Origin of the sequence: Flavobacterium profundi (assembly GCF_006491645.1) — a bacterium.
Taxonomy (GTDB): Bacteria; Bacteroidota; Bacteroidia; order Flavobacteriales; family Flavobacteriaceae; genus Flavobacterium; species Flavobacterium profundi.
The window spans coordinates 57,672-173,014 of the sequence record NZ_VDCZ01000005.1; the positions used below are offsets into that span (position 1 = coordinate 57,672).

The 115,343-nt window shown below is 31.6% G+C and carries 95 protein-coding genes, 5 tRNA genes and 1 pseudogene (1 of these 101 only partly in view); 36 read left to right on the top strand and 65 right to left on the bottom strand.

Going from position 1 to position 115,343, the window contains the following annotated elements:
• Window positions 1-77: 77 nt before the first annotated feature.
• From FHG05_RS08315 to FHG05_RS08330, 4 genes are read left to right on the top strand one after another with little or no spacing between them, the layout of a single operon-like run.
• Window positions 78-2,282 (top strand): helicase associated domain-containing protein, encoded by a 2,205-nt coding sequence (locus FHG05_RS08315; RefSeq protein WP_140997558.1) that lies wholly within the window; start codon window positions 78-80, stop codon window positions 2,280-2,282.
• The gene (locus FHG05_RS08320) at window positions 2,272-2,454 is read left to right on the top strand and encodes a DNA modification system-associated small protein (RefSeq protein ID WP_140997559.1); all 183 of its coding nucleotides are present in this window, start codon (window positions 2,272-2,274) and stop codon (window positions 2,452-2,454) included. Before FHG05_RS08315 ends, FHG05_RS08320 begins: the two co-directional genes overlap by 11 nt.
• Window positions 2,451-4,556 (top strand): DNA sulfur modification protein DndD, encoded by a 2,106-nt coding sequence (gene dndD, locus FHG05_RS08325; protein WP_140997560.1) that lies wholly within the window; start codon window positions 2,451-2,453, stop codon window positions 4,554-4,556. Before FHG05_RS08320 ends, dndD begins: the two co-directional genes overlap by 4 nt.
• Window positions 4,549-6,126, top strand: a complete 1,578-nt coding sequence (locus FHG05_RS08330) for a DndE family protein (RefSeq protein WP_157504205.1) — start codon at window positions 4,549-4,551, stop codon at window positions 6,124-6,126. Before dndD ends, FHG05_RS08330 begins: the two co-directional genes overlap by 8 nt.
• A 57-nt stretch (window positions 6,127-6,183) precedes the next feature.
• On the opposite strand, the pseudogene FHG05_RS08335 reads toward FHG05_RS08330, so the two are convergent.
• Window positions 6,184-6,864 (bottom strand): annotated as a pseudogene (locus FHG05_RS08335) (IS1 family transposase).
• A gap of 151 nt (window positions 6,865-7,015) precedes the next feature.
• On the opposite strand from FHG05_RS08335, the gene FHG05_RS08340 reads away from it, so the two are divergent.
• Window positions 7,016-7,348, top strand: coding sequence for a helix-turn-helix domain-containing protein (locus tag FHG05_RS08340; protein WP_219994974.1), 333 nt, complete (start codon window positions 7,016-7,018; stop codon window positions 7,346-7,348).
• Window positions 7,348-7,500 carry a hypothetical protein gene (locus tag FHG05_RS18375; RefSeq protein WP_157504207.1) on the top strand — a complete coding sequence of 51 codons (153 nt, stop codon included), beginning with the start codon at window positions 7,348-7,350 and terminating at the stop codon, window positions 7,498-7,500. Before FHG05_RS08340 ends, FHG05_RS18375 begins: the two co-directional genes overlap by 1 nt.
• A 288-nt stretch (window positions 7,501-7,788) precedes the next feature.
• Here FHG05_RS18375 and FHG05_RS08345 read toward each other — a convergent pair whose 3' ends face one another.
• From FHG05_RS08345 to FHG05_RS08360, 4 genes are read right to left on the bottom strand one after another with little or no spacing between them, the layout of a single operon-like run.
• Window positions 7,789-8,121: a DUF1493 family protein gene (locus tag FHG05_RS08345; protein WP_140997561.1), complete on the bottom strand. Its 333-nt coding sequence runs from the start codon at window positions 8,119-8,121 to the stop codon at window positions 7,789-7,791.
• Complete coding sequence (locus tag FHG05_RS08350; RefSeq protein WP_140997562.1) at window positions 8,121-11,507, bottom strand: DUF6443 domain-containing protein; 3,387 nt, start codon at window positions 11,505-11,507, stop codon at window positions 8,121-8,123. Before FHG05_RS08350 ends, FHG05_RS08345 begins: the two co-directional genes overlap by 1 nt.
• Before the next feature lie 4 nt (window positions 11,508-11,511).
• On the bottom strand, window positions 11,512-14,829 hold the full coding sequence (locus FHG05_RS08355) for a hypothetical protein (protein WP_140997563.1): 3,318 nt from the start codon (window positions 14,827-14,829) through the stop codon (window positions 11,512-11,514).
• Window positions 14,830-14,841: 12 nt separating this feature from the next.
• Entirely contained in the window at window positions 14,842-16,464 is a 1,623-nt protein-coding gene (locus FHG05_RS08360) for a T9SS type A sorting domain-containing protein (RefSeq protein ID WP_140997564.1), read from the bottom strand.
• Between the two features lie 821 nt (window positions 16,465-17,285).
• On the opposite strand from FHG05_RS08360, the gene FHG05_RS08365 reads away from it, so the two are divergent.
• Window positions 17,286-19,505, top strand: a complete 2,220-nt coding sequence (locus tag FHG05_RS08365; RefSeq protein ID WP_140997565.1) for a TonB-dependent receptor — start codon at window positions 17,286-17,288, stop codon at window positions 19,503-19,505.
• A 280-nt stretch (window positions 19,506-19,785) separates the two neighbouring features.
• Here FHG05_RS08365 and FHG05_RS08370 read toward each other — a convergent pair whose 3' ends face one another.
• The 13 genes from FHG05_RS08370 to FHG05_RS08430 form a co-directional block, all read right to left on the bottom strand.
• Window positions 19,786-20,436 (bottom strand): response regulator, encoded by a 651-nt coding sequence (locus FHG05_RS08370; RefSeq protein ID WP_140997566.1) that lies wholly within the window; start codon window positions 20,434-20,436, stop codon window positions 19,786-19,788.
• A gap of 64 nt (window positions 20,437-20,500) precedes the next feature.
• The gene (locus tag FHG05_RS08375) at window positions 20,501-22,309 is read right to left on the bottom strand and encodes a sensor histidine kinase (protein WP_140997567.1); all 1,809 of its coding nucleotides are present in this window, start codon (window positions 22,307-22,309) and stop codon (window positions 20,501-20,503) included.
• A 67-nt stretch (window positions 22,310-22,376) separates the two neighbouring features.
• Complete coding sequence (locus FHG05_RS08380; RefSeq protein WP_140997568.1) at window positions 22,377-22,730, bottom strand: hypothetical protein; 354 nt, start codon at window positions 22,728-22,730, stop codon at window positions 22,377-22,379.
• The gene (locus tag FHG05_RS08385; RefSeq protein ID WP_140997569.1) at window positions 22,720-23,787 is read right to left on the bottom strand and encodes a hypothetical protein; all 1,068 of its coding nucleotides are present in this window, start codon (window positions 23,785-23,787) and stop codon (window positions 22,720-22,722) included. Before FHG05_RS08385 ends, FHG05_RS08380 begins: the two co-directional genes overlap by 11 nt.
• A gap of 12 nt (window positions 23,788-23,799) precedes the next feature.
• Window positions 23,800-24,819 (bottom strand): hypothetical protein, encoded by a 1,020-nt coding sequence (locus FHG05_RS08390; protein WP_140997570.1) that lies wholly within the window; start codon window positions 24,817-24,819, stop codon window positions 23,800-23,802.
• Window positions 24,820-24,822: 3 nt separating this feature from the next.
• The gene (locus FHG05_RS08395) at window positions 24,823-25,332 is read right to left on the bottom strand and encodes a hypothetical protein (protein WP_140997571.1); all 510 of its coding nucleotides are present in this window, start codon (window positions 25,330-25,332) and stop codon (window positions 24,823-24,825) included.
• Entirely contained in the window at window positions 25,329-26,192 is an 864-nt protein-coding gene (locus FHG05_RS08400) for a WG repeat-containing protein (RefSeq protein ID WP_181369155.1), read from the bottom strand. Before FHG05_RS08400 ends, FHG05_RS08395 begins: the two co-directional genes overlap by 4 nt.
• Window positions 26,193-26,202: 10 nt before the next feature.
• A complete protein-coding gene (locus FHG05_RS08405) occupies window positions 26,203-28,650 on the bottom strand; it encodes an MORN repeat-containing protein (RefSeq protein WP_140997573.1) in 2,448 nt (815 codons plus the stop codon).
• A gap of 3 nt (window positions 28,651-28,653) precedes the next feature.
• On the bottom strand, window positions 28,654-30,402 hold the full coding sequence (locus FHG05_RS08410) for a hypothetical protein (RefSeq protein ID WP_140997574.1): 1,749 nt from the start codon (window positions 30,400-30,402) through the stop codon (window positions 28,654-28,656).
• A gap of 7 nt (window positions 30,403-30,409) precedes the next feature.
• Window positions 30,410-31,357, bottom strand: coding sequence for an RHS repeat domain-containing protein (locus tag FHG05_RS08415; protein WP_140997575.1), 948 nt, complete (start codon window positions 31,355-31,357; stop codon window positions 30,410-30,412).
• 11 nt (window positions 31,358-31,368) lie between these two features.
• Entirely contained in the window at window positions 31,369-32,271 is a 903-nt protein-coding gene (locus FHG05_RS08420; protein ID WP_140997576.1) for a hypothetical protein, read from the bottom strand.
• Between the two features lie 21 nt (window positions 32,272-32,292).
• Window positions 32,293-32,925 (bottom strand): hypothetical protein, encoded by a 633-nt coding sequence (locus FHG05_RS08425; protein ID WP_140997577.1) that lies wholly within the window; start codon window positions 32,923-32,925, stop codon window positions 32,293-32,295.
• 12 nt (window positions 32,926-32,937) lie between these two features.
• Window positions 32,938-33,906: a hypothetical protein gene (locus FHG05_RS08430; protein WP_140997578.1), complete on the bottom strand. Its 969-nt coding sequence runs from the start codon at window positions 33,904-33,906 to the stop codon at window positions 32,938-32,940.
• 719 nt (window positions 33,907-34,625) lie between these two features.
• Here FHG05_RS08430 and FHG05_RS08435 point away from each other — a divergent pair.
• From FHG05_RS08435 to FHG05_RS08445, 3 genes are all read left to right on the top strand, one after another.
• Entirely contained in the window at window positions 34,626-35,108 is a 483-nt protein-coding gene (locus FHG05_RS08435; RefSeq protein WP_140997579.1) for a hypothetical protein, read from the top strand.
• Window positions 35,109-35,268: 160 nt separating this feature from the next.
• A complete protein-coding gene (locus tag FHG05_RS08440; protein ID WP_140997580.1) occupies window positions 35,269-35,922 on the top strand; it encodes an energy transducer TonB in 654 nt (217 codons plus the stop codon).
• Window positions 35,923-36,033: 111 nt separating this feature from the next.
• Entirely contained in the window at window positions 36,034-38,334 is a 2,301-nt protein-coding gene (locus tag FHG05_RS08445; RefSeq protein ID WP_140997581.1) for a TonB-dependent receptor, read from the top strand.
• 56 nt (window positions 38,335-38,390) lie between these two features.
• On the opposite strand, the gene FHG05_RS08450 is transcribed toward FHG05_RS08445, so the two are convergent.
• A tRNA-Pro gene (locus FHG05_RS08450) sits at window positions 38,391-38,465 on the bottom strand.
• 229 nt (window positions 38,466-38,694) lie between these two features.
• Between FHG05_RS08450 and udk the strand changes: the two genes are divergently transcribed.
• From udk to scpA, 6 genes are all read left to right on the top strand, one after another.
• On the top strand, window positions 38,695-39,303 hold the full coding sequence (udk, locus tag FHG05_RS08455; RefSeq protein WP_130736473.1) for a uridine kinase: 609 nt from the start codon (window positions 38,695-38,697) through the stop codon (window positions 39,301-39,303).
• Window position 39,304: 1 nt separating this feature from the next.
• Complete coding sequence (locus FHG05_RS08460) at window positions 39,305-39,646, top strand: FtsB family cell division protein (RefSeq protein WP_232338067.1); 342 nt, start codon at window positions 39,305-39,307, stop codon at window positions 39,644-39,646.
• Window positions 39,647-39,775: 129 nt separating this feature from the next.
• Window positions 39,776-41,152, top strand: a complete 1,377-nt coding sequence (locus FHG05_RS08465; protein ID WP_140997582.1) for a methylmalonyl-CoA mutase subunit beta — start codon at window positions 39,776-39,778, stop codon at window positions 41,150-41,152.
• Window positions 41,153-41,181: 29 nt separating this feature from the next.
• Window positions 41,182-41,415 (top strand): hypothetical protein, encoded by a 234-nt coding sequence (locus tag FHG05_RS08470; protein WP_140997583.1) that lies wholly within the window; start codon window positions 41,182-41,184, stop codon window positions 41,413-41,415.
• Window positions 41,405-41,698, top strand: a complete 294-nt coding sequence (locus FHG05_RS08475; RefSeq protein WP_130736470.1) for a type II toxin-antitoxin system RelE/ParE family toxin — start codon at window positions 41,405-41,407, stop codon at window positions 41,696-41,698. The genes FHG05_RS08470 and FHG05_RS08475 overlap by 11 nt, the downstream gene beginning before the upstream one ends.
• 11 nt (window positions 41,699-41,709) lie before the next feature.
• Window positions 41,710-43,842: a methylmalonyl-CoA mutase gene (gene scpA / locus FHG05_RS08480; RefSeq protein ID WP_140997584.1), complete on the top strand. Its 2,133-nt coding sequence runs from the start codon at window positions 41,710-41,712 to the stop codon at window positions 43,840-43,842.
• An 86-nt stretch (window positions 43,843-43,928) separates the two neighbouring features.
• On the opposite strand, the gene FHG05_RS08485 is transcribed toward scpA, so the two are convergent.
• Genes FHG05_RS08485 through FHG05_RS08500 form a run of 4 tightly spaced genes read right to left on the bottom strand, consistent with a single transcriptional unit; the run spans window position 43,929 to window position 47,665 of the window.
• Window positions 43,929-44,669: a DUF6602 domain-containing protein gene (locus tag FHG05_RS08485; RefSeq protein WP_140997585.1), complete on the bottom strand. Its 741-nt coding sequence runs from the start codon at window positions 44,667-44,669 to the stop codon at window positions 43,929-43,931.
• Window positions 44,662-45,120, bottom strand: a complete 459-nt coding sequence (locus FHG05_RS08490; protein ID WP_140997586.1) for a Mov34/MPN/PAD-1 family protein — start codon at window positions 45,118-45,120, stop codon at window positions 44,662-44,664. Before FHG05_RS08490 ends, FHG05_RS08485 begins: the two co-directional genes overlap by 8 nt.
• Window positions 45,121-45,123: 3 nt before the next feature.
• Entirely contained in the window at window positions 45,124-46,722 is a 1,599-nt protein-coding gene (locus FHG05_RS08495; protein ID WP_140997587.1) for a ThiF family adenylyltransferase, read from the bottom strand.
• 1 nt (window position 46,723) lies between these two features.
• Entirely contained in the window at window positions 46,724-47,665 is a 942-nt protein-coding gene (locus FHG05_RS08500) for an SMODS domain-containing nucleotidyltransferase (RefSeq protein WP_235889680.1), read from the bottom strand.
• A 640-nt stretch (window positions 47,666-48,305) separates the two neighbouring features.
• Here FHG05_RS08500 and FHG05_RS08505 point away from each other — a divergent pair.
• Window positions 48,306-50,735, top strand: a complete 2,430-nt coding sequence (locus FHG05_RS08505) for a T9SS type B sorting domain-containing protein (protein ID WP_140997588.1) — start codon at window positions 48,306-48,308, stop codon at window positions 50,733-50,735.
• Window positions 50,736-50,795: 60 nt separating this feature from the next.
• Here the strand turns inward: FHG05_RS08505 and FHG05_RS08510 are convergent, their stop codons facing one another.
• Together FHG05_RS08510 and FHG05_RS08515 are read right to left on the bottom strand one after the other, a co-directional pair.
• Window positions 50,796-52,979, bottom strand: coding sequence for an alkaline phosphatase D family protein (locus FHG05_RS08510; RefSeq protein ID WP_232338068.1), 2,184 nt, complete (start codon window positions 52,977-52,979; stop codon window positions 50,796-50,798).
• A gap of 129 nt (window positions 52,980-53,108) precedes the next feature.
• Entirely contained in the window at window positions 53,109-54,014 is a 906-nt protein-coding gene (locus FHG05_RS08515) for a glycerophosphodiester phosphodiesterase family protein (protein ID WP_140997590.1), read from the bottom strand.
• Between the two features lie 140 nt (window positions 54,015-54,154).
• Here FHG05_RS08515 and FHG05_RS08520 point away from each other — a divergent pair, with 140 nt between their 5' ends.
• Window positions 54,155-55,282 carry a methionine aminotransferase gene (locus FHG05_RS08520; RefSeq protein ID WP_140997591.1) on the top strand — a complete coding sequence of 376 codons (1,128 nt, stop codon included), beginning with the start codon at window positions 54,155-54,157 and terminating at the stop codon, window positions 55,280-55,282.
• Between the two features lie 25 nt (window positions 55,283-55,307).
• Here FHG05_RS08520 and FHG05_RS08525 read toward each other — a convergent pair whose 3' ends face one another.
• Window positions 55,308-56,936 (bottom strand): amidohydrolase, encoded by a 1,629-nt coding sequence (locus tag FHG05_RS08525; RefSeq protein ID WP_140997592.1) that lies wholly within the window; start codon window positions 56,934-56,936, stop codon window positions 55,308-55,310.
• Window positions 56,937-57,359: 423 nt separating this feature from the next.
• Here FHG05_RS08525 and FHG05_RS08530 point away from each other — a divergent pair, with 423 nt between their 5' ends.
• From FHG05_RS08530 to FHG05_RS08555, 6 genes are all read left to right on the top strand, one after another.
• Window positions 57,360-58,124 carry a ParA family protein gene (locus FHG05_RS08530; RefSeq protein ID WP_140997593.1) on the top strand — a complete coding sequence of 255 codons (765 nt, stop codon included), beginning with the start codon at window positions 57,360-57,362 and terminating at the stop codon, window positions 58,122-58,124.
• Window positions 58,125-58,133: 9 nt separating this feature from the next.
• On the top strand, window positions 58,134-59,030 hold the full coding sequence (locus FHG05_RS08535) for a ParB/RepB/Spo0J family partition protein (protein WP_140997594.1): 897 nt from the start codon (window positions 58,134-58,136) through the stop codon (window positions 59,028-59,030).
• Complete coding sequence (locus FHG05_RS08540; protein WP_219994973.1) at window positions 59,030-59,599, top strand: DUF5683 domain-containing protein; 570 nt, start codon at window positions 59,030-59,032, stop codon at window positions 59,597-59,599. Before FHG05_RS08535 ends, FHG05_RS08540 begins: the two co-directional genes overlap by 1 nt.
• Before the next feature lie 44 nt (window positions 59,600-59,643).
• A complete protein-coding gene (dapB, locus tag FHG05_RS08545) occupies window positions 59,644-60,345 on the top strand; it encodes a 4-hydroxy-tetrahydrodipicolinate reductase (RefSeq protein ID WP_140997595.1) in 702 nt (233 codons plus the stop codon).
• 84 nt (window positions 60,346-60,429) lie between these two features.
• A complete protein-coding gene (lepB, locus tag FHG05_RS08550; RefSeq protein ID WP_140997596.1) occupies window positions 60,430-62,004 on the top strand; it encodes a signal peptidase I in 1,575 nt (524 codons plus the stop codon).
• Between the two features lie 77 nt (window positions 62,005-62,081).
• Window positions 62,082-62,699: a WbqC family protein gene (locus tag FHG05_RS08555; RefSeq protein WP_140997597.1), complete on the top strand. Its 618-nt coding sequence runs from the start codon at window positions 62,082-62,084 to the stop codon at window positions 62,697-62,699.
• On the opposite strand, the gene FHG05_RS08560 is transcribed toward FHG05_RS08555, so the two are convergent.
• The 7 genes from FHG05_RS08560 to FHG05_RS08590 all read right to left on the bottom strand — a co-directional run bounded on the left by FHG05_RS08560 (window position 62,688) and on the right by FHG05_RS08590 (window position 68,914).
• Entirely contained in the window at window positions 62,688-63,746 is a 1,059-nt protein-coding gene (locus tag FHG05_RS08560) for an endonuclease/exonuclease/phosphatase family protein (RefSeq protein WP_140997598.1), read from the bottom strand. The genes FHG05_RS08555 and FHG05_RS08560 overlap by 12 nt on opposite strands.
• The gene (locus tag FHG05_RS08565; RefSeq protein WP_140997599.1) at window positions 63,747-64,613 is read right to left on the bottom strand and encodes a rhomboid family intramembrane serine protease; all 867 of its coding nucleotides are present in this window, start codon (window positions 64,611-64,613) and stop codon (window positions 63,747-63,749) included. It abuts the gene before it with no gap.
• An 8-nt stretch (window positions 64,614-64,621) separates the two neighbouring features.
• Window positions 64,622-65,374, bottom strand: coding sequence for a rhomboid family intramembrane serine protease (locus FHG05_RS08570; protein ID WP_140997600.1), 753 nt, complete (start codon window positions 65,372-65,374; stop codon window positions 64,622-64,624).
• On the bottom strand, window positions 65,371-67,233 hold the full coding sequence (gene mutL, locus FHG05_RS08575) for a DNA mismatch repair endonuclease MutL (protein WP_140997601.1): 1,863 nt from the start codon (window positions 67,231-67,233) through the stop codon (window positions 65,371-65,373). Before mutL ends, FHG05_RS08570 begins: the two co-directional genes overlap by 4 nt.
• Window positions 67,234-67,533, bottom strand: a complete 300-nt coding sequence (locus FHG05_RS08580; RefSeq protein WP_140997602.1) for a hypothetical protein — start codon at window positions 67,531-67,533, stop codon at window positions 67,234-67,236.
• A gap of 108 nt (window positions 67,534-67,641) precedes the next feature.
• Window positions 67,642-68,127: a 6,7-dimethyl-8-ribityllumazine synthase gene (gene ribH / locus FHG05_RS08585; protein WP_140997603.1), complete on the bottom strand. Its 486-nt coding sequence runs from the start codon at window positions 68,125-68,127 to the stop codon at window positions 67,642-67,644.
• A gap of 4 nt (window positions 68,128-68,131) precedes the next feature.
• Window positions 68,132-68,914 carry a tetratricopeptide repeat protein gene (locus FHG05_RS08590; RefSeq protein ID WP_140997604.1) on the bottom strand — a complete coding sequence of 261 codons (783 nt, stop codon included), beginning with the start codon at window positions 68,912-68,914 and terminating at the stop codon, window positions 68,132-68,134.
• Between the two features lie 261 nt (window positions 68,915-69,175).
• Here FHG05_RS08590 and recF point away from each other — a divergent pair, with 261 nt between their 5' ends.
• The 7 genes from recF to lipA all read left to right on the top strand — a co-directional run bounded on the left by recF (window position 69,176) and on the right by lipA (window position 75,590).
• Entirely contained in the window at window positions 69,176-70,255 is a 1,080-nt protein-coding gene (gene recF / locus FHG05_RS08595; protein WP_140997605.1) for a DNA replication/repair protein RecF, read from the top strand.
• Between the two features lie 50 nt (window positions 70,256-70,305).
• Window positions 70,306-71,313: a UDP-N-acetylmuramate dehydrogenase gene (gene murB / locus FHG05_RS08600; protein ID WP_140997606.1), complete on the top strand. Its 1,008-nt coding sequence runs from the start codon at window positions 70,306-70,308 to the stop codon at window positions 71,311-71,313.
• A gap of 87 nt (window positions 71,314-71,400) precedes the next feature.
• The gene (locus FHG05_RS08605; protein WP_140997607.1) at window positions 71,401-71,604 is read left to right on the top strand and encodes a membrane or secreted protein; all 204 of its coding nucleotides are present in this window, start codon (window positions 71,401-71,403) and stop codon (window positions 71,602-71,604) included.
• Window positions 71,605-71,619: 15 nt separating this feature from the next.
• A complete protein-coding gene (locus FHG05_RS08610; protein WP_140997608.1) occupies window positions 71,620-72,729 on the top strand; it encodes a glycosyltransferase in 1,110 nt (369 codons plus the stop codon).
• Window positions 72,720-73,301: an RNA polymerase sigma factor gene (locus FHG05_RS08615; RefSeq protein ID WP_140997609.1), complete on the top strand. Its 582-nt coding sequence runs from the start codon at window positions 72,720-72,722 to the stop codon at window positions 73,299-73,301. Before FHG05_RS08610 ends, FHG05_RS08615 begins: the two co-directional genes overlap by 10 nt.
• Before the next feature lie 37 nt (window positions 73,302-73,338).
• A complete protein-coding gene (locus FHG05_RS08620) occupies window positions 73,339-74,583 on the top strand; it encodes an MFS transporter (RefSeq protein WP_140997610.1) in 1,245 nt (414 codons plus the stop codon).
• 131 nt (window positions 74,584-74,714) lie between these two features.
• The gene (gene lipA / locus FHG05_RS08625) at window positions 74,715-75,590 is read left to right on the top strand and encodes a lipoyl synthase (RefSeq protein WP_140997611.1); all 876 of its coding nucleotides are present in this window, start codon (window positions 74,715-74,717) and stop codon (window positions 75,588-75,590) included.
• Between the two features lie 64 nt (window positions 75,591-75,654).
• Here the strand turns inward: lipA and FHG05_RS08630 are convergent, their stop codons facing one another.
• Complete coding sequence (locus tag FHG05_RS08630) at window positions 75,655-77,523, bottom strand: DUF4139 domain-containing protein (protein WP_140997612.1); 1,869 nt, start codon at window positions 77,521-77,523, stop codon at window positions 75,655-75,657.
• A 98-nt stretch (window positions 77,524-77,621) separates the two neighbouring features.
• Between FHG05_RS08630 and gap the strand changes: the two genes are divergently transcribed.
• On the top strand, window positions 77,622-78,623 hold the full coding sequence (gap, locus tag FHG05_RS08635; protein ID WP_140997613.1) for a type I glyceraldehyde-3-phosphate dehydrogenase: 1,002 nt from the start codon (window positions 77,622-77,624) through the stop codon (window positions 78,621-78,623).
• 107 nt (window positions 78,624-78,730) lie between these two features.
• Window positions 78,731-80,935, top strand: a complete 2,205-nt coding sequence (locus FHG05_RS08640) for an ATP-binding protein (protein WP_140997614.1) — start codon at window positions 78,731-78,733, stop codon at window positions 80,933-80,935.
• Here FHG05_RS08640 and FHG05_RS08645 read toward each other — a convergent pair.
• Both FHG05_RS08645 and lpxK read right to left on the bottom strand, forming a co-directional pair.
• Window positions 80,919-81,731: a purine-nucleoside phosphorylase gene (locus tag FHG05_RS08645; RefSeq protein ID WP_140997615.1), complete on the bottom strand. Its 813-nt coding sequence runs from the start codon at window positions 81,729-81,731 to the stop codon at window positions 80,919-80,921. The genes FHG05_RS08640 and FHG05_RS08645 overlap by 17 nt on opposite strands.
• Window positions 81,703-82,713: a tetraacyldisaccharide 4'-kinase gene (gene lpxK / locus FHG05_RS08650; protein ID WP_140997616.1), complete on the bottom strand. Its 1,011-nt coding sequence runs from the start codon at window positions 82,711-82,713 to the stop codon at window positions 81,703-81,705. The genes FHG05_RS08645 and lpxK overlap by 29 nt, the downstream gene beginning before the upstream one ends.
• A gap of 45 nt (window positions 82,714-82,758) precedes the next feature.
• Here lpxK and FHG05_RS08655 point away from each other — a divergent pair, with 45 nt between their 5' ends.
• The 3 genes from FHG05_RS08655 to rluF all read left to right on the top strand — a co-directional run bounded on the left by FHG05_RS08655 (window position 82,759) and on the right by rluF (window position 85,714).
• On the top strand, window positions 82,759-83,853 hold the full coding sequence (locus FHG05_RS08655; RefSeq protein ID WP_140997617.1) for a Nif3-like dinuclear metal center hexameric protein: 1,095 nt from the start codon (window positions 82,759-82,761) through the stop codon (window positions 83,851-83,853).
• 1 nt (window position 83,854) lies between these two features.
• The gene (locus FHG05_RS08660) at window positions 83,855-84,634 is read left to right on the top strand and encodes a zinc ribbon domain-containing protein (protein WP_140997618.1); all 780 of its coding nucleotides are present in this window, start codon (window positions 83,855-83,857) and stop codon (window positions 84,632-84,634) included.
• 288 nt (window positions 84,635-84,922) lie between these two features.
• Complete coding sequence (gene rluF, locus FHG05_RS08665; RefSeq protein ID WP_140997619.1) at window positions 84,923-85,714, top strand: 23S rRNA pseudouridine(2604) synthase RluF; 792 nt, start codon at window positions 84,923-84,925, stop codon at window positions 85,712-85,714.
• A 4-nt stretch (window positions 85,715-85,718) separates the two neighbouring features.
• On the opposite strand, the gene FHG05_RS08670 is transcribed toward rluF, so the two are convergent.
• The 29 genes from FHG05_RS08670 to FHG05_RS08805 form a co-directional block, all read right to left on the bottom strand.
• A complete protein-coding gene (locus FHG05_RS08670) occupies window positions 85,719-86,210 on the bottom strand; it encodes a GNAT family N-acetyltransferase (RefSeq protein ID WP_140997620.1) in 492 nt (163 codons plus the stop codon).
• Between the two features lie 76 nt (window positions 86,211-86,286).
• Window positions 86,287-86,595: a DUF3467 domain-containing protein gene (locus tag FHG05_RS08675; protein ID WP_140997621.1), complete on the bottom strand. Its 309-nt coding sequence runs from the start codon at window positions 86,593-86,595 to the stop codon at window positions 86,287-86,289.
• Between the two features lie 78 nt (window positions 86,596-86,673).
• Window positions 86,674-90,972, bottom strand: coding sequence for a DNA-directed RNA polymerase subunit beta' (rpoC, locus tag FHG05_RS08680; protein WP_140997622.1), 4,299 nt, complete (start codon window positions 90,970-90,972; stop codon window positions 86,674-86,676).
• Between the two features lie 125 nt (window positions 90,973-91,097).
• Window positions 91,098-94,910: a DNA-directed RNA polymerase subunit beta gene (gene rpoB, locus FHG05_RS08685; RefSeq protein ID WP_140997623.1), complete on the bottom strand. Its 3,813-nt coding sequence runs from the start codon at window positions 94,908-94,910 to the stop codon at window positions 91,098-91,100.
• Window positions 94,911-95,161: 251 nt separating this feature from the next.
• Window positions 95,162-95,533, bottom strand: coding sequence for a 50S ribosomal protein L7/L12 (rplL, locus tag FHG05_RS08690; RefSeq protein ID WP_140997624.1), 372 nt, complete (start codon window positions 95,531-95,533; stop codon window positions 95,162-95,164).
• A 57-nt stretch (window positions 95,534-95,590) separates the two neighbouring features.
• Window positions 95,591-96,088, bottom strand: a complete 498-nt coding sequence (rplJ, locus tag FHG05_RS08695) for a 50S ribosomal protein L10 (RefSeq protein WP_140997625.1) — start codon at window positions 96,086-96,088, stop codon at window positions 95,591-95,593.
• 23 nt (window positions 96,089-96,111) lie between these two features.
• On the bottom strand, window positions 96,112-96,801 hold the full coding sequence (gene rplA / locus FHG05_RS08700; protein ID WP_140997626.1) for a 50S ribosomal protein L1: 690 nt from the start codon (window positions 96,799-96,801) through the stop codon (window positions 96,112-96,114).
• A gap of 19 nt (window positions 96,802-96,820) precedes the next feature.
• Entirely contained in the window at window positions 96,821-97,258 is a 438-nt protein-coding gene (gene rplK / locus FHG05_RS08705; RefSeq protein ID WP_140997627.1) for a 50S ribosomal protein L11, read from the bottom strand.
• A gap of 64 nt (window positions 97,259-97,322) precedes the next feature.
• On the bottom strand, window positions 97,323-97,874 hold the full coding sequence (nusG, locus tag FHG05_RS08710; RefSeq protein ID WP_140997628.1) for a transcription termination/antitermination protein NusG: 552 nt from the start codon (window positions 97,872-97,874) through the stop codon (window positions 97,323-97,325).
• Window positions 97,875-97,878: 4 nt separating this feature from the next.
• Window positions 97,879-98,073, bottom strand: coding sequence for a preprotein translocase subunit SecE (secE, locus tag FHG05_RS08715; RefSeq protein WP_140997629.1), 195 nt, complete (start codon window positions 98,071-98,073; stop codon window positions 97,879-97,881).
• 16 nt (window positions 98,074-98,089) lie between these two features.
• A tRNA-Trp gene (locus FHG05_RS08720) sits at window positions 98,090-98,161 on the bottom strand.
• Between the two features lie 56 nt (window positions 98,162-98,217).
• The gene (gene tuf / locus FHG05_RS08725) at window positions 98,218-99,405 is read right to left on the bottom strand and encodes an elongation factor Tu (RefSeq protein WP_140997630.1); all 1,188 of its coding nucleotides are present in this window, start codon (window positions 99,403-99,405) and stop codon (window positions 98,218-98,220) included.
• 58 nt (window positions 99,406-99,463) lie between these two features.
• Window positions 99,464-99,535: transfer RNA gene (locus FHG05_RS08730), tRNA-Thr, on the bottom strand.
• A gap of 26 nt (window positions 99,536-99,561) precedes the next feature.
• A tRNA-Tyr gene (locus tag FHG05_RS08735) sits at window positions 99,562-99,642 on the bottom strand.
• Window positions 99,643-99,677: 35 nt separating this feature from the next.
• Window positions 99,678-99,751: transfer RNA gene (locus FHG05_RS08740), tRNA-Thr, on the bottom strand.
• 91 nt (window positions 99,752-99,842) lie between these two features.
• Entirely contained in the window at window positions 99,843-100,145 is a 303-nt protein-coding gene (gene hpf, locus FHG05_RS08745; RefSeq protein ID WP_140997631.1) for a ribosome hibernation-promoting factor, HPF/YfiA family, read from the bottom strand.
• A gap of 34 nt (window positions 100,146-100,179) precedes the next feature.
• Window positions 100,180-101,076 carry a tyrosine-type recombinase/integrase gene (locus tag FHG05_RS08750; protein WP_140997632.1) on the bottom strand — a complete coding sequence of 299 codons (897 nt, stop codon included), beginning with the start codon at window positions 101,074-101,076 and terminating at the stop codon, window positions 100,180-100,182.
• Between the two features lie 68 nt (window positions 101,077-101,144).
• Window positions 101,145-101,339 (bottom strand): 30S ribosomal protein S21, encoded by a 195-nt coding sequence (rpsU, locus tag FHG05_RS08755; protein ID WP_140997633.1) that lies wholly within the window; start codon window positions 101,337-101,339, stop codon window positions 101,145-101,147.
• Window positions 101,340-101,603: 264 nt separating this feature from the next.
• Window positions 101,604-102,773: an acyl-CoA dehydrogenase family protein gene (locus tag FHG05_RS08760; RefSeq protein WP_140997634.1), complete on the bottom strand. Its 1,170-nt coding sequence runs from the start codon at window positions 102,771-102,773 to the stop codon at window positions 101,604-101,606.
• 37 nt (window positions 102,774-102,810) lie between these two features.
• A complete protein-coding gene (locus tag FHG05_RS08765) occupies window positions 102,811-103,698 on the bottom strand; it encodes a ComEA family DNA-binding protein (RefSeq protein WP_157504211.1) in 888 nt (295 codons plus the stop codon).
• A gap of 38 nt (window positions 103,699-103,736) precedes the next feature.
• Window positions 103,737-103,895 carry a hypothetical protein gene (locus tag FHG05_RS18380; RefSeq protein ID WP_181369156.1) on the bottom strand — a complete coding sequence of 53 codons (159 nt, stop codon included), beginning with the start codon at window positions 103,893-103,895 and terminating at the stop codon, window positions 103,737-103,739.
• Window positions 103,896-103,912: 17 nt separating this feature from the next.
• Entirely contained in the window at window positions 103,913-105,733 is a 1,821-nt protein-coding gene (locus tag FHG05_RS08770; RefSeq protein WP_140997635.1) for a sodium-dependent transporter, read from the bottom strand.
• An 83-nt stretch (window positions 105,734-105,816) separates the two neighbouring features.
• Window positions 105,817-106,035, bottom strand: a complete 219-nt coding sequence (locus FHG05_RS08775; RefSeq protein WP_130736420.1) for a PspC domain-containing protein — start codon at window positions 106,033-106,035, stop codon at window positions 105,817-105,819.
• A 27-nt stretch (window positions 106,036-106,062) separates the two neighbouring features.
• Window positions 106,063-107,331 (bottom strand): DUF2851 family protein, encoded by a 1,269-nt coding sequence (locus FHG05_RS08780; protein ID WP_140997636.1) that lies wholly within the window; start codon window positions 107,329-107,331, stop codon window positions 106,063-106,065.
• Between the two features lie 110 nt (window positions 107,332-107,441).
• Window positions 107,442-108,803: a pyridoxal-phosphate dependent enzyme gene (locus FHG05_RS08785; RefSeq protein ID WP_140997637.1), complete on the bottom strand. Its 1,362-nt coding sequence runs from the start codon at window positions 108,801-108,803 to the stop codon at window positions 107,442-107,444.
• 174 nt (window positions 108,804-108,977) lie between these two features.
• Entirely contained in the window at window positions 108,978-110,921 is a 1,944-nt protein-coding gene (locus tag FHG05_RS08790; protein WP_140997638.1) for a putative porin, read from the bottom strand.
• A gap of 65 nt (window positions 110,922-110,986) precedes the next feature.
• Complete coding sequence (locus tag FHG05_RS08795; protein WP_140997639.1) at window positions 110,987-112,900, bottom strand: S8 family serine peptidase; 1,914 nt, start codon at window positions 112,898-112,900, stop codon at window positions 110,987-110,989.
• A 123-nt stretch (window positions 112,901-113,023) separates the two neighbouring features.
• Window positions 113,024-113,854 (bottom strand): hypothetical protein, encoded by an 831-nt coding sequence (locus tag FHG05_RS08800; RefSeq protein WP_140997640.1) that lies wholly within the window; start codon window positions 113,852-113,854, stop codon window positions 113,024-113,026.
• 26 nt (window positions 113,855-113,880) lie between these two features.
• On the bottom strand, window positions 113,881-115,343 hold the 3' portion of the coding sequence (locus tag FHG05_RS08805; RefSeq protein WP_140997641.1) for a RagB/SusD family nutrient uptake outer membrane protein. It continues 31 nt past the right edge of the window; only the last 1,463 of its 1,494 coding nucleotides appear in the window; its start codon lies off the right edge, out of view; the stop codon is at window positions 113,881-113,883.

A 115,343-nucleotide genomic window follows, 5' to 3' on the forward strand; every position in this document is an offset into this window, starting at 1 on the left:
AAGTAAGTTTACCAACTAACATTGAAAACAGTAAAATAAATGTTTTTTAAAGCTTCATTAAAAAATGATTTGAAAAAATGACAATTGATTACATATATAAAAATGAAGAAATAAGTGTTAGATCTTATCACCTTTGTAAGTACAATGAATTACACACTATATCAGATTTAAAAAAATATTATTACAAGAACAACAGCTTTTATAAACTACGTAATTGCGGAAGGAAATCTAATGAAGAGCTTATTGATATATGTAACAAATACCAAAATGAATATATTGAATATTCAGAAAATTTGTCTAAAGAAAAAAAAACTTTAAAAAATATTAATTTAAATTTGAATAGGGTTCAAAGAAATGTTATAAATAGTTTCATTTATGTAAACACTAATAGTTTGTCAGTAAGAAGCAAAAATGCAATATCTTTACTTTTAAGTAATAATCTTAAAGTTAAAAATTTCACAGAAAAAATTCTACTGTCCGAAAATTTCAATCCAAAAAAAATAAAAAATGTTGGTGCTAAATGTGTACCTGAAATAGAAGTCTATATTTCAATTATTAAAGATTTCATATTTGAGGTGTGCCAAACAAACGATGAAAATTATTTAATTGCATTAAAAAATAAATTTTTAATACAACGAACTTACGATATTCCATTAGTTCCTAGCGAAATATTAGAATCCGAATCAATTTTTAAACTTACTGATTTCCTTATAAATCAATACGCTATTTTTGATAAGACTCAAACAGTTATAGTAAAGAAAGCTTTGAAATTATTCAATAATCAAAAAGAACTAACGCTCGATGAGATAGCTGAACAAGTTAACCTTTCAAGGGAAAGGGTAAGACAAATAAGAAAACTTTGTCTAGACGATTTATTTAACAAATTACTTTTTGTTTCTAATCTCAATGACGATTTATTTCAAAAATATAGCATAGATGTTGAATCAATGTATATTGAAATAACCGTAAATATTTTACATAAAATCAATCAATCAAATAAAACAAACTTTTCTAGAGAATTTATCACATACATACTTTCAGCATATCTAAAAGATAGTTTTTCTATAGTTGGAAATTATGAAGATGTGTTACAACCAAAATATTTTAATTCACGCAACAGACACAATTGGAATAACTTCTATTTAGTAGAAAAAGAATTAACATTGGAATTTGATTTCACTTCTTTTACTAATGATATTTCAAACAGGGTAAGCGATAGAATTGAAGAATCGTATTTCTTCAATTTCAAAAGCTATTTATCAAAGTTTCTATCAAACAACAATATTGATATTCTAGAATTGTTGTTACCAATCTGTGAGAAAATTATTAATGAAGAATTTGAAATTTATCTTGATTTAGATGAAAACATAAATTTCAAAAGAAATACTTATAGACAAGCACACGAATATGCTTTTGAAGCACTTTACCATTTAGGAAAACCCTCAAAGGTTAAAGAGATTTTTGAAAAGGTAATAGAACTGCATCCCAACTACGACACAGAAGAAGCAAAAATCAGAGTTTCAATGAAACGGAAAAATGGTTTTGTGCCAATTGGTAGAAAGAGTGTATTTGGTTTGAAAAAATGGGAAAGTGAATTAGACAATTTTAAAGGAGGTACAATACGAGATATTGTTGAAGAATATTTAATGCAATTTTCTGTACCGAAACATATTTCACACATCACAGATCACGTTTTAAAATATCGTCCAAAATCAAATCAATATAGCATTCTTCAAAATTTAAAACTTGATGAATCTGGATTGTACATATTTTTTAAAGGTTCTTATATAGGATTAACAACAAAAAAATACGAATCTGACTTTAAGAGAATATGGGAGGTCCAGAAAACCGATAAAAAAACTTGGGAAGAAAGATTTGAAATGCTTCAAAATTTTATTTCAATAGAAAAAAGGCTACCATTTTCAAATGGTGTGCCTGAAAAAGAAATAAATCTTTACCGTTGGCTTAATGTTCAAAAGAGTAAACTAAACACAGGAAAACTAAATGAAAATAAAGAAGATAAGCTAAACAGCTTATTAGCGAAATATCCAAGTGTAAATGGTAGACGAAGATTGAACTCAAATGAGAAGTATCAAGAATTAATTTCATTTGTTACGAATAATCATAGGTTGCCTTCAGCTAATAAAAATGGTGAAGAAAATTTATATCAATTCTTTTACAAACAGAGAAAGCTATTTGATAAAAACGAACTTGACAGCAAAGAACAAAATAAATTTATAGAAGTTGCTAAACTTATTCAAAATATAAAATATGAAAATTAAAGAAACTAAACTATTGCAAAATAAAAGACTCAAAGAGATTTGCAATGATAAGGAAGTCAATTTTGAATCTATTGAAACATTATTGGATTCGGTTAAAATAAAGAAGTTGCAGAAAAGAAATAATTACCATCAGCAAAAAATTAATGATGTTATTGAAAAAGCAATAAAATGAAATTCTCAAATATAAAAATTAACAATTTCAGACAATATTACAATGTTGTAAATATTGATTTAACAACTGATACCGACCAAAATATTATTGTTATAGGTGGTAGAAATGGTTATGGTAAAACAAATTTCTTATTATCAATAGTTTGGTGTCTTTATGGAGAAAAAATTTCACAAATAGATGATAACTTTAAAAAGGAAATCCAAAAAGAAAAAAACTATTCATCTTTTATGCAACAGTCTATAAATTGGACAGCAAAAAGAGAAAATAAAGATACATTTTCGGTTAGTATTAAAGTTTCAGAAATAGAATTACCCGAATTGAGTAAACTAAATTCAAATTCTGATAGTGTTATTATAACTAGAACATTTAATATTACTAGTATGAATGAAACTCTTTCTATTTCAGATACTAATTCGAATATGGAAATATTTGATGATGAAGCTGATAAAATTAATTTTATAAACGATTATATAATTCCAATAGATGCTGCAAAATTTGTGTTTTTTGATGCAGAAAAAATCTCTGAAATCGCAAATTTATCTATTAAGGAAGAAGGTAGTTTTATAAATGATGCATTAGGCAAAATATTAGGTCTTGATACATACGACACTCTAATTGAGGATATAGAGTTTTATATTAATACATTGAAAAAAGAAGGAGCTACAAAGAACTTACAAGAGCAAATAGTTGACAAAGAAAAAGCAATTGAACTCTCTGAAATAGATATTGAAAAACTTGAAGAAGAAAATGCTGAAAAACTTAAAGAGATTGATGATTTAAAGAAAACCATAAGACAATACGATAACCTCATATCGCAACACAGCAAACAAGGGAATTCAACATTTGATAGAGAATCAATTTTATCTGAAATAGAAAAGCTTAAAGCAAAGGAATTTGAACTATCTGAAAAATTCAATGAATTAAGCGAAATAATTCCGTTAGCTATTTTAACTGGTAAACTTGAAGAAGTTAGTGAACATCTTGAAATTCAAGAGAAAAACACATTATCACAAAATTTATCAAAAGAGAACGCTGAAAAAATTGAGAATTTTATTGAACTACTTTTTAACAAACCACCTGAACCTGAAAATACTACTATGTCGTTTAAGGACAAGCTTTTTTATTACGATAAGGCGAAAAAATTAAGTTCAGAATTATTTGCTTCAAATGGAGATTATAATGAATTAGAATTTGAGCACGATTTAAGCAATGCAGAAAAAAATCTAATTTCAGATGCAATTAATCTTGTTAACTCTCAATCAAAAGATCAATTTGAGACTACAATTGAAGAATTTAATGAAGTTCAAATAAAACTATCTGAACTGAATAAAACATTAAGTAAATTTGATGCTGATCTAGAAGATGAATTGATTTTAGAATATTCATCAAAAAAGGAAACAGCAGATTATAACATTACAGAAAGTAATAGAAAAATTGGTGAAAATAATCAGCAAATATCAAAGTTAAGAAATGATATTGTTCGTTTAAATCAACAGCTTTTAACTTTAGTAAAAAAGGTAGATATCAATGCCCAAAACAAAATTAAAATAAAAGAAAGTCAAAAATATATTGACGTCTTGATTACATTCCTAGAAGAACAGAAAAGCAAACACAAAGACAGTCTTGAAAAAACTATTTTAAGCGAGTTAAAAATATTAATGCACAAACTTGGAAGTGAAGAGAATAGTAACAAATTTATTGAAGATGTAAAAGTCACCATTTTAGCATCTGGACAAGGAATGAAAATAACTCTTTTAGATCAAGATGATAATGAAATTAGAAAAGAAAGTTTGTCTTCTGGTGAGAAACAAATTTATATTTCGTGCTTAATAAAAGCGATTTTAAACGAATCTATACAGAATTTACCAATATTTATAGATACACCACTTGGTAGACTTGACGAAGAACATAGAGATAATATCACCAAAAAATATTATCCAGCTCTTTCAGAGCAAGTTGTTTTATTTTCAACAAATAGCGAGATCACTCCTAAACGCTACAAAGATATTTCTGAAAATATCTCAAAATCCTATTTATTATTTAATGATGGAGCAAACACAACTTTAAAAAGCGGTTACTTTAATACTACAAGCAATGATTAGATTTAAAATAGATTCAGAAAGTACAGAATTATTAGACCGAATTACAAATATCTATAATTTTAAGAGAGATACTATCACTGGCAGAATTGCTCTTTCATTAAGCATTGAAAAAGGTCGTCTCTTTCACGAAAATGATAATAGTCTAGCTCAAAACGGAAGAGAATATACTCCAACAAGTAACATATTTGGTCGTTTAGTAAATGATGTTGATAATTTTACTCTTTATAAATCCATTTTCGATCAACATTATAATAAAGAATTGACAGAAAGTGAGTTTATTAAACTTTATAAACTTCATTTAAAAGATGGTCTTGAAATTTGGAATAATAAATTAAACAATAGTGATATTACAAAAGGAGAGCACATTTCACTTTTATTAAACCCAATCAAAAAAGGATTAACATTAAGATCAAAAACTGTAAAAACTGGTTTAAGTTCAAATAAAATCAAAGTAAAAGAATTTGAAGACCTTTTAACATTCCAATTAGGAAAAACAGAAGAAGGTGAAACGATTGAAATTAGAATTAATGATTTAAGAGAGTTTGATAACAGAAATATTGCTATTGCTGGAATGGCAGGTTCAGGAAAAACACAATTAATGAAAGATATTTTATATCAAATTTCAAAAAACACTAATTATGATTTAAAGTTCATCTTCTTTGATTACAAAGGAGAAGGTAATCCAGAGCAATTAAAGCCATTTTTAGATGCAACAAAATGTGAGTTTATTGATATTGTTAATGATGGTGGAATTGAATTTAATCCATTTTTATCAATTAGTTTAGACGAAAGACAAAGACCTTTTAGTATTAAAGCTTTTGTTGACACAATAGCCACTTTTGTCCCTAGTGTTGGTGTTGCTCAAAAAAATATTCTGACAAATGTTATAACCGACTTATTCGATAGCAAAAATGGTTCTTATCCAACAATAAATGAGTTATTTGAAAATTTAGAAGAGTATTACGAGGAAAATAATAGAAAACCAGATACATTATTTGCAGGTATTCAAGATTTGACAACCAATATTTTCAATTGTAGTCCAAACAATACAGATATTTTAGATAAAAGCCTATATCTCAATCTTCCACCAGCTTTATCAGACACTTTGAGACAGTTAGTTGTGTTTTTGTTATTGAGATATTTCAATTCTTATTTTAGCTCAACCAATGATTGTGAACCACAAGACCATATTTTTCCATTACGCTATGTAATTGTAATTGATGAAGCTCATATATATTTAAAAAATAAAAATGCTAGAAAAGCACTAGAGGAACTTTTGAGACTATTAAGATCAAAAGGTGTTATTATCGTTATGCTTTCACAAGGAGTTGAAGACTACAAAACAAAAGACTTTGATTTTGCTTCACAAGTAAAACTTCCTATTTGTTTAAATATTCAAAATAAGGACTATAAAGCCATTAGTAATTTTGTTGGTACACCAAGCAGTAAGTACAAATTAGAAACTGAAATCAATAAGTTAGAATCGGGTAAAGGTCTAATAAATATTGGAGAACCGAAAATGATTGAATTAAGACAATGGTGGAAAACAAAAAAAGAAGAAAATATATAAACTAATAAGTATTACAAAACAATCTAATATTGAAAGTCAAGAGTTATAGAAAATAACTTAACTCCAAAAATAAATGCGTAATACACATTGCAACTGTATGTAACTTCTAGAAAAACAAATGGTTTTGCGTTACAATCGTTTTAAATGGGTTCGCATAGACAAATTATTTCTTTCAATTTGATTGGTACCAAAACGTGTTACTCTATGTATTACTTTATTTATTAAAGATTTATAATGTACTAACCCATCAGTGTAAATGGCTTTTGGTGCTGCAAGTAATAATGAATTAGTTACATATTGAATGGTTCTTTTGGTTCTTCTACCTAAACTAAAACTCACCACTCGCTTTGTTTTCCTTTCCATAGCATATACTATCCATATGGGTTTGTCTTTTCGTTTTAAATAACAACGCATTTCATCTACTTCATAGCTTTTATTTTTGAAGAAAATAGGATTCTGAATCTTTTTAGCAATAGTAATTATTCTTTTTAAAACTGTAGTCGTTGCAATTTGCAACACTCTTGCTATACTTCTTATTCCCAAACCTTCTTTTATAAATTGAATAATTCTAGCATTTGTATTTCCTTTATAAGCATTATAGCTATAATAATCAATACATCTTTTGTTGCAACTTTTACAATAGAACTGTTGCTTCTTGTTTTTAGTAAAACCATTTTTAATTAAATTTTTAGTGTTACAATAAGGGCAAATACCCGTATCACTAATTCTAATACACAAGGTTGTCTTTTTTTAGCATTTTCTTTGTTTTAAGAACTTTAAACATAAAAAAAGATGAATTATATAGCTCATCTTTTTTACAATTACTTTTAATTTTATTGATTATCAATCAATTAAAAACTCATAAACCATCCATCACTAAATCTGATACATTACCAGTTTTGGTAAACGTTTAACAGAGGTAAGAAAAAATAAAAATTTATCACAAGAAGATTTAGCTAAACACTTAGGAACAAAATCCCCAGTGATTGGACGATACGAACGTGAAGAGATGAAGCCCTCTATTGATACTGCTAATAAATTAGCCGAGTTCTTAGAAGTTTCTTTAGATTATTTAACAGGTAATACTGATACATTACTAGATACTAATACTTTAAATCGTATCTTAGAAGTACAACAACTACCCGACGATGTAAAAGATAAACTTTTTTACTTTATTGATATGACTATTAGAGATTATAAAGCTAAACAAGCTTATAAATAATGTTTATTATTATCCCTCTTGTTGACCCTACAACAATTAAAATTCCTTCAGGCGATAAACCTACAGTGGTACTACTTGTGGCTCTTGCTGTCTTTGGTATTACTATTGTTGGTTTTAATTCTTATAAAAATTATCAAAAAGAAAAAGAGTAACGAACTCTTATAAAATAACAAAACCACTCCTTTACAGAGTGGTTTTTGTTTTTAGCTACTTTGTGGCAGAAACACATTTCCGCTCTCTCTGGGGCTCTTTTTTAGCATTTTCTTTGTTTTAAGAACTTTAAACATAAAAAAAAGATGAACTATATAGTTCATCTTTTTTACAATTATTTTTTAATTTTTATTGATTATCAATTAATTAAAAACTCATAAACCATCCATCACTAAATCTGATACATTACCCGCAGCTGGGGTTTTTCATTGTATATAAACGATAGATATTTATTTTAAATTATTTATCCATTTCTTATTTTCTAGAGCTAATACTAAATCTTTTATTTTTATTTCCTTTACTTCATCTTCTTTTTTGCTACTAAAAATTCTTTTTATCAGATTAATAGGGCTTAAAAATCCTTTCTCTGGCTCTATGAATTTGTCTTCTTCAAAATCAGAAAAGTCAATATCAAAATCATTAAAAAATTTCTGCACAAACTCTAATTTATCATCGCCATAAAATCCTAAATCAGATAGATTAGTATCCATCTGCAATCTTTTTTTGTCTTTTATGCCCCAAAAAATTTGGATAAATTGCTGAACTATTTCTAAATTTTCCATTATTCTGTAAGTTTATTGTAAATAACTTGAGTATTATAAAAAGTCATAGAAACATCATATACAAGTATTGCCCAACCTATAGGACCTAAAGCTCTACCTAAAAATCTACCTAACGTTTTTGTAAATGCAAGTTTTCCCGCTTTGTTAAAATGGGTAGGTAATCGCATTGGCATTTTTTGCGGTAAAAGTTTTGTACCAAATTTAGAAGCTAAAGATGTTCCTTTAGAAGCCCCTTTCATTTGGAACCGTTTAGAAAGATATCCTTGATTATCAATAACTGCTGCTAAAGATACTATATCTTTTATACCAAATTGTTCAGCTGCTTGATCCATTAGAATTGCCATGTAAAGTTCTGATTTAGTTTCATACATCTGTCCATTATATTCATATGGCGGACCTCCTGCTCCTTCCTCTTCAAATGTTTGACTAATTGAAGCTAGACTATAGAATTTATCTTCTTTAGAATTGATTTGTTCAAAAGGGTCTTGAAAACCAAAACTATCATTGTTCCCTTCTTGATTATTGTCTTCTGTTTTTTCACCACCATCATTTGTTGTTCTTTTATTCTTATACCTTTGATCATTTCCAGCATTATCAATAAAATCACCATAACTAACTCTCATTCCATCAGGGTCAACAAAAAATATAGGATTATTTACTGCATAAGTATAAGGAGTGAACCTTCTATATTGTTCCGCCAAAGGGTCAATATTCATCCATCTACCTAAAGCAGGGTCATAATTCCTTGCTCCATAGTCATACATGTTCAATCCCAGCTCTGTTTGCAGTTCTTTACCGTTGTATTTATACTGGTACGCATTAGTAGAAGGGTAAGTATTATGCTTTAATCCAAAAGGATAATATTCATTCTCATCTACTATTTCATCGATAGCTATACTGCCACTATTGTCCATATCGGAATAACTCAATCGTATATTTCCTAAATGATCTGTATAGTTAAACACATACTTGTAACTACTTCCCTCTTTTTTTACATAACCTTCAGTTTGTGGAAAGAATTGTAAAACACTGTTTTTATACTGAAAACCTCCTGCTAAATAAGTAGTAGTTGTTGTTACCGTATTTTCTGTCACTTTTTTAACTACTTTTTGTCCTGTAGCATTGTAAAGATATTCAATTTTATTGGTATCAAAAAGAATTTCTGTTGGTAAATTTAAATGGTTGTATATAATTTTGGTAATCCCTTTATTATCATCTTTAATCATATTACCATTGTCATCATACAAATAATCATTACCATTAAAATCAGTTGAACCATCTCCATCATCATTAAATCCTTGTGGATTAGGTTCGTCATCAAATACTTTAACCAATTGGTTTTTATTTGTTGTATGGTAAGTATAAATTAAATCATCAATAGGATTTGGAAGACCTCCAATCATTCCACCATTTCTTTGCAGTGTTACAATATTACCGTTCTTATCATAAGTCACATTTTCATCGTAAGCACCTTCATTATTTGTTACCAAATCTGGTGTTAAATATTTAGCTTCGGCTAACCTATTCAAATCATCATAGGTATAATTGTATTTTTTTAGTGCTCCAAATTTAGTTTTCCAATACGTACCCGAAATATTACCATTATAAAGCGCTTCTGATTGAGAATCATGTGTTCCTAAAGACTGATAATCATTGTAATTGATTCTAAAAGCAAACAAGTCGCTTCCAGTGCCAACGGTAGTTACATCATTTATTCCTTTTAACCAACCACGAATGTTATAAGTATAATCTACTGTTTGTAAACCAGTAATTCCAGTGCCACCAACATTCTTACTCGTTAATTGTCCAAGTTCATCATAGGTGTTTTTAGCAATTAACTGCGCACTACCTCCATTAATTTGTTGGGTATGCAATTCCAAACGATCTTGAGCGGTATAAGTGAAATTATCTCTTACCGTAAGTGCTGTAGCATTGGTATCATACTTGTGCGTTGTTATAGTATATTCCGTTTTTCCAGCCCAATCCAGTTTGCTATCCACTTGTGTATAACCACCTAAATGATTGCTTGTATACGTACGTACAGGTCTGTAGTATTCATCGTATAAAGTGTAGCTAGTTTCTCCAGCATTAGGGTTATTCACATCCAATACTTTTATCCAAGAACCTGTTGGCAAGCCTTTTACATTGGCAGCCAAGTTTTGTCCTTCCACTTGTGCAGGTGGTGGAGGTGCATCTGGAAAAGAATACGTATCATAATAATTTTTAGTCAAAATATCATTGGCACTTAATGTAAAAGGATTGCTTCCAGAAGTTACATTGTTTTGAAAACTCGCTCTATCAGTAGCTGAAACCGATAATTGTTTCCAACCTGTTTGTGTAACTCTACCCAATACATCGTATTCCGTAATTAGCCAACCTTTATCGTTTTCACTAACTGCTCCATAAATTCTATATGCTGGACCCGTTGCTACAGGTCTATCTAATTTGTCATACACAATATATTCCCATTGTTTGCCAGGCAGCCTCTTTTCTACCAAACGGTTACGAGAATCGTATTTGTATTGGTATCCCAAATTATCTAAAGTGCTTTGGTCACTAGCTCCTTCCGCTAAAGGAGGTATTACAAAGGTTAAATTCCCACGAACATCATACACATAATAGGTATCATGTTTTGCTTCGGCTTCAACTAAAAGTCCATTCTCATATATTTTTGCAAACGTTCTTTTTAAAACCACTTGACCTGTTTTATTTTTAAACTCTTCTGTAGTATTATTTTTACCAGAAGTCCAGTTCTCATCTTTGGTAATCGTTTTGTATAACGTATTGGCAGGATAATGAGGTTGCGGACTACTAATTACGGGTGTGAAACTTCCAGAAGAAGCATTCCAAGTTGATGTCACTTTAAAAAGTTTTACTTCATCGTCATCCGTATTAGTTTGATAATCAAATTTAATTTCTTTACCGCTGTTCATCGTCCAATCTCCAGGAGCTGCTTGTCTTAATACTCGGTTTAATGGGGAAGATTCTAGTTCCTTTTCACTGTATGGAAACATAGTTCCTCCATTATACGAACTGTAAAAAGAGTTTAGTTCAGACCCAACAGTTGCTGGATCAACAAATTCAATATTTTGATTGTTATATTTAAAAGGCAAATAGTCTTTAATTTGACGACCAAATGCATCGTATTCAATATGGGTAATAATATCGTTTCCAGAACTAGACTGTTTATGAGCAATTTGTTGAATCGGACGACCTAAACCATCAAAATAGCTTACTTGCACTGCTGCATCCGCAGGATTGTTTACATCTACTGTTACTTGAGTAGAAGCTTTTTTATAGGTTGTTGTTTTTATGTAATTCTGATCTTGACTTTGTGCTAAAGCAAGAAAAGGAATAAGCGTTAAAATATATAGTATTTTCTTCATTGCCTTAGTTTTTATAATGGTACTTGTTTTCACTCAAAATATTACCGTCTTTGTCTTTTACAAATTCCAAACGGTTAAAACCATCGTAATAATACGTAATACGATTCCCTTTTGGATCGGTAATCGTGCTTACTCCTACAGATGGTTTATAGGTGTAAGTAGTTACCATAGCATTGGCTAAAGCGGGATGATTTCTTAAGGCATCTAATTTTTCTAAAACTACACTTTCTGGAGCACCCGAGTTACTTGGGTTTGTATGAGTGGTAGTACCAATATCTGTTATTAAATTAGTGGGAATACTATTATAGGCAATATTTTCAATTTTAGCAACAGGCAATGTCCCATTATAGCCCCAAATATAGCTAATAAGCACACCTCCTTCTTGTTGTACTTCTAAAGGATTACCATTAGCATCCTCAACAAGATTATATTTCACTCTATCTTCTAAAGCAAGTGCTCCGTTAGAGGTTTTTATAATTTCTGGAGCTAGTAAATTATCATTCCAATTCTTATAAACGGTTTCAACTTCAGACGTTTTCTCTGTACCATTAAACGACTGCACAACTAATGGCATCCCAACCATATTTTTATTGATTAATGAATCTCTTAATGTCTTACCGCTCATTTCAGAATCTAAAGGATAATAATATTTGGTTTCTAAAGTTTCTTCTAATGAATTGGTTGTTGCCGTTTTGGCCAAATTATAATGTTCGTTATAATCATAATCGTAAGTAGTAGTGGTTTCCACCACTTCGTTTTCAAAATAATCGGTTACTTTAGTGGAAGCTAAATCTAAAGTTCCGCCTATAAAGAACGAAGTTCTGTAACCATAGTAATCTTGACCATTTTCATAAAAAGGACAAAATGTAGCATAAGGATAAGCAAATTTTGTTCTGTTTCTTTGATAAACATTGGAATAACTTATATTCTCATTTAACTTTTTCTCAATATCTAATATTTGAAAAGGGTTGGTATATTCAATATTGTTATGATAATTAATATATATGTCATTTATATTTGTTAAAGTATTTGTATACAATCCTAAATGATATTGATCAAACAATAAATAATCGTTTTCAACCATTTTTACTAAGCTATAATTGCCATTTGTTTTTTTATACACTTTTTGAAGCAATTCTTTTCCTCTTAACCATTCATTATCCGAAACTGGATGTACTGGAAATCTAAAATAATTTCCAACATCTGGAATTAAACTATAGTAGGTAGTTACTTTATCTTTTTTGTTATTAAACTTATCGGTTACATATTCATTTACCATAGCATAACCAAAATTATCTTTCATAAAGGAACTATATAATCCACCAGGCAAATTAGGTGTATGATCATATCCATTACCATCTGGAGAATTAGGATGGTGTGTCATAAAAGCTGCAACACTTAACAAATAACCCGTAGTGATTCCATTACTATCTACATACTCATATTTTTTAGAATTTTCTTCTGCACCAGTTGCAGAATAATTGGTGATTTTTTTAATTCTATTTCCTGGACCAAACAATAGAGAACTATGATTGTATTCTCTTTCTTTAAAATTTAAAGAAACAAAAAAACTATTCTCCATTAGATTAGTAGGATTATTAGGGTCTGGATAAGGATTCCAATTGGAATCTCTTGGATCTACTACCAAAGAATAAGAACCATTTGTAAGACCATTAATTGGATTATTTCCCGTACTTAAATTGGTTACAGTATTGGTTGTATGATTAATTAATCGACAAGGAAAATTTTTCGGAACCGAAAGGTTTACATTGATGGTAGGACTATTGATAACTAAATTGTTTATGGTAAATGTTTTTATATACCTACCACCATCATACGTTTGAGGCTCAAAAATTGATAATACTATTGATTTAGAAAATGTTGGATTTGGATCTTGAATCTTAATTGCTTCTGGTAAATTATTTTTTAAAAAGTTGGGTTCGTATTCAAATACTGTTGAACCACCTGTAGGATAGGTTATTTTTTTAAGAATACCTGCTTGCATTTTAACAGGGTCAACAGCTGAATTTCCACCATTATCAATAAATCGTAAATATTGTCCTCTATTTTTGCCGTTGTAATAACCCCAAGAATCGATAGAATTAGAATGTCTACTTGGCAGTTGTTGTTCGTCATATTCAAAACTATAGGTTTGCTCTTCATTGGTAATTAAATCTATAAAAACAACCGATGTTAAAAACAATCTTTTCGTAGCCATATTATCAGCAGATCTTAAATGGTAATTAATATTATCATCTTCAAATCCTATTTTATATACATAATTGAATTTTATCTTTTTGATTAATTCATTTTTTACATTATACAATTCAATTCGATCTAATGCATGACCAAAAGATAGATCATCTCTTGTATTTAATTGATTAATAAACTTTACTTTACCTTCATTGAACCTAATTTCACTTATCAAATTTTGATGTGATCTACATTGATTATAATTACAAGATACCTCTGGACTTCCTGCTTGATAATCTCCTGAAAAAATATACTCATAATCACCCGATCTTCTAAATAAACCTACATCTTCTGGTGCATATATATATTGAATTTGATGATTGGTGGCTGTTGTTATCGTTTCTAAATTCCACGAATTATAAATATCTCCTTCATTAATTGGTGAAGGATATTCTGCTCCAACTCCCATATACACTCTTACTGATGATAAAGTTCGATCATACTCTTTATAGTTTTCACCATACGTATACTTATTACCTGCATTGTCAATCACCTGAAAACCAGAACCTGTATTACCTGTAATCTTTATATCACTAATTTTTTGAGTTAGTATTTGTGGGTTATTTTTATCCATATAAAACTCACCGCTGTAAAAATTAGAATTAAGCATGTATTTATCTGGTATAAAATCATACTGAGCCCCTTGAGATTCTCCATAATTAAATACACTCCCTCTTGCATTATAATTTTCATAGAAACCGCTCATCAAATTAGAAGTTAGAGTACCAGGATAATGATGTTCATCAGCCCTTCCTCTTACTTGTCTGGAAATCATTCCTCCGTAATTCAACGTCCAACCCATGCCTACTCTTGAGGCAACCTCAGTGACTTGAACTCCTCTTGAAGAATAACTTAAAGAAATAGGAATCGATACACCTCCTGAATTAATCTCTAATAAAGGAATATTTGTATTATGAGTTCCGTTGTATAGCGATACTGGTGTTTCATTAAATCTAAAAATAGAAGATGCCTCTGGTGATAAAGGAACCACTTGAGGTAACTCTTGGGCAAATGCAAAACACGTACTCAGCAATAGTACTATTGTTTTTAGGTTTTTTATATATTTCATGGTAATGTTGTCTTATTTTTTAATCACTTTTACGCTTCCTTTTTCAGTGTTGGTTTTTATTTCAACCAAGTAAATCCCTTGTGGTAGATGACTTACTTCAATAGGAATCGTACGGTCGCCTTGTAAGGTTTGGGTTTGTAGGCTTCTTCCGTTTAAGTCGTATACGGTAGCCGTTCCTGTTTCGTATTCAAAGTTTACGATGATATTGGTAAAACTAATCGCAGGATTTGGCATTGCCTCTACTTTGATTTTTAGTTCTTCTTCTTTTTCTTTATCGCGTAGTTTCACTACCCAAAAATCACTCCCTCCTTTAGCTGATTTCTTATCTCTGGAAGCGCTTCCTTTGGAAGTTCCTGCTAAAAGATAACCACCATCTCTAGTTTCTAAGAGTTTCTTCAATACTTCATCGCCTTTACTACCAACCGTTTGACTCCAAATCTCTTCTCCTTTCGCATTGATTTTTAAAGCGATATAATCGTTAATTCCTTCTTTGTCTGAACTGAGACTCTTCCCTAATACCTTTTGTGCATTGGCTTTGGCCTCACTTTGCGCATAACCACCAATTAAATAACTACCGTCTTTGTTTTCTACAATAGACGTTAGTACATCAATCTTTCCATAGTTATAGGTTTCTTGCCAATCGATTGCGCCTTTCTCATCTAATTTTAGTACCCAAAAATCACTTCCATTTTGACTGGATTTTGATTTGGAATTCGTAGCACCTGAATTGGAATTTCCACCCACAATAAAACCACCATCTTTGGTTTGTGATAAGGTAAATAAATTATCGTCTTTATCGCCACCTAAAGTGCGTTGCCATTCGATAGTTCCCGTTTCATCAAGTTTTACTATCCAATAATCGCCTAAACCGAAATTGGCTTCGGTTTTATCACCAGAAACAGGTGAATTAGAATAACCACCTAAAATATAACCACCGTCTTTGGTTTGAGATATACTTTTTAATTCGTCAATATATTGACCACCAATGGTTTTTTGCCATTGCATGCTTCCATCAGCTTTTAGTTTTACAATCCAAAAATCTAAATTTCCTCTAGAATCTTCGCTTTTACCAAAAGGATTCTTTTCTAAATCTGGTGAAGTATTCGAACTAGAAGTACCTCCTAAAATGTAGCCACCGTCTTTGGTTTGTGCAATACTCAGTAGTTTTTCCATACCACTACCGCCAATAGTTTTTTGCCACAATTCCTGACCTTTAGCATTCAATTTAATCACCCAAAAGTCCTCCTGACCTTTGCAGTCATCTTGCTTGTCGATACTTTTATTTGAAGAAGAACTACCTCCTAAAATAAAACCACCATCGCTGGTAATAGCAATACTTTGCAACAAATCGACTTGGTTACCTCCAAAACTTTTTTGCCAATCGAGGTTCCCTTTTTCGTCCATTTTCCAAAGCCAATAATCTAAATCGCCTTTATTATTGTCTTCTTTATTTCCGTTTTTACCAGAAATAGAACTTCCTGCCAGAATAAAACCATAATCTGGTGTAGGAATCGCATCGTACAAAAATTCGGCATGTTTGCCTCCGTAGGATTTTTCCCAAAGGATGTCTTGGGCGTAAGAAAATGAGCTTGCCAAAATGAGGGCAAACCCAAAGAATGAGGATTTTTTTATCATAAGAATAGCATATAATTTTTACTCAAGAACAAAATTAGGTCTTCTTACCTATAGGAGTCAATACGTATTTATACGTATTTTTCATACTTTTTGCTACGTATAAATACGTACTTTTTTAAATTATCTCTAATGTATAGAGCATTAAAAAAGCTAAAAGGTTGGTTAAAAGACTTTTATTTTTTCTGCGACAAAAATAGTATGCGCATTTTTTAAAAAATAGGAATATTTTACATTTAACTATGGTTATAGAAAAAATGTAATTTATGTTAAAATTAAGTGTAATGTATTAATTAAAATGTTTTAAGTATATTTGTTTAATAACTCAAACCTAAACAGTATATAAATTAGTATACGATTTAGTATACGTTTTTTATAATATTATATAAAAAACTGCGAAAATTAATGATTTTGGGCAATTCATAACCCTGAGGTCACGGGTTCAACTCCCGTCTTCGCTACAAGAAACCTTTAATTTTCAACAAATTAAAGGTTTTTTTATTTCTATAAAATTAAAAAAATTATCTCTAGTTAATTTTTACTACAAAAAGCTCCAAAAACATAAACTATTAAAAATCAATTTTTTACTTTTAAAATTATTTTTACATCCCTGAGGTTTAAAAGTAAACCAATCTTGATAATTAAAGCATAAATTATTTATAATCAATAATTTACATTTGTTTTTTAATTTTAAAAATATGCATTTGAACACAAAACGCATACGATTTAAAATTTAGTACTGTAAAATTGCTGAAATTTAATTTTAAATACAATTACAACTAAGTTTAGTTTATATTTGTCTTTGTAAAAATAAAGCTACACTAATGAAATTCTTTTTTTTGACTTCTCTTTTTCTTTTATTTTCCTGCTTACTTAAAGCACAAACAATCACAGGAAAAATTGTAGACGAAAAGCAAAAACCAATTCAGGAAGCTTATATTCTTAATAAAAGCACTGATAAACATTCACATTCTAATGAAAATGGAGATTTTACTTTAGAAAATGTTAGCATAGGAGATATTATTCAAGTTTCATTTGTAGGTTACCAAACTCAACAAATCGAAATAAAGAACCTTAGCAATACTTTATATATTATTCTAATAGAAAAAGCAATTAACTTAGATGAAATTGTTATTTCTCCTAAAATAAATGCTTTACACATTATAACCGATATCGACATCCAAACAAATCCTGTAAATTCTTCTCAGGATGTTTTAAGAAAAGTACCTGGATTATTTATTGGCCAACATGCTGGTGGTGGAAAAGCAGAACAAATATTCCTTAGAGGCTTTGACATCGATCATGGTACAGATATAAATATAACTGTTGATGGGCTCCCTGTAAATATGGCTTCCCACGCCCATGGACAAGGATATGCGGATTTACATTTTGTTATACCTGAAACCATCGAAAGAATAGATTTTGGAAAAGGACCTTACTATCAAAATAAAGGCAATTTTACAACTGCTGGTTACGTTGATTTTATGACTAAAGAGAGATTAGATCAAAGTTTCATAAAATTAGAGTCTGGACAATTTGATACGTATCGATTATTAGGCATGTTCAATCTAATAAATAGCAATAAACATAATGCTTACATTGCTTCAGAATTTTTATCTTCTGATGGTCCTTTCGAAAGTCCTCAAAACTTTAACAGAACCAATCTTTTTGGAAAATATTCAGGTTATTTAACAAGTAAAGATAGATTAGGCGTTACAATCTCTCATTTTGACAGCAAGTGGGATGCATCGGGTCAAGTACCACAAAGAGCTGTAGATAGTGGTTTAATTTCGCGTTTTGGCTCCATAGACGATACTGAAGGTGGTAATACATCAAGAAATAATGTTTTGGTTAATTATGACAAAACAATTGATGAGAATACAACAATTAGAAATAAAGTTTATATGAGTCAGTATGATTTTGAACTGTATTCTAATTTTACTTTTTTCTTAGAAGACCCAATAAATGGAGATCAAATCAAACAAAAGGAAAATCGAATCATTTATGGCTTCAACTCAGATTATGAGAAATCTTTCTTAAAAGAAAAATTTAAAGGAAGTTGGCAAGCTGGAATAAGTTTACGTAACGATCAAAGCAAAAGCGTTGAATTATCACATACTTTAAATAGAACAGAAGTTTTAGAGCAAATTCAATTAGGAAATATTAATGAAACTAATTTAGGAGCTTATCTAGGAATAACAATAGATGTTAACAAATGGACTTTTAATCCTTCAGTAAGAATAGATTATTTCAATTTCCAATACAATGATGCTTTGCTTACTACATATAAAACACAAGAAGAAACCAAAGCTATTGTAAGCCCAAAATTTAATATTCTTTATAACCCATCAGAACAACTACAATTGTACTTAAAAACAGGGAAAGGATTTCATTCTAATGATACTCGAGTAGTAGTTACTGAGCAAGACAAAAAGACATTACCAGCTGCATATGGATTTGATTTAGGTTACATTTGGAAGCCAACACCAAAAATGGTAGTAAACATGGCATATTGGTATTTATATTTAGCTCAAGAATTTGTATATGTTGGAGATGCAGGTATTGTAGAACCAAGTGGAAAAACACGTCGTCAAGGAATTGATTTAAGCTATCGATACCAACCCACCAATTGGTTATTTTGGAATTTAGATGCCAATTATACCTATGCTAGATCTATCGACGAACCAAAAGGAGAAGATTACATTCCATTAGCTCCAGATTTTACTCTAGTAAGTGGTTTGAATTTCATTTTCAAATCAGGTTTATATGGAAGTATAAATGCACGTCATTTAGCTGATAGACCAGCAAACGAAGATAATTCAATTGTAGCAAAAGGATATACGGTTACTGATTTTAATGCAGGTTACAAATGGGAAAAAATAAGTTTAGGAATTCAGATTCAAAATCTTTTTGATGTAGAATGGAATGAAACACAATTTGCTACCGAATCAAGATTACAATCTGAATCGCAACCAGTAGAAGAAATACATTTTACCCCTGGAACACCATTTTTTATAAAAGCAATGATTCAATATAATTTTTAATAAAAAAGAAAATAATAACCCAATTTCGGAATACAAAAACGCATACGATTTGGTGTTTTTTAGGACATATTTCAAAGTATAAGTTATTGATAATCAAAAGTAAAATTTTTACTATCTGATTTCATAACCCTGAGGTCACGGGTTCAACTCCCGTCTTCGCTACTAGATTTTATCTATTGAAAATAAACGGTTTAGGTTTCTAAATCGTTTTTTTTTATGTCCAATTTTTTACCAGCATTACACAAGGTATATGATTTAGTATATTCTTGTAACCAAAAAGTTAAATCAATCGTTTTTTCCTTGCTAAAGCTAAAGCTTCGGTTTTAGAGTGTACTTGCAGTTTATGATAAATGTTTTCAATATGCCTTCTCACTGTGGAAGGAGAAACAATTAAGTTTTCTGCAATTGAAGTATAAGGAAGTCCAGTTGCCAATTGCTCTAGAACTTCAATTTCACGGTTGGTAAGAGTAACAGTATCTTCCTCATTTTCAATTTTCTCTTCTAAAGGAGAACGAAGAAGATTAAGCGTTTTGAGTGCAATGGAAGGCGTCATTACTGCCCCGCCCTCTCTCGTTTGTATAATGGCATCATAAAGTGCTTTAGGATCGGTATCTTTAAGTAAATACCCATCAGCTCCAGCTTGGATAGCATTGAAAATGTTTTCGTCATCGTCAAAAACGGTGAGTACAATAATTTTAATTTGTGGATATTTTTGTTTGACCAAAGCAGTAGTTTCTATCCCATTTAATTTTGGCATTTCAATATCCATTAGAATAAGATCAATCATGCGATTCTCTGCTAATTTTTCCAAACACTCTAGACCATTATTAGCAGTAAAAACAATGGTTATTTCATCAAAAAAGGAAAGTTTGTCTTTTACACTCTTGATAAGAAAATTATTATCGTCTATTACAGCTATTTTTGTTTTCATAACTCTATTATGGGTTTAAGTCTTATAATCCAATGTTTTTAAATAGTAATCATTTTATTATGATTTAAACCTCAAATTTGATTCTTGTTCCTTTTTCTTTTTCTGATTTTAAGCTAAGTTCATTACCTAACTCCAAAGCTCGTTTTCGCATGTTTAAAAGTCCGTTACCTGCTTCAATTTCTTCTTCTACAAATCCTTTTCCATTGTCGGCTATCTCAAACTGGATTCCAGCAATAGTTTGGCTTATGTATATTTTGATTTCGGTTGCTTCGGCATATTTTACCGCATTATTTGTAGCTTCTTGAATGATGCGAAATATATTCAACCCTTGCAGTCCTGTAAATAAATGATTATCATCAATTGAAGGATCTGTTTTTAGGGAAATCTGAATGTTTTGATGCGATAATTTTGCCTTTTCCATAAAGTTCGCAATACGACTTTTTAAATCTTTTATGCTTATCGTTGTTTTATTCATAGCCCAAATCGTATCTCGCAGTTCTTGTATGGTTTCTTTAGCAAATGTTCCAATACTATTTAATTTATGAGTTACAGATTCGTTACTGTCTGAAATGTAATATTTAATAGTATCAATTGCAGAGACTATAAAGGAAAGTTGCGCTCCAATATTATCATGTAAATCTCTTGATATGGCTAGCCGCTGTTCTTGCAATTTAGTTTGGCTTTCGATTTTTTCTAAGGCTAATTGCAATTCATTATCTTTTTGTTGTTGGATGTTTTTAAGAACTTGCTGTTTATAGAGTATAAAGCCTATTAAACCTATGATAATGGCCAATGCGATAAGTCCGAATATCCATTGATTACGAATTTTAAGTGCTAATTCTTTTTCAGCAATTTTTTTCTCTTTTTCAGATGTTTCGTATTTAGTGGCAATTTCTTCTACATCTTTAAGTTTTTGTGCAGTATACAAACTATCGTTTAAGACATTGAAATTTTTCAAACTTTCAAATGCTTTTTCATAATTTCCTTGTGCTTGATAGTTGTCAGTGATTTGTTCGTAATTGTATTTTTGAATGTCTACAAAGTTGATCCTCTTAGCCAATGCGTTACTTTTAAGAAAGTAATTATTAGAGGTCTCAAATGCTTTAATTTCTTTGTAATATTCGCCAAGTGCTGTATAATTCAACATCGTAGCAAAATCATCATTTAATTTTTCTCGAATTTTTAGCGCTTCTAACAAGTAGTTTTCTGATTTTTTATAGTCTTTGATTAATAGTTGATTGTATCCTAAAAACTCAAGTGCATATCCAATTCCTACGCTGTCTTTCCTTTCTTGTTGAATTCGTAAAGATTTTTCAAACCGTTTATTTGCTTCTACATAATCTCCTTCGTCTCGAAAAACGACACCACTTTCATTATTGATTCGAGCAATACCTTCTAGATTTTTTTCTTTTTCATATAATTGTAATGCTTTTTCATAAAATTCTAATGCTCGATTAGGTTGACGAAGTTTACGATACATACGAGCCATATCGTCGTACAATAACCCTAACTTTTCCGTGTTTTTAGTTGGCTCTAAAACCTGTAAAGCGCGATAGTAATATACTGAAGCACTGTCTATATTTCCTTTTTTACCTAATGACAAACCAATGGTCCGTAAAAAATCACCTTTATTTATGTTGTCATTTTTTTCATTCGCGAGATTGTATCCAAGTTGCGCTAATGCAATGGTTTCATCAAATTTAGTGGCATAGATTTCTTTTATATTTTTCTGAAGGAAATCAATTTTTTGATTGTAATCTTTCTTATTGTTTACCAATTGCGTAATACTATCTACTAATGATAATTTTTGGGCTGAAGTAGTTAATGATAACAACATTAGGCCTATTATTACTATAATATTATTTAATCTCATAAAAATATATTTCTATTTCATAATAAATCCGTATAAATTTATTAAAATTATTATAAGTATTTTCTTCTTATTGTTTCCTTTTTAAAAGATATAAAGAAGTGTATATTGCTTTCTTAGTATTTTGTAAAAATAATGTTGCTTCTATTTCCTTTGTTTTTTCTGAAGCTTCATTCGGAAAAAGCAAATCCAACTCTTTTATTCTATTATTTATAATGTAGTTGATTTCATCTTCAAAGACTACAACTTCCTGATTTCTTTTATGTAAATTGAATTGATTCTGCAGCTCTATATGTTTTTCATTTGGATGTGAATACAAATTTGAATAGGCTATAAAATAGTTTCTAAATAAACAAACTATCAAATATAAAAGTCCAATAAGAACTAAAAAAAATAGCGCTAAAGCTAAAATATTATTTTCCATGATGATTACTTTTTTTTAATCGAATCCATTTTACAATTGCCCAAATGAGAATACTAACTAAAATCAATCCAATTATAAAAGGTGCGAAAATCACAAAAAGGGTAAGTAATCCAGGTAAAGCACCTTCTAGAGTATTTTCTACTTTATAAGGATTACCCAATTCTATATCCGAAAAAATTAGTGTTTCAAACGGTAATTGACTCATTTGATCAATTTTAGTAAACCATTCGTTAGCTTGATCTACCTTTTTTTCAAAAGAAAAATTTTCATTGTATTTTGAATAGTTAACGATGAGATTGTCTTTTGGTGTAGGTGAAAAATTGTGTTTTTCTCCAGAAAAAATTTGATGCAAAGTATTGAATTTAAAACCAAATCCATCAGAAATACCTTGTACCTCTTTTGGAGTTAAACCTTCCATCAATTGGATATAAAAATTACCTTTTTCGATGTTATCTTTCCAAACACTTCCACTTTCTAATAAGTAAATAAAAGCATTTCTTTTTTCAATGTTATATCCTTTTCGAACTATAGCTTCGTTTGTATTGACGATAAAATACACTGCTACCTTTTGGATTTCATTGGGTGTAAATTGCATTTCCCAAACTTTCCAATTATCACTAAATGCATTAATATTATCGTAATCTTCATTATATTCAGAAAGATTCTCATTGAATAATGGTAACCATCTATTATTTGCTTTTATTTTAAACTGACTTAAAGAATCTAATATAATTTGATTTAGATCATTTTCACCTCCTGAATAAATACCATTAACCGGATAGCCCATTTTGAATTGTAAATGTTCATTGGTTGTATTTTTAAAAACATAGGTCCCTTTTACAACTGCAAAACCTTTGTACAACTGAATAAAAATGCGCTCTTGTTGCATTTGTATTTTTTTAAAAGTGTTTGCATCTTCAGGATATAACATCGTATAAACTGTTCCTCCTGCATTCCATATTCCAGGCTGCGCAGCATTGGCAAAGACTTTTTGAGATAAGATAATTGTCATCAGCAAAAATGCTGTGATTCTTATTTTTGAAATTATCGTTTTCATGCTCTTACTGTTTTAAGGTAAATATTGTTGCAAAAGTGCTTCAAATATATGTAGCTTTTTATGGAGAAAGTCAGTTGTACCAGTGATTCTTCGATCAGCATATTCAATTTTGAAAAAACCAACACCTACGATGGTTTTATTCTTTACATCCACTTCTGCTTCTGCGATAATGTTGTTGTATTCATCTCTTAAAAATAACTTCATATAGAATGGAATGAGATCACCTTTATTTTTATCATAAGCTTGTAAAGTCTGATCCGAGTACTGTTTCAATCCAAAAGGCAAACTGTCTGTTGGTGCTTCCTCTTCAAAGCGCTGAATGCCTTTCATAAGTTTATCCTGAACGGTGCTGTCTTCGATTAACTTAAATTTAATTTCGCAAGCCTCATTCCCCATCGCATCTTTAAGGTAAGCCGTTGCATAAAAATAGCTTTTCGGTTCTACGTAAGATATAATTTCACGTTCTTCGAGATAGAAATAGTTGGTGATAATGTCGTCGTCAGGTACTTTTTGCCGATGTATTTCTTTGTATAAATTCCCTTTTTGACTGTAATAACACACCGTAACGGATTGCGTACCGTCTATATTAGCCTCAATTTCATAAAGCAGCTTGTTTTTGTAATGGAATTTGACATGACTTTTACTTCTGTCCTTAAAACGAATTTTCTGCTCAATGATACGATGTTCATTGTCGTAACGATATGAATATTTTCGGTTTAAATACGGATTGCTGTGTTCCCAAATTTCTTGATGCAAGCGATTATTTTTATATACTGCTTTTGATTTTGCCCAACTATCATCAAGGAAACTCTGGTTTTCGAAAGCACTGATTTTTCCGTCAGAGTTAAAACGATGAATAACTTTTTCTACTTTTTCAATACTATCGCCATCAAAACTGTAGAAGACTTGTTCTACCTGTGTCACCTGCTTCTTAAAGCCATAATCTTGGTAAGTAATATTAGGTAACGATTGTCCCTTACTTCCAACAAAAGCAAAAAATATGATGATTGAAAATACTGTTTTACATTTCATTTTCTATAGTTTATCGTTGTTGTTTATTGCTTGTTGAAATTCTTCCTTAGTAAATGTCTTCAGTGGGTTTATTTTTTTGATTAATTCCATCACAAACCATTGGTACATCTTTTCATATTGATTTTTAATGGTTGGATTAGAAAGATTTACAGTATAATGCATCACATCGCCATTGGCTAAAATAACCTCCATTTTTTCTATTTTTATTCTAAAATAGGATTCCATGAATTGGTAATGAATTTGAATTTTGAGTGTGAATCCGTCTTCATATTTTTTTGAAAAAATCAATTTGTAATCTTGTTCCGAAACTTTTTCTGTTCTTAAGAAAGTAAAGCCATTCCATGCCATTAAAGCTTCATAGTCCTCAATTTTAGGGTGAATTGTTTTGAAATTTTGCCCTTTTTGATAATAACCGTATAATTCGGTTGTAGGCGAATAGTTTGATTTTTGTCCGTAAGAAAAAATGCAAATTAAATGTAATAGAAGAAATACTATTATTAAGTTTTTATTCATTTTAATTCATTTCCTTTTTTGTCAAATTTTACTATTGTACCGTCCGGTTTTCTTGCGTGGATTGTGTTATCGTCTGCCCAATAGGTTTTCTCAAATTTTAACGGAATAATTTCTTTCCCTGTATTATCTACATAGCCGTAGTTATCTCCAATACCTACACGCGCCAGCCCTCTATTAAAATCCTGAATGTCGTCATATTTTACCGCAATGATTTCTTTGCCTGTTTTGTCTATTATACCCCATTTCCCTGCTAAAGATACTTTTGCAAATCCATCTTTAAAGAATTGTACATCATCGTATTTAGCAGGAACAATTTCTTTTCCGATTTTATTTACAAAGCCAAATTTATCCTCAAGACGAGTGCTTACCATTCCTTCGCTAAATGATCCAATGGACTGATATTTAAAAGGAATAATTTCTTTACCTGTTAAGTCTATGGCTCCAAATTTTCCGTTTTTTGCAACAATAGCAATACCTTCATTAAAATCATTACCGCTTCCATAAGCTTCATAAACTATTGGGATAACAATTTGTCCTCGTTTATTAATATAACCTCCTTTTCGGTCGAGTTGCACCCATGACAAGCCTTCTGAGTATGGATTCATATATACATAGGTAGGAGGTATAATTTCATTTCCTGTTGTAGCATCTAGAAGTCCCCAATCTAAATTTATTTCTACACGAATTACCTCTCCATCGACTTTACATTCATTGTATTTAGGTTCAATAACAACAGTTCCTCTTGAGTCTTTAAGTCCATATTTTCCATTTTTGTAAAAAGGAGTTAATTGTTGAGCATTTACCGATGATGAAAGGAAACATATTAGAATGCAAGTAAATAATTTAAAAATTGTTCTCATATTATTAAAATTAATTAGTTTTAGTACTGTACGAACCACTGTATTTTTGAAGTCGTTCTTTCGATTTTTCACGAATATAATCTCTAACCTCTGTTTTAAGCTTTGGTAAGGTATCTTTGGTGGCATTTTTGTCCATTTTCATCATGAACTCGAAGGAAGCATAAGGTGCTACTTGATATATTTCGTTAATTAGGCTAGCATAAAATTGCCCTAGTAAATCTCCAGTTATTGCTTTTGCTTTCCACTTTTTGTCAAGATTAGCCAAATGTTGTTTTAAACCATCAGGATTGGAATTGTATACATCAAAATACGCCTTGGCTTCGGTTGAAAGTGTTTTATTAGATGTATTTACAGGTTTTGGTTTTTCTATCGTAAAGTTACCGTTTCGTAAGACGCCATTGACCCAATTTCCTTTTTGAGTAATCACAAAACTTTTATCGGTTTTATAGCCTTTACCATTTAGGTTGCTATTTGAAAACTGACCAACATATGATTCACCATTAGATTTATAAACCAACATTCCAACGCCTTCCATTTTATTGGCTGTAAATTCTCCCATATACAAATCGCCATCGTTACTTTTATACATTCCTAAATAATGTGGTTTGTTGTTTTTAAAAAAACCATAATACCAACTTTTATTACTGTATTTGTATTGCCCAAAACCATTGGCACAATCTCCGGCACAATTGTTCTTATAGATGTTGTTTACGTAATCATACGTGAGCATATCTCTGGTTAGTTTACCATTAGTGTAATATCCAGCCACAACTGCTTTGCTATTTTTAAGTTGGTATCCATAGCCGTTTTGTAAACCTTTTTGCCAAGTTCCGTAATAGATTATGCCTTCACTTTTCCATGAATAAATGCCGTATCCATCATAATTTCCGTCTTTAAAATTTCCAATGTAATAATTGCCATTTGGCAAGGTATGCGTACCAACACCATTTATCTTTCCATTTTCAAAAAAACCTTCAATGATTTCACCATTAGCAAAACGTTTTTTGCTAAAACCGTTGATACAGTCGCCAGATAAACAAGTATCTTCTTTTGTAGAAATTGATGTTGTTGTTTTTGAAGTACTTGAAGAAGGTGTTGTTTGATTATCTATTTTATCTGTAGACAGATTGTATTTTTTACCTGCATAAGCTTTGTTTAATAACGCTTTAGAGGTGTTGGGTAAATAATAGATAATCTTATCATTTTCATCTTTTATGATACTGTTTCCATTTTGCAAGGCAATTAATTTGTGATTAGGATTTTCTTTGACATCAATTTTTCCATCTATTATTACTACAAATTGAGATTCTGCTGTTTTAATATATACAACATTATCATCTACAGCAATAGGATGCAAAGGATAATAACCTGTTGTGTTATTCGAATCTAATTCTCCAACAAATGTTTGATTTATAGTTTTGTCATAAACTAAATAAATTGGAGCGTTGTAAACTTTTAAAGCTCCATCTCGCATGCCATTTACTGTATTTTCTAATGTAGCTCCTTTGTAACCTAATTTATAGGAAGAACCTTTTGTATTTTTTAGAAAATAGGGATTGTTTATTAAAACTTTGGAAACTAGTTGTTTCTTTCCAGATTTTGCATCATCAAGCGGGTTTTCTACGATGTAATATTTTTCTTTAAAAGGATTATAAAGTAGTATGTTTTTTTGTTGTAAATCTAATTCTGCATAAAGAAAATCTACTTTTTTGTCATTGATAAAAAATTCACAATCATTTAATGGAAACAAAGAACGACCTAAGGAACTTTTTTTGTGAACTATTGATATTTCAATTTCTTTATTTTTTAAATCACTGTAAAACAAAGCACTTTGATACCAGTTAGTTTCATTACCAAATTTGTCAAACTCTTTTGTGAAAATTTTATCGTTTTCACCAATTTTAATGCCATTTTTATAAATATGTTTTACGGTTTTAGCAGGATTGTAAACACTATTAATTTCAGTTATAATGAGTTGGTCACCATTTTTTTGATAAGAAAATTGTCGGATACCACCACTAACATTGCTTTTGATTAATCGACCAAAACTATCGTATTCATAACTACTATTGAGCCCTTTTGAGCCTACTTCTTTAATTAATAAACCCTTTGCGTTATAAGTATAATTAATCGTTTGAATACCCAATGACGCATACGTTAACTTGGTCAAAAATCCTTGACTATTAAATTCGTAAAGTCTACCCTCTGAATTTGCGTAGAGCAAATCATTTTTATATAAGTAGTGTACTCCATTACTTGAAGTTTTCTCGTAAATTAAGTTTCCTTCCTCAGAAAAAACTCTTCTCCCATACGCATAAACATCACCTTTTAGATTAAAATGTTCTTTTTTGTATTCAAAAGCAATAGGATTCATAGGTGCATTTACCCAATCTACTTTTTGAGAGAAAGTAGTTAGAGTAGCAATTGTAAAGAGTAAAGTAAGAATTAATCTTTTCATATTTTAAAATTGAATGTTCTTCCAATAATTTTTGTTTGTTTCTCCATTGACAACATAACCTGTACCATTACATCTTGGACAAACGTTATCAACGTGTTTTTCTATGTATCGTACTTTTTTTGAAGCTACTTCAGCTGGTTTGTATGATGATGTGGTAACATGCTTATCATAGTAAACTCCCTTAACAACATAGGAATTACTTTTGTATTCTGCGGGTACAAAATAGGTTTCGTTTTTTTCGGCATAAACAGGGACTTTTATTGTTTTTGGACAAGACGCATAATCATTAGCTAGAAAAGTTTCGTTTACATATATTGACCCACTATTTTTGTCTAATTTCGTAAAGATATTGGGGTTATCTGTGAAAACGGTAATAGAATTATCTTGGGGATTAATGCTTTTGATTTTAGCAACTCTGTTAATTTTTTCTATGAAGATTTCATCCGATATTTTTAGTTGAGTAAGTTTCATATTTGAAAATCCAGAAAATAAATCCTTTGATTTTTCACCTACATAGTTAAATCCATCAAAAGGAATAGCGTCCCAAAAGTTTTTATCTTTTTTTTCATTGTTTGCTTTGATGTATTTTACATTTTTAGGTTGCCCATTTTCAAACATCCCATAACAAGCATCAATTGTTAATAAATCTCCATATCTATCATTTGTTGTGAACATTTTAGTTCTATAGCCAATACCGTGTAATTTTCCATTTTTAAAAAACCCAACTTCCATATAAATACCGTCTCCTGCTTTTATATTATCTTGCGGAATGAGATTGATGCCATAACCATTTAATGTTTTGATATTCTTACTAACCATTTTTGCCAAATGTGGTTTATAAACCTCAACATCAGTTTGTTCGTTTAATTCTAAAATGTTTGGTTTTTCTGTTGCTTTCGCTTCAATTGTAAATTTTATTTCTTGGTCGAGTATTACTGCCCAATAGTTCTTTTTATTTACTTCGTCTTCTAAAAACACTACTGATCCATTGCCTAATTTAAAAGCTGTAGGTAGCAAAAAACCAGTTATAGAGTACCCAAAAACATTATTCATGAAAGTGCCTAAATGGTTGTATCCATAATAATACGCTTTATTATCACTCCTCCAATCCATAAGTTGTTCTCGCTCGGTGGGGAAATTCAAATAACTATCCGAGGGGTAAAAAGAGGGTTTCTTAGCTGCAATATATTGAACTAATCCAGAACCATATTTAGGATGATTAACCCACTGATGTGTTTCCATTTTCGGCAAATAGGCTTTGTCCATAATGGTATTCCCATCTTTGTCCCAAACTACAAAGCGCTCAACTTCTGGGTCTTCCTCGTCTTTTAATAAAACATTCCAAAGTTTACCGTTTTCATGAAAGATAGGATTCTCATAAATATCTTCTCTTTCTGGATTGTAATCGTAGTACAATTGGTCATTAGAAGCATAATACATCTTGCAATTAGGAAAACTTTCTTTGTCTGCTTTTTCTTTATACTTAACATTTTTACTGTATAATGCTACACTGTTAATAGTAAAATCTAGTCTTTCGTAAGTTCTATTCTTTTTAGCTGGTTTTCCATTACTTTTTACGTTGTAGGGCTTTCTAAGATATTGATAATAATCAATGCGTTTACTCTCAAAATAATTGTAAGTACCAAAAACTTCACTACCAAACAGCTTGGTGTTGTCCATAATGAATTCTTGCCCAAATACATTAAGCACTAAAAACATAGAAAATATAACCGTTAATACACATTTTTTCATAGCATTATTATTTATAATGTTTCACTTTCATCTCAAAAATCAAATCAAAATCGGTGCTACCACTCTCGGTACCATCTGCATATTTTAGGTACTGAAAAACCATGCGCTTTTGGGAACCAAACCTTCTGTCAAACTGAATTCTTTTGATCCAATCGCCTTGTTCATTACGAGCTTCTGCTGGAATATCAAACACAATTTTACTTGCAGTTTTGTTGAAAGTTTCTGCTAAGACTTTGTTGTTTTTTTTATAAGAGGTTCTTAATTTTAATGCATATTCAAAGGGATTTTCTATATCTTCCAACTCGTATTCCATTCTTTGAATTTTGTCATAAAACGTAATTCTTTGTTTTTTGGAAATGGTAAAACTCGCAAATATATCATCGCCTTCATACATATAACAACTTTCAATAATGCGACCTGATTTTTCAGTAGTTGTTTCTTTTATATAGTTATATTTATGAATAAACTCTAAGAATGCTTTAGTACCTGTTGCATTTCTTCTTGTCATGGTTTGTAACATGCCACCCTCATCATAGGTGAAAGTATCTGTATAGGTTGCATATTTTCCTGTTGATGTGATTTTAATTAAATTTCCCTTGGCATCGTAGTGCATTTTTTGTGAACTATTGAAACTTTCGGCTGAGGTTTTGGTATTGATGCTATCTAAAACACCATTTTTATACACGTAATTTTTAGCCGTTTCGCTACCATTACTTCCATAAATTCGGGTGTATTTTTGTATAATATGTCCGTCTTTGTTAAACGAATACACTTCTGCCATTACGGGTTGGTAGCCTAAACTGTCACTTTTGTAATAGGCAATTTTAGCATGATCGGGTTGTTTTTGAAAACCATACGATTGCCAATAGGTTTTGGGTGGTGAAATATGGTGGTAATTTTGTGCATTCCCAAAAAAACCAACTAATAGCAGTAAAATAGTTACTTTAAATTTCATTGAATGTAGTTTTAGTTACGGTATTCAATAGTTCTTCTGGTAATGGTGTTACATTCCCATTTTCTATTTTTCATTTTGTAGTTTTTACGTTCTATCCAGTTGCCTTTTGCATCAAAGGTGTATTCAAAACGCTCTTTGTCTTGACCATCTACTTGGATTTTATCTAAATCTTGGTAGTCAAATTCATCTCCAAAAACATCCACTTTTCGAGTTTTGTAGTGATATTTGATAACGCTACTGATTCCAAAATTGGTAATAGTATTTTGCAGTTTCTTTCCATTGCTATTTAATAGAATACTATCGGTTTGATCAAGTATATCATCAATGTATACTTCAGTAATATGAAGTGTATTTCCTTCAGGATTTGATTTATACCAATGCTTCGTTTGTTTTATTTTTTTCTTCTGAGGATTATATACTGTTTCTTGTGTGTAATCATCATCGTTGCCTTCATAAAGTACTTCAAAAACCTCTGGTTGAGTTACATTTAATAAATAACGACTTACTTTGATTTTCTCTACATCAAAAGCACCATAAGTATAGTGCCAATCTTCAAGGGTTTTTAAAGTATTGGGATTGGTTATTTTTACCGACTTTAGTTGTCTAGAATTAGCGTCAACATAATAAAAAGCTATATCAAAATCGGCATAACTGTTGTTGAAATTGACAAATTGATAATCCGTTAATTGATACGTATTGTTCCACTGTAAATAGATTTCTAAAATGGGAAAATCTTCGTTTTCATCAACTGCAATTTCTTTGGTAGTCAAACTTTTAACTTGTGAAAAATCAATAACATCTACTTGATTTCTAAACTCCCATTCTGTAGGATAATAGGGTATGTAGTCTTGGGCAATTGTTACATTGAATGATAGGAAAAGTAATGTAGTGAATAAGTAGTAAATGTTTTTCATGATTCTATTTTTATGATAGTATTATTTTAAATTATGATTGTCAGATGAAAGTTTTTGATTAAGCATTTTTAACAACAAAAAAGGAAATACAATAATTACTGAGCCCCATTGGTTTTCAGGTGTAAAAGTCTCTGGAAATCGTTTGACCAAAAAAAATAGTATTAAACCTCCCACAATTATTGAAACATGAAGCACTATCATATTCGGATTAAAGGCTCCAAAATAAATGGTTAATGGTTGTTGTTTCTGATGCAAGTAAATCCTTTCGAATAAAACAAAAATCAAATTGAGATTGAAAAACCAATTTTGAAAAAAAACAATTTCCATATTGGTTAGGATGATTTCTCTGTTGTCTGATACAGCAATAAAACCAAAAAAAACAATCAAGAAAACCCAATAAATACCCATCGAAAATAAACCGCCCATAAAACCGGTTGATTGCCAATCTTCATTTATTGCATTTGGATTTTTCTTAAAATACAATCGATCAACTATTAATCGTATCAGTTCATTCCACCAGAAAAAATACATCAAGTAAAACACTGTAGTTTGCCCATTGAGTACCGACAAAAGTGTTAATAACATGAAAACCAAAAAATCCCATTTTTGATATTTTTTTAATTGCTGGTCAATTATTGCTTGTAATCCCATCATTTGTTCTAAATATTATTTGAAATATTTCGAATGAAATTCGTTAAGATGGTGTTTTAGGAATACATCAATAGCTTGTTCTACCCCTTGTTCATATTTTGGAGCATCTGCAGGCACAATAGCGGCTTTAGCTGTGGCTTTGTTTTTAGCTACGTAAACCGTGCCAAATGCAGTTTTTGTTCCCCAATTGTCGTAATCTGAATCCACATAATTCGTGATTTTTTCTTCTTTGATAACACCGTCAATATCTAAATCTTTTTTCAGAATGCCTTGGTATTCGGCTAAAGGGGAACCACCAATTTTATTACGCCCAACAATAAAATGAACAATAGTACTGTTTTCTGATAAAACCAAATTTGTTTTAGCAACTACATTAGCACCTATACCACTTTTGTTAGAACCTTTTGACTTTACAAATTCTACATATAAATCCACTCGAATCACAGCTGCATCGTTTAGTTCTTTAGAAAGTTTTGTTGTGTTCTCAGTAGAGCCTTTCTCTTTATAAAAAAAACCTACATTCTGAGGATGTACTGTAATTGCTCCTTCAATAGTAGTTGAGGGAAACATTTTTAGGCTGTCACTATATTGGTATCCTTTATAAAATTCGGTGTCTTTTGCTTCCTCTGTCTTCATAACATTAAAGCCTTTTTCTTTAAGGTCAGCCAGAAATTGACTATAAGCAGTATTCGTAATATTCTGTAGTGTTTCTTCTGACACATCTAATCCTACTGCTAGCGAAGCTTTTGCAGATCCCATAACAGCACCAAACAATCCCGAACCTCCTTTTTTTGAAGCTGCTTTTTCACTATACACTTGATAATGTACTGCAAAGTCGGCTATATATACATTTCTGTTATCAAATTTTGGTTTTTCTAAACTTAACGGTCCAGATTTTCCAGGTTTAAATTCTCCTAATGTTTGAGCACTTAAAATAGCTGCATTAATACAAAACGCTATTAAAATAAAATGTTTTGCTTTCATAAATTTGGATTAATAATTTACTTTACAATATTATATTAATCCGTTTTTTAATGAAATAGGGCATTTGCACCATATTTTAATTTAAATTAGAAATATTTAAAAAGAAAACTCAAAGTTCTATTTCAGATATAGATTTAAATTTATTTGTACTTTAAGTACTATTTTTTACTACTTTAAATAAAAAAAAAACAATACAATTGAATATTAATTTGATAATTTCAAACCTTTTTTTGAACACCCCGAGTACACCCTAACTTTTTTTAAACCTTATAAATAAAGAGAAAAAAGATATTGTATTTAAAATAAAATTCTTTTTAGAATAATAGATAAAAAAAACCTCCTTTAAAGAGTGGTTTTATGGTTTCAAGTTGACATCTATAATTATTTTTATTTTAAAGAATAGCTCTGAGCTTACAATTATAATCTTTTAGAATCTATAGAATAGCTTTAAGGTTATAATGAATAGCATTTAGGTTATAAAGAATACCTTTTTGCTTATAACTAATACCTTTTTGCTTATAACTAATACCTTTTAGGTTATATATAATAGCTTTTTGCTTATAATTAATAGCTTTGTGTTTATATATAATACCTTTTTGCTTATAAGTATCACCTTTGAGGTTATAAATACAAGCTTTTTGCTTATAATTAATACCTTTTTGGTTTAAATTAAAAACCACTCCCTTACAGAGGGGTAATATTTTATTTACCTTGTGAGTATGATAAGCATTTCTGCCTTTACTTTGGATTTTAAAAAACTAAATGTATACCATTATTTTTGGATTACTGCATTACTAATTTTAACACTAGGTGTATATTTTCACAATTTACCAGACAATACTTTGGATATCAATATACATGATACTTATTTTGTCATAGAACATTTACATGCAGCCATTTTACTCACCTTATTTTATTTTTTAAATGGAATTGGATATTGGTTAGTTGAGAAAGTTTTAAAAAAGAAACTTCTTAATGTTTTAACAATAATTCATTGCATTATTCTTTTTGGAAGTTTTATTAGTTATTGGTTGGTTTTTATTTATTCAAAACTATTTCTTTCGAATCCATTTCCACTATTTGATAATTATGATTTGATAAATAAAACGCTACTGCTTTCTTTTTTATTAATATTTTTTATTGGTTTACCAATTTACTTTATCAATCTCTTAATTGGTATATTCAGAAAATCAAGCAGCTGATAACAAGAAGCAGCTATAATTATAATTTCAATAATGCATTTTTACATAAAAATTTTATCTTAGCAAATAGGAATTAATTTGTTAGCTATATTAAAAATTGAAAAAGCAATAGTATTTTGAAGTTATAAAACATCAACACAAACACCAATTACCTTTAACCATGAAAAACACTTTTTCTTTAACTACTCCACTCACTTGTTTTTTAATCGCTTTTTTTTCTTTTACTGCTATGAGTCAAAATGAAATAGATAGTATTGGCAACAAACAAGGGGAATGGATACTTTCAAATAAAAATTTTTCCTTAAAAGCAACTTTTAAAGATAATAAAACGGTTGGCCCAATGCGTTTCTATGAGAATGAAAAGTTAGTTTTGGAAGCTACAGAAGGACCAGATAAAACCTACACTTGGAAATTATACACCAATGAAGGTAACAAAGAAGGCATTGCTAAAAATAATGAGGAAGGCTTATTTCGATATTATGACCTACAATCCAATGAAATAGATTCTACTACTCTAATAAAACTTAATTCAATTGGTGAAATTTTACCAACTTATAATGGTGGCATCAATCAATTTCACATATATATCGCACAAAATATTGACTCATTAAACATTAAAAACGAAAAATTTAAAGTCGATTTTGTAATCAATCAAAATGGTAAAGTAACAGATGTAAAAATAGCTTCTTCAACAAACCCTAATTTGAATGATCGTATCATCCATTTTTTTGAAAATTCTCCACGATGGAATCCAGGTTTTCAACGCTTCCGTTTTGTAAAAGTTAAAATGTCAATTCCTTTAAACTTACAATAATTAAAAGCTAAAAATAAAATCATCTTACAGAAGGAATTGAAATCAGATTTTTTTTTATTCTGTAATTTTAGTCTATTTTTACGACCAGTATCGTCTAACTTTAAACAAGAAATGAAAAAAATAGTTTTCTTGATATTTTTCTTAACTATATCAAACTTTTTCCACGCACAAAATCGCATTTCTGGAACCATTTCAGAAGAAAATTCAAATCTTCCTTTAGCAGGCGCTTATATTTATATTACCGAATGGAACAAAGGAGTTGTTTCTGATGAAAACGGCAACTATTCCATAACTTTAACTACAAAAGGTAGACTGACGCTTCAATATTCCTATTTGAGTTACGAACCAGTAGTTAAAGAAGTTATTCTTTCGGATTCCAATACGGAACAAACCCTAAATGTACAATTAAAAAAGCACATCATTCAAATGGATGAAGTCGTATTATCGAATTCTTATATCAACACACAAAGCACCAATACTTATGAAGTTGATGTAGTGGATATTGATAATATAGCTAAAGTGGGTGGTTTTAGTGTAATGGACATTATTAACAAAATACCGGGTGTAGATGCAGTAACTTCTGGAACTATGGTAAGCCGACCTTCTATTCGCGGACTCTCAAGCAATCGTGTTTTAACGGTTATTGATGGCGTACGTTTTGAAACCCAACAATGGGATGACGAACATGGAATTGGAGTAAATGAAAATGGTTTTGAAAAAATTGAAGTCATCAAAGGGCCTGAAAGTTTATTATACGGACCTGAAGCAATGGGCGGTGTTATTAATTTTGTAAAAACCAAACCGGCTCCTATTGGAACTACTCAAGGTTCTGCTTTTGCAGCTATGTCTACTAACAATTTAGGATGGAGAGCCAATGCTAAAGTAGATGGTGCTAAAGAAAATTTGAATTGGGGTGTGAGTGCTTTAGGGAAACTTTTCTCTGATTACTTTATCGACAATCAATCATTCCGTATTCCTAATACTCGTTTGTTGGAATATGGAGCGAAAGGATATGTGGGTACCAATAGAAAATGGGGATCCACTAATTTAGAATATACTTTTAATCAAGCTTTCTTTGGAATTTTAGACGGTAAAGACATTACTTTTGGCCCCAATGGTGAAATAATTAACAGTGATATTGAAAAAGAAAAATATCCTTTTGAAATTGAAGCGCCTTTTCATACAGTCGTAGACAACCGACTTACATCTCACTCTACTTTTTTAACTGGAAAATCAAAATTAGATTTAGTTGTTGGCTATCAAAACAATCATCGTACTGAAAATGAAGAATTAACTGGTGTAAAAAAAGGCTATAAGTATGTGGATATGACCTTGCAAAGTGTAACCTATAACTTGAAATGGTATGCTCCTACTTGGAATCGATTCAGTACGATTGTAGGCTCGCAAGGAATGTACCAAAACAACACCAATAATTCGGGAGCACAAACCGTTTTAATTCCAGATGCAAGAATTAAAGATTTTGGTTTGTTTGCAGTAAACAAATACCAATACCAAGCTTTTAATTTTAGCTTGGGTGCACGTTTCGATTCTAGAAATTTAGATACAAACGAAACGAACGGCTTAAATTATACCATTCCAGAAATTTCCAAATCGTATAATAATGTAAGTGGTTCTGCAGGTATTGCTTATACTATTGCTAAAAAACTAACCTTACGTTCAAGTTTTGCAACAGGTTATCGTTCACCTAATTTAAACGAATTAACATCCAATGGTTTCAAATTAGAATCCCAACGTTTTGAAGTGGGTAATGCTAATTTTAAAAAGGAGCACAACCAACAATTTGATTTGAATGCGGTTTATGCCAATGAATCGATAAGCATTGAAGGGGCTTTCTTTGTGAATACCATTCAGAATTATATCTACATTGAACCAACGGGCACTACAGTTCCTAGTAATCTAGATCCTGCAACGAATGTCCCTTTATATGAATTCCAACAATCGGAAGCAAAAATTACAGGTGGAGAAGCTACGCTTTCTATTCACCCAGAAGGCTTAAAATGGTTCCGTTTGGACAATAGTTTTGCTACCTTAAAAGGAATACGAACAGATAATGATTCCTATTTACCCATGATGAACCCAACGAAATTAACCAATACCTTATTCATTACGCTGAATGATTTTGGTAAATTTAGTAGTTCGGTTATCAACTTAACAGTTACTTCTACTTTTGACCAAGACCAAGTAGCCGAAAATGAATTAAAAACACCAGGTTATTCTATCTTTAATTTAGGAATTAGCACTACTTACAAGAAGACCGCTTTTACCTTAACTGCGAACAATATTTTTGATCGCAATTACATCAATCATATGTCTCGCTTTAGACCTTATAAAATTGCCGAACCTGGCTTAAATATTGCATTAAGTGTAAAAATACCCTTGGATTTAAATTAATTTTAGAAAAATACAAGAAATAAAAAAGCCTTTCTGAATCAGAAAGGCTTTTTTTGTCGGGGTGGCAGGATTCGAACCTGCGACCTCCTGCTCCCAAAGCAGGCGCGATAACCGGGCTACGCTACACCCCGTGAACGAGGATGCAAATATAAGACTAAAATTAAGACCTGCAAATAAAAAAATATTTTTTTTTCACTTCAAAAAAGAGGCTAAATAATATCTTAAATTTTCAACTTTGCTTAAAAAAACAGTATCTTTTGAAGTCCTAAGAATTTACAATAGTTTTATAATCTATAATTTAGCGAATAGTCCTAAAATTAAAATCAAATACTTAAATTTGCCCAATAAAATAAATCAAAAATGTTAATAATAGGAATAGCTGGTGGAACAGGAAGTGGAAAAACCACTGTAGTTCACCAAATTATGAATGAATTACCGGCAACTGAAGTTGGAATTATCTCACAAGATTCATACTATAAAGAAACACATCACCTTAGTTATGATGAACGTACTAAAATAAATTTTGACCATCCAAGAGCCATTGATTTTGATTTATTAGTTGCACATTTAAAAGATTTAAAAGCAGGTAAAACGATTGAACAACCGGTTTATTCCTTTGTAACACACGATAGAACAGACGACTCTATCATTACACATCCTCGAAAAGTAATGATAGTAGAAGGCATTCTAATTTTAACCAATCCAGAGTTACGCGAAATGTTTGACATTAAAGTTTTTGTTCATGCCGATTCAGACGAACGCTTAATCCGACGTTTGAAAAGAGACATTGCGGAAAGAGGAAGAGATATGGAAGAAGTTTTGAACCGCTATCAAAACACTTTAAAACCGATGCACCAACAGTTCATTGAACCGACTAAAGCGTATGCTGATATTATTATTCCAAATGACAAATACAACACCGTAGCTATAGACGTAGTGAGAGCGGTAATCAAACAACGCATTCATTAATTTGAAAAAAATTAAAAGCATATTATCCCAATTTACTTTCCTTAGTTTTTTAGGAAACAGATACCTATTAGTAACAATAGGATTTCTGGTTTGGATGCTTTTTCTAGACAATTATTCGTATTTGGAACATCGGGTTCTAAATAAAGAAATAGACGAATTGCAAGACAATATCGACTATTACGAAACCGAAATTAAAAAAGACAGTATTCGCATCAAAAAATTGAAAAATCCCGATCAAATTGAAAAATATGCTCGAGAAAAATATTATATGAAACGCGAAAACGAAGATATTTATATTATCGAATTTGAAGGAGAAGAAAAACAAGAGCAAAACGATTTTTAATTGATTTTGAAGTCTCACTTTTGCGCTTCTTTTAAACCATATTCCTGCTGTACGCACTACAAGGTAGTTGGCTTCCATCAGGACTAAAACAAACGATAGGAACAGTAAAAACCATTAAAAAAACAACTAATGGAACATCAAAAATTATTTCAAGAATTTGAAGCCATTTCATCAAAAGAATGGAAACAAAAAATACAATTTGAACTCAAAGGTGCCGATTATAACGAAACTTTAGTTTGGGAAAGTTTAGAAGGTATTAAAGTGAAACCTTTCTACCATGCAGACGAATTTGAAACTAACACTCAAGTAAACACTCAAGTAACCCAGTTTAAAATTGTACAAAATATTTTTGTTCACGATGTTGTTAAATCCAATAAAAAAGCGCTAGACACTTTACAACGTGGTGCTGAAAGCATTCGTTTCACTATTGAAAATGAGACGGTAGTTATAAAGGATTTAATGCAAAATCTTCCATTAGAAAACACCCACTATTTTTTTTATTTACCTTTTTTATCAATCGATTTCGTAAATCAAATTAATGATTTTGCAACCAAAAATAAAGCAAATTTCTCTATACAAGTTGACCCCATTGGTCATCTTGTCAAAGATGGAAATTGGTTCACCAATCTTGACACTGATTTTAATACATTAAATCAAATTGTTGCCAAAACAAACCTGCCGTTTCTAAATTTAGAAACGCGTATTTATCAAAATGCAGGAGCTAATATTATACAGCAATTGGCTTATACTTTAGCACATGCAAATGAATATTTCAATAGAATCAACTGGTCTGTTGAATCTAATTCAAAAACAACCATTACCATTGAAGTTGCTGTGGGAACGCATTACTTTTTTGAAATTGCCAAACTGAGAGCCTTACGCCTTCTGTTTGAAACACTAGCAAAAGAATACCATCCCAATATCGAATGTCATATATTGGCTACACCAACGAAACGAAACAAAACTTTATACGATTATAATGTAAACATGCTTCGTACCACAACCGAATGCATGAGTGCCATTTTAGGAGGAGCTGATTCGGTTGCAAATCTTGCTTATGATGCCTTATATCATAAAGATAATGAATTTGGTGATCGTATTTCTCGTAATCAGTTATTAGTTTTAAAGAACGAAAGCTATTTCGATAAAGTCAACAATCCTGCTGATGGTGCTTATTATATAGAAACTATTACAGAGCAATTAGCGGAAAAAGCGCTCCAACTTTTTAAAGATATTGAGGCTAATGGTGGATTCATTACGCAATTAATTGAAGGCACAATTCAACGAAAAATAAAAGAAAGTGCTACTAAAGAACAAGAACTTTTCGACTCAGGTAAAGAAATTTTATTAGGAACCAATAAATATCCGAATAAAAACGACCGTATGAAAGAAGATTTGGAATTATTTCCATTTGTAAAAACCCATTCGCGCAAAACACTAGTTACACCAATAATTGAGAAAAGACTAGCTGAAAAATTAGAACAAGAACGCTTAGCTCAAGAATAATTTTTTGTAACTTTCAAAAAAAGAAGAAGATGGAAGCCATAAGACAGTTTGTAAAAGTAAAAAACCAACAGTTAAATATTATTTTACCTGATGATTTTCTTGCTGAAGAAGTAGAAGTAATTATTCTTGCTAAAACAGAATCTGATGTAAATCTTTCACAAGAACAAATGCATTTTTTAGATGATCGAGTAAACGAACCCGAATCAGAATATATAACATCTAACGAATCATTAGAAAAATTAAAAAAGAAGTATGGATATTAAAATTCTTGTTTCTAAAAAAGCTCAAAGTGAAATTGAAAATGCAATGGAATACTATGCAGAAATTAATCCCAACCTTTCCTTTCGCTTTTATTCAGAAATAACTGAAGCTTATAAAAAACTTGAAATCAATCCAAACTATCAAATTAAATATAAGAACTATAGAGCAATTCCTCTACAAATCTTTCCATTCATATTGTTCTACGTGTATGAAGAAAAAGAGAACTTAATTAAGGTTTTATCTTGTTTTCATACTTCAAAAAATACAACTAAATACCCTAAATAGTTTTAATAACTATGAGAAAAGACATACAAAATTTAAAATTAGAAGTCCGAAATCAGAAATCAGAATCTGTCAGTTCGAGCGGAAAAGAGAATTTCATTACCGCAGAAGGAATTGAGGTAAAATCAACCTACACAAAAGAAGATATTCAAAATTTAGAACATATTGGTTTCGCAGCAGGGTTTACACCTAATCTTCGTGGCCCATACAGCACCATGTACGTTAGAAGACCTTGGACCATTCGTCAGTATGCTGGTTTTTCTACTGCAGAAGAAAGTAATGCTTTTTACCGTAGAAATTTAGCAGCGGGTCAAAAAGGGCTTTCTGTTGCCTTTGATTTGGCGACTCATAGAGGTTATGATTCTGATCATGAACGTGTAGTAGGCGATGTTGGAAAAGCAGGTGTAGCCATCGATTCGGTAGAAGACATGAAAATTTTGTTTGACCAAATTCCCTTAGGAGAAATGTCGGTTTCCATGACCATGAATGGTGCGGTTTTGCCTATTATGGCTTTCTATATTGTTGCAGCAGAAGAACAAGGTGTGGCACCAGCATTACTTTCAGGAACTATTCAAAATGATATTTTGAAAGAGTTTATGGTAAGAAACACTTACATCTATCCTCCTACTCCTTCCATGAAAATTATTGCTGATATTTTCGAATACACCAGTAAAAATATGCCCAAATTCAACTCGATTTCTATCTCTGGGTATCATATGCAAGAAGCAGGTGCTACTGCAGATATCGAATTGGCTTACACATTAGCAGACGGATTAGAATACATTCGCACCGGTTTAGCTGCTGGAATGGATATTGATACTTTTGCACCTCGTTTATCGTTCTTTTGGGCGATTGGAATGAATCATTTTATGGAAATTGCAAAAATGCGTGCGGGCAGAATGTTGTGGTCCAAACTATTAAAACAATTTCATCCTAAAGATGAAAAATCACTAGCCTTACGTACGCACTGTCAAACTTCTGGATGGAGTTTAACGGAACAAGATCCATTTAATAATGTGGCGCGTACTGCTATTGAAGCTGCTGCTGCTGCTTTTGGTGGCACACAATCTTTACATACGAATGCTTTAGATGAAGCCATTGCTTTACCAACCGATTTCTCTGCTCGGATTGCTAGAAATACGCAAATTTTCCTTCAAGAAGAAACTAAAATTTGTAAAACGGTGGATCCTTGGGCTGGAAGTTATTATGTAGAAAGTTTAACGGCTGAAATTGCTGAAAAAGCTTGGGCTTTGATTGAAGAGGTAGAAGCTTTAGGGGGTATGACCAAAGCGATTGAAGCAGGAATTCCAAAATTACGTATTGAAGAAGCTGCAGCTAGAAAACAAGCCCGTATTGATAGTGGACAAGATATAATTGTAGGAGTTAACAAATACCGTTTGGAAAAAGAAGATCCGTTACATATTTTAGATGTGGACAATCAAATGGTGCGTAACCAACAATTAGAATTATTAGCTAAAATAAAAGCTACCCGAAATGCACAAAAAGTAGCCGCATCTTTGGCAAAATTAACGGAATGTGCTAAAACAGGTAATGGAAATTTATTATCTTTAGCTGTAGAAGCAGCTCGTAATAGAGCCACTTTAGGAGAAATTAGCGATGCACTCGAAAGTGTATTTGGAAGATATAAAGCACAAATTAGAAGTTTTAGTGGCGTGTATAGTAAAGAAATAAAAAATGACGAAAGCTTTGAAAAAGCGAAACAATTAGCCGATGCTTTTGCTAAAAAAGACGGGCGTCGTCCTCGTATTATGATTGCCAAAATGGGTCAGGATGGACATGATCGTGGTGCCAAAGTAGTGGCAACAGGTTATGCAGACGTTGGTTTTGACGTAGACATTGGTCCGTTGTTCCAAACACCACAAGAAGCCGCCAAACAAGCCGTTGAAAATGACGTGCATATTTTAGGCGTTTCTTCTTTGGCTGCGGGTCATAAAACCTTAGTTCCTCAAGTAATTTCCGAATTACAAAAATACGGTCGGGAAGACATTATGGTGATTGTGGGTGGTGTTATTCCTGCTCAAGATTACCAATTCTTATTTGATGCAGGTGCTGTAGCTGTTTTTGGTCCTGGAACCAAAATTAGCGATGCAGCCATTCGTATTTTAGAAGTTTTATTGGAGGAGTAACAATTCTTTGTCACATCGAGCGCAGTCGAGATGCCTCATAAAAAAAAAAAAAAAACACCAGCAGAAATGTTGGTGTTTTTTTGTTATTACTGAGAATCTAATTGGTCTATATATTTGTTCAAATCTATTGGTCTTACTGTTCCTAATTTCTGTAATTCCAGCAGAAGCTTAAGAAAAAAGAAAATTAATGTTTCGTTATCACTACTAAAATTAATTTTTTTAGAATTATCAAAAACAAAAGATTTATCATTTAAAACACAACCTATATTTATTTCTTCATCGCCTTTTAAATTTTGAAAACAATTATTAAATGGCTCTGAAGTTTCAATTGAATCTGCCCATGAATTATCTAACGACAAAAAGCCTCCTAATATATTAAACAATTTTGGAGCGGTTTTAATTTCTCCTCGATCAACTACTGCGGCAGTAGTTCTATTTAAAACTCTTACACTTTTTACTTTATCAGCAGCATATATTAAATTTCCTTTAGAAATTTCCTGTTTTGCCTCAAACACGGCATAAACACTTTCTACAGGCAAATACTTAATCCCATTTCTATTCAAAATAAATGGCGTGTATTGTTTATCATATATAACAATGTCAATTGCATCACTCCTGTTTCCCTCAAAATCAATTATTATAGCTTTAGTTACGGAATATCTTTTTGGAAGATACTTTTCAAAAAATTCTAACCATATATTTTCACTACCATCGCCTTTTGTAGGTTCGTGAGGAGTGTTTTCTCTTATTGATTCTAGATCAGCTATCATAGATTTCTGTAAACCAATAAAAAGACTTTTCATATTTATTTTTTCATTTTCACTCATATTTATATACTTCTTTATTAAAAAAAACATTAAAACTATAATCTTTAATTCCTTTTTTGTCAAAACCCACAATTAACAAAATTGGATTTTCTATATCTCCTTTTGCTATTTTTTTTAATGCTTTGAAATCAGTTTGACTATACCTTGAATTAGAGTTTGGATGTGTGTGCCATTCACCTAAATAATGAATACCTTCTCCTTCAAACAATTTAACAAAGACATTTTTAGTTTCTTCATTAACTATATGTTTAAATGAAACTGGTGAATTCAAATATTCAAGTGCTGTAATCTGTTTTACAATTATTGCTGTCTTTTTATTCTCTGAATATTTCCCCAATAAATACCCCCCAATTTCATTAGGATAATGAACTAATGCTATTTCAAATAATTCATTTAAAAGATTGTCGTCATATTCTATCTCTAGCCCAATTTTATTATTAGATTTTACCATTAACTAATCTTTTAATTTAATTGTATAGTTCTCATTCTCATTAACCTCTAACATAAATGTTTTTAATGCTAACCCTTTTTTTAATTTGTAATCAATATTACTTAATGCAAAATTTAATAAGACATTAATATTATGAAAAGATGCTTTAAAAGTAGGACTCCAACAACCTTGAGGATTAAATAAATCGCTTAAATCTTGGTTAATTTCATTATAAATTTTAGAATTTGTTGCGTAAACATTTCCTTTGCCAATAACACAAACTAAATCATTAGCATTATTTGAAATTGACAAGCTTATCAATTGACTTTTAATAGGTAAACCATCAATGATTATATTTACATCATTACTAGCTGTACAATTGAAAATATAATTATACTTATCAAAAAAGTCCAAATAAATTTTTCTAAGTTCATCTGTATTTAATGGTATTACAGCATTATTAAATTTATTTATTTCTACAAAAGGAGAAATACTAGTTAACAAAAGTGCTAACTCATCAACTTTATAGTTTTCACCACTAAAAAAATTGTATTTAGCTCTACAAATATTACCTATCTCTTTTACATCATTATCAAACAAGTCTACATTCTTACATCCTCCTCTAACTAATGATTCTGCCAAATTACTTCCTATTGCACCAACACCTAGTACCAAAATTTTAGATTCTGTTAAACTATTATGAAGTTTTCCACGTCCAAAGAAAATATCATATGAACTATCAACAGTCTTTGACCAAATAACATCATTATCTATTAAATCGCCTTTATAAACCGGTAAATTATAGTAATCTACTAATATTGTCTCATAATTAATTTTACCATCATAAATAGGATACCCTAGTAGTAATACAAAAAACTTTCCTTCAATTAAATCTTTCTTTTCTAACTTCTTCTTTGAATCATTTAGAAACTTTAAGAAATTAGAATTAAAAACAGTTTCAAAATCAGTCCATTTATTAAATGAAAAATTTCTGTGATATACTGGTGCTTTATCTAAAATATAATAAATTCCTTTAAAAGAATTTTTAAAGGTACTGTAATAATTAGCCCATAAAAAGCTTATTTTGGAATTATCATTTTGGCTCTTTAAGCCTTGAATTAAATAATTATTTTTTTCAGTTGAATAGCCTTTTGTGTAATAAAAAAATCCAAAATCCTCTTTATTGGGCGTAAAATCTGAATCACAAAACAAAAAAATGTTTTTTTTATTTAGTTTACTATAAAATAGATATTCAAAATGTTTATCATCTATTTCTAATTCATAATATTTATGAAACCATTCTAAAAGTGCTTTTATATCATTATCTAATTTATATTCTAAATCAGATGAAGATAATGAATGAAAACAAACTGAGCCATCAAAATTTATATGCGCATATTGCTTTAAATCTACATTTACAAAAGAGATAGATTCTGAATTTCCATTTTTTAAAGGGTAAATAGCTTCAACTTTTACATCAAATGTAACATTTGGTTTAGTACGTGAGATTAACTCTATTTTTCCAGCAATAAAATCATCTTTAACCTCAAAGTCATTGATAACTGTGAGGTTAAAAACATTCTCTTTAAAAACCTTTTCAACAATACTTAACCTATTATCCATTTTATCCAAATTGATTACTAGGCGGTATTATTACACTTGAAGAATTATTAACTCTATATAAATTCTTAGATTCGCTTTCTACTTCCTTAAATTTCTCATTTTCTTTAAAATAATTTTTTAAATTTTCCTCATTCAATTCAACATTATCAAGAATATTTTGAAAATCATTTTTTAAAGAGTTTTTTTGATAACTATCAAGAGTTTTGGCAATATCATTGCTTGAGTTACCTGGATCTTTCAAACTGAAATTTTCTCTAGTGATTTCATCTTTAATATATTCTAAGACAATTTTAAGTTTCTCCCATAGGTTACCAGAAATAATCTTATTATCAAATGCTTTAATAACAATTAACTCCATAAAAAAAGATTTGAAATCTTTATTCTTTTGACATTTCCAAATTTTCAATAGTCGAATAATTTGTCTAGCATCTTGTTTTCCTTTAATATTTTCAATCTGAGCTTGAATATTTGTTTGTGTATAAGTACCATCATAAGTATTGATATTAATATTTAAATAATACTCTTCTGGATAAGCATCTTTACTCAACTCTCTTCCTGGTACAACATCAATTTGAATAATGTCTCCATCTGTATCGCGATAAAATTCAACACCTATAGATACTTTTTGTTTTCTAACATATGCTAAATCATTATATTCTTCTTTTAAAAATTCAAATACATCATTAAACATTTCTTCAATTGTAGAAAAGGAATTTCTTTTGAAAGGGACAGCTAAATCTAAATCAAATTTAGAATTAATTGCTGTGTGCTTTGCATAAGAACCTGAATTAAAAGGAGCATAAATCTTTTCTTCATACTTACCTTCTAGTTTTTCTTTAATTTCTTTTCTTTTTTCTTTGAACTTATCAAATAAGTTATTGATATGTTTCATTTTGTGTGTTTCTAAAACACTTCCTAAATAATCAGCTTTGTTAAAACTCACCTATCTCAAATTTATAGTTTCTCCCAATTTTATTATTCGGTATTGAGTGAAAAAGACCGAGAAGAAATTAGAAAAAATTTGAAGGAGAAGAAAAATATAATACTTTTGCACCTACAAACAAAAAACTACTCTATTCTTACTATCAGAGTGATTTTTTAATGAATTAATAAAAAAGAGTCCTGCGAACGCCAATTCATGGACTCTTCATTTTTTTCATAAACTGTGCCATAAAAAAGTATAAAAACATTATTCTTCAACAAAAACTAAATTATTTTAAAATATTGTCATTAAACGTCTTTTTTTACTTTTAATCCTTTAATAAAAAAATAAAAACACTGACAAAAAGACATTTATATCATAAAAAGATATTTTTATATAAAATTTTAATGTTTTTTTGACATATAACAACCTGTCAGCGATAAAAATTATTTACTTATTTTTTTTAATCAACCCCTACAACACCTCAACAACATACAATAGCTTAGCTCTAAAAGGCTAAGCTATTTGTTTTTATACCTTTTTCGCTGTACTATTTTTAAAATCAATATCAAAAATACAGGTTAAAGAAAACTGGTCTGTATAGTTTTTATAACTTACTTTTTATAGTATTCTAAATAGGAAGATACTATATTTAGTAATTATGAAAAATAGTAATTCCTTTTTGGCAATACCGAAAAAATACTGCCTTTTAATTTTATTCTTAGCAAACTATACATTCACTTTCGGTCAGCTCGGTTTCTGTAATGGAAGTAGTGGCGCACCTATTTTTTTTGAAAACTTTGGGAGTGGCAGTACGTATGGTCCGCAATTGCCTGCAGGAGTTACGAATTACACCTATGTAGCCAGTGGCTTTCCTCAAGATGGACAATATACGCTTTACAACAGAACGAATCTTATTCCAAATAACTGGTTGTATTCGTTAGATCACACTCCTGACACAGAACCTAATGGCCTGAATGGAAAATGTCTCATCGTTAATGCTAGTAATACACCTGGTCAATTCTATAGAAGAGTGGTTACGGGCTTGTGCAGCAATACGACTTTTGAATTCACCGCTTGGTTACTAAATATTTATAATTCGGCTTCTGGTGGCTGTCCAGGAACTGGTATTCCTATTAACGTGACTTTCGAAATTTGGAACGCAACTGAAACGGTATTGCTACAATCGGGAAGTACTGGAAATATTGCTGGGACCTCATCACCCAATTGGAATCAATACGGACTAGTTTTTACTATGCCAACTGGGCAATCTGCTGTTGTTCTAAAAATGAAGAACAATGGAGCAGGAGGTTGTGGTAATGATTTGGCGATTGATGACATTATGTTTCGTTCATGTGGGGATTATTCTTCTATTACGAATACCACTGCTTCAGGAAATTCGATTACTATTTGTCCGAATGAAATACTTACCAATACCAATTTACAAGTTACTACTTCTGGTACTTCTACTTATTTTTATCAATGGCAACAAAGTACAGACAATATTAATTTTTCTGATATTTTGGGAGAAACCAATACTACTTTTGCCCTACCAACACCATCCGTAACCACTTATTACCGAGTAAAAGTTGCACAAGATATTTCACATATTAACAATAATTTTTGCTCTACTTTATCTGATATTTATACGGTTTTTGTAAGCACATTACCCGATGCTCCTGTTAGCAATGGAAATGGAACTGCTTGCAACAATTCAACTACTACTCTATCGGTTAGTGTGAACACTAATGAAACGGTAAATTGGTACGATGCTGCTATTGGTGGCAGTCATTTGTTATCAAATAGCACCTCTTTTACACCAACAAACATTGGTACCTATTATGCGGAAGCCATTAATACAAATGGTTGTCCTAGTGCTACAAGAACCGCTGTCACTTTAGAACCCATGCCTACAGTAACAACTAACGGAACAACAACTATATGCTCTGGTGAAGCAACCGCTATTACTTTAACATCTTCAAATCCAAGTGCAACTTTTAGTTGGACCGTCTTACAAACGAATTGTACTGGAGCTTCTGATGGAACTGGAAATACTATTTTACAAACGCTTACCACTTCTGGAAATACAGTTGGAACAGCTAATTATACCATAACTCCTTCTATTAATGGTTGTGAAGGCACAACAGAAACTATTATCGTAACTGTAAATCCTATTGAAAATATAGTTTTACACTTTCCCAATATACCTTTATTATATTGTGAAAATGCAGCCGCACCCGTTTTACCTACCGCATCTTCAAACAATACACCTATTACAGGAACTTGGAATCCCACAGTAATTAACACAGCCGTTTTAGGAACTACAACCTATACTTTTACTCCAGAACCACAAAGTTCTTGTATACAAATTGACCCTTACGAAATCACAATTAAGGTGGCTAATGATTTTATGCCCGATTTTGAAGATACTATTCGTTTTTGTTCAGGAACAACACCACCGCTTTTATCAACTACAGCACCTAATGGAATTACAGGAACTTGGAACCCATCGATAATAGATAACAGTATTTCTAACTCGTATACTTTCACGCCCGATGCGGGCCAATGTGCGCAAACACAAACTATACAAGTAGTGGTCATTGAAGCTACTTTAACTGATTTAGAACATACAACTACAGCTGCTTTTTCAGAAAACCAAATTATCACCGTGATTGCAAATGAAGCAGGAAATTATTTATACCAATTAGATGACGGCCCTTTACAAGAAAGCAATGTTTTTGAACAAGTATCAATGGGAAGTCATACCATTACGGTTATAGATACAGCAGGTTGTTCGGAAGAGTTAACCAAAGAGGTTTTCATCGTTAATTATCCTTATTTCTTCACACCGAATGGAGATGGAATTAATGATACTTGGTCCATTCGTTTTGAAAATGCGTTTCCTAATGCTCTTATTTCAATTTTTGATCGTTATGGTAAATTAATCAAACAAATTACTAATAATTCTAACGGTTGGGATGGGACTTTTAACAATCAAGACTTACCAGCAAATGATTATTGGTTTACCATAGAGTTTACAGAAAATAATAGGCCACACATGTATAAATCTCATTTTAGTTTGATTCGCTAAATAAAAATAAAAAAGGAGATTAAAAAATCTCCTTTTTCTTGCTAAAAACACAACATCTATTTATTGACCCACAATAATTTTTCTAGAAATTACTGCATCATTGGCTCTGAGTTGTAATAGATAAATTCCCGTTGGTAACCCCGAAACATTATATTCTAAATTATATAATCCTTCAGTTACCGTATCATTTAATAATTCCCCAACCAAAATTCCTTTTTCGTTATATAAAGAAGCTGTTACTTGACTTGGTTTTGCAATTGCAAAATGAAGATTCGTTAAACCTTTACTTGGATTTGGGTAATTCCCAATAACAACTACTGCGTTTTCATCTATAGTTTCAGTAGTTGCGTTAGTTCTTGCTAAAGGTGCTGGAACAGGTACATTAGTTGTGGCTAAAGTAGAAGCTGTATTGGCACTTTTTAAGAATTTCTCTCCATCTCTAACATAATAACTGTGCGAATAAAATTGACCTGGATTTATGGTTTGAATAGTATTCACATAATTCCAATCTGCTTGTACACGGTCATTTCTTACATCTAAAATAAAATATCCGTGATTGCTTAAATCAGCTTTCTTAATATGCGGATTAAAAGCAGCCACCAACCAGTTTAAGAACGAACTTGTAAATCCTGCAAACTCATCTAAATTTGAAGAAGTAATACTTGGCGCTACAAATTCAACTCCCATTGAACCTGTTTTAAACAAGGTATTATAGGTCAACAAACTTTTTGGTAAATCGGCTACAAAAGTCATGTGAATATCACCTGTAATTACAACAATATTATTGATTTTTTTGTCTTTAATATAGGTATACAAACGCTCTCTTTCTTCTTGATAGCCGTTCCATGTATCTTTTAATTCTAAAGGAATAACCGGCATCATTAAAACTTGATTTCCTACTACTTTCCATTTCGCTTTGGAGTTCGATAATTGTTGGGTAAACCAATTGAACTGCGTTTCACCTAACAACGTCTTATTCCCTTTATTCTCTTGTAAATTAACCTTTTGCAATTTAGAATATACTTCCGCTCTTAATTCGTTCCATTCTTTTTGAGAAACATTTTTTTCTAATTTTTGAGCATCCCAATCAGAAGCTTCCATGTACACTAATAATTTAGCATATAAAGCATCAAATTCTTCTTGAGAAATAGCTCCTTTTCCTTCTTTCATTTTAAAAGAACCTTCTAAAAAGGATTTCAAAAGAAATTTATTCGCCTCATCTTGAGAAAAACGAGATAAATCGGTATTTTGAATTTTGAAAAGGAAAGAATCGTCTTGTTTGTCTCTACCTTCAATACGGGTATCTAATAGAATTAAATCCATTAAATTACCATATTGTATTCTTCTGTAAATTTGATTTGGGTTTTGAACATTATCACGTATTGGCATCCATTCAAAATAAGCTTTCCAAGCGTTATTTTTTCTAGTATTCCAATCTCCTTCCGTAGCAGGTTGGTGATTTTCTGCACCGTTTACATACGCATCATTTGCAAATTCGTGATCATCCCAAATTAAGATAAAAGGATGTTGCTGATGTGCTCTACGTAAAGAAGGATCCAATTTATAAAACGAATGACGCACTCGGTAATCATCTAGCGTGATGATTTCGTTAGTAGGTTCATGACCACGACCCACAGCAGAAGAATAACCAAAGCCTCCTTCCTCGTATTCATAAATATAATCTCCTAAATGAATGACCGCATCAATATCATTTCTTTCAGCTAAACGGTCATATACATTAAAAAACCCATTTTGGTAATTCGAACAAGAAGCTACAGCAAAACGAAGTTGCGATACTGAAGTTGTAGGAACAGTTCTGGTTCTCCCTGTTATAGATTGTTTTCCAAGAGCCGTAAAACTGTAATAATAAGTAGTTCCAGGATTTAAACCCGTTACATCTACTTTTACCGTGTAATCTCTAAAATCTCCCGTTTGAAAATTTCCTTGTTGCACTACATGCTGAAGTTGTGGATCGGTCGCCATTTTCCAACTCACAGTTACCTCTTCGTCGTTGTAAGGCGTAACACGTGTCCAGATGATGATACTATTGCTTGTTGGGTCACCAGAAGCCACCCCGTGATAAAATGGAAAAAGAGAAGCATCCATAGTACCTTGTACCTTAGTTGTCTTCTCTTGTTCTCCATAAGAATGAGAAATTTTAGTCAATCTCGCATTCATTTGTTTTTGAGCTGTTCCTAAAAAGGCACAGCAAAGCATTGCAAATAAAAAATAAATTTTTTTCATGATTAGAATGTTTGTTGTTTGTGGAGCCAAACTAATCATGAAAAAAAAGATTTGAGTCTCGGTTACATTAAGAAAAATTAAACAGTTTGTAACCAAAAATCACGAGATGTTAAAAAAACATCAAGTATATTATTCCCCTTTTATCGTTAGGTTATTTTCTTTAATATAAAGCGCCATTTGTTGGGCTACAGCAGCAGGTCTATCCGAAGAAATAATCATGACACCTGCTTTTACAATGTCTAAATAAATGGCATCTCCATTTGCGATGGCACTTTTGTCGATATTCCCCATGGTTCCAGATATACAAGCAATTCCTTTCTCTTTCATGTAGTGCATGGTTTCAGGTTTTGGAAAAGTAGTCCCTACAAAAGCAATCATGTTTTCAGCTTTAACTCCTAAATTTTCCATACGCTCTACATCTTCTTTACCTCTAGCTGAAACCGAAAGCATCATATCTGGAGCCAAAGCAGCCACTTCTGCAGCTTGAGTAGCATTATATGTAATAATGATGGAATAATTTTCTGCTTTATTACGCTTTACGGCATCAACTATCATTTTAAAAGGCACACCTCTTTTTACATCTAAGGTATACACTACCTTATTTTTTCCCCATTGCAACACCTCGTCTAAGGTTTCAATTTTATACGGAGTAACCTTACCTTCGGTATCTTTTAAAGATAATTGTTGCAATTCTTTGTAGGTATATGCATTGATATTTCCTGTTCCAGTAGTAGTTCTATCTAAGGTATTATCGTGCATCATGACTAAAACTGAGTCTTTGGTTAATGCAATGTCTGTTTCAATTACGGCAGGATTATACGAAATTGTATGCGCAAATGTAGCCGTGCAATTTTCTGGAAACCCAACTGTTGGTCCACCACGATGAGCACTTACTACAGGATAAAAATTACTTGAAGCTCTAAAAAATGATTTAAAATCGGTATTGTTTTTAAAAGCTAAAGTATGTTCTTTTTGTTGCGCAGTTCCTAAATAAAAACTGCAACATACAGCTACGTATAAAATGATATTTTTCAAAACACTATTTTTTTAAATTTGAAGCACAAAAGTACGTATTCTAAGATTTGCTATAGCTATAGAAATGTTAATTAATTGGAATCCATTTTCACACTTATTTTTACTAAAAACTCCTACTTTTGTAAGAACAATCAATTTTCATGTCAAAACTACCTCACATTCCAACAAGTATTTTCTCTGTAATGTCGCAATTAGCGAATGAACATGGAGCTATTAATTTATCCCAAGGTTTTCCCAATTTTCCGGTTGACCAAAGGCTTTTAGATATAACGAAGCAACTTACACACGAAAACACCCACCAATATACACCCATGGCTGGTTTGCCTTCTTTATTAGAAAAAATTAGTCAACTTACTTACGAAAAATATACACGAAAAACAGACGTTGCTACTGAAATTTTAGTTACAGCTGGAGCCACACAAGGTATTTACACTACCATTAATACCTTAATTAAACATGGCGATGAAGTGATTATTTTAGATCCTTGTTATGACAGTTATGAACCTTCTGTTTTAGTTGCGGGTGGCAAACCCTTTCGTATTGCATTAAACGAAGATTACGCGCCTAATTTTAACCGTATTGAAGCCGGTATAACTTCCAAAACCAAAATGATTATTATTAATAATCCACACAATCCTACGGGAAGAATTTGGAAAGAAAATGAGTTTGAAGCTTTAGAAACACTTTTAGAAAAACACCCACAAATAGTACTTTTAAGTGATGAGGTGTATGAATACATTTCCTTTACACAACCCCATATTTCGATAAACACTCGTCCTAAATTAAGAGAACGTGCCATAATTGCTTCCTCATTTGGAAAGTCGTTACACGTAACCGGATGGAAAATCGGTTATTTGATTGCACCAGAAAAACTAATGCAAGAAATAAAAAAAGTGCATCAGTTTTTAGTATTTAGCGTGAGTAGTCTTTCCCAACACGTGATTGCTTCTTATTTAGACATCGTTGATTTTGATGCTATAGCTAAAATGTATCTACAAAAAAGAGATTTATTTCGATCCCTTTTAGAAGGCAGTCGTTTTACCCTATTACCCTGTGAGGGCACGTATTTCCAAGTGGTTAATTATGAAAAAATCAGTTCAAAAAACGACACTGATTTTGCGAAAGAATTAATTACCCATCATGGTGTTGCCACCATTCCAATTTCTGTATTTTATGAAGATGGAACAGACAAAAGGATGTTGCGCTTTTGTTTTGCGAAAACCGATGAAACTTTAGTTGCTGCTGCGGAGAAGTTGAGAAGGGTTTAGATTATATATAATTTTAACCGAAGAATCACTTCACCTCTTTCCCTTTTACAAAAACTTGTGTTGGTTTAGCATACGGTACTTTTTCGATAGGCATCGTCATGATATCTTCTGAAAAAACAGTAAAATCGGCCCATTTTCCTATTTCTAAACTTCCTTTTTCTTTTTCTTCAAAATTGGAATAAGCCGCCCAAATGGTCATTCCTTTTAAGGTTTCTTCTCTGGTCAAGGCATTTTCCATTTGAAAACCATTTTCTGGGTAATTTTTCAAGTCTTTTCTAGCAACAGCCGCATAAAAAGTCAGCATAGGATTCACTTCTTCTATAGGAAAATCAGTTCCTAGAGCAACTAAACCCGCTTTGTTTAAAATGGTTTTATAAGCATAGGAATTTTTAATACGTGCTGCACCTACTCGATCTTCCGCCCAATACATATCGGAAGTAGCATGTGTAGGTTGTACCGAAGGAATGATTCCTAATTTGAAGTAATCAAAATCTTGTTCCTGCATAATTTGAGCATGTTCAATTTTCCATCTTCTATTAGGCTTATTTTTTAAAACTTCTGCATAAATTTTTAATAAAACGGTATTCGTAGAATCGCCAATAGCATGCGCATTCATTTGATAATCAGAATTGGCTATTTGCGTAGCAATCCTTTTAATCTCATCAATTGGTGACAATAAAGCTCCAAATTGTTTGGGTTTATCGGCATAAGGCAAATGCAAGCAAGCACCTCTTGAACCCAAAGCACCATCACCCATAAATTTAAACGAACGGACATTTAATTGTGGGGTTTTATAAATTCCTTTTTGGGTATAATACGCTAAGTTTTCTTTGGTAGCCATGGCCATGGCATAGACATTCAAATCCAATACTTTTGCTTTTTGAAGGCTATCGATTAATTCGATAATTTCGCGATCCAAACCTGCTTCATTAATGGTTGTAATTCCATAATTAAACACCGTGTCCTGAGCTTCTTTAAACGCTTGTATTTTGGTTTTCAAGCTAGGTTCAGGTGTGATGGCTTTAATTAATTCCATGGCATTGTCTACCAAAATTCCAGTTGTTTGACCATTTATAACTTCTACTTGTCCTCCTTCAACTTTTGTATTTTCTGTAATTCCTGCCAAATCAAGAGCTTTTCCATTTACCAACATCGCATGACCGTCTATACGCGTTAAAACAACTGGTGTTTCAGGAAATAACGCATCTAATTTTGCTCGTGTAGGAAACTCTTTATTTTCCCAATCGTTTTGATCCCAACCTCTACCTTCAATAAAAGCAACCTTTTTTCTTTGCTGAAATTCGACCACTTTAGCCACAACCTCATTATAACTTTTTGTTCCTCTTAGATTCACCGTTTGCATGGTCAATCCATATTTGTAAAGATGCGCATGAGCATCATAAAAACCAGGATACACATATTGATTGTTTGCTTCAATTATATTTTTGGTTTCAAAACGTTCATTAGCTTCTTTAGTAGTACCTGTAAAAATAATTTTACCGTCTTTGACCACCAATGCTTCTACTATATCAAACGTGTCGTTAACCGTATAAATTTTAGCATTTGTTAAGATTAAATCAGCAGATTCTCTTTTAGAGCTGCAAGAAGTTAAGCTTAGTAATAATAGTATTAAAAAGAATGAAAAGCGTTTCATAATGCTTATTTTTTTATAAAAACAAATGTAACAGAAACTAATGGATTTTACTAAAAGCCCTATACAAAAATCTTTTGTAGTGATTCTCTTATGCAATAAAAACTTTTATTTTTTTAATCACAAAAGAAGCCTCATTCGTGTTTTTAATTAAAAAAAGTTTGTCTATTTTAGCCCCGGTAGAAACGACATCCTTTTTTACTAGGGTACTCCAGATTAACAGTATTTTAGCCTTGTAAAAAAGATAGAGTGGATAACGGGACAGATGGTGTTCAAAATAAAAAAGTGGTGCTCCAAAAAATAAAATACTACAATTTATTCTTTAAAATAAAGGACTTCGCCTACTTTAATGTATTGTTAACAAATTTGGCTTGAAAAAACCATAAATAATTGTATTTTTACGACTCAAAAATTTTTAGAAAACAAATGGGTAAAATCATAGCAATTGCCAATCAAAAAGGTGGTGTTGGAAAAACAACTACTTCTATTAATCTTGCTGCAGCACTAGGTGTTTTAGAAAAGAAAGTACTTTTAATTGACGCTGATCCACAGGCAAATGCCAGTTCGGGTTTAGGCATTGATGTAGAAAGTGTTGCCATCGGTAGTTATCAAGTTTTAGAACATAGTAACACTCCAGAAGAGGCGACTATGGCTACCAATGCTCCGAATGTTTCGGTTATACCTGCACATATAGACTTAGTAGCTATTGAAATTGAGCTAGTAGATAAAGAAAATCGTGAGTATATGTTGAAAAAAGCACTTGAAAGTGTGAAAGACAAATACGATTACATTCTTATCGACTGTGCTCCTTCATTAGGATTATTAACCTTGAATGCATTAACAGTTGCAGATAGTGTTATTATTCCTATTCAATGTGAGTATTTTGCTCTAGAAGGTTTAGGAAAATTATTGAATACAATTAAGAGTGTTCAAAAAATACACAACCCTGAATTAGATATTGAAGGATTATTACTAACGATGTATGATTCTCGTTTGCGTTTATCGAACCAAGTTGTTGAAGAAGTACAAAAACACTTTAACGATATGGTTTTTGAAACCGTAATTCAAAGAAATATTAAATTAAGTGAAGCTCCAAGTTATGGTGAAAGCATTATTAACTATGATGCGACCAGTAAAGGAGCTACTAATTATATCAATCTAGCGGAAGAAATTATCAAGAAAAATAAGTAATATAGAAAGATGGCGAAAGCAGAAAAAAAACAAGCATTAGGAAGAGGATTATCAGCTTTATTGAAAGACCCTACAAACGATATTAAATCGGTTGAAGATAAAGGGGCCGATAAAGTGGTTGGTAACATTATTGAGCTTGAATTAGATGCAATTGAGATAAATCCGTTTCAACCGAGAAGTAATTTTAACGAAGAAACCCTAAAAGAATTAGCAATTTCTATTAAGGAATTAGGTGTTATTCAACCGATTACTGTTCGTAAATTAGATTTTAATAAATTCCAGTTAATTTCTGGAGAAAGAAGATTACGTGCTTCTAAATTAGCTGGTTTAGAGACGATTCCAGCCTACATTCGTTTAGCGAATGACAATGAATCATTAGTAATGGCTTTGGTGGAAAACATCCAACGTCATGACTTAGATCCAATTGAGGTAGCTTTATCGTACCAAAGATTAATTGATGAAATTAATTTGACTCAAGAAGAATTGAGTGACCGAGTAGGTAAAAAACGTTCTACAATTACCAATTACTTACGTTTACTAAAGTTAGACCCAATTATTCAAACAGGAATGCGTGATGGTTTTATTTCCATGGGTCATGGAAGGGCATTAATTTCTATTGAAGACGATGAAGTACAATCTTCTATTTACCACAAAGTAGTAAGTCAAAACTTATCTGTTAGAGAAACAGAAGCTTTGGTAAAAAAATATCAAGACAGTTTAAAACCGCAAGCAGCTAAAACGGCTGCAAAGAGTTTTGAAGTAGCTGAAACCGATCAAAAAGCTTTTACTGGATTTTTTGGAACCAAAGTAGATGTTAAAGTGGCTTCAAATGGAAAAGGAAAAATTACTATTCCTTTTCATTCTGAAGAAGATTTTAATCGTATCTTGAAATTGATTAACTCCTAGTGAAGAAACTATTAATCATATCTTTTTTTGGTTTACTTTTTGGTAACAGTTGTTGGGCTCAAGAAGAAGTTTCTTTAGTTATTCAAGACACTATTACTACTAAAAACTCAAAAATAAATCCATTATCTCCTGCTAAAGCAGCTTTTTATTCGGCTATACTTCCTGGTTTAGGTCAAGCCTACAATAAAAAATATTGGAAAATTCCAATTGTTTATGGTGGATTAGGCTTGGGACTATATTATTACAGTTGGAATAATAAAAAATACCATGAGTATAGAGATGAATACAAAGCGAGATTAGACGGTACTTCAAAACAAGGTGATCACCCTATTTATGGTAGTTTAGATAATGCTGGTTTAATTAGAGGACAAAAATTTCATCAAAGAAATAGAGATTTATCTGCTTTAATTACAGCGGGTATCTATATATTAAATATAGTTGATGCGAACGTTGATGCTCATTTACTTCAGTTTAACGTAAACGAAAATCTATCCATTAGACCTGAATTATATCAAAACGAAATTGACTATCGTTTTAAAACAGGTTTAAAATTAACGTATAATTTTTAACATTTCATTGGCTAACAGAAGCTAAAAATAACGTCTTATACTTCATGAAAATTGCACTTTTAGGATATGGAAAAATGGGTAAGGTTATTGAAAAAATAGCCTTAGAACGCGGTCATGAAATTGTACTAAGAAAAGGAAGAAGTGATTCTTATGCTGGTCTAGAAAAAGCAGATGTGGCAATAGATTTTAGTATTCCAACTAGTGCAGTTGCTAATATTTCAGCTTGTTTTGAAAACAATGTACCTGTTATTTCTGGAACTACAGGTTGGCTAGAAGAATATGATACTATGGTAGCATTGTGTAAAACTAAAAACGGAAGTTTTATTTATGGCTCAAATTTTAGTTTAGGGGTAAATATCTTTTTTGAATTGAATGCTTATTTAGCAAAAATGATGGCCAATTTAAAACAGTATCAAGTGTCAATGGAAGAAATTCATCACACTCAAAAACTAGACGCACCTAGTGGTACAGCCATTTCATTAGCGAATGGAATTATCCAAAACACCGATTATACAAACTGGACATTAGATGAAGCTACAGCTTCTGAAATACATATTGAAGCCAAAAGAATTGAAAATATACCAGGTACACATAGCATCTTTTATGATAGTAGTGTAGATAAGATTGAAATTAAACATACCGCACACACCAGAGAAGGCTTCGCATTAGGAGCTGTTGTAGCTGCAGAATGGATTATTGGAAAAAATGGCATCTTTACGATGAAAGATGTTTTAGGATTAAATTAGATATTAAAAAAATAAAAATAGATTACTTGTTTTAAGTTTAGACTCTAAAACTTTAAACAATTTAAACAATTAAATAAAATAAAGATGTCAGTACAAGGTTGGTTATTATTTATCTTAATAGTACAAGTCATACATGGTTTAGGCACTTGGAAATTATACACCAAAGCAGGTAGAAAAGCATGGGAAGCTTTTGTGCCCATTTATAATGCAATTGTATTAATGAAAATTATCAACCGGCCTACATGGTGGACTTTGTTGCTTTTTATTCCTATCATTAATTTGTTTATGTTTCCTATTATTTGGATAGAAACTTTACGAACTTTTGGTAAGAAAACCACACTTGATATGGTTTTAGGTGTGGCTACTCTAGGCTTATATATTTTTTATGTAAACTACACCCAAGAACTTACCTATCATGCGGATCGTGATTTAAAAGCTCCTACAAAGGCTATGGATACTTTAGGTTCATTAGCATTTGCCATTATTGTTGCCACTTTTGTACACACTTATTTTATACAACCTTATGTAATTCCAACTTCTTCTTTGGAAAAATCCTTATTAATAGGTGATTTCCTTTTTGTAAGCAAGTTTAATTATGGAGCAAGAACACCAATGACCCCAATTGCCGCTCCAATGGTACATGATTCGATACCTTTAGTAGGAACTTTATCTTACACTAAAAAACCACAATTACCTTATTTTAGATTTCCTAAATTAGAAAAAATTAAAAATAACGATATTGTTGTTTTTAACTGGCCAAGAGATACCCTAGACAACATGTACAATCCTTCGAACAGAAGAATTGACAAACCAATCGATAAAAAGACTAACTATGTTAAAAGATGTGTAGGTATTGCTGGCGATTCTTTAGAAATTAAAGACGGAATTGTTTTTATAAATGGGAAAGAGCTTATTTTACCTGAACGTGCGAAACCACAATATTCTTACAATGTAGCTTTTGACAGAAGTAAAATTAACATTGACTATATTATTTCAGAATTAAATATTACAGATGGTGTAGGTTTAACCTCTAGAGATAGTGATACCTTGTATTTTAGTGCTTTAACTTATGAATCTGCAGAAAGATTAAAAAATTTCCCAGGCATATTGAATGTTAAAAGAAATATAAGAAAAGGTGCTGAAGACGGTACTTTCCCAGATTTCAAAGATGGTAAGCCTTCTACTACAAGAGATTGGAACGGAGATAATTTTGGCCCAATTTATATTCCTGAAGCAGGTAAAACGGTAACTTTAAATAAAGAAACACTTCCGCTTTATAAAATTATCATTACAGAATATGAAGGAAACACTTTAGAAGTGAATGGTGACCAAATTAAAATTAACGGACAAGTAACCAATCAATATACTTTTAAACAAGATTATTATTGGATGATGGGAGACAATCGTCATAATTCATTAGACGCACGTTATTTTGGCTACACTCCAGAAGACCATATTGTGGGAAAACCGGTTTTCATCTGGATGAGTTGGAATTCAAATGGAAAAGGAATTAACAAAATACGTTGGGAACGATTGTTTACAACCGTATCAGGTGACGGTCAACCAAAGTCTTATTTTAAATACTTTTTAGCCTTACTTGCGTTATACTTTGTAGGCGAATATTTCTATAAAAAAAGAAAAAAAGAGAAAGTAGCTTAATTAAACATAAGCATTAAATACAACAAGAGTTTATATTTCAACAATATAAACTCTTGCTTTTTAAAATTATTTTACGAATGAACATTTTATTACATCCAACCTATTTTCCTTCTATAAGTCAATATACAGCACTATTACAAGCAGAGACCATAACTTTTGAAAAAGAAGATAATTTTCAAAAGCAAACGAATCGCAATCGCATGTATATTTATAGTCCGAATGGTGTTCAAATGCTAAACATTCCTGTTAAGCATAATACAGAACCACACCAGAAATATAAAGATGTAAAAATTGAAAATGCTTTTGATTGGCAAAAAAATCATTTTAAATCCTTAGAAGCAGCTTACCGAACCTCTCCTTTTTTTGAGTTTTTTGAAGATGATATGCGTACTATTTTTGAAAAGAAACATGAGTTCATGATGGATTTAAATTTTGAAATATTTGAAATCATCAATGATTGTTTGGGCATTACCTTACCTTATAGTACTACTCAAGAGTATTTTCATGAAGTTGAAAATTATACTGATTTTCGTCCGTTAGCCAATGGAAAAAAAGACACTTTTGTAAACGAACCTTACACTCAAGTTTTTAATGAAAAGCACGGTTTTATTCCGAATTTAAGTATTTTGGATTTGCTTTTTAATGAAGGAAGACATACAAAGGATTACCTATTAGAACAAAAACTACTTTTTTAAGGGGTTTGTTGCAACGGATTCAATTTTCTTTAATCGTGTAAAAACTGGAAAGTGATCGCTAAGCTTCACTTGATTATCTGTTATAAATTCTTTCACTATAAAAGCATCTTCAACAAACACATAGTCAATTCGTGCAGGATAATATTTAAAGTTATAGGATTCTCCAAAACCTTGACCAGCTTGTTGAAAAGCATCGGTCATTTCGCCTTTAATATTACTATACACATAAGAAAAAGCACTATTATTCATATCGCCACAAATAATTTTTGGATAAGAACAACTCGCATAATGATCTTTAATCAACTCCGATTGTTGTTGTTGTTGCTTAAAAGCTTCACTAATTCGTTTGAAAATAAACTTGGACTTATTCTCATCTAATTTTTCATGTATATCGGTACTAATTTTTACCGATTGCAAATGCATACTATATACTCGTATCGTATCTTCTTTTTTTACAATGTCGGCAAAAATGACATTGTTTGTAGAATTTGGAAATACTATTTTCCCAGTATTTACGATTTCGAATTTAGAAAAAATAGCTTGTCCGTATTTATTTTTATCTCCTTTCAAATATATTTTTTTGTAGGGAAAATTTCGCAACCTTACATCTTCATTAGGCGTAAATTCTTGCAAACATAAGATATCTGGATTGTAATCTTGAATGACATCCGAAATATCACTAGGAACATTTTTATTAGGCAACCATTCATATTTATTAAACAGACGCACATTATAACTCATAAGTGTAAAATCATCTGGCTCTGCTTCTAATTTAGCATCTTTGAAACGATATAATTTACCTAAAAAGGTAATTCCAATTAACAGCACTACCCCAGAAAGCAACATCTTCCTTTTCAATTGAAGCAACCAAATGATAAAAAAAGCGGCATTCAGTACTAAAAACAAGGGTAACAAAAGCGTTAAAACACTTAAGAAAGGAAATAAATTAGGTGCTAAAAAAGGTAAAATATAAGCAAGAAAGGTTAACAAAGCTAAAACTTTATTACAAAAAAAAGCAATTCTACTTATTAACGATTCTCTTTTCAATTATTTACCAACTTTAAATAAAAATTCCTTTTCTTCTTTACTCAAACTATCATATCCCGATTTACTAATTTTATCCAAAATATCATCTATCTTTTTCTGATTGATATCTTTTTCTTGAGTAGTTTTAGTAAAGGTAGTCTTTTGATAGGTATTTTTATGTACTTTTTTAAATGGTGTTTTCTTTTTTGGAGAAAAAAGTCCTTCTATTCCATCTTGTAATTTAGAAATTCCTTTTGATAAATCAGTTCCATTTTGAAGTAATTTAACATATATAAAACCAAATAAAGCACCACCTAAATGCGCTAAATGGCCTCCAAAATTAGCAAATGGCATTTGAATAATATCTAAAAATAATATAAAAAAACTTATGTGCCACAATTTCAAAAAATCTAAAGAAAAGAATCCAACTTGTGTATAAGGTGCATAAATTGTAACCGCCATTAAAACTGCTAAAATAGCGCCACTTGCCCCAATAAGTTGAGTATCTACTCCTAAAAACTGAAAATAAATTAAATACACAATTCCTGCAAAAAAACCTCCAAAGAAATAAACAAAGGAGAATTGTTTTAATGTAAAATAATATAGAAAATACCTAGAACTAAACCATAAAACAACAACATTCCAAAATAAATGCCAAAAATCGAAATGAATAAACATATAAGTAAAAAGTGTCCAAAATTTAGTAATATAAGTACTAAATAAGGAAGGTAAGGCAACATATTCGTAGTAATTAAAACCAATGTTAGAAAGTTTTAAAACAACGTTTAATAATGAAAACACAATAAAAATTCCTACATTCCAAAAAATAATCTTTAGAACTAAACCGCCTATTTTATATTGTAATTTTAAATCTTCTAAAATATTCATAGCATATATTATCTATCCCAACGATTTTTATTAAATTGATTTTTTTTCCAATACCAAACCATAATCAGTCCAACTAACGCACCTCCAAGATGCGCAAAATGAGCAAAATTACTACTTGTCATTCCCAAATATTTCCCAATAATACCATAACAAATATCAAATCCAAATATCCAAACAGGTACAAAATATTTTGCTTTTATAGGAACGGGTATAAACATTAAAGCCAATTCTGCATTGGGATACAAATAGGTAAAAGCGACTAACAAACCATAAATGGCTCCAGAAGCTCCAACAACAGGTGTAAAGAAAGCTGACAACATTCTATCTAAAGAACCACTCGATAAGTATTGACTCCAATCTGTATTATATTTACCTTCATTAAGAATTCCAAAGATTTGACTTTTATCAATACCATTATCAACTAAAATACTCAAACCATGATGAAAGAAAATATAATTAACAACAGTGTGCAATAAAAAAGCACCTATCCCACAAGAAAAATAAAAAAACAAAAACTTCTTGCCTCCCCATAAATGTTCTAAAGCACTACCAAAAGAAACCAAAGCAAACATATTGAATAAAATATGAGCAATACCTCCATGCATAAACATATGCGTTAAAGGTTGCCAAAAACGAAATTGTTCATTTTCGAAATAATACAAAGCCATTAAATCGAAAGAGTTAGAAACCAAATAGGTTCCAATAAAAAATATAATATTAATGATTAGCAAATGCTTAACCATTTCTGTCATTCTCATCATAAGGCGAATTTTTTATCTAAATCCTCTACACTAAGCGTAATAAAGGTTGGTTTATTAAATGGGGAAACATTAGGATCTTTACAAGCAAATAAAGCATTTACCAAATTTTCTTGTTCCAATTCCGTTAAATAGGTTCCTGTTTTTACAGCAACACTTTTAGCCATTGTTTTAGCAATACCATCGTTCAAACAAAAGTTACTCTCTGGCACATTGTTTTGCAATCCGTTGATTAATTCTTCTAATAAAATACTCACTTCGCTTTCTTGAATAGACACAGGTATTCCAGAAATATGAATACAGTCTTTGTGAATACCATCAAAAATAAAACCGGTATTCTCTAAAGAAGGAATTAATTCTTGTATAAGAAGCATTTCTTCCTTTGTAAAGTGTAATTCTAAAGGAAATAATAGTTGTTGGCTAGAAGCCTTTTTCAATGTAATATTGCTTAAAAACTGTTCGTACAAAACACGTTGGTGTGCTTTATTTTGATCAATTACAAGCATACCCGATTTAATCGAACTTACAATATATTTTTTGTGAATTTGATAGGTTCTTGAAGGCGTTATTTCCACTTCTTTACTTTCAAAAAAAGAACCCGTTACTTCTTCACTTTCAAAAGAAAGACTCTCAACTTCTTTGGTATCCTGACGTAAATCTACATATAAACTTTCCCAAGAATGAGCGGTTTCCTTTTTAGCATAATTCCCACTAGAAGTATACGAATTGCTACTGGTTTTAATTGGTTTTTCGTCAAGGAAAGGATTAAAATTAGCATCCACCTGAATTAAAGGCACATCCGAACTCTTATCTTTATACGCATAAGGTGTATCTAAATTAGGATCTCTCTCAAAATCCAAAACTGGAGCCACATTAAATTGACCTAAACTGTGTTTCACCGAAGAACGTAAAATAGCATACAACGCTTGCTCGTCATCAAACTTTATTTCTGTTTTGGTAGGATGAATGTTAATATCAATCGTATGTGGTGGAACTTTTAAATATAAGAAATAACTCGGCTGGTTGCCTTCTTTAAGCAAACCATCATAAGCACTCATGATAGCATGGTGTAAATACCCGCTTTTAATAAAACGATCGTTCACAAAAAAGAATTGTTCACTCCTACTCTTTTTAGCATATTCTGGCTTCCCGACAAAGCCACTAATTGTTACTATTTCAGTATCTTCTGAAACAGGAACCAACTTCTCATTGGTACGACCTCCTAATATATTTACAATGCGTTGTCTATAATTTGAAGAAGGTAAATTATAATTCTCAGAACCGTTATGAATTAGGGTAAAATAAATGGATGGATGTGCCAAAGCTACTCTTTGAAACTCATCCATAATGTGTTTCATCTCAACGGTTTCTGATTTTAAGAAATTACGTCGCGCAGGTATATTAAAAAAGAGATTTTTGACTAAGAAAGAAGTTCCTTTAGGCAAAACGGCTACTTCTTGTGACACAAATTTACTGCCTTCAATAATAATATGATGTCCTAATTCTTCTTGATCTTGTTTGGTTTTTAATTCGACATGAGCAATCGCTGCAATAGAAGCTAATGCTTCGCCACGAAAACCTTTGGTATGCAAATCAAATAAATCTTCTGCGTGACGTATTTTAGAAGTCGCATGACGTTCAAAGCACAAACGCGCATCGGTTACACTCATTCCAATACCGTTATCGATAACTTGGATTAATGTTTTACCAGCGTCTTTAACAATTAATTTTATATCGGTTGCCTTAGCATCAATAGCATTTTCAAGTAGTTCTTTAACTACAGAAGCAGGTCGTTGAACCACCTCTCCTGCAGCAATCTGATTGGCAACATGATCGGGTAATAACTGAATAATACTAGACATCTATTGTTTTTTAAAAATAGACAAATCAAAATCTATTATATACATAAAAAGCAATAATAAAACTAAAACTATAATTAAAATTCTTAGATTAAATTGCCTATTCCCTCTGTTTCTGCTATTTGCTCTTGCTTCACTCCAATGCGCCCTCAAATCGTTATAACTAACAGCATCTCTATCTTTTTTTATGATAGAATCAAAATCGTATAAATTATCGATTTTTTTTCCTTCATAGTGACGAGGCGTATAGTTAAACTTTTTATTTTTAGGCAATTTGAATTGACCTCTTCCAAATTTAATCATGCGTAATTATTTTTTTCAAATTTACGGATTTTTACGCTTTTTTGTCTGAATTTTTTGTTAACAAAAAATCCCGAAAATTTCGGGATTTCATAAAGTAGTGAGTTTTTTTTATTTTCTATTTATATCAACCATTTTTATAGCAGCGATTGCCGCTTCAGTACCTTTATTACCGTGTTTTCCTCCACTTCTATCAATCGATTGTTGCATGGTATTATCTGTCAACAAACAAAAAATGGTAGGCACATCATATAATACGTTTAAGTCTTTAATTCCTTGGGTTACTCCATCACATACAAATTCGAAATGCATGGTCTCGCCTTTAATGACACAACCTATTGCAATTACACAATCTACATGCTGCGTTTGAATCATTTTTTTAGATCCAAAAATTAACTCGAAACTTCCTGGAACATCCCAACGAATAATATTTTCTGGCAAAGTACCACAATCTAGTAAAGCAGCTTTAGCACCTTCAAAAAGACCATTAGTAATCGTATCATTCCATTCTGAAACAACAATCCCAAATCGAAAGTCCTTCGCATTTGGGATTGTGTTTTTATCGTATTGAGATAAATTTTTATTTTCAGTAGCCATAAACTTATTCTGTCATCGCAATTAAAGCATCAATATTAAGCGCTTCTCTTGATGTTTCATATTTTTCTTTGATAGTAGAAAACATCGCGTGAGCTTCTGCTTTTTTATTATTTAAGTAAGCTAATTGAGCAGCTTTCATTAAATATTTTGGAGCTGTAAAATCGTTTTCATCTACTTCAGAAGCTTTTTTATAAGATGCAATAGCTTCATCCACTTTATTTAATTCAGAATAAGCATCTCCTAATGCACCTAAAGCAATTGCTTTTGTCATTACATCCTGTGCATCATACTTTAAAAGATATTTTTCAGCATTTTTAAAATCTTTAATATGCAAATAAGCCATACCAGCGTAATAATTTGCTACATTACCAGCTTTTGAACCTGAATATTGTTCCGCTAAATTAACTAATCCTAATTTTCCTTCTCCACCTTTAAGAGCTAAATTAAATAATGAGTCTGGATTTTGTGTATTGGTTAATGCCTCGTTAAAATAAACCTGAGCTTGGTAAATATCATTTAATGCTTGTTCTTGTTTTGGCTCTGCTACAAATTTATTAAACAATATGTATCCTACTGCAGCTAATGCAATTACACCAACAATTCCTAAAATTACTTTTTGGTTTTTAGCCACCCATTCCTCTGTTCTAGAAGCCGTAGCATCAAGTTTATTAAATACTTCTTCTGTAGTACTTTCACCTGATTCTAACACTTCATCAAATTCATTTTCGTTTTCTAAAACTTCTTTTGGTTTTGGTGTTTTATAACCTCTTTTGTTATATGTTGCCATTTATAATACATTTATTAGAGGTGCAAAAATATAATTTTTATTCAAACACACACAAAAAATATTTTAAAATAATCAATATTTAGACAAGAAACCTAGGAATACCAGAATTCGCTTACATTTTAATTGTTAATTTATAGAAGAAATAGTACTTAAAAATACTTCATAATTTTATCCTTTTTTCTTATTTTTAATAAAAAGACTTCCAATATCTTTTATTTACTATTACTTTTGCAATCTGTTTACTTAAAAGAAATCTCGCTTGTGTTTTTAAAACATCTCACACTATTAAATTATAAGAATATTGCTTCAAAATCCTTAGATTTTGACAGCAAGATTAATTGTTTTGTAGGAAAAAACGGCGTTGGAAAAACCAATATTTTAGATGCTATTTATCATTTGGCTTATGGAAAAAGCTATTTCAACCCATTAGCTACTCAAAATATCAAACACGAAGAAGACTTTTTTTTATTAGATGCCGTATTTATAAAAAAGGATACCGAAGAAAAAATTTCTTGCAGCATTAAAAGAGGACAAAAAAAAATAATCAAACGTAATAATAAAATATACGATAAGCTTTCGGAACACATCGGTTTTATTCCACTCGTAATTATTTCTCCCTCAGATACAGATTTAATCATTGAAGGCAGTGAAACTAGAAGAAAATTCTTAGACAGCGTGCTTTCCACTTTAGACCATCATTATTTAAATGAGTTAATTCAATATCAAAAATTACTCGCACAAAGAAATGCATTGCTAAAATATTTTGCTCTTAATCAAGTTTTTGATAAAGACAATCTTTCGATTTACGACGAACAATTAGAACCTATTGGAAAAAATATTTACGAGAAAAGACAAAATTTTATCCATCAGTTTACTCCTATTTTTCAAAAGTATCACGCCATCATAACCAATCAAAATGAAACGGTTCAATTGGTGTACCAAAGTCAGCTAACAGAAGCAAGCATGAGCGAATTATTTACTCAAAACCTATCCAAAGACAGGGCTTTACAATATACTAGTAGTGGTATTCACAAAGATGACCTTTCCTTTGAAATTGAAGGATATCCCATTAAAAAATTTGGGTCTCAAGGGCAACAAAAGTCCTTTTTAATTGCTTTAAAATTGGCTCAATTTGAATTTATCAAAGAACAAAGTGGAGAACTACCCATCTTATTATTTGATGATATTTTTGATAAACTAGATGAAAGTCGGGTAGAAAAAATTGTTTCTATGGTGAATGATTCAGTTTTTGGACAAATATTCATTTCCGATACGCATGCAGCACGCACGGAAGAAATTATTAAAAGCACCCATCAATCGTATCGTCTTTACAATCTTTAATTACTTCACGATAAATTAGTATTTTTACGTCATTAAAATGCAACACTCTTATGATTTTTGAAAACAATTTCTCTCTACAACCTTATAACACTTTTCGCATAAATGCACTAGCAAAACAATTTGTAGCGGTACATTCCAAAGAAGAATTAGCCTCTGTTTTACAAAATCACAATGATATTTTTATTTTAGGAGGTGGTAGCAATATGTTACTAACTCAAAATATTAATAAATTAGTAGTTCATGTTGCTTTAAAAGGAATAGAAATTGTAGATACTAATGATGATTTTGTCTGGGTCAAAGCACAAGCTGGGGAAAACTGGCATGAATTTGTTTTGTATTGCATTGAAAAGAATTATGGAGGTCTTGAAAATCTTTCTTTAATTCCCGGAAATGTAGGAACAACCCCAATTCAAAATATTGGTGCTTATGGAGTAGAAATCAAAGATACCTTCTTTTGTTGTGAAGCCATGGAAATCGCTTCACAAAAAATAGTCACATTTGATAAAGAAAGTTGCGCATTTGGTTATAGAGAAAGTGTATTTAAAAATGAATTGACAAACCAATACATTATTACTTCGGTTACTTTTAAGTTAACCAAAAAAAATCACACCTTAAATACTTCTTATGGAGCTATTGAAGAGCAACTAGCCAAACAAAACATTAGCAATCCTACCTTAAAAGAAGTGAGTAATGCAGTAATTGCAATACGACAAAGCAAACTTCCAGACCCAAAAGAACTTGGAAACAGCGGAAGTTTTTTTAAAAACCCAATTGTTCCAAAACAATTATACGAACAAGTAAAATTGAAATTTCCAAATATGCCTCATTACCCAGTTTCAGAAACTGAAGTTAAGGTTCCCGCTGGCTGGCTTATTGAACAAGCTGGTTTTAAAGGCAAACGCTTTGGCGATGCAGGTATTCATAAAAACCAGGCGTTAGTCTTAGTTAATTATGGTACTGCAACAGGTGCAGAAATTTTAGCAGTAGCACAAAATATTCAAAAAACGATTTTAGAACAATTTGGAATTTCAATTGAAGCAGAAGTAAATATTATCTAATTTGGATTTCACAAATTAAAAGTAACAAATCCCTTTTTAAAAATTGTTTTTTTGTATCTTTGTACCAGCTAATTTTTATTTACAGAGATGAAATTAATTTTACTTACAATAGGTCTTCTTGCTGTTGCTGTTCTTGGCATCACAATAAAAATTTGGGGAAAAAAAGACGGTAAATTTGCGGGTACTTGTGCAAGTCAGAGTCCTTTTTTAAATCCTGATGGAGAAAACTGTAGCTTTTGTGGTAAAACACCAGAAGAAATGAAAGACTGCAAAGAAAATTCGCATTCCTAATTTTAGATTTCTATTATGATTTTTACCATCTTACTAATTGCATTAGCAGTTGTTGTTGGCATCCAATTTGTTTATTACGTATTTATTTTGGGACGTTTTTCTTTTGCTAAAGCACAACAAATAACCGCTAACGCCACTCCTGTTTCTGTTATAGTTTGTGCCAAAAATGAGGCCGAAAATATTAAAAAGCTTTTTCCTATTTTGATGCATCAAAATTATCCTACCTACGAAGTAGTCTTAATTGACGATGCCTCAACCGATGAAACTTTAGAATTATTTGAAGCATATGAAAAAGAATATGCCAATGTAAAAGTGGTAAAAGTTCAAAATAACGAAACATTTTGGGCCAATAAAAAATACGCGTTAACTTTAGGTATTAAAGTAGCCAAATATGGAAATTTACTTTTTACTGATGCCGATTGCGTTCCTAATTCTAGTAATTGGATAAGCCATATGAGTAGCCAGTTTTCAGAGAAGAAACAAATTATTTTAGGCTACGGTGCCTACGAAAAAATTAAAAATTCTTTTTTAAACAAAATCATCCGTTTTGAAACCTTATTGACCGCTACACAATATTTTGGCTGGGCAAAATCCGGAAAACCCTATATGGGCGTAGGTCGTAATTTAGCCTATCAAAAAGAACTATTTTTAAATTCAGGAGGATTTGTAAATCATATGAAAATACGTTCTGGTGATGATGATTTATTTATAAATCAAGTAAGCAATAGTTCGAATACAGCTGTTTGTTACACACCAGAAAGTTTTACCTATTCAGAACCTAAAAAAACATTTTCAACTTGGTTCAATCAAAAAAGAAGACATGTTTCAACAGCAAAAATGTATACCGCTTTTGATCGTTTTCAATTAGGGCTTTTTTACTCTAGCCAATTACTCTTTGTTTTACTTACCATTATTTTACTCGTTTTTCAGCACGAATGGTTACTCGTATTAGGGTTAGTCATTTTGAGATATCTTTTCACATGGATCAGTTTAGGTTATGCTGCTGGAAAGTTAGATGAAAAAGACACTTTGATTTGGTATCCTATTATAGAAATAATACTTATCTTCACACAACTGAATGTTTTTTTTACTAATCTTTTTTCAAAACCGGTACATTGGAAATAAATTCTGAAATTATTCAAAAAAACATTGAACTTGCTAAAACTGGCGATCAAGTAGCTTTTACCTTTCTATTGGATTTTTTTTGGAATGAAGTCTATGGCTTTATGCTAAAAAGAACAGAAAACGAAACAGATACAGACGACATCACCATTGAAACCTTTGCTAAAGCATTCGATAAAATTGCAAGTTATAATCCTGAATTTGGATTTAATACTTGGCTAATTACAATTGCAAAAAATGTACACATCGACATGCTTCGTAAGAAAAAATCTTCTTTATTTATTGAAATTTCAGATGAGGATGACGATCGTGCTTTTAATGTTGTAGATGAAACGCCTTCCATTGAAGACGAAATAATTACCGAACAAAACCTTTCTCAATTATTGAATTACATTAAAAAATTAAAGCCAGCCTATCAAGAAGTGATTCAATTGCGTTATTTTCAAGAAATGAGTTATCAAGATATGGCAGAAACTTTGGAGGAACCACTCAATAATATCAAAATAAAACTACTACGTGCTAAAAAATTATTAGCCGAAATTATTACCAAAAAAGAGAAGAAAAAAACAAAATAACTTTTCTATATTTGGCAACCAACCAACATAGCATGTTATGCAAGATTTTACCATTTCTCAGAAGCTAAAACATTTATTTTCACTTCCTGTAATTGTAGCTGCTTTAGGCTATTTTGTAGACATTTATGATTTATTACTCTTTGGAATTGTAAGAGTTCCTAGCTTAGAAGCATTGGGATTAGATGCCAATGTTGCGGGATCAACGATTTTAAACTACCAAATGGTTGGCTTATTAATTGGAGGTATTATTTGGGGGGTTTTCGGTGATAAAAAAGGAAGATTATCGGTACTTTTTGGTTCCATTTTAGTGTATTCATTAGCGAATATTGCCTGCGGTTTTTTACCTTATTTCCCTAAAGACAATTTAATAACAATATATGCTTTATTACGCTTTGTAGCAGGAATTGGCTTAGCAGGAGAACTAGGTGCTGGAATTACTTTGGTTTCCGAATCTTTACCAAAAGAATTAAGAGCCATTGGCACCTCTATTGTAGCGGGTTTTGGATTATTAGGAGCCGTGGTGGCTCAATTAACTGTAGAACTTGCTGGCGATTGGACCATTGCCTATTTTGTAGGTGGTGGTTTAGGCTTACTCCTTTTATTTCTACGCGTTGGAGTAGTTGAATCTGGCATATATAAAGACATCAAAAAATCAGAAACCATTCAAAAAGGTAATATTTTATTATTTGTGACCAATACAAGTCGTTTTGTAAAATATTTAAAGTGTATTGCTATCGGACTACCCACATGGTTTTGTGTTGGGATTTTAGCGGTAATGGGAAATCAATTCGCTCCAGCTTTTGGAATCGAAAACATCAACCCAGGAAGAGCTATTATGTGGACGTATATTGGTATTTCTGTTGGTGATTTTGCTAGCGGCTTTATCTCACATTGGTTACATTCTAGAAAAAAAGCTATTTTTTACATGATGCTTTTTACCCTTGTAGGTGTTTGTCTCATGCTTTTTGGAGGAACCAAAACAGAAAACATGTATTATTTTTACTGTGCTTGGCTTGGTTTAGGTACAGGTTATTGGGCCATGTTTGTGACTGTAGGTGCCGAACAATTTGGCACTAACATTAGAAGTACGGCTGCCACTACAATACCAAATATGGTAAGAGGCCTACTTCCAGTTATGTTGATTAGCTTTAATTATTTAAAAATCTCAAATGGTGTTGTTTTAGCTGCTGCCATTGTAGGCCTTGTGGTTTTTATTTTGGCTATTTATGCTACCTTAACGATTCCAGAAACGCACAATACCGATTTAGATTTTGTTGAGTAATACATTCTTACTTTGTCGTTATGATTAAAAACAATAACAAATCCTAACAATTTCATAAAGTTTGTAATTTTTCTAATTTCTAACTTCTAACTTCTAACTTCTTTTTATCTTTGTAGCTCAAATTGATTAGAATGGAATCGGTATTAAATAATGTTTTTCCACCAAAGGAACCCAAACCAAAATGGTTGCGTGTTAAATTACCTACTGGAAAAAAATATACAGAATTAAGAGGTTTAGTAGACAAATATAAATTAAACACCATTTGTACGTCAGGTAGCTGTCCTAACATGGGTGAATGTTGGGGAGAAGGTACCGCTACATTTATGATTTTAGGAAATGTATGTACGCGTTCTTGCGGTTTTTGTGGGGTAAAAACAGGACGACCAGAAACAGTAGATTGGGACGAACCTGAAAAAGTAGCACGCTCAATCAAATTAATGAAAATTAAACATGCGGTTATAACGAGTGTGGATCGAGACGATATTAAAGATATGGGATCTATTATTTGGGCGGAAACGGTGAAAGCCATTCGCAGAATGAATCCAAATACGACTTTAGAAACTTTAATTCCTGATTTTCAAGGAAACGAAAGAAATTTAGATCGCATCGTAGCTGTTGCACCAGAGGTAGTTTCTCACAATATGGAAACTGTAAAACGATTGACTCGTGAAGTGCGCATTCAAGCGAAATACGAAAGAAGTTTGGAAGTACTTCGTTATTTAAAACAACAAGGTATTAAAAGAACCAAATCAGGAATCATGTTAGGTTTAGGAGAAACTGAAGAAGAGGTGATTCAAACGTTACATGATTTAAGAGATGCAAATGTTGACATTGTAACCATTGGACAATATTTGCAACCCAGTAAAAAACATTTACCTGTAAAAGAATTTATCAAACCAGAACAATTTGAAAAATACGAAAAAATTGGTAAAGAATTAGGTTTTAGGCATGTCGAAAGTGGAGCGCTTGTTCGTTCTTCTTACCATGCTGAAAAACACATTCATTAAGTCATAATCTAATTTATATAAAAAAAGCCTTCTTAATTCGAAGGCTTTTTTATTTATAAAATCTTTAATCCAAAATTAGTGAAGCGTTTTTAGGACTCTTTACTTTATACTTTATGGTAAGTTTCTTTTCATTCTTAGAAGGTATCGCTACTTTCCAAGTAATAATTTTTGTTTCCTCAGCTAAAGTTCCTTCTTTGTATTCTTCTTCTTGAACGGTAATTTCTTTAGTATTACTTATTGGTAATTGATCCATCACAACAATTTCAATAGGATATGGTTTATTATTTTTAATTGAAATTTCAAATGCTCTACTTTCTGTTTTATAGCTACTTAAAAATTGTTTCGCCTTAAATTCTTTCAATTGTTTTCTCGCAATACTAATTCCTTTGTCTTTTCCTAAAGAAACCTCTAAAGTATCAGACGCATTTTGTAAGTCAAGCAAAGACTTTCCTAAATAAGCACCTTCAAAAAATAAATTTAATTCACCATCAAACAAATTTAAATCTTGCCAATCGGTTATTTTGGCAGTTAAATAAGCACTTGCGTCTAATTTTGGTATACTCAAATATTGATACTTTGCTGGCAAATTAAAAGTTTTTATTTCAGCTGTATATACTTTTCCATCACTTAAAACGGTATATGGATCTTTAATTTCATAAGAAATAGTAGTTGGTTGATAAGCCACTGTTGTTTCCATCGGAATACTATAATCTTCTTCTTCCTTATATTTTTTTCTTGATTTTCTAGAAGAATAACCCATAACGACAACCTCTTCTAATGCGACTTTTGACTGTTCTAAAACCACATTAACAACATTACTATTTGCAGGAACTATCTTTTCTTCCATTCCTACATAAGTAAAAACTAATTCACTATTTACACTTGGCACTTTCAACGTATAATTCCCATTAAAATCGGTAGTTGTACCTATTGAAGTTCCTCTCACAACCACATTAGCACCAGCCAAAGGGCCTATATAATCTGAAACGGTTCCAGAAATCGTGTTCCCAACTAATTGTCCAAAAGTTTGTACGGTACTTTGTATTCTTCTTTGATTTAAACCCAAATACCAAGGAGTAATCGTAGGTGCAACACCACTTTCTGTAGGGTTTCCACTAGAAATAGACATATTTACATCTTTCCAATCTTCGCCAGAAGACTGAAAAATATTGGCTTTAAGCAATAAATTTATAGGACTGTTTACATCTTCAACCCTTAAATCATAATTGGAATACCAGCCTGCATCTAATACATAATAATCAATATCGAAAGAAGCATTTGCAACTGCATTTGTTGCAGATACAGTTACTACAATGTCACTTGTTGCATTTTCATCAGATTGATTTAAGGCCTTTAATTGTTTATCCAATTTAACTAAGGTCGTATCAATACCCATTATTTTTTGCTCAATTTCGGTTTTTTGCTTCACTAAATCAATCAAACGTTGTCTATGAAATTCAACTGCTTCTCTTAAATCAGTAGTTTTTAATCCCGAATTAGTCCCGCCAACAACTTGGTTTTTAGATAAAATCCCTTCTTCATTTTTTAGAATTGAAAGAATGTTAGTTTCGGTAGTTTTTTTTAACTCCCATTCTCTTTTTTCGCTTTCTAATTTGCTTATTTCTGCTCTATGCTGTTGTGTATTTAGAAAATTATTTTGATGAATTACAGATAATATTGTAAAACGTCCTTTTCCTTTTACTTGCAGACTTTGTTTGTCTATTTTAGGTGAAATTCCTTGAAAAACAAGTTCGGTTTTACCAGAATCAAAAGTTGCATTTGCAGTTCTACTTACTTGAGCACCTTGAGAAAAAACAATAACTTTTTCTATTTTAGAGTTTACTTTTTTTGTTTTGGTTTGTGAAAACATTGCCATTGTTGCCAATAAAAAACAAACTAAAACGTACTTTTTCTTACTTTGGTTATTCATCATTATTACTGTAAATTAAGTTGGAAAGAACATTAAATTAAATCGTAATGCTCATCAACAAATATAATAAATTACTTACTTTTGTAGTCTAATTTTCCCCCATGAAAAAAACAAAAATTGCAATTAATGGTTTCGGAAGAATTGGCAGAAATGTTTTCCGATTACTATTAAACCATCCTAATATAGAAGTCGTTGCTATTAACGACATTGCCGACAATAAAACAATGAGTCATTTGATTAAATATGACAGTATTCATGGCGTTTTACAAGAGAAAGTAGGTTATAATGAAAAAGCTATTCTTATCAATGAAAAAGAATATTTATTTTTTCACGAGAAAGAGATTAAAAATTTAGATTGGAAATCTTTAGACATCGATTTTGTTATTGAATCTACAGGTAAATTTAAAACTTGGGATACTCTTTACCCTCATATTTTGGCAGGAGCTCAAAAAGTAATTTTATCCGTTCCACCAGAAGATGATTCCATAAAAACGGTTGTTTTAGGCGTAAATGAAAGTATTTTAGATCATTTTGAACAAATTGTATCCAATGCTAGCTGTACCACTAATAATGCTGCACCCATGATAAAAGTGCTTCAAGAACTTTGTGAAATTGAACAAGCTTATATTACCACTGTACATTCTTACACCACAGACCAAAGTTTGCACGACCAACCTCATAAAGATCTAAGAAGAGCAAGAGGTGCTTCGCAATCTATTGTACCTACTACTACTGGTGCTGCAAAAGCGCTTACTAAAATTTTTCCAGAATTAGATGGTAAAATTGGTGGTTGTGGCATTCGTGTTCCCGTTCCAGATGGTTCTTTAACAGACATCACTGTTAATGTTAAAAAAGAAGTAACTATTGAGGAAATTAACGCTGCATTTAAAAAAGCATCGGAAACACATTTAAAAGGCATTCTAGATTACACAGAAGATCCAATCGTTTCAGTTGATATCATTGGCAACCGAAATTCTTGCTTATTTGACGCCCAACTAACATCAGTTATTGATAAAATGGTAAAAATTGTGGGTTGGTATGACAATGAAATAGGATATTCGTCAAGATTAATCAATCTTATAGAATATATGACTAAAAAATAATCTTTTAACACCCATATATTCTGTTCAAAAAAATAGTATTCCACAGAAAAAAAACATATTTTTGTTACAAACTGTTAGACCAAAGTTTACTTTAAAATCGGATTTTAATGAAAAGCTTCTTATTTGCTTTTTTCTTATTTTGTACTTTTAGTAATGCGCAATCCCTTCTAAAAGAAACAACTCAAATAAATGATAGTGTAGATTATTATCTAGAGATTGCATCGTTTAATAAAGAAGACAAACATTCTTTTAATAAAGCTATCGTTTACACAGAAAAAGCAATTGATTATGCTAAAAAACAAAAACTAGACGACAAGCTTCCAGAGTGTTATCTTATTCTAGGAAATATCTACTATGATTTAGAAAAAACAGATACCGCTATTGAAAATTATATCCGAAGTATTAACCTTTACAAAGTTCAAGAACCCACTTCTGATTTAGCATTAGCCTATTATAGTTTAGGAAAGTGTTATCTCGAAAAAAACAAAGTAGAATTATCAGAAGTCTATTTTAAAAAAGCAAGTGAGATTTACGAAAAGTTGAACTTTAAAGATGCGATTCAATTGATTAATATTCAAAAAGGAATTATACAAAAAAATAAAAAGAATTATAACAAAGCGATTTCGATTTTTTCATCTATTATCAATTCAATTAATAATGATGCTTTTATAAATACTAAAGTGGAAGCTTATTATCAAATTGGAGAAATTGAACTTATCAATAACCGTTACGACCAAGCTATTGAAAACTTTGACTGGGCATTAGAACTGAACGAAAATAACTCTAAAAATGTTCAGTTACAAAAGAAAATTTTAAAACAATTAAGTCTAACCCATAAATACAAAAAAGATTTTCCAAAATCCCAAGCCTATTTAGAAGAATATGTTGACATTGTAGATTCTTTAGGCAATTACTACAATCATTCGTTAACCGAAAATACTTTTGATAAAATTCAGTTTGACAAACAATTAAAAACCATAGAACAATTAGACAAGGATAAAAAAATTCAACAACGTTCTTTGCGTTTTAATAAACTCATTAGTATTCTGAGTATCGCTTTAATATCTATTTTGTCGTTACTAAGTTTGTCTTTATACAAAAACAATAAAATTAGAATTAGTACCAATAAACTTCTAAAAGAAAAAAATAAGGAGCTAACTATTGAAAAAAACAAAGCAGAAAGAGCCAGCAAAGCAAGAGCAGAATTCTTAGCAACGGTTAGCCATGAATTAAGAACTCCTTTAAATGCTATTAATGGGATTACGTATTTACTATTAAACGAAAAACCTAAAGCTACGCAATTAAATTATCTAAAATCCTTAGAGTTTTCAGGAAAATACCTCCTTACATTTATTAATGATATTTTAGAAATTAACCGTTTAGAATCGGATAAAGTTTTAGTAGAAAAAATCAATTTTAACCTAGTCGAATTGATTGATAATATTAAAATATCCTTTAACGAATTTATCGAAGAAAACAATATTAATTTCCATCTTGAGGTAGACAAAAGTTTCAATCCAAATATCATTGGTGATCCTACCAAAATTTCACAGATCATCATCAATTTAGTAAATAACGCCATTAAATTTAGTAAAAATGGAGATGTTTGGCTTTCCATCCATAAGAAAAGTGAATCGAACAACAAAATCACACTTTCTTTTGAAGTAAAAGACAATGGAATTGGAATACCAAAAGACAAACAAGCCACTATCTTTGAAAGCTTCAGTCAAGGTTCCGTTGAAGTAAATCGAACGTATGGAGGAACTGGTTTAGGATTGTCTATTGTTAAAAAAATTGTAGAAATATTAGGTAGTGAAATCCATTTAGATAGCGATACCAACAGAGGTACTACTTTAACTTTTGATCTGAGCTTTAAAAAAGGAAAAGAAGAAAAGAAAGACAAAGAAGAAAGCATTTCTAAAGAAAAACTGGATTCTGGAAAACAGAAAAAAATTCTTTTGGTAGAAGACAATAAAATCAACCAAATGATTACCCAAAAAATGTTAGAACAAAAAGGCATTCCTTCTCATACAATTGACAATGGTGAAGAAGCCATTGAGCATCTAAAAGAAAACGACTATGATTTAGTCTTGATGGATGTACATTTACCAGGAATAAATGGTACTGAAGCAACCTTAGAAATCAGAAAATTTAATCCTACCATACCTATTATAGCGCTTACCGCCATTTCATTGAATGAAAACAGAGAAATGTTGTTGTCCTATGGTATGGACGAAGTAATCATGAAACCATTCGTTCCTGAAGAATTTTACGAAATCTTATTCCGTTTTTTAACTAAAACTGAAGAATAAAACTTTTAATTAGATTTCTAACATGCGGTTCTGCCTTTTTTGCAGCTTCTAATACTTCTTCATGGTTCACTTCTTCGATATTTTCTTCATTACCCATATCGGTAATCACTGAAATCCCTAAACAATCCATATTCATGTGTTTGGCCACAATAACCTCAGGAACTGTAGACATACCTACACAATCTGCTCCCATATTTTGAACCATTTTATATTCCGCTAAAGTTTCAAACGTAGGCCCTTGCAATGCTAAATAAACGCCTTCTTGAACTTCAACTTGCATGGTCGTTGCAATTGCCTTTAATTTAGCCAACATTGCTTTAGAATAGGGTTCACTCATATTTACAAAACGGGGTCCAAAACGTTCCTCATTATGTCCTCTCAAAGGATGTTCTGGCATCATATTAATATGATCTTTTATCAGCATAATATCTCCCACTTTAAAAGTAGGATTTACACCTCCAGAAGCATTGGAAACAATTAACTTTTCAATTCCCAATTGTTTCATTACACGAATGGGAAAAGTCACTTGCTTCATATCATAGCCTTCATAATAGTGAAAACGTCCTTGCATGGCCAAGACTTTTTTATCACCAATTAAACCAAACAACAAGGCACCCTTATGTCCTTGTACCGTGGAAATCGGGAAATTCGGTATTTCTGTATACGAAATAGTATGTAAAATTTGAATGTCATCTGCAAAACCACCTAAACCCGAACCTAAAACAATTCCATATTCTGGTTTAAAATTAGTTTTCTCAATGAGGTAATTAACTGTTTCTTGAATTTTTTCCCACATAATTTAAAATTTTAGAATTAAATCCTAAGGCATCGTTTATTATTTTGCTTTGGATAGGTAAATAATACAATTGATGTGCTGGTAGTTTACCTTTCAAACGCACATAATCTTTTTCAGTTGTTACTATTTTTCTATCTTGGGCCATTTTCAAAATTTTCTGAATATCCTCTTCTGTAAAATTATGATGATCTGGAAAAGTCATAACTGTATCCTTTTCCTTTTTTAAATGCTCGAAAAACAATTCCGGTTTTGCAATACCTGCCAAAAGTAAGATACTTTCCTCAAACGCTTTTACCTCAATTTGATCTCTTTCACCATACAAATAATCATCATATACAATCGTACTAAAATACACTGGTATATCTTTCGCTATTAATTGTTGCCTTATTTTTACCTGCGCAATTTCCGATAAATCTTCAGGACATTTGGTGACAATTATCAGGTTTGCTCTTTTTTTGCCCATTTCGGGTTCTCTTAAGTTTCCAAAAGGCAAAATATAATCATCACTAAACAAGTCGTTATAAGCGGTTAATAAAATATAGAAACCTGCTTTTACTTTTCGATGTTGAAACGCATCGTCTAATAAAATTACATCTGGATTATGCGTTAGTAATTGACTAATTCCATTTCTCCGGTCGGCATCAACAGCTACTAAAACATCAGGAAATTTTGAAAAAAATTGAAAAGGTTCGTCTCCTATTTCTTTTGCGGAAACGGATTCATCTGCTAAAATATAACCTTTAGATTCCCTTTTATAACCTCTACTTAAAGTGGCAATTTTATAATCGCGCAACAATCGGATTAAATATTCAATTTGAGGAGTTTTACCAGTTCCGCCAACACTTAAATTACCAACACCTATTACAGGTACTGCATAAGACTGGCTTTTAAAAATCCCTAAATCGTAAAAAATATTTCGAATAAATGTAATAATCCAGTATACAATTGCAAGAGGAAATAATACTTTTCTTAAAAAAATCATAGTACGAAAGTAGCATTTTTTTATCTTTGAAATAAATATTTGTACATGAAACTTTTTGAAATAATTGCAACTCTTGAAGAACTAGCTCCGTTAGCGTATGCAGAAGATTTTGACAACGTTGGTTTATTAGTTGGAAATCAAAATACAGAAATTAATGGTATTTTAGTGTGTCATGATGCATTAGAAGCAGTTATTGATGAAGCTATTTCAAAAAAGTGCAATTTAGTGGTGTGCTTCCATCCTATTTTATTTTCAGGTTTAAAGAAAATCACAGGCAAAAATTATGTCGAAAGAGCTGTAATTAAAGCCATCAAAAATGACATTGCTATTTATGCTATTCATACCGCTTTAGACAATCACCAATTAGGCGTCAATAAAATTTTTAGTAATGCGTTGGGTTTAGAAAACACAAAGATTTTAATTCCCAAAGAAAATTTCATCAAAAAATTAGTCACCTATACCATTCCTGAAAATGCCATTGCACTGCGAAATGCATTATTTGAGGCTGGAGCAGGAAAAATAGGCAATTATGAAGATTGTAGTTTTAACAGTCAGGGCACTGGAACCTATCTTGGCAATGAAAACAGCAACCCTGAAATTGGGGAACGATTTGAGTTCGTTGAAAGTACCGAAATTAAAATTGAAGTTACCTTTGAAAAACACTTAGAATCGAAAATTCTAGCCGCTTTATTTAAAAATCATGTTTACGAAGAAGTTGCTTATGAGATATATGGTTTAACCAATAAACATCAAAATATTGGTTTAGGTATGATTGGAGAATTAAAAGAAGCGCAATCAGAAATAGATTTCTTACAACATGTAAAAGAAAAAATGCAATGTGGAGGCATTCGTCACAGTGCTTTTACGTATAAAAAAATAAAAAAAGTAGCTGTTTTAGGAGGTTCTGGTAGTTTTGCTATTAAAGCTGCCTTACAAGCTGGAGCAGATGCTTTTATCACTGCAGATTTGAAATACCATCAGTTTTATGAAGCGGAAGGAAAGCTCCTTTTAGCAGATATTGGTCATTTTGAGAGTGAAAGATACACAAAAAATTATATTGTTGATTATCTTAAAGAAAAAATCACTAATTTTGCAGTCGTTTTATCAGAAGAAAATACAAATCCTGTTCAATACTTTTAATATGGCAAACAAAAAAGAACTTAGCGTAGAAGATAAATTAAGAGCACTTTATGCTTTACAGCTAGTTGACTCAAAGATTGATGAAATACGTAATGTAAGAGGTGAACTTCCTCTTGAAGTGGAAGATTTAGAAGACGAAGTTGCCGGTCTAACTACTCGTTTAGATAAATTAAAATCAGATTTAGAAACTATTGATGTGCAAATTAAGGAGAAGAAAAATGCCATCGATGACCACAAAGCTAATATCAAGAAATATTTAGAGCAACAAAAGAATGTTCGTAATAATAGAGAATTCAACTCTTTAACAAAAGAAGTGGAATATCAAGAATTAGAAATTCAATTAGCAGAGAAGCACATTAAAGAGATGAAAGCTTCTATTGAACATAAAAAAGAAGTATTAGCGCAGTCTAAAGAAAAATTAGATGCGAAACAACAGCATTTGAAACATAAAAAATCGGAATTAAGCGATATTATGTCTGAGACTGAAAAAGAAGAAAACTTTTTACTAGAGAAATCTTCAGAATATCAATCTCAAATTGAAGAGCGTTTATTAAGCGCATACAACCGCATTAGAAATAGTGTTCGTAATGGTTTAGCAGTAGTTTCTATTGAAAGAGGTGCTTCTGCTGGTTCTTTCTTTACAATTCCACCACAAACTCAAATGGAGATTGCAGGTCGTAAAAAAATCATTACCGATGAGCACAGTGGTAGAATTTTAATTGACAATGTGCTAGCTGACGAAGTAAAAGAAGAAATGGAACAATTATTCTCAAAAATATAATTTCATTTTTCCCTTATAAATTACAACTCTCGAAATGTATTTTCGGGAGTTTTTTATTTTATCTTCTTAGAAGAAAACAATGTCTATTTTAGCCCCGATAGCAGCGACATCCTTTTTTATTTTAAAGACCTATATGTTTTTAAAAGCGAAGGAAAATAAAAAAGATATAGCGAATAGCGGGACAGTTTTCTGTAAAAGCAATGATGTAGTGCTTCAAATAACTAAAAATATACTTCTTACACCCGTTAATTTCTATCCTTTAACGGGTAAAAAACTTATCTTTGCTATATGGAAGAAGGAAATTTAATTCGCGTTAATAAGTTTTTATCAGAATCTGGTTTTTGTTCGCGTAGAGAAGCGGATCGACTCATTGAACAAGGTCGTGTAACGATTAACGGACAAGTTCCTGAAATGGGAACCAAAGTGGGTGTGAATGACGAAGTTCGAGTAAATGGACAATTGATTCAGGAGAAAAAAGAAGCTAAAATCTATTTAGCATTTAACAAACCTCCTGGAATTGAATGCACTACCAATTTAGAAGTAAAAGATAATATTATCGATTACATCAACTATCCAGAGCGTATTTTTCCAATTGGTCGTTTAGATAAAGCCAGTGAAGGTTTAATTTTCCTTACGAATGATGGAGATATTGTAAATAAGATTTTACGTGCTAGAAACAATCACGAAAAAGAATATATTGTAACAGTAAACAAACCAATAACAGAACGTTTTATTCAACGCATGAGTAATGGAATTCCTATTTTGGATACTATTACACGCAAATGTAAAGTAGAACAAGTGAGTAAAACCATTTTCAGAATTGTTTTGACCCAAGGATTGAATCGACAAATTCGTAGAATGTGTGACTACTTAGACTATGAAGTAGTTGCATTGAAACGCACCCGAATTATAAATATTGCTTTGGATGTTCCTGTTGGGAAATACCGTTTATTATCCGATACAGAAATTAAAGATTTGAATCAATTAATTGAGCCTTCTAGCAAGACCGAAGAAGCCAGCTTACCAAGTAACAAAAGTAAGTTTACAGGAAAAAGAAATTATAGAGACCGAAACAGGTAAAACATTAAAGAGCCAATTCCATTACATAATCGTCCATTACGTAATTACGACCTATATCGATAACTTCTTCTTTAACAATTTTTAAACCTAGTTTTTCATAAAAAAACTTCGCTTGATTGTATTTGTTTACGTTTAAGAAAATTGCTTTTTGGTTTGCTTTTAAAGCTTCTTCTTTTACCTTTTCAAACAATAATTTTCCTAAACCTAAACCTTGTGTTTCAGGTAATACATATATTTTATGAATTTTAGTTTTATCTGGTTCACAATTTAATTCGTAGGAAACAAATCCTAAATAATCGCCCGAGTTGTTTTGCACCAAGTAAAAAACATGCCCTTTTTCTAATTGTGCTGCTAAAGCTTCTTCAGAATAAAACATAGAAAGCATGTATTCTAACTGTTCTTGGCTTAAAATTTCAGCATAAGCAACAGGCCAAATGGCATAGGCTAAATCTTTCACGATTGATAGCTGATCTTTCTCAATTGCAACAATATTCATAAATATAGAAATTCGATTTTTAAAGTAAAAAATAAAACCATTTAGCTGGATTCGACCTAAATGGTTTTTTTATTATTTATGCTTGACCTGTTGGTCCAAAATTTAAAGGAACTTGAGTTTGTTCACCTTCTTCAATTTTGCCATGAGCCGCTTCAAAACGTTGAATGTTTTCAGCCATCGCTTTTAATAATCTTTTGGCATGCTGTGGTGTTAAAACAATACGCGATTTTACTTTTGCTTTGGGTACACCTGGCATAATTGCAATGAAATCGACCACAAATTCACTGTTAGAATGATTGATAATCGCTAGATTAGAATAAATTCCTTCTGCTGTTTTTTCATCTAACTCGATATTAATTTGACCTTGTTGGTTATTATTTTCCATAAATGCTAATTTAAAAAAACCTAACAGAAAAATCTGTTAGGTTTTTGGTTATACTTAGTCTTAATGAACCGCTACTTATTAATAATTAAATTCTTCTTTAGCAGCCATTAATTCATTATATTCTTCTTTAGAACCTACGATTGTATTATCGTATTCTCTCATACCTGTACCTGCAGGAATTCTATGACCTACAATTACATTTTCTTTCAAGCCTTCTAAGGTATCGATTTTACCAGCTACCGCTGCTTCATTTAACACTTTAGTCGTTTCTTGGAACGATGCCGCAGAGATAAATGATTTCGTTTGTAACGAAGCTCTTGTAATACCTTGAAGAACTGGAGTAGCCGTTGCTGTAATAATATCTCTAGCTACAACTAAGTTTTTATCTTCACGTTTTAATAAAGAGTTTTCATCACGTAACTGACGAGGAGTAATGATTTGACCTGCTTTAAGATTTTGAGAATCTCCAGCATCTTCAACCACTTTCATTCCGTATAATTTGTCATTCTCAACGATAAAGTCGCTTGTGTGAGCCAATTGATCTTCTAGGAATAAAGTATCCCCAGCATCTTCAATTCTTACTTTACGCATCATTTGACGAATAACTACCTCAAAGTGTTTGTCATTAATTTTTACCCCTTGTAAACGGTATACTTCTTGAATTTCATTTACCAAGTACTGTTGTACAGCAGATGGGCCTTTAATTCTTAAGATATCTTCTGGTGTAATTGCACCATCAGAAAGAGGCATTCCCGCTTTCACATAGTCATTCTCTTGAACTAAGATTTGGTTCGAAAGTTTTACTAAATATTTCTTTACTTCACCAAATTTAGATTCAATTGCAATCTCTCTGTTTCCTCTCTTAATTTTACCAAAAGTAACAACTCCGTCAATTTCAGAAACTACAGCTGGGTTAGAAGGATTACGCGCTTCTAAAAGCTCTGTAATTCTAGGTAAACCTCCTGTAATATCTCCTGCTTTAGAGGAACGACGAGGAATTTTTACTAAAATTTTACCCGCTTTAATTTTCTCTCCATCATCAACCATTAAGTGCGCCCCTACTGGTAAGTTGTATGAACGAATTAACTCACCATCTTTACCATAGATATGTAAAGTTGGGATTAATTTTTTATTACGAGATTCAGAAATTACTTTTTCTTGGAAACCTGTTTGCTCGTCAATTTCAACTACAAACGAATCCCCTTGTTTGATATCTTCATATTCTACTTTACCCGTAAATTCAGAAATAATAACTCCATTATATGGATCCCATTTACAGATTGTAGTTCCTTTTTCAACAGTTTCACCGTCTTTTACGAAAATACTAGAACCATAAGGAATATTATGAGTATTTAAAACGATACCAGTAGTTACATCTACTAATTTTAACTCTGTAGAACGAGAAATTACAATATCCACTGAATTTCCTTCAGCATCTTCTCCGATAACTGTTTTTAAATCTTCAATTTCTAAACGACCTGCAAATTTAGTTACAATACTTGACTCTTCAGACAAACCTCCAGCAACCCCTCCAACGTGGAACGTACGAAGTGTTAACTGTGTACCCGGCTCACCAATTGACTGTGCAGCAATAACCCCAACAGCTTCTCCTTTTTGAGTCATTTTACCAGTTGCTAAGTTTCTTCCGTAACATTTAGCGCAAATTCCTTTTTCAGCTTCACAAGTTAATGGAGAACGCACTTCAATTCTTTCTAAAGGAGAGTTCTCAATTTTCTTAACTAACGCTTCTGTAATTTGTTCACCAGCTGGAACTAATACTTCAGAAGTTAAAGGATTGATTACATCGTGTAAAGCTACACGACCTAAAATTCTTTCTCCTAAAGACTCAACAATTTCTTCATTTTTCTTTAATGCTGTAACCTCAATTCCTCTTAAAGTACCACAATCTACAGAGTTCACAATAACATCTTGAGATACGTCATGTAATCTTCTTGTTAAGTATCCTGCATCGGCAGTTTTAAGAGCGGTATCCGCAAGACCTTTACGAGCACCGTGAGTTGAGATAAAGTATTCTAAGATTGATAGTCCTTCTTTAAAGTTAGAAAGAATAGGATTTTCGATAATTTCACCACCTCCAGCAGTTGATTTTTTAGGCTTAGCCATCAAACCACGCATACCAGTTAACTGACGAATTTGCTCTTTAGAACCCCTCGCTCCAGAATCAAGCATCATATATACCGAGTTGAATCCTTGTTGGTCTTCTCTAATGTTTTTCATTGCTAATTCAGTTAACAATGCATTAGTAGATGTCCAAACGTCAATTACCTGATTATAACGCTCATTATTCGTAATAAGACCCATGTTATAATTCATTGTAATTGCTTCAACTTGTTCATTTGCATCTGCAATTAAATCTTGTTTCTTTTCAGGAATAATAATATCCCCTAAACTGAATGATAAACCACCTTGGAAAGCGAATTTATAACCCATATTTTTCATATCATCTAAGAAAGCAGCAGTTGTAGGTACATCTGTTACTCCTAAGATTTTACCAATGATATCACGTAAGGATTTTTTAGTCAAGACTTCATTAATATAACCAGCTTTTTCAGGAACTACCTCATTAAATAAAACTCTACCTGCAGTAGTTTGAATTATTTTATAAACTAATTCTCCATTTTCATTGAAATCTTTTGCTCTTACTTTTATGCGAGCATTTAAGTCTAATTTACCTTCGTTAATTGCGATATTTACCTCTTCAGCTGAATAAAAAGTTAAACCTTCTCCTTTGATTTTTAAATCTGGAGTAGATAAACGCTCTTTTGTCATATAATATAAACCAAGAACCATGTCCTGAGAAGGTACTGTAATAGGTGCTCCATTCGCAGGGTTCAAGATATTATGAGAAGCTAACATTAATAATTGTGCTTCTAAAATCGCTTCTGGTCCTAAAGGTAAGTGAACAGCCATCTGGTCACCATCGAAATCGGCATTAAATGCAGTACACGTTAATGGGTGTAACTGGATTGCTTTCCCTTCGATCAATTTTGGTTGGAAAGCCTGAATACCTAAACGGTGAAGCGTAGGAGCACGGTTCAATAGTACTGGATGTCCTTTGATTACATTTTCTAAGATATCCCATACTACTGGCTCTTTTTTATCAATAATTTTCTTAGCTGATTTTACAGTTTTAACAATACCTCTTTCAATTAATTTACGAATCACGAAAGGTTTGTATAATTCTGCAGCCATATCTTTTGGCAAACCACACTCATACATTTTCAATTCAGGTCCTACAACAATTACAGAACGAGCTGAATAATCCACACGTTTACCTAATAAGTTTTGACGGAAACGACCTTGTTTACCTTTTAAGGAATCCGATAATGATTTTAAAGGTCTGTTTGATTCTGTCTTAACAGCAGAAGCTTTTCTAGTATTATCAAATAACGAATCTACCGCTTCTTGAAGCATACGTTTTTCGTTACGTAAAATAACTTCTGGAGCTTTAATTTCAACTAATCTTTTCAAACGATTGTTACGGATGATTACTCTTCTGTATAAATCATTTAAATCTGAAGTTGCGAAACGACCTCCATCTAGTGGCACTAACGGACGTAATTCTGGTGGAATAACTGGAATTACTTTTAAGATCATCCATTCTGGAAGATTCTCTCTGTTTAAGTTAGCTTCACGGAAAGACTCAACGATATTTAAACGTTTTAAAGCCTCCGTTTTACGTTGTTTAGACGTCTCAGTGTTTGCTGCGTGACGCAATTCAAACGACAAAGAATCTAAATCAATTCTTGATAATAAATCCATAATACATTCAGCACCCATTTTAGCGATGAATTTATTTGGATCTGTATCATCTAAATATTGATTTTCCATTGGAAGGGTATCTAAAATATTCAAATACTCTTCTTCTGTTAAGAAATCTAATTTATTTAAAGTTTCACCTTCTGGCCCTTTAGCAATACCTGGTTGAATTACTACGTATCTTTCGTAGTAAATAATCATATCTAATTTCTTAGAAGGTAATCCTAAAATGTAACCAATTTTGTTTGGTAACGAACGGAAATACCAAATGTGAGCAATAGGCACAACTAAATTAATGTGACCTACTCTATCTCTACGAACTTTCTTTTCTGTTACTTCAACACCACAACGGTCACAAACAATCCCTTTATAACGGATTCTTTTATATTTTCCGCAGGCACATTCATAATCCTTTACTGGTCCGAAAATTCTTTCACAGAAAAGACCATCTCTTTCAGGTTTGTGCGTACGATAGTTAATAGTTTCTGGTTTTAAAACCTCACCTCTTGACTCTGCCAAAATAGATTCTGGTGAAGCCAATCCTATCGTAATTCTGTTAAATCTTTTAACGGTGTTTTTATCTTTTAATCTTGTCATGATCTGATTACTATCGATTTTTTGTAAAAAACTTTTTGTTCAGTGATACAGTCCCAATTAAGGGAAACAGTCTCAGTATTCAGTCGCAAAACTGATTACTGCGACTGAGACTGTTACTGCTTTATTTATTCTTCTAATCTGATGTCTAAACCAAGACCTTTCAATTCATGCATTAATACATTGAATGATTCAGGTAATCCTGGTTCTGGCATTGTTTCTCCTTTTACGATTGACTCGTAAGTTTTAGCTCTACCGATTACATCATCAGATTTAACCGTCAATATTTCTCTTAAAGTACTTGATGCTCCATATGCTTCAAGTGCCCAAACCTCCATTTCTCCAAAACGCTGACCTCCGAACTGAGCTTTACCTCCTAATGGTTGTTGCGTAATTAAAGAGTATGGACCAATAGAACGTGCGTGCATTTTATCATCTACCATGTGTCCTAATTTCAACATGTAAATTACACCCACTGTTGCTGGCTGATGGAAACGCTCTCCGGTACCACCATCATATAAATAGGTATGACCGAATCTTGGAATTCCAGCTTCATCAGTTAAAGCATTGATTTGATCTAAAGAAGCTCCGTCAAAAATAGGAGTAGCGAACTTTCTTCCTAAGTTCATTCCAGCCCATCCTAATACGGTTTCATAAATCTGACCAATGTTCATACGTGATGGTACCCCAAGTGGGTTCAATACGATATCAACTGGTGTTCCATCTTCTAAGAAAGGCATATCTTCATGACGTACAATTCTAGCAACAATACCTTTGTTACCGTGACGACCCGCCATTTTATCACCTACTTTTAACTTACGTTTTTTAGCGATGTATACTTTAGCTAATTTCAAAATTCCAGCTGGTAACTCATCTCCAACAGTGATTGTAAACTTCTCTCTTCTTAACCAACCTTGTAAGTCATTCAACTTAATTTTATAGTTATGAACTAAGTCATTTACCATCTTATTTGTTGCATCATCAGTCGTCCATTGTCCTTTAGTCAAATGAGCGAAATCATCAACTGATTGTAACATTTTCTTCGTGAATTTCTTACCCTTTGGTAATACTTCTTCACCTAAATCATTCATTACTCCTTGAGATGTTTTTCCATCAATGATAACAAATAATTTTTCGATTAACTTATCTTTTAAGTCATTGAATTTAACTTCAAACTCGATGTCAAGCTTATCGATATCTTCTTTATCTTTTGAACGTTTACGTTTATCTTTAACTGCTTTAGCAAATAACTTTTTGTCTAAAACAACACCATGTAATGATGGAGAAGCTTTTAACGAAGCGTCTTTTACATCACCTGCTTTATCACCAAAGATAGCACGTAATAATTTTTCTTCTGGTGTTGGATCAGATTCCCCTTTTGGAGTGATTTTCCCGATAAGAATATCACCAGGTTTTACTTCTGCACCAATACGAATCATTCCGTTTTCATCTAGGTCTTTAGTAGCTTCTTCAGAAACGTTTGGAATGTCATTTGTTAATTCTTCATTACCTAATTTCGTATCACGAACTTCTAACGAATAATCATCAATATGAATAGAAGTAAAAATATCATCACGAACAACTTTTTCAGAAATTACAATCGCATCCTCGAAGTTATAACCTTTCCAAGGCATGAAGGCTACTTTTAAGTTTCTACCTAAAGCTAACTCTCCATTTTGTGTTGCATATCCTTCACAAAGTACTTGTCCTTTAGCAACTTTATCTCCTTTTCTAACGATTGGTTTTAAGTTGATTGAAGTACTTTGGTTCGTTTTTCTAAATTTAATTAATTGGTATGTTTTTTCATCTTCTTCAAAACTTACCATTCTTTCTTCTTCCGTTCTATCGTACTTGATTGTAATTTTATTTGCGTCTACATAAGTAACGACACCATCACCTTCAGCATTAATAAGTACACGAGAATCAGACGCCACTTGTCTTTCTAAACCAGTACCCACGATTGGCGATTCTGGTCTTAACAAAGGAACAGCCTGACGCATCATGTTTGATCCCATCAAAGCACGGTTCGCGTCATCATGCTCTAAGAAAGGAATTAATGAAGCCGAGATGGAAGCAATTTGATTTGGTGCAACGTCTGTATAGTGAACTACATTTGGTTCAACAACTGGGAAGTCACCTTCTTCACGAGCAATAACTTTCTCAGCTGTAATTTTACCAGCATTATCCATTTCAATGTTTGCTTGCGCAATCATTTTTCCTTCTTCTTCTTCTGCACTTAAATAAATTGGTTCTGATTCTAAATCAACCACACCATCCGTAACTGGACGATAAGGAGTTTCAATGAATCCCATTCCGTTTACTTTAGCATACACTCCAAGAGAAGAAATCAAACCAATGTTTGGACCTTCAGGAGTTTCAATTGGACATAAACGTCCATAATGCGTATAGTGAACATCACGAACCTCGAAACCAGCTCTTTCTCTAGATAAACCACCAGGTCCAAGAGCAGATAAACGACGCTTGTGTGTAATCTCAGCTAAAGGATTCGTTTGATCCATAAATTGAGATAACTGATTGGTTCCAAAGAAAGAATTGATTACTGAAGATAATGTTTTTGCATTAATCAAATCTATTGGTGTAAACACCTCATTATCTCTAACATTCATTCTCTCTCTAATGGTTCTTGCCATACGAGCAAGTCCAACACCAAATTGTGAAGACAATTGTTCTCCAACTGTTCTTACACGTCTGTTAGATAAGTGATCAATATCATCAATCTCTGCTTTAGAGTTGATCAACTCAATCAAATATTTAACAATAGTTATGATATCCTCTTTGGTTAAGACTTGCTTCTCCATAGGAATATCTAACTGCAATTTTTTGTTCATTCTATAACGACCAACTTCACCTAAATTATAACGTTGATCAGAGAAGAATAATTTATCTATAATACCGCGAGCCGTTTCTTCATCAGGTGGTTCAGCGTTACGTAATTGTCTATAAATATGTTCAACAGCTTCTTTTTCAGAGTTTGTTGGGTCTTTTTGTAATGTATTGTGAATAATTGTATAATCAGCAGCATTATTGTCTTCTTTGTGTAAAAGAATCGCTTTAACATCTGCATCAATAATTTCTTCAACATTATCTTTATCTAAGATTGTATCACGATCTAAAATAATTTCATTTCTCTCAATTGATACAACTTCTCCAGTATCCTCATCTACGAAGTCTTCATGCCAAGTATTTAAAACACGTGCAGCAAGTTTTCTTCCAATATATTTTTTAATACCAGTTTTAGACACTTTAATTTCTTCAGCTAAATCAAAAATCTCTAAGATATCTTTATCTCTTTCAAATCCGATAGCTCTGAATAAAGTAGTTACAGGTAGTTTTTTCTTTCTATCAATGTAAGCGTACATTACACTATTGATATCTGTTGCAAATTCTATCCAAGATCCTTTAAAAGGAATAATTCTTGCAGAATATAATTTAGTTCCATTCGCATGGAAGGATTGTCCAAAGAAAACCCCTGGTGAACGATGTAATTGAGATACAACTACTCGCTCTGCTCCATTGATTACGAAAGTACCACTAGGCGTCATATAAGGTATGGTTCCCAAATAAACATCTTGTACAATTGTCTCAAAATCCTCATGCTCAGGATCTGTACAATATAATTTAAGCCTTGCTTTTAAAGGCACACTATATGTTAAACCTCTGTCAATACATTCTTCAATTGTATATCTTGGTGGGTCAATAAAGTAATCTAGAAACTCTAAAACGAATTGATTTCTCGTATCCGTGATTGGGAAATTTTCCATGAAGGTGTTATAAAGACCTTCGTTGCCTCTTTCATCAGATTTTGTTTCCAATTGGAAAAAATCCTTAAAAGATTTTACCTGAATATCCAAAAAATCTGGATAATTAGGTATGTTCTTTGTAGAAGCAAAATTTAATCTTTCAGTCTGATTAGTTATCATCTATGGACAAAATTTTGATTTAAAAAAAGTAATCTTTTTGTGTAAAACACTAATTTATTAATACTTCCTTTTTAAATAATCGATACATCTTTAAAAATAAACCAGGAAAGATAGTCTATTTTCTTTCTTCGTAAGGATTACATTTTTTTATTTTGTGAAAATTAAAAACTTAATTTTCTTATACGAAAAATGGTTTAGGCCTTTGAGATTAAATCTCAAGGCCTAAACCTGGTTTTTCACTTAAGTTTAACTTATTTAAGCTCAACTACAGCACCAGCTTCTTCTAAAGCTTTCTTAAGACCTTCAGCCTCATCTTTAGAAACTCCTTCTTTAACGTTAGCAGGAGCAGCATCTACCATATCTTTAGCTTCTTTAAGACCTAAACCAGTTAATTCTTTTACTGCTTTTACAACAGCTAATTTAGAAGCACCAGCATCTTTTAATACTACTGTAAATTCTGTTTGCTCAGCAGCAGCACCAGCACCGTCTCCTCCTCCAGAAACTACAACTGCAGCAGCAGCTGGCTCGATACCATACTCATCTTTTAATATTGTTGCTAGTTCATTAACTTCTTTAACAGTTAAATTAACTAATTGTTCTGCGAATTGTTTCAAATCTGCCATTTTTCTATCTTTTAAAATGTTTTGTAAAAATTATAATTTATTAAAGCGCGTTCTTTTTTATTCTGCCGAATCTTCTTTTCCTTCTTGGTTTTGAAGAGCAGCAATAACTCTTTGAGCTGGTGATTGTAATAAACCGATAATTTCACCGATAACTTCAGCTCTAGATTTAATAGAAGCTAATTTATCAAGGTTATCATCACCAATATAAATGTCCTCAGTAATGTAAGCCCCTTTTAAAATTGGCTTGCTACCTTTCTTACGAAATTCTTTGATAATTTTCGCAGGAGCATTAGCAACATCTGAAATCATTACAGAAGTATTTCCTTTTAAAACTGATGGTAAATCACCAAAATCAGTATCAGAAGCTTCCATAGCTTTTTCAAGCAATGTATTTTTAACCACCTCTAATTTGATACCAGCTTTAAAACAAGCTCTTCTTAAGTTTGAAGTAGAATCTGCATCTAGTCCTGAAGTATCTGCTAAATAAATAACATTTACTCCCGCTAACTTTGCAGTTAAATCTTCAATAGCGATTGATTTTTCTTCTCTAGTCATACTAAAAATTTTTAACTACCAAATTATACTGCCTTAGGATCTAAAGCAATAGCAGGACTCATTGTACTTGATAAGTGAATAGACTTAATATAAGTACCTTTAGCTGCAGTTGGTTTTAATTTGATTAATGTTTGAATAATTTCGTGAGCATTGTCATAGATTTTATCAGCATCGAAAGATACTTTACCTATTCCAGCGTGCACAATACCAGTTTTATCAACTTTAAAATCGATTTTACCAGCTTTAACTTCTTGAACAGCTTTAGCAACATCCATAGTTACTGTACCTGTTTTTGGGTTTGGCATTAAACCTCTTGGTCCTAATACACGACCTAAAGGTCCTAATTTACCCATTACAGCAGGCATTGTGATGATTACGTCAACATCTGTCCAACCGTCTTTAATTTTTTGAAGATAATCATCTAAACCTACGTGGTCAGCACCAGCAGCTTTAGCTTCTTCTTCTTTATCAGGTGTAACTAAAGCTAACACACGAACATCTTTTCCTGTTCCGTGAGGTAAAGTTACAACACCTCTTACCATTTGGTTCGCTTTTCTAGGATCAACTCCTAAACGAACAGCTATATCCACAGACTCATCAAATTTTGCAGAAGAAACTACTTTAATTAATGCAGCTGCATCTTTTAAAGTATATTGTTTGTTCTTTTCAATTTTTGAAGCAGCCTCTTTTTGCTTTTTTGTCAATTTTGCCATGTCTAATTCAATTTAACGATTAAAAAGGAGCGTTTCCTGATACTGTTATACCCATAGATCTAGCTGTTCCTGCAACCATACTCATTGCTTTTTCAATTGTAAAAGCATTAAGATCAGGCATTTTGTCTTCAGCGATAGTTCTGATTTGATCCCAAGTAACACTAGCTACTTTTTTACGATTCGGTTCACCTGAACCAGACTTAACTTTTGCTGCTTCTAAAATTTGAATTGCAGCAGGTGGCGTTTTTACAACAAAATCGAAAGACTTGTCTTTATACACAGTAATTTGTACTGGTAAAACTTTGCCAGGTTTATCTTGAGTTCTAGCATTAAATTGCTTACAAAACTCCATGATGTTAACCCCAGCAGCCCCCAAAGCAGGTCCAACCGGTGGCGATGGATTCGCAGCACCTCCCTTAACTTGTAGTTTAACTACTTTACTAACTTCTTTTGCCATTTTTAAAAAAATTTAGCACATCTATCAATTGGAAGCGATTGATGTGATTTATATATGTAACTGATTATACTTTTTCAACTTGCATAAAACTCAACTCTAATGGTGTTTTTCTTCCAAAAATTTTCACCATAACTTCAAGTTTACGCTTTTCTTCATTAACTTTTTCAATTGCTCCATTAAAACCATTAAATGGACCATCAATAACTTTAACCGTTTCTCCAACAGAAAAAGGAATAGATACATTATCCACTTTAACAGATAACTCATCCACTTTACCTAACATTCTATTCACCTCAGACATTCTTAATGGCACAGGCTCTCCTCCTTTAGTTTCACCTAAAAAACCGATTACTCCTGGAATAGATTTAATTATATGCGGAACTTCACCAGTAAGATTAGCTTCAATCATAATATACCCAGGAAAATAAACTTTTTCCTTAGCTATTTTTTTCCCGTCTCTTACTTGCACCACCTTTTCGGTTGGAACTAAAACTTGAGAAACATAGTCAGACATACCCAAACGTAGTGTTTCAGATTCAATATAAGCTTTCACTTTATTTTCCTGACCACTTACCGCTCTAACAACATACCATTTTTTTACATTATTATCCGCCATGATCTTATCTTAGCAAGTTATGAAAGCCCTCTAGAGCTTTAACAAACAATTGATCTACACCAAAAGTCAAAAGCGCAAAAATCACTGAAAACAAAGCAACAATAATAGTTAGACGTTGTACTTCAGCCCATTCAGGCCACGTTACGTTAGATTTCAATTCTTGAAATGCTTCTGAAATATAGTTAACAAATTTTGCCATTACTTTATATGATTTGCACGGGCGGAGGGATTCGAACCCCCATCAATGGTTTTGGAGACCACTATACTAGCCCTTGTACTACGCCCGTTTATTATAAGCCAGTTGAAAAATCAACTGGCTTTTATTTATTTTATAGACTTAAAATTAGTCTAAGATTTCAGTTACCTGACCAGCACCAACTGTTCTACCACCTTCACGAACTGCGAAACGTAATCCAACAGATAATGCAATAGCACTTAATAATTTAACTTCAATAGTTAAGTTATCACCTGGCATAACCATCTCTACACCAGCTGGTAAAGTAATAGTACCTGTAACGTCAGTTGTACGTACATAGAACTGAGGACGGTAATTATTATGGAATGGAGTGTGACGTCCACCTTCTTCTTTTTTCAAGATATAAACCTCTGCTTTAAAGTGAGCGTGCGGCTTAACAGATCCTGGTTTAACGATAACCATACCTCTTTTGATATCTTCTTTAGCAATACCTCTTAATAAGATACCTGCATTATCTCCAGCTTCACCTCTATCAAGGATTTGACGGAACATTTCAATACCAGTAATAGTTGAAGTTAATTTCTCAGCACCCATACCAACGATTTCTACTGGATCTCCAGTATTAGCAATACCAGTTTCGATACGACCTGTAGCAACAGTTCCACGACCAGTAATTGTAAATACATCCTCAACAGGCATTAAGAAAGGCTTATCAACATCACGAGCAGGTAATTCAATCCAGTTATCAACAGCTTCCATTAAAGCTAAAACTGTATCAACCCATTTTGGCTCACCATTTAAAGCTCCTAAAGCAGAACCTTGGATAACAGGACCATTATCACCATCATATTGATAGAAAGATAATAAATCTCTAATTTCCATTTCAACAAGCTCTAACAACTCAGCATCATCAACCATATCAACTTTGTTCATGAAAACAACCATTCTTGGCACACCTACTTGGCGACCTAAAAGGATGTGCTCACGAGTTTGTGGCATAGGACCATCTGTTGCAGCAACAACAAGAATAGCACCATCCATTTGCGCAGCACCTGTAACCATGTTCTTAACGTAATCCGCGTGACCTGGACAGTCAACGTGAGCGTAGTGACGGTTTGCAGTTGCATATTCAACGTGAGATGTATTAATTGTAATACCTCTTTCTTTTTCTTCTGGAGCGTTATCAATCTGATCGAATGATTTAGCTTCTGAAAAACCAGCATCAGCTAATACCTTAGTAATTGCAGCTGTTAAAGTAGTTTTTCCGTGGTCAACGTGTCCGATAGTACCAATGTTTAAGTGTGGTTTGGAACGATCAAAATTTCCTTTTGCCATGATTTAATAATTTAATCTTAGTTATATATTAGTGTTCAAAAATTATAAACATATCCAGAGCCAATGACGGGAATTGAACCCGTGACCTCTTCCTTACCAAGGAAGCACTCTACCCCTGAGCTACACCGGCTTGTTTGTCATCAACAGGTATGTTAGTGGGGAGAGCAGGATTCGAACCTGCGAAGGTTTCCCAGCAGATTTACAGTCTGCCCTCGTTGGCCGCTTGAGTATCTCCCCAGACCTTCTTTATTATCAGTTACTTATCTTTTTTGAGCCGATGGAGGGACTCGAACCCACGACCTGCTGATTACAAATCAGCTGCTCTAGCCAGCTGAGCTACACCGGCAACTATAATAAAAAAAGTCCGCTATTTCTAACGGACTGCAAATGTATAGAATTTATTTTTTATTCAAAACTTTTTTTAGCTTTTTTTTTATTTAAGCATGCGCTCTTATTTTTTCCTTATACTTTACTAATATTCTTTCCAGTGATTCTTCAGAAAGATCAACCGCTTCCTCAAAGGTTTTGCATGTTTTTTTTACTAAAAATTCCTCACCTGGAACATGTACTTTCACCTCTACTGTTTTATTTTCTTTATCACTTGTGTTTTCAAGTTTTAAATAAACTTCTGAAGAAATTACTTTATCAAAATACTTTTCTAATTTATCTAATCGCTCTTGAACAAAGTTGACTAGTTTTTTGTCAACATTAAAATTAACTGCCTGAACATTTACTTTCATACTTTTTAAAAATTACTTAGGTTAGACAAGTGAATTATTTTTGGTTTCTAGGATGCGCTTCTTGATACACTTTTTTTAACTCTGCGAGGCTACTATGAGTATATATTTGTGTTGACGACAAACTAGCATGACCTAACAATTCTTTAACTGAATTTAAATCGGCACCATTATTTAGCAAGTGAGTTGCGAAGGAGTGCCTAAGAACGTGAGGACTCTTTTTAACTTTAAGAGACACACTACTAAAGTAATCATTAATTAATCGATAGACAAATGATTCACTAACTTTATTTCCTGTTTTAGACAAAATTAACACATCTACAGAAGACGATGCTGCTTTCTCAGGTCTTAACTTAAGATATTCTTTTAGCAATTGCGCTGTACATTGCAACAAAGGAATAATTCTTTCTTTATTTCTTTTCCCTAAGACTTTTATGGTTTGGCTAGAGAAATCAATTTGTGTTATTTTTAAATTGATTAATTCTGCTCTTCGCATTCCAGTTGTATAAAAAAGTTCAATAATTAATTGATTCCTTACTCCTTCAAAATCATTTGTAAACTCATTTAATTCAAAAACATTTTGCATTTCTTTTTCCGAAAAAGGAATTTGAACTTTCTTAGGTGTTTTTAAAGATTTATGTTTTAACAGAGGACTAACCTCTATTTGTTTGATTTTAAGAAGAAATTTGTAAAACGATTTTAAGGAAGAAATTTTTCTATTGACGGATTGATTTGAAATATCATTTTCCACTAAAGAAACAATCCAGTTTCGAATCAAAGGATACACCACTTTTTCTAAGACAATTGAATCATGATGATTTTTTAGAAATTGTTGAAATGAAAGAACATCCGCCAAATACGCATTTACAGTAAGCACAGAATACTTCTTTTCTTTTTCTAGATAATCTCGATATGCTTGTACATTATTCACCATATAAAAAAACCGTTAGAAACAAAGTTACACTTTATTCACTAACGGTTTTATATTTTGAATTCAAAATATTAAGACTCTAAAGAATCTTTTAATCTTTGAATGTAAGCAGCTTTTTGAATTACAGCTCTTTTAACGATTGACGGTTTGTGGAAAGCTTGTCTCGCTCTTAATTGACGAACAGTTCCAGTTTTATCAAATTTTCTTTTGTAACGTTTTAACGCTTTATCGATATTTTCTCCGTCTTTAATTGGAATAATTAACATAGTTTAGGCACCCCCTTTCATTTAGACTGCAAAAGTAATCATTAATTTTAAAAATCAAATTGTTTTTTTTATTTTTTTATCTTTTCAAAGCAATACACCTTAGCCCTGATGGAAAGGATATCCTTTTATTGTTTTTATACTATAATTTGTTATAAAAAAAGAGCGCCCGATTAGGAAGCTCCTTTTTTTATTAGAAATTTGTATAGAAGCAATAAAAGATAGCATAAACAGCAGGATTAGCTTCTATACAAATTGAATCTTTATTTATTCAACTGCTGGTTTATAGTTTTGATTATCAATAATCATTTTAGATAAAATTTCTTTTAAAATTTCAGAAGTTCCACCACCAATAGGACCTAAACGACTATCTCTAAACAAACGAGCCAATGGATATTCTTCCATATAGCCATAACCGCCTAGCATTTGCAAGCAACTATATATGGTTTCATCGGCCACTTTAGTAGATTTTAACTTAGCCATTGTAGCCTCTTTTACCACATATTCTCCTTGATCCAAACGAGCGACTGCCTCATAATTAAATATTTTACAGTGCTCTACATCAGTAGCATGTTCTACTAATTTATGACGTAACGCTTGAAATTTATTTATTGTTTTACCAAAAGCCTCTCTTTGAGACATATAAGAAATTGTATAATCGATAGCATATTCTGCTCTTGCATGGGCATTAATAGCCATAATTAGGCGTTCCAATGCAAAATGCTGCATGATATATGGAAAACCTTTCCCCTCTTCTCCCATTAAGTTTTGAGATGGAATTACCACATTATCAAAAGAGATTTCAGCAGTATCGGAAGCTTTCCAGCCTAATTTATCTAATTTAGTTGCTGTTATTCCTGTTTCTTTTGCATCAACTAAGAAAATACTGATTCCTTTATTACCAAGTTCAGGATTGGTTTTTGCAGCAACAACATAATAATCAGCATAAAAACCATTGGTAATAAATGTTTTAGAACCATTAATCACGTACGTATCGCCTTTTTTTAATGCCGTTGTTCGCATTCCTGCTACATCACTCCCACCGAAAGGTTCGGTTATGCATAAGGCTCCTATTTTATCACCAGAAATACTAGGTGCTAAATACGCTTGTTTGATTTGTTCGTCTCCCTCAGCGTTTAGATGCGTCATTGCCAAGTAAGAATGTGCCCACATAGCTGCCGCAAAACCAGCAGATTTAATTTTTTGTAACTCTTCTAAAAAAATTACAGTGTAAAATAAATCTAAATTTAATCCGCCATATACTTCTGGGTATTTTATTCCGAAAAACCCCATTTCTCCAAATTTTTTCCATATAAAACGGTCAATTGAACCAGTTTTTTCCCATTGTTCAATATGTGGCATGACTTCTTTTTGCAAAAAGTCTCTAAAACTAGATCTAAATAATTGATGTTCTTCTGTGAAGTATTTCGAATTCATAAATGTGTAACTAATGTGTTTAAATTGAGCTATTTTTTTAGAATTCCAAATATAAGGCGATTATTTTTAATTTTTCTAAAGGACAGTTGTTAATTTTTGCTAAATCTTCAATAGAATGAAAAATTCCGTTCATACTTCTATAGGTTACAATTTGTTTAGCAAAAGCATAATTAAAATAAGGAAACTCACTTAATTCTTTGACGGAAGCATTATTAATATTTATTTTTTTGACTACAACATCTTTAGGAACAAAAAAATGTTGTTTACAACTTTCTAAAATTTCTGGTGAAATACCCCACACAAATTCCAATTGGTCTACAGAAGCAAAAGCACCAAACTTATTTTTTTCTTTAAGAATGATGTCTGATATCTTATCACCAATACCGTATATTTTCATTAAATCTTCTTTAGAAGCTTCGTTTAAATTTACGGGGTTTATAATCTCTTTTTTCTTGTTAGAAAACGTTTCAAACACAGGTTGCTTTTTAGTTTTAGTAACCCAATCTGGAAATTTAAAAAAAGGGTCTATCTTTTGCAGTAGCTCATTAGAAACCTGAGTAACCTCTTGAAATTCTTTAGCAGAATTTACATATTGATTCTTTGCTCTAAATTGATGCAATCGATCAATTTCAACAATAGACATCCCTAACATATACCCTTTGTAATCGGAAATAAAATTAGGATTAAAAGGTTGTATCTGATAACTGGTTTCCGTTTTTACCTTTTTAATGCTATCGATTTTAGATTGCACCAACAGCCACTCTTGATTTTCTTTAGACTCCGCTTTAAAACTAAAAAGCCCTGATTTAAGTCCGTAGTAAATGAACTGAAGTAGCACAATTAGTATTGCTAATAAAAAAATCCCACTTCTATGTTCTCTCGAAAATAGAAAGTAGGATTTTAAAAATTGTATTTGCTTTTTCAAAACAAATTATTCCAAATAGGTGATTAAAAAAAGAAAAATTATTCTTTTTCTTGTCTTACCAATTCATCATCATTTTCACTATAGGAATCTGGTTCTGGTTTAGGTGGAATAGTTAATACTTTATAGAAAAAATAACTTGCAAAAGAAATTACGATTCCTTGTGCTACAAGCATTGTTATTAAGGCTGATGTATTCATTTTTTTTATTTTTAAAATTATAACGTTGCTCTTCCTTCTCTCACTCTTTTCTTATAAGCAAAATAAACGATTAAGCTTATGAAAACAAATAAGGCTAATAACAACATTCTTCCTGCAAATTTATACAAGGTATTATTTATAAAACTTCCTGTTGCAATGGTGTCATTAGGTTTAACTACATCACCTTTTTTTACAACTACAACTTGATTTTTATCTTCTTTGAATGTATATTCTTTATAATTAGTAAATGTAATTACTTTTACTTTTTCCGTTTCTTTATCAAATACCTTTTTAGTATCTTCAAATGAGAACTTCACACTATTAGGAGTCACTTCTTCAACAGTCCCTGATTTTTCACCAGCACCGTCAAAGTTTTCTGCATAATATTCATTGGCAAACCACTCTTTGTTATTCGTATCGTTATCTTTCACCTTATCAATCCAATCAGGCACACTTGATACTAAGACCCATCCTAACAATAAAGGCGTTACAATTAAAATGATATATTTATAAAAACCAGGAATTTTAATGTCAGCTCCTTGATTCAATTCTGCCCAACCTTTTTTAATTCCAAATATATAAGAGAACAATACCGTTTCTAAGAAAGCAAAAACTACTAAACTTACCGTTCCTGCCCAATAATCATACTGATCAAACAAACCTTCATTAAAGAAAATAACAGTTGGTAATCCCATGATTAATACTAATAATCCAAATGACCAAGCACCTTTATTTTTCTTCCATCCAAATTCATCTTGCATGAAGCCCATCCAAGGTGTTCCCATAGCTAAAGAAGATGTAATTCCTGCAAAGAATAACAATCCAAACCAGCACACTCCAGCAACAACCGCTAAAGCACTACCCCATTGTTGGAACAAATAAGGCATTGTTTGAAAAGCCATACCAAAACCAGCATTTTGAATTACCCAATCTAAACCTAAGTAACCTGCTGCAATTGGAATTACAATTAAACTTCCTAAAACCACTTCTACAAATTCATTCATAAATCCAGCAGAAACAGCATTCAAAGCAATATCATCTCTTGTTTTAAGATACGATGCATAACAATGAATGGTTCCCATACCTACAGAAAGTGTAAAGAAAATTTGACCTGCAGCTGCCAACCAAACTTTGGGACTGGTTAGGGAATCAAATTGAGGTGTCCATAAAAAGTTCAAACCATCCCATGCATTGGCATCAGGAAAAATATCTGAAGCTCCAGAAGTTCCTAAAGTTAAACCTCTAACAGCTAAAACTACTCCGAATAATATTAACAAAGGCATTCCAATTTTTGCCACTTTTTCAATACCTCCAAGTCCTTTTGAAAGAATATAGGTATTTAATAGTAAACAAACGATATAAAAAATGATTGCTTCGCCAGGAATTCCTGTTGTTGATTCCGTTACATTAGTATACGATTGAAAAAAACCAGCCACATCAGCCTGACTCATTCCATTAAAAGTTCCCACTATTGAATGGTACACATAAGACATTGTCCAAGATTCAATATAACAATAGTAAGCCGCTACAGCAATGTTGGTAAAAATTCCGAAAACACCAATATATTTCCAAACTCTACCTTTTGCCATACTATCTAAAATATAAGGTGTACTATGATTTCCATATCTACCTCCAAATCTTCCTGAAGACCATTCTATAAATAATAATGGAATACCCATTACTAAAAAACATACTAAATAAGGAATAATAAACGCTCCACCTCCATTTTGAACAGCTTGTACAGGAAAACGAAGAAAATTCCCTAGACCTACAGCGTTTCCTGCCATTGCTAAAATGAGCCCTACTCTAGAACCCCATGAATCTGATTTTGTTGACATATTTTTTTATTGGTTGTTAATTTTCCAAAGATAAGAAAAGTATCGAAAAAACAAAGAAAACTTAAGCCCTTGACATTCAATGATTACAAATCAAAAACAGAAGAGCGTTTGGTATAGATCATATCCTTCAGCTTTAATAAAAAAGCCAAAGTAAGGTAAAAACCAAAGCCTAAGCCCGCTGTTACAAAAGATATATAAATGAAAAACAACCTCACATTGGTAGCCCTCATTCCCAATTTATCAGCCAATCTTGTGGCTACAAAAAAACCATGTTTTTCAAAAAAATGTAATATTTTATACATTGGATTCTTTAATTTATTCAAATATAACTATTTTCTAATTAAATGGATGCCTATATGACAATCTAAACAGCGTTGCACATCACAATATTGTTTTTTTAGTTGCAATAAACTTTGTGATTCTAATGCTGATTTTGAAGTTACACCAAAATAAGCAAATTTGAAAATCATATTATTTTTCTCAGGTTTTATTTGTCGTATTAAATCCAAAATAGCTTCTGAACTATCTTTACCTAAGTATTTGGAATACGCAAACTGAATCGGAACAATTGTATTAATAATAAGTAAGTCGATAAAACTCTTACTAATTCGCTTTTTCTTAAAAGAACTTTCTCGATCAAAATTGTAATGATAATTCCAATATACACTAGCATTAACATCAAATAATTGATACAAATCAATCAAATTACTTGAACGAATGCATTTTTCGAAAAGATTGGGAATCGTATGATACAAAACAGCTAATTGAGACAACCGAATGGTTGGAAAATTATCGGGTCTCAATTTATAAAAATGTACCTTTTCCAAATGATTCGACTGCAGTTGATATTTTTCTTTTAAAAGATTCCATTTGGCTTTTAAAAGTTGAAAATACGTATCCTCGCCATCCAATACCAAAAGAGAATTTAAACCAAAGAAAAGTGCTTCTAAATTTTCTTGATGATTCATTTCTTTTCTTAGTACCTGAAAAGGAATTGATTGGGCCATTTTAAAAAAAGAGGGGCCATTTGAATTTAAACCAAAATTTTTAGCCAATAGGCAAAATAAAACCGACTCCCAATCGTTTTTGGATACTTTTAATAAAGAAAAAACAAGTTCAGATTTTGTTTCAAGTCGTTCCAAAAACAACCTTTCCAACCAATTTTCAAGTACAAAGGATTCTATTAATCCGATTTGATTTTCACAATTAATCCAAGATTTTGGATTCGTTAATTGTGTATAATTGAGAATGTCTTTAGAGGCAACATACTGTTTTAATTCTAATACGGGTATTTCTGTATTATCTTTTCGATAAACATCTACATCATGTTCCCAAACTACATGCAAAATAACATTGTCATAGTTTGCATCTTTTTCATGATGATGCACATACCAATCGGATGATTTAAGGTGTATTTCGATATTTCCAGCCCATTTTTGATAATCTATGATCAATTGTGCATTGAAAAAATCTGGACCAGCAGTTTGCAAATAATGTCCGAAATGGAGAATTTCGAGTTTTTCTCCCTTAGTTGTGTATAATTGGTTTACATTAATTTTTTTATGCAACCAAATATAATGCAAGAAATCTTCTTTCATAAATAAGGCGTATACTATTTTTAGGCGTTTAGAAAGACAAATATATAAAAAATAAAAAACCTGCAAATCTCTAAATTTGCAGGTTTGTGTTTCTATGGGATTAGAACGAATTATTTAATCGAACTAATAACATCATGTTTTGTAATAATGTGATACTTTCCATTTTCGAGTTCAACCAAAACAGCTTGATTGTCTTTATTAATTAATTTAGACACTTCTTCCACTGGTGTATTGGCTTTTACTATTGGAAAAGGTTTGCCCATTACTTCTCTTATAGGCTTCTCGGCAATATTTTTATCTTCAATATAGCTTCTAAACAAATCTGTTTCATCTAAACTACCTACAAAACCTGTAGTATCGATAACAGGAATTTGAGATATTTTATATTTTTTTAATCTTTCGATAGCATGAGAAACTAGTTCTTCCGTACGTACAATTACTAAGGGTTTGTCATGATGTTCCTTAATTAAATCGATAGCCTTGGTTACTTCCTCTTCTAAGAAACCTCTTTCACGCATCCAATCATCATTAAACATTTTACCCACATATCTACTACCCGAATCATGGAATAAAACAACAACCACGTCTTCTGGTTTAAAATGTTCTTTTAACTGAAGCACGCCTTTTATAGCAGCTCCAGCAGAATTACCTACAAAAATTCCTTCCTCTAAAGCCAATTTTCTAGTATATACAGCAGCATCTTTATCGGTTACTTTTGTAAAACCATCAATTAATGAAAAATCAACATTTTTTGGCAAGATATCTTCTCCAATACCTTCGGTAATATATGAATAGATTTCATTCTCATCAAAAATTCCAGTTTCATGATATTTTTTAAAAACAGAACCATAGGTATCTACTCCCCAAATTTTCACATTTGGATTTCTTTCTTTTAAATATTTGGCTACACCAGAAATAGTTCCACCAGTTCCAACACCTACAACAAAATGGGTAATTTTCCCTTCAGTTTGTTCCCAAATTTCTGGAGCCGTTTGCTCGTAATGTGCAATGGTATTACTTGGGTTATCGTATTGATTTACATACCAGGCATTTTCAGTTTCTGTTGCTAAACGTTTTGATACCGAATAATACGAACGAGGATCTGTAGGCTCTACATCGGTTGGACAAACTACAACTTTAGCCCCTACAGCTCTAAGAATATCCATTTTTTCTTTGGATTGCTTATCAGAAATCACACAAATTAATTTATATCCTTTTACAATAGCTGCCAATGCTAATCCCATTCCAGTATTTCCTGAAGTTCCTTCAATAATAGTACCTCCTGGTTTTAATCTTCCGTCTGCTTCTGCATCTTCAATCATTTTTACAGCCATTCTGTCTTTCACAGAGTTACCTGGATTAAATGTTTCTACTTTAGCTAAAACTAATGCATCTATTTCTTGCGTTAGTTTATTGATTTTAACTAGAGGTGTGTTCCCAATAGTTTCTAGTATGTTTTTTGCAAATTTCATTTTATAATTGAAAAAAATTGTTAGCAAAGATAGTGTGAATATTACGAATACAAAAATGAAAATGAATGACTTATTAACCCTGATGGAAGTGATAGCTTCTTAAATTCGTTTAAGAACTTTAACGAACAGCAGGAAAATGGATTTCAAAAAAGCCTAAAAAATTCGTTACAACTATTAACTAAAGAAATTCCATACAATTCCAAAACGCACAATAAAATCGCGATATGGATAATTAGGTGCTGTATAGAAATTATAACCTGTAAACGAAGAATTAAAATGTTCCGCTTTCAAGAATAATCTGGCTTGACGAACTTTAGCATTAATAAAAAAGTCAAACATTGGGAAAGCTCCTATTTTCTTTTCATTTTGCACATAAAATTCCCCTAATAAAGGATTGTAGTCGTTTGCATAATATTTAGTAAAATAATTAAAAACGATACCTGTTTGAATGAACATCGCTTTTTTAAATACATGTTCCGAAAAATAAAAAGCATTACGAGTTACTAACTGCGGGACGTTTAAAGTATTATCTGCATTATCTACTTGTTGAAACAACAACGTATTATCTAAACCAAATTTCCAAAATTTAATATCTTTTGAAGCTTTTATAGAAGCATAGGTAATGGTATTGTTATTTTGAAAAGGCTTAACGGTTAATCTTTCAATATCATTTGTAGTATTGTCGAAATACAAATAATCGTCTAATATACTGTATTGTGCTTCAAGATTAATCCATTTTGTTTTAGCAGCAATTTGAAAAACGTTTCTTTTCTCATTTTTAAAATTGTTGTACCAATTATACTCTATATAACTACTTTGATACAAGGTATAATTTAAATTAGGAAGGCTATTTAATTTTTGATAATGAAATTCAAATTGATAATCGTCATTTAATTTATAGTTAATGGAAGCTTCAATATTCGATATAGATTGATCCGTAATAGCATTCGAAACATGCAAATTGGTTTTAAAATTACTTCCAAAATAGGTGTAATTTCCACCAATTGAATTAATTCTATCATTAATTGCATTAGGAACCGAAGTATTACCTGAACTATCAAAAACAATACTTTTATAAAAATAATTATAACTATTATCCTCTACATAGAATTGAACTTCACCGTATTTTTTAGTAGTAAATCCAACTCCTAATTTATTATAAAAATGATTGTATCTTGTTTTATTACTTATAGCGTTAGAATAAGCTTGTCCGAAACGTTCATTAGCAGTGGTTTGATCAAAATCAAAAAACTTGTATTCATGATTGAATTGATGCGTAAAAATCAAACTATTTGGATTTTCTTTATTTAATTTAAAAGAATGATCGATAAGAAAACGATTCCCTTTTAATAAAGAAGTAGCATCGCTAAAATAAACATCTAAGCGTTCTCTTTCATTAAAAGGAGGTTCACTTAGTTCAAAAACAGCAGTGTCTTTTATACCTCCATTTTCTTGATTAGAAATATCTTGACCTGTAAAATGCGCATTAAGCACATACCTATTATCTTTAGTAAAATAGCTTGTGGTGAATCTAAAATTTCCAGAACTGGAAATAGCATTAATATATTTACCAATAGAACGTAATCCTTTATATGCAATTGAAAAATTAAGATTTCGTTTTGTATTTACAGTTAGAAAAGCATCTAATGATTGCCCTTGTTCCATTACTGTTTTAAAATATAAGTCACTCAGTGGAGTTGGAACATTATAATACTTAATATCTTCAACTTCTAAATAATTAAAATGTTTTGCTAAAAAACCCATTGTAGGCATTACATTTTTTTTAGTAAGACCAAAATCTAACGTATTATAAGTTTGTCCTTCATTAGCGAAAGGTAATAATCCAAAAATATCTTTGCGTAGTAAATTAAACTTATATTCTTTTTGTATGGAAAGTGTAGTGTCTAGATACGTGGTATCTTTCTGTAAAGTATAGATTTTATATAATTCAACAGGAGGTCTCTCTTTATAATCCTTATTGCGATTAGAATCAAAACTCAATGTGTCTCTTTCTCCAGTAGAACTTGGTAATTTACCAAATCCTCCATTTTCATTTCTAATTTGAGCTGAAGAAGCAATTGAAAAAACTAAAAAGAATACAAAAAAAAAATTTCTCATTACATATAAGCTTGATGCAAATGTAATGAGAAATTCATAAAAATTTAAAACTTTAAATTTTTCTTTTATTTTTTAACAATTTTATGAGTCGAAGTACCTACCTCAGACTGTAAAAACACTAAATACATACCTGAATTTAAAGTTGCAATATTAATTGAAAAATCGCTTAAAGAATTTAATTTTTCTTTTTTAACGATTCTTCCTTGTGTATCCACAATTTCATATCCTAAAATAGCATTTTTAGCACTGTTAATAAACAATTTATCTTCTGCTGGATTTGGGTATACAGCTACATTAGATTCAAAAGATTTTGAATTTAAAGGCATTTGATCAAAACCTGAAATAATTAAACTATATTGTTGCGCAGCAGGAAAAAATCCTTTTTTAGAAACTGTAATAGTATAAATACCCGAAGCGTTTTCAACCTCTACTTTTTCAACGTTATCTACAATATTATCTCCTTTAATTGCTGGTGACGTTAAGTTATTTAAGTCTAACTTCCAAGGAAAATATGTTTCAGCATCTTTGGTAATACGTATATCTAAATCATTAACTAAAACAGGAGTAGAAGAATTTAATTGATTATCTTTTGAACCTCCAGCAACATCATTCCAACATATTGTAGCTCTTAAGGTTTTTGGTGAGTTAACAACAACTTGATACGTATAAACACCACTTGTTTGACTCATCGACAATTCTTGTATTGAAGCCGTAGGTGATGAATTATTTGCATTAGTAATTAATTCTGCAGCTTCTTTAGTATTTAAGAATCCCCAACCAAAATAAGGATCTGGTCCAACTCTGTTTGCATCATCTAAAGCAGTATGACAAACTAACCCTTTTAGAGTTGCTGACAGCATATAACCCGCATTCAAATTATTGTAATGTTGTTGTAATAAAATTAATGAACCTGCCGTACTTGGTGAAGCCATTGATGTACCTGTTAGAGTCGCATAACTTGTAGTAGACTCATTACTGGTTGAATATAAATTAGTTCCATCAGCTGCAATATCTGGTTTAATTCTACCATCATCAGTTGGTCCTTCACTGCTAGAACTATTAATTACTAGATTAGACATTACCCCTGTAATTGGATGTACAGTTGGATTGGCATTTGCAATTACCAAATTGTTTTTACAATTTTTATTTCCAGTCAATTTATCTAATCCAGGATACAGTCCATTTGAGTAAGAATCATTACCCGAATTACCACCAGATGTAACCATTAAATAATATGGTAATGTATGCATAATTTGATCCCATTGTCTAGCATCACTGTTATAACATCCCATATACCAATCTGGCACATTTTGATCACCGTTATCATTGTAAATTGGCACACCATAAGAATGATTAGAAATTAACAATCCAGAATTAGTTGCTTCATTGGTAACTTCAGTTTCATCATTGGTCCAATTATATGAAGCAACATTTACTTCATAAGCCATCCCTTTTGCACTAGACATAATACCAGCTGCACTAACTGTTCCAACAACATGCGTTGCGTGTAAATCTGCTGTAGGGATAGGAGCCGCTGTGTCAGGTGTCGTTATTCTAGACGTAGAGTTATTCATAAACTCTTGATGATTTACTAGAGCCCAGCCACCGTCCCAAACACCAACTTTCATACCTGCTCCTGTTAAGCTTAAGCCTAAGCTCCCACCTGGATATAGGGTGTTTGTTTTAGCAGCCATTGCACTTAACCTATTATCAGTTGCAATGTAAACTGGTTTATTATCTACAATATCAAATAACATATATTTCGTACCATCATTGTAATACTCTCTATTTTTATTAGTATTTCCTAATAAAAAATTTTTAATTCTAGCTTCACGCTCATTTACAAAGTTTGTAATAGTCTCTTTAAGACTAATAACTTCATTAGCATTGTAACTTTTTTTAATTGTTTCTATTTCTGCTTTTGACTGAGCAAAGCCTACTAAAGAACCTATTAAAAAAAATAAAATTGATTTTTTCATAAACAGTAATATTCTATTTTGTAATTTTTTTCCAAATGTATAAAAAAGTAATAAAAACAAAAGTTAATAAAGAAAAAAACCGAAACGTAATGTTTCGGTTTTATATATAAACTATCAAATAAATTATTGGATAGTGAAAGCAGTATCTTGGAAACTTCCAAAATTCCCACCTCCTTGAACTAATACAGTACCATCTTGTAATTTAACAGTATAATTACCTTGAACAGAAGCACTAGTGTACATTCCATCTCCATAATCATCATAAATTACAAATGTATAATCACCAGACTCTAAACAAAAGTCTGTAGAAAATGTTTCTTGATCAGCAAAACCTAAGGCTGCATAACCTGTAATTGTTGTACCAGAAGCATCAAAACCTCCAGAAGCAATAAGATTAAAAGAAGCATCATATAATTCCCATGCAGTCTCTTCTGGATAGTTATCAAATTTAATACTTAAGTTTACTGACGTGTTAGGACAATAATCTCTAGCCGTTATTTTGAATAACTTAGATGTATTTGAAGAATATCCATTACTAGTAGTAACTGATCCTACAGGAAGCCCAACATTCATTCCAGCTTGTGCTTCGATTTTAAGTGCAAAAGTCTTACCTGCAGCACCTAAGCCATAATTTTCAAAAACAATTTCAAAAGGAACTTCGGTAGTTCCTGCAGGAATTGTAATTGATGATGGGAAAGAAACATAATTTAAATCAATGTTAGTAGAGCTATCTACTAATAAATTAACAGTTCTAGAAACACTAGATGCTGTAGAATAAATTTTTGTTTCAACTACACCAGTTTCTGTAGGAAGAATTTCAATTACTCTTCTTTCTTCTAAACCTACATATTCAGAAAGTTCATTGTCGCTAGCTACATCTTCTTCACAGCTTGTATATGTTAAAGCCATAAAAACTAAAGCTAGATATAAAAAATTTATTTTTAATAATTTCATAATTATTGTAGTTAAAAGATTAGAAATTAGTTTTGAGTTGATATACTAGAATTGTTATTGAATTCTGTTTGAGGAATTTGAAATGACATATCATCTATATCATACAAGAATGATTGACCTGAACGAAACACGTGATTTGTTCCTCTTGTTACAGTAGCTTGGTTTCGTTTTAAAGCTAAGTAACTTTTTCCTTCACCCCACAACTCAATTCTTGTTTGTAAATAAATCGCATCTATTAAAGCTTGCCCTGTTAAAGGATCTACATACGCATCAGTATTTGCTGTACCTCCTAATCTAGAATTTAACAAAGCTTTCAATCTTGTTTTAGCAGCAGCTTCATTACCAGTTCTAGCAGCAGCTTCAGCACTTAGCAAATAAAACTCTTCAATACGCATGAAGATATAATCTGTAGTAACTGTTTGTTGACCACCAGCTGTTCTTCCTGGATCAAAAAACTTATTAATTGGCATTAATGCAGTTAAACCAGTTGTTCCAAATTGAGTTTTTCTAACATCAATTGCTGGTATAGAAGCATACAACCCATTATCAATAGATTTTCTATCTCCTGCCCAAGCATAACTGTAGGTAAAATAATCAATTTGCCCCCACCAATCTAATAATTGATGACCCATTTCAGCAGTAATATCATAACCCCACATCCATGATGCAGAATTCACATCATTAAAACCTGAACCAGCACCAGGATATGCTAATTGACCTGTAGTTGTTAAAGGATATACATTCGCATCAACAATTTCATCTGAAAGTGTCTTTGCATCTGCATAATTACCCATCGCTGCATAAGTATACGCTAATAAACCTTTCGCAACATATTTGTCAATTTTGTGCTTTTGATCTCTTGAGTAGTCATCCAATAAAGCGATTGCAGAATTCAAATCATCAGTAATTCTTGCAAAAACTTGTGATGCTTGTACCTTAGCTGGGCTATTCGTATCAAGATCATAAAAAGGTAAAATTTCTTGAGCAGGATCATATGCTCTTTGGAAAATTTGAGTTAAATAGAAATACGCATAAGCACGGTACGCTTTTGCTTGGGCTAATGCATGTCTAGCATCAGCATTTTGTGGCTGTGCATCATTTCCTCCAAATGACTGAATTACATTATTTGCAGTACTAACAATTTTATAGTAGTACTCCCAAATGATTCTATTCTCTTCACGGGTAAAATCAACAGTGGCTACTAAGTTTGCTGTATTTTGATACCATCCATAAGAATTAGCAGATAAAGCCATATCTCCAGACAAGATATCTAAGAATATATCAACCCCTTTTTGTCCTAAATCATAATGACGAGTACCAGTTACTCCTGCAGGCTCAATCATAAAAGCTCCTATACCGTCAAGTGTCCCTGCAATTAATTTTGGATTTAAATCAGCATTTTCTGCAAAATCTATATCCGTTATTACTTGCGTATTTCTTACTGGATCAAGAAACTCTTCGCTACATCCAACACCAAGCAAGGATGCCG

What these genes read in the sequence shown, in the direction of transcription:
- FHG05_RS08430 (WP_140997578.1), bottom strand. Translation starts at nt 33,906, where the DNA reads ATGAAAGCAAAACATTTTATTTTAATAGCGTTTTGTATTAATGCAGCT.
- FHG05_RS08605 (WP_140997607.1), top strand. Translation starts at nt 71,401, where the DNA reads ATGAAATTAATTTTACTTACAATAGGTCTTCTTGCTGTTGCTGTTCTT.
- FHG05_RS08385 (WP_140997569.1), bottom strand. Translation starts at nt 23,787, where the DNA reads ATGAAAACGATAATTTCAAAAATAAGAATCACAGCATTTTTGCTGATG.
- mutL (WP_140997601.1), bottom strand. Translation starts at nt 67,233, where the DNA reads ATGTCTAGTATTATTCAGTTATTACCCGATCATGTTGCCAATCAGATT.
- FHG05_RS08580 (WP_140997602.1), bottom strand. Translation starts at nt 67,533, where the DNA reads ATGATTAAATTTGGAAGAGGTCAATTCAAATTGCCTAAAAATAAAAAG.
- FHG05_RS08470 (WP_140997583.1), top strand. Translation starts at nt 41,182, where the DNA reads ATGGAAGCCATAAGACAGTTTGTAAAAGTAAAAAACCAACAGTTAAAT.
- FHG05_RS08345 (WP_140997561.1), bottom strand. Translation starts at nt 8,121, where the DNA reads ATGGAAAATTTAGAAATAGTTCAGCAATTTATCCAAATTTTTTGGGGC.
- FHG05_RS08320 (WP_140997559.1), top strand. Translation starts at nt 2,272, where the DNA reads ATGAAAATTAAAGAAACTAAACTATTGCAAAATAAAAGACTCAAAGAG.
- FHG05_RS08790 (WP_140997638.1), bottom strand. Translation starts at nt 110,921, where the DNA reads ATGAGAAATTTTTTTTTTGTATTCTTTTTAGTTTTTTCAATTGCTTCT.
- FHG05_RS08420 (WP_140997576.1), bottom strand. Translation starts at nt 32,271, where the DNA reads ATGAAAAACATTTACTACTTATTCACTACATTACTTTTCCTATCATTC.
- FHG05_RS08610 (WP_140997608.1), top strand. Translation starts at nt 71,620, where the DNA reads ATGATTTTTACCATCTTACTAATTGCATTAGCAGTTGTTGTTGGCATC.
- FHG05_RS08375 (WP_140997567.1), bottom strand. Translation starts at nt 22,309, where the DNA reads ATGAGATTAAATAATATTATAGTAATAATAGGCCTAATGTTGTTATCA.
- ribH (WP_140997603.1), bottom strand. Translation starts at nt 68,127, where the DNA reads ATGGCTACTGAAAATAAAAATTTATCTCAATACGATAAAAACACAATC.
- FHG05_RS08445 (WP_140997581.1), top strand. Translation starts at nt 36,034, where the DNA reads ATGAAAAAAATAGTTTTCTTGATATTTTTCTTAACTATATCAAACTTT.
- FHG05_RS08505 (WP_140997588.1), top strand. Translation starts at nt 48,306, where the DNA reads ATGAAAAATAGTAATTCCTTTTTGGCAATACCGAAAAAATACTGCCTT.
- FHG05_RS08775 (WP_130736420.1), bottom strand. Translation starts at nt 106,035, where the DNA reads ATGTATAAAATATTACATTTTTTTGAAAAACATGGTTTTTTTGTAGCC.
- FHG05_RS08555 (WP_140997597.1), top strand. Translation starts at nt 62,082, where the DNA reads ATGAACATTTTATTACATCCAACCTATTTTCCTTCTATAAGTCAATAT.
- FHG05_RS08485 (WP_140997585.1), bottom strand. Translation starts at nt 44,669, where the DNA reads ATGAGTGAAAATGAAAAAATAAATATGAAAAGTCTTTTTATTGGTTTA.
- FHG05_RS08425 (WP_140997577.1), bottom strand. Translation starts at nt 32,925, where the DNA reads ATGATGGGATTACAAGCAATAATTGACCAGCAATTAAAAAAATATCAA.
- rpsU (WP_140997633.1), bottom strand. Translation starts at nt 101,339, where the DNA reads ATGTTAATTATTCCAATTAAAGACGGAGAAAATATCGATAAAGCGTTA.
- FHG05_RS08415 (WP_140997575.1), bottom strand. Translation starts at nt 31,357, where the DNA reads ATGAAATTTAAAGTAACTATTTTACTGCTATTAGTTGGTTTTTTTGGG.
- hpf (WP_140997631.1), bottom strand. Translation starts at nt 100,145, where the DNA reads ATGAAAGTAAATGTTCAGGCAGTTAATTTTAATGTTGACAAAAAACTA.
- rplJ (WP_140997625.1), bottom strand. Translation starts at nt 96,088, where the DNA reads ATGACTAGAGAAGAAAAATCAATCGCTATTGAAGATTTAACTGCAAAG.
- FHG05_RS08435 (WP_140997579.1), top strand. Translation starts at nt 34,626, where the DNA reads ATGATAAGCATTTCTGCCTTTACTTTGGATTTTAAAAAACTAAATGTA.
- FHG05_RS08535 (WP_140997594.1), top strand. Translation starts at nt 58,134, where the DNA reads ATGGCGAAAGCAGAAAAAAAACAAGCATTAGGAAGAGGATTATCAGCT.
- FHG05_RS08675 (WP_140997621.1), bottom strand. Translation starts at nt 86,595, where the DNA reads ATGGAAAATAATAACCAACAAGGTCAAATTAATATCGAGTTAGATGAA.
- FHG05_RS08565 (WP_140997599.1), bottom strand. Translation starts at nt 64,613, where the DNA reads ATGAATATTTTAGAAGATTTAAAATTACAATATAAAATAGGCGGTTTA.
- FHG05_RS08670 (WP_140997620.1), bottom strand. Translation starts at nt 86,210, where the DNA reads ATGAATATTGTTGCAATTGAGAAAGATCAGCTATCAATCGTGAAAGAT.
- nusG (WP_140997628.1), bottom strand. Translation starts at nt 97,874, where the DNA reads ATGGCGGATAATAATGTAAAAAAATGGTATGTTGTTAGAGCGGTAAGT.
- FHG05_RS08750 (WP_140997632.1), bottom strand. Translation starts at nt 101,076, where the DNA reads ATGGTGAATAATGTACAAGCATATCGAGATTATCTAGAAAAAGAAAAG.
- FHG05_RS08630 (WP_140997612.1), bottom strand. Translation starts at nt 77,523, where the DNA reads ATGATGAATAACCAAAGTAAGAAAAAGTACGTTTTAGTTTGTTTTTTA.
- FHG05_RS08380 (WP_140997568.1), bottom strand. Translation starts at nt 22,730, where the DNA reads ATGGAAAATAATATTTTAGCTTTAGCGCTATTTTTTTTAGTTCTTATT.
- FHG05_RS08355 (WP_140997563.1), bottom strand. Translation starts at nt 14,829, where the DNA reads ATGAAATATATAAAAAACCTAAAAACAATAGTACTATTGCTGAGTACG.
- FHG05_RS08400 (WP_181369155.1), bottom strand. Translation starts at nt 26,192, where the DNA reads ATGAGAACAATTTTTAAATTATTTACTTGCATTCTAATATGTTTCCTT.
- FHG05_RS08590 (WP_140997604.1), bottom strand. Translation starts at nt 68,914, where the DNA reads ATGGCAACATATAACAAAAGAGGTTATAAAACACCAAAACCAAAAGAA.
- FHG05_RS08405 (WP_140997573.1), bottom strand. Translation starts at nt 28,650, where the DNA reads ATGAAAAGATTAATTCTTACTTTACTCTTTACAATTGCTACTCTAACT.
- FHG05_RS08360 (WP_140997564.1), bottom strand. Translation starts at nt 16,464, where the DNA reads ATGATAAAAAAATCCTCATTCTTTGGGTTTGCCCTCATTTTGGCAAGC.
- FHG05_RS08800 (WP_140997640.1), bottom strand. Translation starts at nt 113,854, where the DNA reads ATGAAATTATTAAAAATAAATTTTTTATATCTAGCTTTAGTTTTTATG.
- gap (WP_140997613.1), top strand. Translation starts at nt 77,622, where the DNA reads ATGAAAAAAACAAAAATTGCAATTAATGGTTTCGGAAGAATTGGCAGA.
- FHG05_RS08770 (WP_140997635.1), bottom strand. Translation starts at nt 105,733, where the DNA reads ATGTCAACAAAATCAGATTCATGGGGTTCTAGAGTAGGGCTCATTTTA.
- FHG05_RS08475 (WP_130736470.1), top strand. Translation starts at nt 41,405, where the DNA reads ATGGATATTAAAATTCTTGTTTCTAAAAAAGCTCAAAGTGAAATTGAA.
- FHG05_RS18375 (WP_157504207.1), top strand. Translation starts at nt 7,348, where the DNA reads ATGTTTATTATTATCCCTCTTGTTGACCCTACAACAATTAAAATTCCT.
- FHG05_RS08640 (WP_140997614.1), top strand. Translation starts at nt 78,731, where the DNA reads ATGAAAAGCTTCTTATTTGCTTTTTTCTTATTTTGTACTTTTAGTAAT.
- FHG05_RS08795 (WP_140997639.1), bottom strand. Translation starts at nt 112,900, where the DNA reads ATGAAAAAATCAATTTTATTTTTTTTAATAGGTTCTTTAGTAGGCTTT.
- FHG05_RS08370 (WP_140997566.1), bottom strand. Translation starts at nt 20,436, where the DNA reads ATGAAAACAAAAATAGCTGTAATAGACGATAATAATTTTCTTATCAAG.
- FHG05_RS08510 (WP_232338068.1), bottom strand. Translation starts at nt 52,979, where the DNA reads ATGAAAAAAATTTATTTTTTATTTGCAATGCTTTGCTGTGCCTTTTTA.
- FHG05_RS08655 (WP_140997617.1), top strand. Translation starts at nt 82,759, where the DNA reads ATGAAACTTTTTGAAATAATTGCAACTCTTGAAGAACTAGCTCCGTTA.
- FHG05_RS08785 (WP_140997637.1), bottom strand. Translation starts at nt 108,803, where the DNA reads ATGAAATTTGCAAAAAACATACTAGAAACTATTGGGAACACACCTCTA.
- FHG05_RS08520 (WP_140997591.1), top strand. Translation starts at nt 54,155, where the DNA reads ATGTCAAAACTACCTCACATTCCAACAAGTATTTTCTCTGTAATGTCG.
- rplK (WP_140997627.1), bottom strand. Translation starts at nt 97,258, where the DNA reads ATGGCAAAAGAAGTTAGTAAAGTAGTTAAACTACAAGTTAAGGGAGGT.
- rpoC (WP_140997622.1), bottom strand. Translation starts at nt 90,972, where the DNA reads ATGACAAGATTAAAAGATAAAAACACCGTTAAAAGATTTAACAGAATT.
- tuf (WP_140997630.1), bottom strand. Translation starts at nt 99,405, where the DNA reads ATGGCAAAAGGAAATTTTGATCGTTCCAAACCACACTTAAACATTGGT.
- FHG05_RS08760 (WP_140997634.1), bottom strand. Translation starts at nt 102,773, where the DNA reads ATGAATTCGAAATACTTCACAGAAGAACATCAATTATTTAGATCTAGT.
- lepB (WP_140997596.1), top strand. Translation starts at nt 60,430, where the DNA reads ATGTCAGTACAAGGTTGGTTATTATTTATCTTAATAGTACAAGTCATA.
- dndD (WP_140997560.1), top strand. Translation starts at nt 2,451, where the DNA reads ATGAAATTCTCAAATATAAAAATTAACAATTTCAGACAATATTACAAT.
- FHG05_RS08780 (WP_140997636.1), bottom strand. Translation starts at nt 107,331, where the DNA reads ATGAAAGAAGATTTCTTGCATTATATTTGGTTGCATAAAAAAATTAAT.
- rluF (WP_140997619.1), top strand. Translation starts at nt 84,923, where the DNA reads ATGGAAGAAGGAAATTTAATTCGCGTTAATAAGTTTTTATCAGAATCT.
- FHG05_RS08395 (WP_140997571.1), bottom strand. Translation starts at nt 25,332, where the DNA reads ATGAATAAAAACTTAATAATAGTATTTCTTCTATTACATTTAATTTGC.
- rplA (WP_140997626.1), bottom strand. Translation starts at nt 96,801, where the DNA reads ATGGCAAAATTGACAAAAAAGCAAAAAGAGGCTGCTTCAAAAATTGAA.
- FHG05_RS08365 (WP_140997565.1), top strand. Translation starts at nt 17,286, where the DNA reads ATGAAATTCTTTTTTTTGACTTCTCTTTTTCTTTTATTTTCCTGCTTA.
- FHG05_RS08620 (WP_140997610.1), top strand. Translation starts at nt 73,339, where the DNA reads ATGCAAGATTTTACCATTTCTCAGAAGCTAAAACATTTATTTTCACTT.
- FHG05_RS08315 (WP_140997558.1), top strand. Translation starts at nt 78, where the DNA reads ATGACAATTGATTACATATATAAAAATGAAGAAATAAGTGTTAGATCT.
- FHG05_RS08350 (WP_140997562.1), bottom strand. Translation starts at nt 11,507, where the DNA reads ATGAAGAAAATACTATATATTTTAACGCTTATTCCTTTTCTTGCTTTA.
- FHG05_RS08495 (WP_140997587.1), bottom strand. Translation starts at nt 46,722, where the DNA reads ATGGATAATAGGTTAAGTATTGTTGAAAAGGTTTTTAAAGAGAATGTT.
- FHG05_RS08570 (WP_140997600.1), bottom strand. Translation starts at nt 65,374, where the DNA reads ATGATGAGAATGACAGAAATGGTTAAGCATTTGCTAATCATTAATATT.
- FHG05_RS08390 (WP_140997570.1), bottom strand. Translation starts at nt 24,819, where the DNA reads ATGAAATGTAAAACAGTATTTTCAATCATCATATTTTTTGCTTTTGTT.
- dapB (WP_140997595.1), top strand. Translation starts at nt 59,644, where the DNA reads ATGAAAATTGCACTTTTAGGATATGGAAAAATGGGTAAGGTTATTGAA.
- FHG05_RS08490 (WP_140997586.1), bottom strand. Translation starts at nt 45,120, where the DNA reads ATGGTAAAATCTAATAATAAAATTGGGCTAGAGATAGAATATGACGAC.
- lpxK (WP_140997616.1), bottom strand. Translation starts at nt 82,713, where the DNA reads ATGATTTTTTTAAGAAAAGTATTATTTCCTCTTGCAATTGTATACTGG.
- FHG05_RS08440 (WP_140997580.1), top strand. Translation starts at nt 35,269, where the DNA reads ATGAAAAACACTTTTTCTTTAACTACTCCACTCACTTGTTTTTTAATC.
- FHG05_RS08330 (WP_157504205.1), top strand. Translation starts at nt 4,549, where the DNA reads ATGATTAGATTTAAAATAGATTCAGAAAGTACAGAATTATTAGACCGA.
- rplL (WP_140997624.1), bottom strand. Translation starts at nt 95,533, where the DNA reads ATGGCAGATTTGAAACAATTCGCAGAACAATTAGTTAATTTAACTGTT.
- FHG05_RS08465 (WP_140997582.1), top strand. Translation starts at nt 39,776, where the DNA reads ATGGAACATCAAAAATTATTTCAAGAATTTGAAGCCATTTCATCAAAA.
- murB (WP_140997606.1), top strand. Translation starts at nt 70,306, where the DNA reads ATGATTTTTGAAAACAATTTCTCTCTACAACCTTATAACACTTTTCGC.
- rpoB (WP_140997623.1), bottom strand. Translation starts at nt 94,910, where the DNA reads ATGATAACTAATCAGACTGAAAGATTAAATTTTGCTTCTACAAAGAAC.
- FHG05_RS18380 (WP_181369156.1), bottom strand. Translation starts at nt 103,895, where the DNA reads ATGAATACATCAGCCTTAATAACAATGCTTGTAGCACAAGGAATCGTA.
- FHG05_RS08530 (WP_140997593.1), top strand. Translation starts at nt 57,360, where the DNA reads ATGGGTAAAATCATAGCAATTGCCAATCAAAAAGGTGGTGTTGGAAAA.
- FHG05_RS08645 (WP_140997615.1), bottom strand. Translation starts at nt 81,731, where the DNA reads ATGTGGGAAAAAATTCAAGAAACAGTTAATTACCTCATTGAGAAAACT.
- secE (WP_140997629.1), bottom strand. Translation starts at nt 98,073, where the DNA reads ATGGCAAAATTTGTTAACTATATTTCAGAAGCATTTCAAGAATTGAAA.
- scpA (WP_140997584.1), top strand. Translation starts at nt 41,710, where the DNA reads ATGAGAAAAGACATACAAAATTTAAAATTAGAAGTCCGAAATCAGAAA.
- udk (WP_130736473.1), top strand. Translation starts at nt 38,695, where the DNA reads ATGTTAATAATAGGAATAGCTGGTGGAACAGGAAGTGGAAAAACCACT.
- lipA (WP_140997611.1), top strand. Translation starts at nt 74,715, where the DNA reads ATGGAATCGGTATTAAATAATGTTTTTCCACCAAAGGAACCCAAACCA.
- FHG05_RS08660 (WP_140997618.1), top strand. Translation starts at nt 83,855, where the DNA reads ATGGCAAACAAAAAAGAACTTAGCGTAGAAGATAAATTAAGAGCACTT.
- FHG05_RS08410 (WP_140997574.1), bottom strand. Translation starts at nt 30,402, where the DNA reads ATGAAAAAATGTGTATTAACGGTTATATTTTCTATGTTTTTAGTGCTT.
- FHG05_RS08525 (WP_140997592.1), bottom strand. Translation starts at nt 56,936, where the DNA reads ATGAAACGCTTTTCATTCTTTTTAATACTATTATTACTAAGCTTAACT.